Below are 113,435 nucleotides of genomic sequence, written 5' to 3'. Positions count from 1 at the left end.
AGTGAGTTATGGAATAAAATTTTGCCTGTCGCGACGTTAGGCGTTAAAATACGCAGAATGTAACGGCAAGCAAGTGCAGTCGTGTAGGGGAATCGCCAAGCTGGTTAAGGCACCGGATTTTGATTCCGGCATACCAAGGTTCGAATCCTTGTTCCCCTGCCAAAGTTTTCCCGGCTGTCGATGCCACAGCGTCCAGCGGGTAAAAACAGCGGTGCAATGCTCCGCGAGCATCGGCAACGCATCGTCGTCAATAATCAGCCGGTTCAGCCGGCTGATTGTTTTTCAAGTGTCAACTCTTCTATCTCTTGGGACTTTCCTCCATGGCTTACGAAAACCTGATGGTTTTTACCGGCAATGCCAATCCGGCACTAGCAGAGGGGGTCGCTAAGAACCTCGGCATTCCACTCGGCAAAGCAGTCGTTTCGAAATTCTCGGACGGCGAAGTCATGGTCGAAATCAACGAGAACGTCCGCGGTAAAGACGTCTTCGTCCTGCAATCGACCTGCGCACCGACCAACGACAACCTGATGGAAATCATCCTGATGGTTGACGCGCTCAAGCGTGCATCGGCAGGCCGCATCACCGCCGCCATCCCGTATTTCGGTTACGCCCGCCAGGACCGCCGCCCGCGTTCGGCGCGTGTCGCGATCTCGGCCAAAGTCGTCGCCAACATGCTGGAAGAAGCCGGGGTGGAGCGCGTCCTGATCATGGACCTGCACGCTGACCAGATCCAGGGCTTCTTCGATATCCCGGTCGACAATATCTACGCATCGCCGATCCTGCTGGGCGACCTGCAGAAGCGCAACTACGACGACCTGCTGGTCGTGTCGCCCGACGTCGGTGGCGTGGTGCGCGCGCGCGCCCTGGCCAAGCGCCTCGGCTGCGACCTGGCGATCATCGACAAGCGCCGCCCGAAGGCGAACGTGTCGGAAGTCATGAACATCATCGGTGAAGTCGAAGGCCGCAACTGCGTGATCATGGATGACATGGTCGACACCGCCGGCACGCTGACCAAGGCTGCCGAAGTGCTGAAAGAGCGCGGCGCCAAGAAAGTGGTCGCTTACTGCACGCACCCTGTTCTGTCGGGTCCGGCAATCGACCGCATCAACAATTCGCCGCTCGACGAGCTGGTCGTCACGGACACCATCCCGCTGAGCGCAGCCGGCGCCGCCTGCACCAAGATCCGCCAGCTCACCAGCGCACCACTGCTGGCCGAGACCTTCAAGCGCATCGTCAAGGGCGACTCGGTGATTTCGCTGTTCGCCGAATAAGCAACACCGCACCTGTTTTTACGGCGCGCCCTGGCTCAAAAGCCGGCGCGCCGTTGTACTATCTCGGGTTGTACAGAATCCTGGGCATATGTCAGTGCCCAACGACAGTAATTCTTGAGCGCGCAGTTGGCGCTCATTCATGACTGCCCCTGGTCGCGGGGGTGGTCACCACAACTGGGTTACCGGGCCGGCACACCTGTTCCGGCATTCGGACCCCTATATACTTGGAGTTTCACATGAAAGTTGTTGCAACCAACCGCACCCTGCAGGGCACCGGAGCGAGCCGCCGCCTGCGCAAGGCTGGCCAGACCCCAGGCATCATCTACGGCGGCACCGCTGCCCCAGTCCTGATCACCCTGGACGGCAACGCCCTGTGGCACGCGCTGAAGAAAGAAGCGTTCCACGGTTCCGTGCTGGACCTCGAAATCGAAGGCGCCACCCAGCAAGTCCTGCTGCGTGACTTCCAGATGCACGCATACAAGCAACTGGTCCTGCACGCTGACTTCCAGCGCGTCGATGCATCGCAAAAGATCCACACCAAGGTCGCCCTGCACTTCATCAACGCCGAGACCTCGCCAGCTGTCAAGCTGAGCGCAGCTGTCATCTCGCACGTGCTGAACGAGCTGGACGTGTCCTGCCTGCCAGGCAAGCTGCCTGAGTTCATCGAAGTCGACCTGAGCAAGCTGGAAGCCGGCCAGTCGATCCACACGAACGACCTGGTCCTGCCAGAAGGCGTGACCGCGCTGACCCACGGCCAGAACCTGACCATCGTCACCTCGTCGATTCCACGCGGCGCCGTGTCGGCTGAAGCAGCTGCTGAGTAATATCTTCTTGTAGCGCCGCGCAAGCGGTGCGAAGAAACAAAAACCCGCCGCGGCTTGCCCCGGCGGGTTTTTTGTTTTTCGTAGGGTGGGCGGCTCTTCCCGGGTAATCCGAGCAGCCTGAACCATCACCGCCGCCCGCGCGTTCAATCATTGGATGAGCAGACGCCCAGGCAGCCTTGCCCTGGTTTGAACGCGCGGGCGGCGGCCACGGTAACACCGGGCATCTTCCGGGTAGAGCCCCCCACCCTACGAACGGCGGACGCTTGTCCCGACGTTTTTCAGCGATAATCCTGTTTTTCCAAGAATCAAAACTACGCATGTCCATCCGACTGATCGTCGGCCTCGGCAACCCGGGCCCGGAATACGAACAAACCCGCCACAACGCCGGCTTCTGGCTGGTCGACAACCTGGCCAATTCGCTGCCGGGCTGCCGCCTGCAGCGCGAGACCCGCTTCAACGCCCTGGTCGCGAAGACCCGGATCGCGGGCAACGAAGTCTGGCTGCTGGAGCCGCTGACCTACATGAACCGCTCCGGCCAGTCGGTCGGCGCGCTGGCGCGCTTCTATAAAATCAATCCGGATGAAGTGCTGGTCGTGCACGACGAGCTCGACATGTTGCCGGGCGTGGCCAAGCTGAAGAAGGGCGGTTCCTCCGGGGGGCATAACGGCCTGAAGGACATCACCTCCGCGCTCGGCACCCAGGACTACTGGCGCCTGCGCCTCGGCATCGGCCATCCGCGCAGCCTGAACCTGCAGCAGGGCGTGGCCGACTTCGTGCTGCACCGCCCGCGCCGCGAAGAGCAGGTGCTGATCGAGGAATCGATCGACAAGAGCCTGCGCATCATCCCGCTGGTCTGCGAAGGCAAGATGGATACGGCGACCATGCAGTTGCATACTGCCTGAGTGTAGTCACACCGGCGCTAGCGCCCTTGCACCACCACCTGGCCGCGCAGGTCGCGCATCATGCGCTCCAGCGCCGGCCGCATGACGCGGTAGTCGTCCGGGGTGCAGGTTGCCGCTGTATGCCTGAATTGCAGGCGCCGCTTTACCACCACCGCATCGCCCTGCCGCGCATATTGCGAACGGTAATAGAACCTGCCATCGTCGACCACCAGCGGTTTCGGTAGCGCAAGCACGCGTGTTTTTGCCGGCAGCCGGTAACGCAGCTCGTCCTCGGCGTCGATGGCGGGACAGACGAAGTCCTGGCGCCGCTCCGGCTCGCGTCCCAGCTCGAACAGCACATCGCCCAGGCCGCCCCAGAAATTGTAGGTGGTGGACAGCGCGACCGGGCCGGGCAGGTGCACGAAGCCGTTGGTTTCCCCTGAAAACGCCAGCGTGTAATCGCTCGAGGGCGCATCGAGCTCGCCCGGCTCGAGCAGGCCGTCGCCTGTCTGCCCCAGGCCGGCCAGCATGCGCCGCACGAAGCGCTCGCGCTCGCCCTGCGGCGTGGCGCGCACCGCCTGCCGGTAGGGTTCCGCAATGGCGCCGCCGCTGGTGCGCGCCACGTGAAAGCGGCTGCTGCCGTCGCGCGCGATATCGAAGCGCGTGAGCGTGCGGCTGCGTGCCCGCTGGAAGACCGGCGTCACGGCGAACGCGCCGCTGTCGGCCAGCACGACCGGTTTGCCGAGCAGGCCGGGTGGCAGGAAACCGCCGGCCACCGTCGCCGCGGTCGGGTCGAAGTAGAGCTGCAGCTGGGGCACATAGACGATCACGTGGTTCAGCACCCCGAGCGTCGGCACGGCCGGCAGGCGGTAGGCGGCGTCGCTGTTGACCAGCGCGGCGCTGCCCTGGATGCCGGCGGCGGCCAGCAGCGCCTGCAGCAGCGCCGCGTGGTCCTTGCAGTCGCCATAGCGGTTGGCCAGCACGGCCGGTGCGGGATGCGGCACCACGCCGCCGGGGCCGAGATAGACCGCGACATAGCGGATGTTGCGCCTGACCCAGTCGGACAGCGCGATCGCACGCGCACGCGGATCAACGATGCCCTGCGTGATCTCGGCCGCGAGCTTGCTGATGGCAGCGTCAGGAATCGCAGCTGTCGCGGCGCGGGAGTGGTAGGCGCGGGCGAAGGCGGCGTAATCCGGGAAGGTGGTGACGGCCAGGCGCCGGCCGTAATCGAGATAGCTCACCGAGCCTTGCTCGATGCGGTCGTGGTCGCCGTCCACATAGCGCCAGGTCGTGCGACGCCGGCCAGGTGGGCTGGCGCTAGGTGCCCGCTCGAAGCCCACCGCGTCGGCTTGCAGCAGCATTGAGGAGGGCAAGTCGTAGGTCAGCCGGAAGTCCTTGGTGCGGAAGGGGCGGGCGATCGTGAAATCTTCGAATTGCCCGGGGAACAGCGGCGTATGGCGCCGGAGCCGGTAGCGCAAATTCAGCGTGTCGCCCACCGCGACGTCGGGAAAGATGACGACTTTCAGGCGCGTGTCCTGGAACATCGGCGCATCCTGGGAGGCGGCTTCCTTCTGCTCGCGGATCTGGCTAGGCGCGACCGGCACGCGGCGGCCATCGGCCTTGGCGGTCCAGGCCTCGACAGACACTATCTGGTCGAGCGAAGCATTGAAACTGATGAACTGCTCGGCATGCAGATCGATGGCGGAACTGGTCGCGATGCTCTTGGCCAGTTCGACGTCGAGCACATAGGATCCGTCGGCGTCGACCGTGAAGTGCTGGTGGTAGCGCTCGACGATGACCGTGCTATCGGTGCTGGTGGCGCTGGCCACTAGCGAACCGCAGCCGAACAGCAGGAAGAAAACCAGGGCAAGTCGAAACGGCATGGCGGGCTCCGCGAACAGCGACCGATCCATGTTACGCAGCACCCTCGCATCACCCTTGAGTCAGCGCAAGTGCGATCTTCCTGCGATAATTTTGTCCATGAAGGCACTCACATTCCATGCCGGGCCGCTGGCCCTGGCCCAGATCGGCGCGCAGGGCTTGCGCGCGCAGGACATCGCCATCGTCCCGGCCGCCGCCGGCGGACCGAAGGGCTTGATTTTCCAGGCGCTCGACCAGTGGATGTTCGGCGAATGGCTGCCCTCTGCCCCGCGCGAGCGCGACCTCATTGGCGCGTCGATCGGCGCCTGGCGCATGGCCGCCGCCTGCCAGCGCGACCCCGCCAAGGCCTTCGCGCGCCTGGGCGAGCTGTACGCGGGCCAGCGCTACACCAGCAAGAAGCCGACCCAGGGCGAGATCAACGAGGTGGTGCAGGGCCTTTTGAACGAATTCGTGCGCGGCCACGAAGACGACATCGTCAGCCACCCCCACTACCGGCTGCACCTGCTGGCCGTGCGCGGCAAAGGTGGCCTGGCGGCACCGGCGCATCCGCGTGCGGAACTACGCGGGTTTGCCGCGGCAGCGCTGCACAATGCCGGCTCGCGCGACTGGCTGGGGCGCCTGCTGGAACGCGTCGTGATTGGCGACCAGCGTTCGCAAGCGCCCTGGCTGCGCGAGCGCTTCGATGCTTTCACCACCCATTTTTCATCGCTCACGCGCGACAACCTGGCAGCCGGCCTGCTGGCCTCGGGCACCTTGCCGCTCCTGATGAAACCGGTGACCGGCATCGCGGAAGCGCCACCCGGCAGCTACTGGGATGGCGGCATCATCGATTACCACCTGGCCTTGCCTTATGCGCGCGCGGCAGGGGAGGCGAAGGGCGACCTGGTGCTGTACCCGCATTTTACGCAGCACATCGTGCCGGGCTGGCTCGACAAGGGCTTCCCATGGCGCCGGGCCGCGCGCGGCGCCAACCGCGGCTGGCTCGACAACGTCCTGATCGTCGCGCCGTCGGACGACTTCCTGCGCACCCTGCCGCGTGGGAAGCTGCCGGACCGGGCGGATTTCAAGTTCCATGGGCTTGACCACGACGCGCGCATCCGCGACTGGCAGCGCGCGATGGGGGAGGGGCAGCGCTTGCGCGATGAACTCGCGGAGTTCGTGGCCAAGCCTGATTTGGCGCGGGTACGGCCGCTCTAGCCTGGCTGCCATCAACAAAAAGCCGCTGCAAGGGCAAGGGTCTACTTACAGCGGCCCCGTGTACGCTAGTGCTGAGTGTAAAAGTTATCGACTGGAAATCGTCGCTTCAGGCGCGCCCTGTGCCCCCCAGTTGCGGATACGGTGCGCATCCGTCGATCTCGGCAAGGAAGCCTTGCGCCACATAGGCGGGAATCTTGCCGAACTCACCCAGCACGCGCGCGCGGAACTCGTCATGCTCGTGCCAGCGCTCGTCCGGCACGCCGAAATAATTGACGGGGCAGACTGACATGCGCAAGCCGGGCCAGTGCCGCTGCAGGGTCATCAGGTAGCGCCGGGTCGAGCACACCTTGCCGATGACGACAATGCTGCGAACCGCCGCAATGTCCATCGCTTCGGCTACCCGGGCCCGGCCGAAGCGGACGTTCTCGCCCGTATTCGTCGCGGCGGTTTCGAGGATCAGGATCGAGGCGGGAACGCCCAGCTCCACCAGGCGCCCGGCGATGACCTCCGCCTCCGCCCTGGGCTGGCCGCCGGTCTTCCCGCCGGACACCAGCAGGCGGCTGAACATCCCGTCGCGCCAGAGCCGCCAGGCCGCCTCGCAGAATTGCTCGACACCGTGCCGCGTACCGAACAGGAAGCCGATATCGGATGGCTGCGCCGGGAAGGGCGGCATCATGTAGTCGCCGATGCGTTGGAATTCGCTAGGGGGCATGGTGTTCAGGATAATCGACATGCAGCTGGTTTGAATGACATTGATGCAGCCGCCGGGCTAGAAACATGAGCGACAAACCCGGCTGCCCGGTAGCAACGCTGCCGTCCCCATACGCCGTTTTTTTCGGCAACCGGCACCGTCCGCGGTTACAATGTGGGGTTTTGGAGCCGGGCTTCCTTTCCGCTCCGCGTCCACCGAATTAGAAAGAATTCCCATGAGTCTCCAATGCGGCATCGTCGGCTTGCCGAACGTCGGCAAGTCCACCCTGTTCAACGCCCTGACCAAGGCCGGCATCCCGGCCGAGAACTACCCGTTCTGCACGATCGAGCCGAACGTCGGCGTGGTCGAGGTGCCGGATCCGCGCATGCAGGCACTGGCGGACATCGTCAAGCCGGAGCGCATGGTGCCGGCTATCGTCGAGTTCGTCGACATCGCCGGCCTGGTGGCGGGCGCCTCGAAGGGTGAGGGCCTGGGCAACCAGTTCCTGTCGCACATCCGCGAAACCGACGCCATCGTCAACGTGGTGCGCTGCTTCGAAGACGACAACGTGATCCACGTGTCCGGCAAGGTCAACCCGATCGACGACATCGAAGTCATCCAGACCGAGCTGGCGCTGGCCGACCTGACTGCCGTCGAGAAGGCGATCCACCGCGAGAACAAGAAGGCGCGCTCGGGCGACAAGGACGCGGCCAAGCTGGTGGCGATCTGCGAGCGCATCCTGCCGCACCTGAACGAAGGCCAGCCGGTCCGCACCATGGGCCTGGACGCCGACGAGCTGGCACTGATCCGTGACCTGCACCTGATCACGGCCAAGCCGGCGATGTACGTTGCGAACGTCTCCGACACCGGCTTCACCAACAACCCGCTGCTGGACCAGCTGACCGAATTCGCCAAGAAGCAGAACGCGCCAATCGTGGCTATCAGCGCCGCGATCGAAGCGGAAATCGCCGACCTGGACGACGCCGACAAGGCCGCCTTCCTGGGCGACATGGGCATGGACGAGCCGGGCCTGGACCGCCTGGTCCGCGCCGCCTACAAGCTGCTCGGCCTGCAGACCTATTTCACCGCCGGCGTGAAGGAAGTGCGCGCCTGGACCGTGAAGGTCGGCGCCACCGCGCCGCAAGCCGCGGGCGTGATCCACACCGACTTCGAGCGCGGCTTCATCCGTGCCCAGACCATTTCGTACGACGACTACATCGCCCTGAAGGGCGAAGCCGGTGCCAAGGAAGCGGGCAAGATGCGCGCTGAGGGCAAGGAATACGTGGTCAAGGATGGGGATGTGTTGAACTTCTTGTTCAACGTCTAACGCGTTGTGAACCAGGGCCCTGCGGGGCCCTTTTTTTCTGTCTGGAGTGTTGTCACATGATGAAGAACATGATGAAGCCGGCCGCCCTGGTACTGGCACTGGCGGGTATGAATGGCGCGCTGGCGCAGGATGCGGTCACCTGCAGCTCCTGCGACGAATGGAACAAGCCGGCCGCGCCATTCAACATCTACGCCAACGCGTATTACGTCGGTACGGCCGGCCTGTCCGCCGTGCTGGTCACCGGCCCGCAAGGCCACGTCCTGCTCGACGGCGCGCTGCCGCAGTCTGCGCCGCTCATCCAGAAGAACATCGAGGCGCTCGGCTTCAAGATGAAGGACGTGAAACTCATCCTGAACTCGCACGCCCACTTCGACCATGCCGGCGGCATCGCCGCGCTGCAAAAAGCCAGCGGCGCCATCGTCGCGCATAGCCCGCACGGCGCCCAGGTGCTGCGCGACGGCACGCCAGGCACGGACGACCCGCAATACGAACCGAACGACCGTTTCTATATCCCGAAGGTCGCGCAGGTAAAAGAAGTCAAGGATGGCGAAACCCTGTCCGTCGGCCCGCTGCGCTTCACGGTCCACCACACCCCCGGCCACACTCCCGGCGGCACCACCTGGACCTGGCAGTCGTGCGAGCAGGGCAGGTGCCTGGACATGGTCTACGCCGACAGCCTGACCCCGGTGTCCACCGATGGCTTCTACTACAGCGGCGGCGCCAATTACCCGGACCGCACCGCGAGCTTCCGCGCTACCCTTGCCAAGGTGGCTGCCCTGAAGTGCGACATCGTCATCGCCGCCCATCCTTCCGCCACCGACGCCTTCGGCAAGGCCGCAGCCAAGACTGCGCAATCCAACCCCTTCATCGACCCGGAAGGCTGCCGCAAGCTGGCCGCCGGCGCTACGCGGAACTTCGACGCTAGATTGCAGCGCGAACGCGACGAGAAGGCGAAAGCGGCCGGCCGCTGAGCGTGTCAACGAGGTCGATCCCTGCCATACTGTCAGCCTTCATTCGCAAGGGTTGACAGCATGGCCACCGTTACCGAACTCGTTCTCTACCCGATCAAGTCCTGCGCCGGACTCTCCGTGCAGGAAGCGGCATGCGGCATCGACGGCTTGTCCGCGCAGGGCGTGCACGACCGCGAATGGATGCTGGTCACCCACGACGGTCAGTTCCTGACCCAGCGCGAGTTCCCGCGCATGGCGCTGGTCAACCCCCGCGTCGACGGCGAGGCGCTGGAAGTCAGCACTCCCGGCATGCCGTTACTGCGCCTGCCGCTGGCGCACGACGCCGACGCACCGAGTATCGACGTACAGATCTGGGACGACCACCTCAAGGCGGCTGACTGCGGCGACGCGGCTGCGGCCTGGTTCGCCGAAGCACTGCGCGCCGAGTGCCGGCTGGTGCGCTTCCGCCCGGAGGTGCAGCGCCCCACCAGCACCAAATGGACCGGCGGCGCCCCCTCTGCAACCCGCTTCGCCGACGGCTATCCGATCCTGCTGATCGGCCAGGCCTCGCTCGACGACCTGAACGTGAAGCTGCAAAGCACCGGCCGCGCGCCGCTGCCGATGAACCGTTTTCGGCCAAACCTGGTGGTCGATGGCCTCGAAGCCTTCGAGGAAGACTTCGTCGAATCCCTCAGCGCCGGCGAATTGAATTTACGCCCGGTCAAACCCTGCGCGCGCTGCCCGATCCCGTCGATCGACCAGGCCACCGGCGCCTTCGGCCCCGACCCGCTCGACATCCTGCAGGCCTACCGCGCCAATCCGCGCATGGAAGGTGCGGTCTGCATGGGCATGAACTGCATCGTCAGCGCAGGCGCCGGACAGATCCTGCGCGTCGGGCAAGAACTGGAACTGACCCTGAATTTTTGACACTTGTAAAAACGTTGTGTCGCTAAATCGCCCAACTTCGGGCGGTTTTCGTTTTCAAGCAAGGTCAGATGGCGTAATGTTACGGTTATTGCTGAAAGGAATTTTCGATGCACGAGCCAGATGCGCAGACGCGAGAGCTGATGTTGGAGAACGAGACCCTGCGTTCCCGCATGGCCTACCTGCTCGAGCAGGCCGAGCGCAACCATTCGATCATGACGCGCCACCAGGCTTTCGACCTGCAGATCGTTGGCGCCGGGTCGTTCCAGGAACTGGTCTCGACCATTTTCCGCACGCTGCCGGTTATCTCGGAGCTCGATACGGTGACGCTGTCGCTGGCCGACCCTGACGCCGACATCTATACGGTCATGCACAAGCTGGGCGTGGACTACGAAGAGCTGCAGGACCTGAGTTTTTGCGAACACGCCAGCGAGCTCGGTTTCGAGCACGTCGAAGGCCGCCGTCCGCGACCGCTGCTCGGGCCCTATGCGCCGTCGCAGCACTGCGCGCAGTTCCCGCATCCGCCCGCCGGGCTGCAGACCGTGGCCCTGGTGCCGCTGCTGCGCAATACGCGCCTGATCGGCAGCCTGAATTTGGGCAGCAAGGACCCGAACCGGTTCACGCCGGCCCTCGGCACCGACTTCCTCGAGCACATGGGATCGATCATCGCGATCTGCCTCGAGAACGTCATCAGCAACGAGATGCTCAAGTTTATCGGCCTGACCGATGCGCTCACCGGCGTCTACAACCGCCGCTATATCGACCGCCGCCTGGTGGAGGAGATCGCGCGGGCGCGCCGCCAGGGCTACCGCATCTCGTGCATGTACATCGACATCGACCACTTCAAGAAGGTGAACGACAGCGTCGGGCATGGCGGCGGCGACGACGTGCTGCGCGAGGTGGCGTCGCGGATCAAGGCCGAGCTGCGCATTTCTGATGCACTCGGGCGTTTTGGGGGCGAGGAGTTCGTGGTGCTCTTGATCGACGCGGGGCTGGAAAGCGCCAGCATGGTGGCGCAGCGGATCCGCAACAGCGTGGCGGTGACGCCGGTGGACTTGTCGGGCGGCGGGCACGTGTCGGTGACGGTGTCGATCGGGGTGGCGACGCTGGATGATTTCGAGCGCGATCATGCGATCGAGGGCGTGGCGCAGGATCTGGTGGCGCAGGCGGATACGGCCTTGTATCGCGCGAAGGCGGACGGACGCAATCGCGTAGTCACCGGGTAGGGTGGGCGGCCGAGCAGCCACGGTCTCGTAGGGTGGGCAGATTCTGCCCACGCGTTCAACCAGCACATGAATAGCCGCACAGGCAGCAGTACCGTGCTTTGAACGCGTGGGCAAGGAACTTGCCCACCCTACGGGTTAACGCAGTTCCAGCATCGGTGGTGAAGTCGCCGCACCCACATTCACAGTAAGCGGCTCTCGGCCCTACTGACCGCCTCACCCGCCCCCCGCAGCACCAGCACATCCCCCACCAGCAGCACCGTCTCCGGATCCCAGCTCAGGCTCTGCCCATTGCGCCGCAGCGTGGTTACCTCGGCGCCGACTTCTTCCAGCGCCATCTCGCCGATGCGCCGCCCAACCGCCGCCGCTTCGCTGCGCAAGGTCACCGAATGCAGCCGCACATAGGTATGTTCCGGATCGTCCGACACATCCCCCGCACCGTGGAAGTAGCCGCGCAGCGAGGCATAGCGTTCGTCGCGGGCGTTCTGCACGCGGTGCACGACGCGGCGCAGCGGCACGCCCATCACGACCAGCGCGTGCGAGGCCAGCATCAGGCTCGATTCCAGCGCTTCGGGCACCACTTCGGTGGCGCCGGCGCGTTTGAGCTGATCGAGGTCGCTGTCGTCGTGCGCCCGCACGATCACGGACAGGTTCGGCGCCAGCTCGTGCACCAAGTGCAGCACCTTCAATGCGAGCGGGGTATTCGCAAACGTGATCACCAGCGCGCTGGCGCGGTTGATACCGGCGGCGATCAGGGCTTCGCGCCGGGCGGCGTCGCCGTAGGACACGTTGGCGCCGGCGGCCTGGGCTTCCTGCACCCGTTCCGGGTCCAAATCGAGCGCGTACCAGGGCAGTTTTTCTTCACTGAGCAGCGTGGCCAGGCTCTGGCCGCTGCGCCCGAAGCCGGCAATGATCACGTGCTTGTGCGTCTTCATGGTGCGGCTGGCGAGCTGGGTCAGCTGGAGCGACTGCATCATCCATTCGTTGGTGGCGACCTTCATCACGATCTTGTCCATGTTCTGGATCACGAAGGGGGCGACCAGCATCGACAGCACCATCGAGGCCAGCACCAGCTGGATCAGGAAGGGGTCGATCAGCTTCGAGCCCGAGGCGAGGTTCAGCAGCACGAAGCCGAATTCGCCGGCCTGGGCCAGCGCCAGGCCGGTGCGCATGGACACGCCGTCGCTCGACCCGAAGGCCTTGGCCAGGGCCGCGATGATCGCAAATTTCAGCAGCACCGGGAACACCAGCAGCGCCAGCACCAGCCACCAATGCTGCAGCACCAGCCCGAGGTTCAGCAGCATGCCCACCGTGATGAAGAACAGCCCGAGCAGCACGTCGCGAAAGGGCTTGATGTCTTCTTCCACCTGGTGCTTGTACTGGGTCTCGGAAATCAGCATGCCGGCGACAAAGGCGCCCAGCGCCAGCGAGAGGCCGGCCTGCTCGGTGACCCAGGCCAGGCCGAGCGTCACTAAGAGCAGGTTGAGCATGAACAGCTCCTGCGAGCGGCGCTTGGCGACGATGGTGAACCAGTTGCGCATCAGCTTCTGGCCGAAGATCAGCAGCAGGGCCAGCACGAAGGCAGCTTTGACGGCTGCCCAGCCCAGGGTCACCACCAGTTCTTCGGGGGGCCGCGCCAGCGAGGGAATCATGATCAGCAGCGGCACCACGGCCAGATCCTGGAACAGCAGGATGCCGATGATGCGGCGCCCATGCTCGCTCTCGAGTTCCAGTCGCTCGGTGAGCATCTTGACGACGATGGCGGTGGACGACATGGCCAGTGCGCCGCCGAGGGCAAACGCGGCCTGCCAGCTCACGTGCATCGCAGGCACCCACCAGGAGATGAACAGGCCGAAGCCCATCGCGGCCGCGATTGTCAATACGACTTGAGCCAGACCCAGGCCGAACACGATGCGCCGCATCGATTTCAGTTGGGCCAGCGAGAACTCCAGGCCGATCGAAAACATCAGGAAGACGACCCCGAATTCGGCCAGCGCATGGGTGGCGGGGCTGTCGTCGGCCAGCGCCAGCGCGTGGGGGCCGATGAGGACGCCGACGGCCAGGTAGCCGAGCATCGGCGGCAGGTGCAGCATCCGGAAAGCGACCACGCCGAGAACGGCGCAGCCCAGCAGGAGCAGGGTCAGTTCAAGTCCGGAATGCATTATCCCCAGATCGTTCGTTGTTGTAGTTTGTTACGTCTGGCAAGTTTTTTGCTTGGCCAATTCGTTTATACTGCCACGATGAGTGTAACCGATGAAAAAACAATGCTGAAAAGTTTTGATGCCGACCAGGCCCGCCGCGTGCTGGAGCTGGGCCGCGAGACCCTGGCCATCGAGGCCGACGCCATCCGCGCGCTGCATGCGCGCCTCGGCGACGACGACCAGTTCGTGCGCGCCGTGCAGCTCTTGTTGGGCTGCACAGGCCGCGTGGTGGTGTCGGGCATGGGCAAGTCCGGCCACATCGGCCGCAAGATTGCCGCCACCCTGGCCTCGACCGGCACCCCGGCCATGTTCGTGCACCCGGGCGAAGCCGCCCACGGCGACCTTGGCATGGTGACCGCGCAGGACGTCTTCATCGCCATCTCGAACTCGGGCGAATCGTCCGAGCTGCTGGAAATTTTGCCAGCTGTCAAAAGAATGGGCAGCCAGGTGATCTCGATGACCGGCAAGCCGCATTCGCGCCTGGCCAAGCTGTCCGAGATCCACCTGGACATCTCGGTGGCCAAGGAAGCCTGCACCCTGAACCTGGCCCCGACCACCAGCACCACGGTCACGCTGGCCATGGGCGACGCGCTGGCCGTCTCGCTGCTGGACCTGCGGGGTTTTCGTGAAGAAGACTTCGCGATGTCGCACCCGGGCGGGGCCCTGGGCCGCCGGCTCTTGACGCACGTACGCGACGTGATGCGCAGCGGCGATGCGATCCCCGCCGTGGCGCCGGACACCCCGCTGGCCAAGGCCCTGCTGGAGGTGTCGCAGAAGGGCATGGGCATGACCGCCGTGGTCGACGCAGAACGCCGCCCGATCGGCGTGTTCACCGACGGCGACTTGCGCCGCCTGATCGAACGCATGCACGACTTCTCGAACATCCTGATCCGCGACGTGATGCATGCGGGCCCGCGTACCGTGCACCCGGAACAGCTGGCGGTGGACGCCGTCGCCGTGATGGAAGAATTCCGCATCAACCAGATGCTGGTAGTGGACCATGAGGGCCGCCTGGTCGGCGCACTCCACATCCACGACCTGACCCGCGCCAAGGTAATCTAAATGACTCCACTGGAACACATGCAGCGCGCCGCGCGCGTCAAAGTCATGATCTTCGACGTCGACGGCGTGCTCACCGACGGCAGCCTGACCTACGGCCCGGACGGCGAGGTCACCAAGACCTTCAACGTGCTGGACGGCCTCGGCATCCAGCTGCTCGGCAAGACCGGCGTGCAGACCGCGATCATCAGCGCGCGCCTGTCGCCGATCGTGGTCAAGCGCGCAGCGGACCTGGGCATCCAGCATGTCTACCAGGGCATCCACGACAAGCGCATCGGCTTTGCCAAGCTGCTCGAAGCGACTGGCGTGACTGCCGAAGAATGCGGTTACATCGGCGACGACGTGATCGACCTGCCGCTGCTGACCAAAGTCGGCTTTGCCGTCGCCGTGCCTTCGGGCCACCCGGAAGTGCAGCACCGCGCGCATTACGTGACCAACAACCCGGGCGGCCGCGGCGCCGTGCGCGAAGTCTGCGACCTGGTCATGCGCGCGCAGGGCACCTACGAACAGGCGCTCGCGCCTTACTTTGCCTAAGCGTTCGCACAGCTAGCCATGGTCAATTACAAGCGCACCGCCCACCGCTGGAGGCTGCTGAGTGTCATGATCATCGGCGTGTTCTTCGCCTTCGGCAGCTTCTGGCTGCTGCAGGTGATGGACCGCGACGATACCGACGCGCGCCTCGGCGGGCCGATGAACGAGCCCGATTACATCGTCGAGAACTTCTCGTTCGTGCGCATGACCGAACAGGGCAAGCCGAGCTATGTGGTATCGGGCAAGCGCCTGGCGCACCAGCCGCAGGGCGACGTCTCGGAAGTCGAGCAGCCGGTGGTGCAGGGCCTGACGCCGGGCCGCCCGCGCACCACCGTGGTGGCCAGGCAGGGCCGCATCTACCATGAAGAACACCGCGTCGACTTGCTCGGCAACGTCGACATCCAGCGTCCCGCCACGCCGACCAGCGAAGCGCTGCGTGTGCGCACGCAGGCGCTCACCGTGCTGCCCGACGAAGAGATCATGAAGACCGACAAGCCGATCGAGATGCAGCTCGGCGCCTCCACCATACGTGGCACCGGCATGGTCGCGAACAACGCGACCCAGAAGCTGCACCTGGCCAGCCGCGGCCAGATCATCTATCCGCCGCGCGCGCGCTAACTAAAGCCGCCGCGTCAAAACAGGACAAGCATCCATGAAAAAATTAATAGCTGCCGCCTTCCTTTCCCTGGCATCGCTGAGCGCCTTCGCCGAGCGCGCCGATTCGCTCAAGCAGGCCGTGATCAATTTCGACACCCTGGACGTCGACGAAGTCACGCAAACCCGCATCCTGACCGGCAACGTCGTGCTCACGCGCGGCACCCTGGTGCTGAAATCGGACCGCGCACTGGTAAAAGAAACGCCGGAAGGCTATATGAGCGTGACGCTCACCGCTGCGCCGGGCAAGCTGGCCACCTTCCGCCAGAAGCGCGACGGCGGCCCCGACCTGTGGGTCGAAGGCCAGGCCCAGCGCATCGAATACGATGAGCGCGCGGAACTGGTAAAACTGTTCACCGCCGCCGAAGTGCGCGAGCTGGAAAGCGGCCGCATGACCAATGAAATCAAGGGTCCGTTCATTTCCTACGACAACCGCAAGGAAGTCGCCCAGGTGCGCAACGACGCCAGCGGCCAGAGCAAGGTCGGCGGCGGACGCGGCACCCTGATCATCGCACCGCGCCGCCCTGCAGCAGAAGGCGGCAAGCAATGACGGAAGCCGTGAAGAACGTGCGCGAAGGCTGCAGCACCCTGATCGTCAAGGGCCTGCAAAAGAGCTACGGCAAACGGCTGGTGGTGCGCGACGTCTCGCTGCAGGTGGAATGCGGCGAAGTCGTCGGCCTGCTGGGCCCGAACGGCGCCGGCAAGACCACCTCGTTCTATATGATCGTCGGCCTGGTGCCGTCGGATGCCGGCTCGATCGACATCAACGGCACCGATATCTCGAGCCTGCCGATCCACCGCCGCGCGGTGCTCGGCCTTTCCTACCTGCCGCAGGAAGCCTCGGTGTTCCGCAAGCTCACGGTGGAAGAGAACATCCGCGCCGTGCTGGAACTGCAGCGCACCAATGAAGGCAAGGCCTTGTCGAAGGACGAGATCAACGAACGTTTGGACACCCTGCTGGCCGACCTGCAGATCGAGAAGCTGCGCGAGAACCCGGCGCTGTCGCTGTCGGGCGGCGAGCGCCGCCGCGTGGAGATCGCGCGCGCGCTGGCCACCAACCCGCGTTTCGTGCTGCTCGACGAACCCTTCGCGGGCGTGGACCCGATCGCGGTGATCGAGATCCAGCGCATCGTGCGCTTCCTGAAGGAGCGCAACATCGGCGTGCTGATCACGGACCACAACGTGCGCGAGACGCTCGGCATCTGCGACCGCGCCTACATCATCAACCAGGGTGCGGTGTTGGCCTCGGGCCGTCCGGACGACATCATCGCCGACGAGTCGGTGCGACGCGTCTACCTCGGCGAACACTTCCGCATGTGACCATGAAACAGTCCCTGCAACTCCGCACTTCGCAGCACCTGGCGCTCACGCCGCAGCTGCAGCAGTCGATCCGGCTGCTGCAGTTGTCCACGCTCGAACTGCACCAGGAGCTCGAGCAGATACTGACCGATAACCCGCTGCTCGAACGGCTCGACGACCCGCTCGACCACTCGGTGCGGCTGCTGGCCGACGGCGCCATCAACAGCGCGCAGGCCAGCGGCGAAGCCCCGGCCGCGCAGCCGGGCCAGGAAGGGGGCGAGCCGGCCGACGCCGCCAAGCCCGAGGCCGACGGTTTCGAGGACGGCGACCGCGACCGCGGCGAGCCTGACGGCGACTGGGGCGGCGAGGGCGGCGGCGCCCGCAGCGGCGACGACGAAGACGGCCGCCCGCAGCTGGAGGCGTGCAGCGTCTCGCTGCGCGAGCACCTGAGCGAACAGGTCCGCACCACCGGCTGCAATGCGCGCGACCGCGCACTGGCCGAACTGGTCATCGATGCGCTCGACGACAATGGCTACCTGGAAGAGCCGCTGGACGACATCCATACGCGCCTGCCGGGCGAGCTCGAAATCGAAATGGACGAGCTGCGCTGCGCGCTGGCGCTGGTGCAGAGCCTGGACCCGGTCGGCTGCGGCGCCCGCAGCGCGGCCGAATGCCTGGCGCTGCAGATCCGCCGTATGCCGGGCGTGCCGATGGTGACGCGGCGCCTGGCGCTGAAAATCGTCGAAGGCTACCTGACCTGGTTCGCCCAGCGCGAATACACCAAGCTCAAGAAGGCGCTGGACTGCGACGACGAAGACCTGCGCGAAGTGCAGGCCGTGGTCCGGCTATGCAATCCGCATCCGGGCGCGGCCTTTACCGCGAACGCGTCGGATTACGTGGTGCCGGACGTGATCGTGCGCCGCGCCAAGAGCGGCTGGTCGGTGATGCTGAACCCGGATGTGATGCCGCGCCTGCGCGTGAACAGCCTGTATGCGAACCTGCTCAAGCAGGGAAAAAGCGAAAGCCAGATGGGCGCGCAGCTGCAGGAAGCCAAGTGGCTGATCAAGAATATGCGCCAGCGTTTCGATACCATCTTGCGTGTGGCGGAGGCGATTGTAGAGCGTCAGCGCAACTTTTTCAGCCATGGCGCGGTTGCCATGCGCCCGCTTGTGCTGCGCGAGATTGCTGATACACTAGGCCTACACGAGAGCACTATTTCTCGTGTAACCACGCAGAAATACATGTTGACCCCCCACGGCATGTTTGAACTGAAATACTTCTTCGGAAGCCACGTCGCCACCGAAGCGGGGGGAGAAGCATCTTCCACGGCGATCCGCGCGCTTATTGCGCAATTGACAGGAGCAGAAGACCCTAAGAACCCTCTATCCGACAGCAAGATCGCGGAAATGCTCGGGGAACAAGGTATGGTCATTGCGCGCCGGACGGTAGCCAAATACCGTGAAGCGCTCAAGATCCCTCCCGTCAGCCTCCGCAAGTCTCTGTAAAGCACTGTCCCACCTACCTTGTGGTGCCGGCAGGGCAACATTTCAAAGGAGTGTGTATGAACCTCACAATCAGTGGTCATCATCTTGAAGTGACTCCCGCAATTCGTGAATACGTTCAGAATAAGCTCGAGCGCATTACCCGCCATTTCGATCACGTAATCGACTCCCACGTTTTCCTCGCCATCGACAACCTCACCGAAAAAGAAAAACGGCAAAAAGCCGAGATCAACCTTCAGGTGTCGGGCAAGACTTTGCATGTGGCCAGTGCCGCGCAAGACCTGTATGCGGCGATCGACATGCTGATGGACAGGCTGGACCGCCAAGTTCTGAAGCACAAATCCATGCTGCAAAATCATAACCACGTGGCGCACAAGCGCCTGCCGGATATCGGCGAAGCCGCCGCCGCGTAATTACGGGCGACAGCAATGACAGCAAGGGCGTCTGAGGGGACGCCCTTTTTGCGTCTTTTGTGCTTCGCGTGCACCCGACTGTTCTGTAAAATGCATGTTTTTTCGATCACAGAACATCTCCATGACCGACACCGTCCTGACCCGCGTCGCCAACCGCACCGGCGTCATCACGCTCGACCGCCCGAAAGCCCTGAATTCGCTGTCGCTCGACATGGTGCGTGCACTCACCGCGATCCTGCGCGACTGGCAACACGATGCCGGTGTCGAGGCGGTCGTGATCACCAGCTCCAGCGAGAAGGCCTTGTGCGCGGGCGGCGATATCCGGTTCTTCCATGAGAAGGGCCATCTCGGGCCGATGGGTGGCAGCGCACTGCTGGAAGATTTCTTCACCGAAGAGTATGCGCTGAACCATTTGATCCACTTCTACCCGAAGCCGTATATCGCGCTGATGGATGGCGTGGTGATGGGCGGCGGCATGGGCATCGCCCAGGGCGGTCCCGATTGCGGCCTGCGCATCGTCACCGAGCGCAGCAAGGTCGCCATGCCCGAAGTGAACATCGGCCTGTTCCCGGACGTTGGCGGCAGCCATTTCCTGTCGCATGCGCCGGGCCAGCTGGGCCAATACCTGGGCTTGACCGGCCTCACGATCGGCGCGGCCGACGCGATTTACGTGGGCCTGGCCGACCTGTTCGTGCCGGGCGAGAAGATGGGCGAGTTGATGGCGCTGGTGGAGTCCACGCCGGGTGCTGGCTTGCCTGCAGCGATCCGTGCGTTTGCCGCGTCGTTTGCCAGTGCTGCCGGCGCCAGCGAGCTGCAGGCGCAGCGCGCGGTGATCGATGCCCACTTCAGTGCTGCCTCGGTGGCGGCCATCATGGAATCGCTGGCACGCGACGAGAACCCGTTCGCGCAAAAGGCGCTGAAGGCCATGCGCCAGCGCTCGCCGCTGATGATGTGCGTTACGCGCGAACTCCTGCAGCGCGGCGCCTCGCTCGACGTCGCCGATTGCCTGCGCATGGAACGCTCGCTGGTGCGCCACAATTTCGAGCACGGCGAAGTGCTGGAAGGCGTGCGCGCGCTGGTGATCGACAAGGACAATGCACCGAAGTGGAATCCGGCCACGCTGGAGGAGGTAACGCCGGAGATGGTGGCCAGGTTCTTCGAGCCGGTATGGCCTGACTATGCCCATCCCCTCCGGCATTTGTCGTAGGGTGGGCGGGGTAATTTCGGGCAATGCCCGGAATTACCCCGCCCACCCTAAAATTAGACGGCCACGTGCTTCGGCTGCTCGCGATGCCGGACAATCACGCGTTCGGTTCCGTTGAAATAGGCCCCGAGCCGCTCCGCCATGTAGACCGACCGGTGCTGCCCGCCGGTGCAGCCCACCGCCACCGTCAAGTAGCTGCGGTTATCCGTCTTGAACGAAGGCAGCCACTTGGCGACGAAATTCTTGATATCTTCCAGCATCTCGGTGGCGCTCGGCTGTGCGTCGAGGAAGGCGATGACCGGGGCGTCGCGGCCGGTGAGCGGGCGCAGCGCCAGGTCGTAATAGGGGTTCGGGATCGCGCGCACGTCGAACACGAAGTCGGCGTCCAGCGGCACGCCCACCTTGAACGCGAAGGACTCGAAGAACAGGGTCAGCGGCGCATGCTCGATGTCGGCCAGCTCCTTGATCCACTGGCGCAGCTTGTTGGCGGACAGTTCCGAGGTGTCGATCACGTGGCCGAGGTTTTCGATCGCCGACAGGCGCTCGCGTTCTTCGGCGATGCATTCGATCAGGGTGCGGCGCGAGGCCGGGTTTTCGCCGGGGCGGACCTGGTGCGACAGCGGGTGGCTGCGGCGGGTTTCGGAAAAGCGGGCCACCAGCGAATGCGTGCTCGAGGTGAGGAACATCACCTTGAGGTTGTGGCCTTCTTCTTTCAGGTGGCGTACGCTCACCGGCAATTCCACCAGCGATTCGGCGCTGCGGGCATCGACCGCGACGGCGATCTTGTCCGCGCCTTTTTCGCCGACGGCGTAGACCAGGGCCGGCAGCAGCGCAGGCGGGAGGTTGTCGACGCAGTAGTAGCCTGCGTCTTCGAGGACATTCAGGGCAACCGATTTGCCTGAGCCCGAAATACCGGTAATGAGGACGATGTGCATAGGGTCGATGATACCGCAAGCGCCCTATGCTTGTCGTCCTGGCTATGCTGACTGGGTCAGTCGCCGGTCATCGCCTGTCTTTGACGTTCCATGAATTCCTGCAGCGTATCGATCCCGCGCAATTGCAAAATCGTGTTGCGAACGGCGGCCTCGAGCAGCACCGCGATGTTGCGGCCGGCTGCGACGGGAATCACGACCTTGCGCACCGGCAGGCCCAGCACGTCCTCGGTCGGGTGCTGGAAGGGCAGGCGTTCGACTTCTTCGTCGAGGGCGCCGCGCTTGACCAGGTGGACGATCAGTTTCAGGCGCATCTTGCGGCGCACGGCGGTCTCCCCGAAGATCGCCTTGATGTCCAGCAGGCCCAGGCCGCGCACTTCCAGCAGGTTCTGCAGCAGCGGCGGGCAGCGGCCCTCGATCATGTTCGGGGCGATGCGCGAGAACTCCACGGCATCGTCGGCCACCAGGCCGTGCGAGCGCGAAATCAGTTCCAGGCCCAGCTCGCTCTTGCCGAGGCCGGAGTCGCCGGTAATCAACACGCCCACGCCGAGCACGTCCATGAAGACGCCATGCATGATGACGCGCTGGGCCAGTTTCTTGGAGAGATACACGCGCAGGAAGTCGATCACCTGCGCCGCCGGCAGTGGGGTCGAGAACAGCGGGATGTTCTGCTCGTCGCAGATGGCGAGGATGTCGGGCGGGGTTTCCAGGCCTTGCGCGATGATCAGCGCCGGCGGGCCGCCGCCGATCAGCTCGCCGATCACGTGGGTGCGCGAGCTGGATTTGAGGCGGTGGTAATAATTGAGTTCCTGGTGCCCGAACACCTGGATGCGGCCCGGGTGGATCAGGTTCAGGTGGCCGACCTGGTCGGCGGCCGAGGCGGCGTCGCCCGCAATCTGCCGCTCGCCGCCGGGAAAGCCCGCAAACCAGCCGAGCTGGAGGCTGTCGCGGTTGTCGTCGTACAGCCGTTGGATGGTCAGCGGGGTCTGCAGCATGGGCATGGGCATGGAGCGCGGCGAAATTGCCGCGAAGCTAGTGTAGCGTAACTAGGATAGCTTGACGGAGAAGCTTTACCCTGGCTCTTAGCCCATTGCCTGCAAGCTCGGTTGCCAATTGATGATGCGCTCGTAAACCGATTTCGGGTCCGGGTCGGTGGCCAGCGCGGTGCGCACGGCTTCGTCCGAGAACAGCTCGGCGATTTCCGACAGGATCTCGAGGTGCTGCTGGGTGACGTGATCCGGGATCAGGAGGAAGAACAGCAGGCTGACCGGTTGGCCATCCGGGGATTCGAAGGGGATCGGTTCCACCAGGCGCACGAAGGCGGCGAGGGGAGACTTCAGGCTCTTGGAGCCCTTGATGCGGCCATGCGGCACGGCCACGCCATGGCCGAGGCCAGTGGAGCCGAGGCGCTCGCGGGCGAACAGGTTCTCCGACACGGTCGAACGCGCGATGCCGCAGTTGTTCTCGAAAATCAGGCCGGCCTGCTCGAAGGCGCGCTTCTTGCTGGACACTTCCAGGTCCAGCTGCACATTGTCGAGCGAGAGGATTTTGCTAAGGTTCGTCATAACTAGTGTGCGGATGCACAGGTAGGTGCTTGCGAGGCGGAATTATAGGCCTGTTTCCCGGCCATGACATTCGATTTCGCGTCTGTACAGGCATACAGTGAGCCATATCGGGACAAGCGTGTACAAGCGTATGGTTTTGTTACGAAATACCCGAATCGGTTAAACGCAATTTCTTTAGAAAAATCGCCACGAAAAGCCTGTAATCGTATGCGGCGACGGTCGTGCGCCGACTTTTGATCGTGCAGCGCCCGATTTTTAAGCAGAATGTTCGCTATGCTGTTTTGACATCAAAACGGCATTTTGGTTGTGGCCGAAAACGCACAGCCGACAGGCCGGCCGTGCAGTTTTCGCTTACTGGCGCGCCGTGCGCAGGTTGCCCGGCATGCCGGTGCTGAAATTGGCGCGCCATGGATTGATATCGAGGCCGCCACGGCGGGTATAGCGGGCGTACACCGCCAGCTTGGTCGGCTTGCATTGGCGCAGCACATCCATGAAGATGCGCTCCACACATTGCTCGTGGAATTCGTTGTGCTCGCGGAAGCCGATCAGGTAGCGCAACAGGCCTTCCTGGTCGATCTGCGGGCCGACATAGCGGATCTGCACCGTGCCCCAATCCGGCTGTCCGGTGACCAGGCAATTCGATTTCAGCAGGTGCGACACCAGGGTTTCCTCGACCAGACCGTCGGAGTGGTTCGCACTCAGCAGTTCCGGCGCCGGCACGTACTGGTCGATTTCCAGGTCGAGGCGGTCGAGCAGGGTGCCTTCCAGCTCGCCCATCTTGAGCGTGCCGAAGGCGTCCGGCGTCGTGATGGTCACGTGCACCGGCGAGCCGAAGGCGGCGGACAAGTCCTGGCGCAGCAGCTCGGCCAGCGCGTCGGTACCGGCCAGGCGGGTCTGGTTGAACGAATTCAAATACAGCTTGAAGGATTTCGATTCGACGATATTCGGCGAGTCGCTCGGCGCCGTGATGGTGGCGATCGCCACCTGCGGCTTGCCGCGCATGTTCAGCCACGACAGTTCGTAGGCATTCCAGATATCGACGCCGAAGAAGGGCAGGGTGCCGGCGCCCAGTCCCAGCTCTTCGCGCTTCTGCGCACGCGGGATCGGGAACAGGAGGTCGGGTGCGTACTGGCTCTGGTAGGCGGAGGATTTGCCGAGGGGGGACTGGTCAGGAGTATTCATAGGAAAACTGGATGCTTGTGGCACCTCGTAGGGTGGGCAGATTCTGCCCACGCGTTCAACGAAAGATTGCACGCCACAGTGTGGATAACACTGCGGTGCGAAATTAGGTTCCCGCCTTCGCGGGAAGTCGTAGGCGCCAGTGGCGCGTATGACGGTCTCTAGGCCGCGGGTTACTGTCGACGGTAAGCTTGGCGCGTCGTCCAATCTGGCACGAATTGACCCTACACGCCCAAAAACAGCTTATACACCGGATTGGCACTCTCGTCCCAATACCGGTACCCCAGCGTCGCCAGGAACTGCCGGAACTCATCCATCTCCGCCGCCGGCACCTGCAGCCCGACCAGGATGCGACCCACGTCGCCCCCTTGGTTCCGGTAGTGGAACAGCGAGATATTCCAGTTCGGCGCCATGCTGTCGAGGAAGCGCATGAGCGCGCCTGGCCGTTCGGGGAATTCGAAACGATACAGCAATTCGTCCTGTGCCAGCGCGCTTTTTCCGCCCACCAGGTGGCGGATATGCAGCTTGGCCAGTTCGTCGCCGGTCAGGTCGAGCGTGCGGAAGTCGTGTTCCTCGAAGGTACGTGCCAGCAGCCCGGATTCGCTGCGGCTACCCACCTGCACGCCGACGAAAATATGCGCTTCGCGCGCATCGCTGATGCGGTAATTGAATTCGGTAACGTTGCGCGGCCCGACCAGCGCGCAGAAGCGCCGGAAGCTCCCGCGCTGCTCTGGAATCGTCACCGCGAACACCGCCTCGCGCGATTCGCCCAGTTCCGCGCGTTCGGCCACGAAACGCAGGCGGTCGAAGTTCATGTTGGCGCCGCAGGCAATCGCCACCAGCGTTTCTGCCTTCACCGGATTGCGCGCCATCTGCGAGCGTTCCACGTAGGCCTTGGCGCCGGCCACGGCCAGCGCGCCGGCCGGCTCGAGAATGCTGCGCGTGTCCTGAAACACGTCCTGGATCGCGGCGCAGATCGCGTCGGTGTCGACGATGATGATCTCGTCCACCACCTGTTGCGCCACGCGGAAGGTCTCTTCGCCCACCAGGCGCACCGCGGTGCCGTCCGAGAACAGGCCCACGTCCGTCAGCGTGACGCGCCGGCCGGCCTTCAGGCTGCGGGCCATTGCGTCCGAATCGCTGGTCTGCACGCCGATGATCCGGATGTCCGGGCGCACCGCTTTCACATAGGCGCCGACGCCGGAAATCAGCCCGCCGCCGCCGATGGCGACAAAAATCGCGTGGATCGGGCCGGAGTGCTGGCGTAGGATCTCCATGCCGATGGTGCCCTGGCCGGCGATCACGTCGGGGTCGTCGAACGGATGCACGAAGGTCAGGCGCTGCTCTTTTTCCAGCAGCAGCGCGTGGTTATAGGCGTCGGTGTACGAGTCGCCATGCAGCACCACTTCGACATTCGCCGCGCCGCGCGCCTTCACCGCGTCGATCTTCACCTGCGGGGTGGTGGTCGGCATCACGATCAGGGCGCGGCAGCCCAGGCGCGCGGCCGACAGCGCCACGCCTTGCGCATGGTTGCCAGCCGAGGCGCAGATCACGCCGCGTTTCAACTGTTCTAGCGTCAGGTTGGCCATCTTGTTGTAGGCCCCGCGCAGCTTGAAGCTGAACACGCTCTGCATGTCTTCGCGCTTGAAGTAGATGCGGTTGTTCATGCGCTGCGACAGCACGGGCGCGTATTCGAGCGGGGTCTCTTGGGCAACGTCGTAGACGCGCGCGGTCAGGATTTTCTTGAGGTAGTCGGTAGTCATGGTCGGCAATCGGTTATTGCTGCCAGGGGGGATGGCTGGCGGTCCGGACGACGCACACTGTTCTGCCAGCAGGGGTGACCGAGGCGCGCAGCTACGATATACCGGCCTGGATGGCAGGCCCGGCCTATCGTGTCGTTACGATAAGTGATCCTCATTATAATGGACACATGACTTACTCGTTCAGGCGTCCTCGCCCAACCCCCTCCATTCGATGATCGAATCCGCCGTCCTCTGGCTGCTGAAAGTCCTGGCCGCGCCGGCCGTCGGGCTGAGCTCCGTCTTCATTATTGCGTTTGTCTCCGCCACCCTGCTGCCGCTCGGGTCCGAGCCGGCGGTGTTCGCGGTGGTCAAGGCGAACCCTGCGATGTTCTGGCCGGCGATCTTCGTCGCCACCGTCGGCAACACGCTGGGCGGGGCGGTCGACTATTTCGTCGGCTACCGCGCCAAGGTCGCCTTCGCCAAGGACCGCCAGAGCCGCTGGTTCGGCTGGCTCAAGAAATACGGCGCCAAAACCATGCTGCTGTCCTGGGTGCCCGGCGTCGGCGACCCGCTGTGCACCCTGGCCGGCTGGCTGCACCTGCCGTTCTGGCCGAGCGTGATGTACATGGCGATCGGGAAGTTCGGGCGCTATGTGACGATGACGGCGGCCCTGCTGTATATCCCGGACGGGTTCTGGAAAAGCCTGGGAGAGACGCTGGGGCGCTGGATCGGGTAAGCATGGCCAAGCCACCAAGCCTCCTGTCGCTGCTGCTCATCCTCGTCGTGCTGGCGGTCTTCGGCGTCGTCGGCGCCAAGTACATGCTGGGCTCGCATTCGGACTCCACGCTGCGGCAGCTCGGCACCGTCTGGCCCGGCATCGCCACGATGCCGCAACCGGACCGCGATTTCCTCGTCGAACTGGCACTGACCTGCAACGTGGCGGCGCGCCAACCGGTGCGCGCAGAGGTCGTCGATTGCCTGCGCTCGGCGGCGACCGGCATGCGGCCGGCGCCGACCGAACGGCTGGAGCGCCTGGTCCGCGAAGCGCCGCCGTCACGCTGATCCCAGCGCCGCCACCCCTAAGCTGCCCAGCACGCTGAACACGACCGTCCACACGAGAATGCCGGCCCCCAGCAGCGCCAGCGAGAACGCCCGTGGCAGGCCGATCGCACCGGCCAGGCCTGCGGAGAATACGGGACCGATCAGCAAGGGACCAAGCAGGCCGATGGCCCATGGCCCCTTTGCGGCCAGCCACGTCGACATGCGGCCACCCGCCGTCGTCTCGCCTTTGCGCCAGAACATCAGGCGCCGCACGCCATTCCCGAGGAACATGGCGGCCACCGCGCCGGTGAAGGCGCCGCTGGAGGCGGCCACGATCAGCAGGGCAGGGTGCAGCTTCAGGTGGAAACCCAGCGGGATCGCTGCCCACAATTCAATGATGGCCAACGCGAACACACCAGCAAAATTCTCGATCATCGCTCTTCCTTCTCCGTTCACGGCTTGTTATTCATACGAGGTGTTGTGAATGGAATGGTAGGCAGCGGGTGCGCAGGGCGGGTAGCGTATGCGACGATGCACGAAAGTCGTGGCACCAGGCACGGCAACGAGCCGGTAGCAGCCGGTTGCGGTACGCTGCCGGCATTCCTGAACATCGCCCTGTGTTAAGTCTTCGATAAGATTGAGCGGATACAGTCCGTCGTATTGCAGACCAGAATCATCCTGGTGGCTGCGTTTTCTCATGCGACCATGACCTCGACGACCAAACGCGTTCTCACCCTAATCAAAACCGGCGCCGCCGGCCTGCTGGGCCTGCTGATCATGTACATGGTCCTTGCCGCCCTCCCCAAGCCGATGTTCGCCTACCGCGCGGTCTACCAGAATTACCACGTATGGTCGGACCGCCCGATCCCGCCCGAGGTCACCACGGTGCTGGACGATGTGACCAGGCGCCTGCGCACCTCGGTCCTGCACGACCGCAATACGCCGGTCGAGATCTTCTTCTGCAACGAACCCTGGCGCCTGTGGCTCTACGGCCGCGCTTTCAGCACCCGGCTGGGCGGCGCGGCCGACGTCTGGCTTACCCGCCAGGTCTTCATCCGCGCTTCCGATATTCCTGCGAACCGGATCCACTCGCCGGGCCGCGGCCCGATCGCCGACGCCGCGCAGCGTCCGCTGTCCTACTTCATCGCCCACGAAATCACCCACAGCGACGTGTCGCGCAGCTTCGGGCGCACGGTCATGTTGCGCTATCCGGAGTGGCTGCTCGAAGGCTATGCCGACTATGTGGGCAAGGGCGGGGATTTCGATTTCGATGCCAACCGCGCGCTGTTACGCGCGGGTGCAAGGGAGCTCGATCGCGACAGGAGTGGCCTTTACCGCGGCTTCCACCTGAAGGTCGCCTATCTGCTCGACAAGAAGGGCTGGACGCTGCAACAGGTGTTCGAGCGGGCGCCGGCGGAGGCCGAGCTGGACGCATGGCTGAACGCGCCGCAGTGACCGTGCCGGGCCGCCTTATGCAATATGCCATTCCACGCCGCCATGCAAACGAATGATGCACTGCGGCCACTTCTTGCATAGGAAATTTGCCTTTATCGTTGAGTATTGGCATTTCCTTGCGTCGCCTGTGGTCATTTTCTTACCGCTCCCCAGCGTGGTGCAGCGCAATAAGCTAGAATGAACCTCCTTCGGGCCCGTCCGAACTGTCGAGTCGATTCCATGAACGCCCCCGCACAACTCCATACCCTGCTTGCCGATAATGCCCCCGCGCGACTGCGCGAGATCCCGTACAACTACACCTCGTTTTCCGATCGCGAAATCGTGATCCGCCTGCTGGGTGAGTCGTCGTGGCGGCTGCTCGATGCGCTGCGCGGGGCGCGCCAGACCGGACGCTCGGCGCGCATGCTGTACGAGGTGCTGGGCGACATCTGGGTGGTGCGCCGCAATCCGTATTTGCAGGACGACCTGCTGGACAACCCGAAGCGCCGCCAGAAGCTGATCGACGCGCTGCACCACCGCCTGGGCGAAGTCGACAAACGCCGCCTCACCGTCGATGCTGCCGCCGAAGGTGAACACGAAGCCGCCGCCAGCCGCAACGCCGCCGTCGAACAGCTGCTCGATGCCGCACGCGGCGCGGTCGACGCCTTCGGCCTCGAATTCCGCAACATGTACGACCTGCGCAAGCGCGCCCTGCGCGTGCTGGGCGCCTACACCGACAAGCGCAACATCCGCTTCGACGGCATGCACCGTATCTCGCACGTTACCGATGCCACCGACTGGCGCGTCGAATATCCCTTCCTGGTGCTGGTGCCGGACTCGGAGGAAGAAATGGCGGGCCTGGTCAAGGGCTGCATCGAGCTGGGCCTGACCATCATCCCGCGCGGCGGCGGCACCGGCTACACCGGCGGCGCAATCCCGCTCACGCCGATGTCCGCCGTGATCAACACCGAAAAACTGATTGGCCTGGGCGAAGTGGAAATCACCCGGCTGCCGGGCGTGGACCGCGAGTACGCAACCATCCACAGCTTTGCCGGCGTGGTCACCCAGCGCGTCTCGCAGGCCGCCGAAAAGGCCGGCTTCGTGTTCGCGGTCGACCCGACCTCGGCGCACGCCTCCTGCATCGGCGGGAACATCGCCATGAACGCAGGCGGCAAGAAGGCCGTGTTGTGGGGCACGGCGCTGGACAACCTGGCTTCGTGGCGCATGGTGGACCCGAACGGCGACTGGCTGGAGGTCACGCGCATGGACCACAACCTGTCCAAGATCCACGACGCGCCGGTGGCTACGTTTAAACTCGAATGGACCCATCCGGCGGTGCGCGGCGCGGCAAAAGCCCAGCCGTTCCGCACCGAGACGCTGGTCATCGAGGGCAAGCGCTTCCGCAAGGAAGGCCTGGGCAAGGACGTCACCGACAAATTCCTGTCCGGCCTGCCGGGCATCCAGAAAGAGGGCACCGATGGCTTGATCACTTCGGCGCGCTGGATCCTGCACAAGATGCCCAAGTTCACGCGCACCGTGGCGCTGGAATTCTTCGGCCAGGCGCGCGATGCGATCCCGTCGATCGTCGAAATCACCAACTATCTCGACAGCCTGCCGAAGAACGGCGACCCGGCCTTTGCTACCTTGCGCCTGGCCGGCCTGGAACACCTGGACGAGCGCTACCTGCGCGCGGTCGGCTATGCCACCAAATCCAAGCGCGGCGTGCTGCCTAAAATGGCGCTGTTCGGCGACATCGTCGGCGACGACGAGAACGCGGTGGCGATCGCCGCCTCGGAAGTGGTGCGCATTGCGAACACCCGCGTGGGCGAAGGCTTCGTGGCCGTGAGCCCGGAAGCGCGCAAGAAATTCTGGCTCGACCGCGCCCGCACCGCGGCCATCGCGCGCCACACCAACGCCTTCAAGATCAACGAAGACGTGGTGATCCCGCTGCCGCGCATGGGCGAATACACCGACGGCATCGAGCGCATCAACATCGAGCTGTCGATCAAGAACAAGCTGCAGCTGGCCAGCGAGCTGCTGGCCTATCTCTCGAACGAGCACCTGCCGATCGAGAAGAGCGACGATGCCGGCGGCGACTCGGTCGACCGCGACGAAATCCTGGGCGACCGCCCGCAACAGGCGGTGGCGCTGGTCGAAGCAGCGCGCGCGCGCTGGAGCTTCATCCTCGCCAACCTCGATGCGCCACTTCGCGACGTGCACGGCAAGCTCGACGAGCTGGGCCTGGACGCGATGTCGGCGGTGCTGGACCAGCGCACCGGCAGCCAGCCGGATGCAACCCTGTTCGACGTGGTGCAGGACCACACCATCCGCGTGTCGTGGAAGGGCGAGCTGCGCGCGCCGCTGCGCCAGGTCTTCAATGGTTCGGCCTACAAGTGCATCCTCGACGAAGCCACCGCGATCCACAAGCGCGTGCTGCGTTCGCGCGTGTTCGTGGCCCTTCACATGCACGCCGGCGACGGCAACGTGCACACCAATTTGCCGGTGAATTCGGACGACTACGCCATGCTGCAGGACGCCCACAAGGCGGTCGAGCGCATCATGAAGCTGGCGCGCTCGCTGGACGGCGTGATCTCGGGCGAACACGGCATCGGCATCACCAAGCTCGAATTCCTGCACGACGAAGAAATCCAGGAATTCCGTGACTACAAACTGCGGGTCGACCCGGAAGGCCGCTTCAACAAGGGCAAGCTGCTCAACCTGGAAGGCGCGCACGCCGACCTGCGCAACGCCTATACGCCTTCGTTCGGCCTGATGGGCCACGAATCGCTGATCATGCAGCAGAGCGATATCGGCGAGATCGCCAACAGCATCAAGGACTGCCTGCGCTGTGGGAAGTGCAAGCCGGTCTGCACCACCCACGTGCCGGAGGCGAACCTGCTGTATTCGCCGCGCGACAAGATCCTCGCCACCTCGGCCCTGATCGAAGCCTTTTTGTACGAAGAGCAGACCCGCCGCGGCGTGTCGATCAAGCACTGGGAAGAATTCGAGGACGTGGCCGACCACTGCACCGTGTGCCACAAATGCGTGACACCGTGCCCGGTCGACATCGACTTCGGCGATGTCTCGATGAACATGCGTAACCTGCTGCGCAAGATGGACAAGCGCAGCTTCAAGCCGGCCAACCGCGCCGCCATGTTCTTCCTGAACGCGACCGACCCGACCACCATCAACGCCACCCGCAAGGTGATGGTCGACTGGGGCTACAAGGCCCAGCGCATGGGCAACCAGCTGCTGCGCGGCTTCGCCAAGCCGCAAGTGGAAGCGCCGCCTCCGACCACCGGCAAGGCGCCGGTGCGCGAGCAGGTGATCCACTTCATCAACAAGAAAATGCCGGGCAACCTGCCGAAGAAGACCGCGCGCGCGCTGCTCGACATCGAAGACGACAAGGTGATCCCGATCATCCGCAACCCGAAGGCGACGACGGCCGATACCGAAGCCGTGTTCTACTTCCCGGGCTGCGGGTCCGAGCGCCTGTTCTCGCAGGTGGGACTGGCGACCCAGGCGATGCTGTGGGAAACCGGGGTGCAGACCGTACTGCCGCCGGGCTACCTGTGCTGCGGCTATCCCCAGCGCGGCGCCGGCCAGTACGACAAGGCCGACAAGATGATGACGGATAACCGCGTGCTGTTCCACCGCATGGCCAACACGCTGAACTACCTGGATATCAAGACAGTGCTGGTCTCCTGCGGCACCTGCTACGACCAGCTGGCGACCTACGAGTTCGACAAGATCTTCCCGGGCTGCCGCATCATGGACATCCACGAATACCTGCTCGAGAAGGGCGTGAAACTCGAAGGCGTCAGCGGCACCCGCTACATGTACCACGACCCCTGCCACACGCCGATGAAGATGCAGGATTCGCTCAAGACCGTGAACGCGCTGGTGTCGACGTTCGACGACGTGAAAATCGAGAAGAACGACCGCTGCTGCGGCGAATCGGGCACCTTCGCCGTGAGCCGCCCGGACATCGCGACCCAGGTCCGCTCGCGCAAGCAGGGCGAAATGGAGAAAGGCGCCGACAAACTGCGCGCCGACGGCTTCGAAGGCGAAGTGAAAATCCTGACCAGCTGCCCGTCCTGCCTGCAAGGCCTGTCGCGCTACAACGCCGATTCCGGCACCACCGCCGACTACATCGTGGTGGAGATGGCGCGCCACCTGCTGGGCGAGAACTGGCTGCCGGACTACGTGGCGCGCGCGAATAACGGCGGCATCGAAAGGGTGCTGGTATGACCGCGCAAGCTGGTTGCGAATTGTGCGAGCTGGCCCTGCCCGTGGCCTGGGCCGGGCCGAAGTTCAGCGTCATCATCGTCGATGACGCAAATTATCCCGGTTTCTGCCGCGTCATCTGGCGCGAGCACGTGCGCGAAATGAGCGACCTGGCTAGGGATGACCGCCTCTTGGTGAACGAGGCCGTCTACGAGGTCGAGCTGGCGGTGCGCGAAGTCATGCAGCCCCTGAAGGTGAATGTCGCCAGCCTCGGTAACGTGGTGCCGCACCTGCATTGGCATGTCATACCGCGCTATGCGGACGACGCCCATTTCCCGGCGCCGGTGTGGGCTCAGGCCGCCCGCCAGCCTGATGAATCCATCCTGGCCGCACGCCGCGCGCTGCTGCCGGAACTGGCCAGCGCCATCGCCCGCCGTTTCAATCCATAAGAGGAGCATCCATGCCCAATCCAACCGACCTCACCGTACGCCAGAAATCGCGCGTCCTCGAAATCGCCTTCGACGACGGCAGCGCCTTCTCGATCCCGTTCGAGCTGATGCGCGTGTACTCGCCCTCGGCCGAAGTGAAGGGCCACGGCCCGGGCCAGGAAGTGCTCCAGCTGGGCAAGCGCGACGTCGGCATCCTGGGCCTCGAGCCGGTCGGGAACTACGCCGTCAAGCCCGAATTCGACGACGGCCACGCCAGCGGCATCTTCACCTGGGACTACCTGTACAAGCTGGGCAGCGAGCAGGGCGTGATGTGGCAGGCCTACCTTGACCGCCTGCACGCCGCGGGTTTTCAGGGCGACAGCGGCCGCGAACCCGGCACTGTATTACCCGGCGCAAGTACGGCACCGAAGTCGGGTTGCGGGCATAGCCACTAAATCGTACGGTGGGCAATTCGTAATTCAGGCCATTGCCCTGAATTACCTTGCCCACGCGGTGATAGTTAGTGGTCAATCAGCCCCGCTGGCAGATCAACCGTGATTTGAACGCGCGGGGTAACCCGGGCCAGTGGCCCGGGTTACAAGCCGCCCACCCTACAAAACCACCCTTCAAAAACAAAAAGCACATCCGGGGATGTGCTTTTCGCCGCGCTTGCCCGGTAAAGGGCAAAGCAGTATTACGCTTGCGGCTGGATGTTCGAGGCTTGCTTGCCTTTTGGACCAGTGGTGACATCGAAGGTCACGCGCTGGTTCTCTGCCAGCGACTTGAAGCCGTTCGCGTTGATAGCCGAGAAGTGCGCAAACAGGTCTTCACCGCCGCCGTCTGGGGTGATGAAACCGAAACCTTTTGCATCATTGAACCACTTTACGATACCAGTCGCCATGTTATTTCTCTCCTGAAAGTTTGTATGTTTTGTTCGCCCTGCCAGCGAACCTTCGGACTTTCAGACCAGTGGCGCGCTCAACATTGCAAACTTGATTATAGAGAGAATCTGTTAAAACGGAAGCAAGATTTTCGAATCGTGCGAACCGTTAACTAAATACCACGGCCGCCAGTCGCCAGGCGGCCGGGTTTCGTCAGAACGAGAACGGCACCCGTACCGTCAGCGAGACGTCCGGCGTGTCGCGCGTCACGCCGGCGCCCACGGCGACATTCAGCGAACGTTTGTCGCTGAGACGATATGAATAGCCGAGCAGCAGGGTGCCGAGCTGGGTACGCACCGAACCGGGCACCGTGATGCCGTTCTGTTTCATGCGCGCCACGGTGCTGTGGTCATAGCCCAGGCTCAGCGAGGCTTTTTCATTGAGGGCCAGGCCCATGCCGAAGTTGAAACCGATGATGCCGCCCGGCGCCAGTTCGCCCAGGGGCTCGCGCTCGCCATTGCGCACCAGGCGCGTGATGCCGCTTTGCTTGAAGTTGTGCAGGTAGCTGATGTTCCCGAAGAAGACAGCCGGGTCGGACGGGAACAGCCAGGTCAGGCTGCCCTGCAGCGAGTGGAAACCCGAGCCGGTCGGCAGCGACAGCGGCAGGCCGGTGCCGGTCACGTTGTCGCCGATACAGCGGGTCTGGCAGTCGGTGACCACCTCGAAGGGGCTGCGTCCGGTGGTCGACTTGTAGCGCAAGCCGCCGATGTAATAGGGCTTGTCCGGGCCGCCGTTGTTGAGCTGGTAGCGGCCGGCGACCTCGACGTCGCCGATCGCCTTGCCCCTGGTTTCAAACACGCGTTCGACGGCAGTGCCGGTGAAGATCTCGCGGCTGACGGTGGCGTCGGAACGGTAGACGTAAGGGAGCTTGACCTCGACTTCCATCCGGTTGTTCAGGCCGGTCCTGGCAGTGAGGGCGCCGGTAAAGGTATTGCGCTTTACCTCGCGCACGTCAACCAGGCCGATCAGGAGCGCCGGGATGACTGTGTAGCCAACCAGCGCGACGCGGTTGCTCGACGAATAGCCGAACTGCATCGACGGTTCCAGGATGTACTTGCCGCGCGGCGTCAGTACGCCCGGCGCTTCGAACAGCGGCGCCACTTCGGGTGGGCGCTGGTCGCGTTCATTACGGGTGGCGTTGGTCTGCTGGGCCTGGGCAGGGCCGCGCGCGCCCGGCTGGGCCGGGGCAGGGCCGCCGATCGGCCCTGGTGTGGACGGCGGGCGTGCCTGCTGGTTGGCCGGCGCATTGTTGACCGCGACTGCGGGCGCACCGTTGTTCTGGCCCCCGGTGCCGCGTTGTTCAGATAGCAGCAGGTCGTTGGCGCGTGGTGGGAGTGCCACCGCATCAGCGAGCGCTGGCTGCGGGGTATCGCGTCGGTCTTCGATACGTTCGATCTTGGCCTGCTGTGCCTGTAGTTCGAGCATCAGCTTGTTCACAAGTTCGCGCTGAGCGGCCAGCTCGGCTTTTAGTGTGGCGAGTTCCTTGTCCTGAACCTGTTCTACGGTCGTGACCTGCGCGTGTGATAGTGGAGCGAGCAGCATGGCGGCCAGCCCGGCGGCGCCTAGGCGCCCGACATGTGAGTGCATCCGTTTCTCCATCAGGAAATTAGTAATATTGAAATATTACAGGCTTCCTGCCGAGCGCACGATACCGTCCCGAATGGTTGAGTGAAAATTAAGATCTTTTAGCAACGCCATGCTGTTGACGGTGGAGGTAATTGTCGTGTGAGTCTGGATGGTCTGGTTGTTCAGGCTGTTCTGGATGAGGGTCGCGCCGTTGGGCAACCCGAGGTCGTCCGGAGAAAAATTGTTGACGCCCAACTGGATCAGCTGCGCGCTGCCGAGCGCTTCGCGCGCCATCAGCATCTGCGAGGCGTTCATGTTCGCCACATCCGCGATCGCGACATTGGTGCGCGACAGTACTTCGCCATTGATCGACACGACGCGCTCGATTCCGAGTTGCAGGTTGAGTCCGCCTGGAATGTCGAATCCCCCGCGCATTTCGTCGAGGGTTTCAGCATCGACCGCCGTCCATTCATCCAGGTCGAGCCCCGGCGCACCTTGCTGGGCAAGGGCAGTGCTACAGGCTCCTGCCAGCAGCGTCGCTGCCAGGGCCCGGCACGCATGTGTAAGCCAGCGCATGGTCAATCCTCTCAAAAATCACCAGGGCCGAATTTCGGCAGGCTCTGGCTGTATTGTTCGTTGTTGATACCGTTGCCGAGCGGTGCGCGGGGTGCTGCGCTCCAGTCGTCGGCGGCATTGAAGGCAACCTTGCCTGGGAATTTGTGCACTACGAACAGTAGCTTGTTGGCCCACAGCTCCATGAAGCGGTCGCGCGTGACCGAGCGGGTGCCGCTGGAGGGGTCGCCGAGCAAGATGCGGCCGTCTTCCGATCCCTTGATCACGACGAAGTGGTTGTAGCCGCGGTCGGTGATGAGGACGATGGCGGGAAGTTTCGCGTCCAGCAGCTTGTCGAGCGGCTGCTGGAAGCCGTCGCCGACGAAGCCGCGCGGAGCGAGGAAGTTCTTCATGTCGAGCATGGAGAAGCCCTGGCGGCGGATCTTGGCCTGGTCGCCATTGGCGTACATGGTTTCGAACACGACTTTTTCAGTGACCGGGGTGCCGTAGTGGTGGGTCAGCAGGGTGGCGAGGGCCGCCGAGCCGCAACTGAAGTCGAATTGCTGGCGGGTGGTCTTGCGAAACTTGATTTCCTTGAGGCTGGTAACCGGCACGGAAGCACGCTGCCCGACAGCCAGCTCGATCGCTGATGCCGGGCATTCGGTTGCCAGCAACAGGCCGCTGAGGGCGGCGCTGAGTGCCAAAAACTTTTTCATGGTGTTTTCATGTCTATTGCAAACGCAGGTTGATCACGGTGGCGCTCTGGATCAGCACGTTCGAGCCGCTGTTCTGGATCACGACCGGCAAACCCTGGGAATTGGCGAACGAGCCGCTGTCGATGATGTTGTTGCCACTGACCGTGTTGACTGCCGTGTTATTGCCTACCGTGCCGCCGAGTACGGCTTCGGTATGGATCGTATCGTCCTTGCCGGTGGTGCGGGACAGGCGATCCTCCGCTGCGACTTCGCCCCAGGCATCCGTGCTGCTGCGTGCCGCAGGAGCGACATTCACCTCGGATAGAAAACTGACCTTGACCGGGAGTTTCTCCGGGTCGGCGGCCTGGACCGCCAGCGGAAGCGCGAGCAGCGCAGCCATCATGTATCGGTTCACAGGTTTCATATGTTCTCCCCTTTGAAAACCGCCGCGCGGCACATGCCGCGCGGCGGAGTTTGCTGCTTACTGCCCGACGGTCATGTTCGACTGAACGTTGACGCTTTGCTGGATCAGCGACGAGAAGCCGTTGTTCTGGCTGATCACCGAGACACCGGCTGCACCTGCCGCAATGCCAGTCATCGTGTTCGACATGTCGAACAGGCCGGTGCTCACGGTCTGGGTGCCGCCATCGCCGCCGGTCCCAGCACCGCCTGCGCCGCCGGTGGCTGCGCCGCCGGTGTTGGTGCCGCCCGCGCCGCCGGCGCCCGAGGTGTTGGTGCCACCCGCGCCACCCTCACCACCGGCTCCACCGGTACCCGCGCCCGAGGTGGCCGCACCGCTGGTCGATGCACCGCCGGTGGCTGCGCCGCCTGCCGCGCCCGCGCCGCCGGCGTTCGAAGCCGCACCGCTCGCCGCACCCGAGCCGCCTGCGCCGCCGGCCGCACCTGCACCGCCTTCGCCGCCGGCTGCACCTGCGCCGCCTGCGCCGCCCGCAGCGCCGGCCCCGCCGGAACCGCCAGCGCCACCTGCACCGCCTACACCGCCGGCTGCGCCTGCGCCGCCGGTCGCGGTACCAGCCGCGCCTGCGCCGCCAGTCGAGGTGCCTGCCGCGCCTGCGCCGCCGGTCGAGCTGCCTTCGGCGCCTGCGCCGCCCGCGCCACCTGCACCGCCGGTGCCGGCCGCGCCTGCACCGCCAGTACCGACTCCGCCTGAGCCACCGGTGCCGCTCAGGGCTGCGCCGTTACCGGCGGTGCCGCCGGTGCCAGTGCCGCCTGCTGCACCGGCGCCGCCGGTCGAGGTTCCGGCTGCGCCCGAGCCGCCTGCGCCGCCTCCGGCGCCGGCCCCGCCAGCGCCGGAGGTGGAATCACCTGCGGTATTCGACACGGTGCCGGTGCTGGCAGCGCCCGAGGTGGCTTCGCCGCTGTTGGCGGTGGCTGCGCCGCCTGCATCCGACATGCCGCTGCCGCCGGTGGCGATGTTGCCGCCGGTGCCGACGCCGCCGCTGGTAGCGGTACCGCCCGCGCCCTGGCCCGAGCCGTTTGCATCGCCGCTGGCGCCGCCAGCGCCGCCCAGGCCGCCTTCAGAACCATTGCCGCCGCTGGCCCACGAAGTGCCGCCCGTGCCGCCGCTGCCGCCGGTCACTGCGCCATTGCTGCCGCCATTACCGCCCGAGAGGCGACCGCTGCGGCCGCCGTCGCCGCCCGAGGCCATGCCTCCGAGGCCGCCGGTGCCGGCGCCGCCTTCAGCGCCACGCCCGCCGTCGCCACCGGTGCCGGTCGAACGGCCGCCGTCGCCGCCGGTGGACACTGCACGGCCGCCAGCGCCGCCGGTCGCGTCGGCATAGCCGCCGTCGCCGCCGGTGCCGCCTGCCGCGCCTGCGCCGCCGGTATTACCGCCGCCGCCCGCGCCGCCAATGCCGCCCGCGGCGCCGCGGCCGCCGTCACCGCCCATCGCGCCGTTACCGCCGGCACCGCCCATTGCACCTGCGCCGCCGGCACCAGTGCGGGCGTTGCCAGTCATGCCGCCTGCGCCGCCAGCGCCGCCAGTGGCCGCACCGCTATCCGTTGCGCCGCTGGTGGCGTTGCCGCTGTCGCCGCTGGCGCCCGCGCCGCCCATCGCACCGTTGGCCCCGCGGGCGTTCCCGCTGTCGCCACCTGCAGCGCCGCGCGCATTGCCGCCGTTGGCTGCGCCGCCAGCCGCACCGGTTCCGGCAGCACCGTTGGCACTGCCGTTGTTGACGGCAGTGTTGCCGATGTCGCGGATGGTATTGCCGGTGACAGTACCGGTCAGGGTGCTGGTGGCGGTAGCGCTCGAATTATTGAACGAGCTTGCCACGCTGGAGGTGGAGGTGCTGTTGTTGTTGGCAGCTGCTGCGCCGGCTTCGCTGGCCAGCGCGTCACCGCGGCTGCGGTTCTGGCCGGAGGAGTTGCGGTTATCCGAGTTATTGCTCTGGTCGGTAGTTTGGGTTTGGTTATTATTGCCGGTGACGTCACCGGCAGTATTACCATCTTGGGCTTGGGCCATGCCAAATGCCAGTGCGATTGCGGTCGCCAGAATTGTGCGCTTCATCTGTTACTCCCCTGTGTGTGACGCTGAAGTTGAAATGCCCGGTGTCCATGCCGCCGGTCCATTCATCTCATAGCAGTTTGCGTGCCAAGCCTGCCGACGTGATGCAAGTCTTTGATTAATCTATCCATTTTTATGCCTGGCAAGCTTGTAGGACTAGATTGATGGGGAAGTTCAACAACTAACGGAGTCAGTGTCTCAAACTTGTGACACTTGTAACCCGATGGTCACAAGACTGTATCAAGCTGTAACAGGCGCAAGGGCGTGAAGAGGAAAATAGACAGAGAATAATTGTATTTAAGGTGTAGGAAAGAACGAGGGGAAAAACCGCACGAGGGGACATTTGTACGCACGATACGGGCTCCAGGTGCCAAGAGTATCTTGGACGTAGGTGCCGTGTCAGCGCCTGGCAAGAACGATACAGGGGCGATCAGCCGGCCCCACAGTGGAGGCGGGCCCGGTCACGATCGGCAGCGTCTGGTGGGGGAGCTTAAATTGGAAGCAGGGGCATGGCCCCTGCTGCTTGGTACGGGTTATTGTTGGCGCCAGGGTGTCCCCTTCGGCCGTGAAAATGCCGCGTGGCTGGCGCCACGCGGCAGGTGCTGCTGACTTGCTTATTGCGTGGTGGCTGGCGTGGCTGCGGCGCCGACGTTCATGTTCGATTGAACGTTGACGCTCTGCTGGACCAGCGACGAGAAGCCGCCGTTCTGGCTAACCACGGAGACGCCGGCTGCCGCTGCCGCAACGTCCGTCATGCCGTTCGACATGTTGAAGATATCGGTCGTCACGCTCTGGGTGCCGCCGCTGCCGCCGGTACCGGCACCGCCTGCACCGCCGGTGGCTACGCCCCCGGTATTGGTGCTGCCTGCGCCACCGGCGCCGGAGGTGTTGGTGCCGCCTGCGCCACCTGCTGCACCGCTACCGCCGGTAGCCGAACCCGACGTGGCTGCGCCGCTGGTCGAGGTGCCGCCGGTGGCTTCGCCGCCGGCAGCGCCTGCGCCGCCGGTGTTGGTTGCATCGCCGCTCGCCCCGCCTGCGCCGCCCGTGCCGCCCGCTGCGCCTGCGCCGCCGGCACCGCCTGCTGCGCCTGCGCCGCCTGCGCCGCCTTCTGCGCCGACACCGCCAGTTCCGCCTGCACCGCCCGCGCCGCCAGTGCCAGCCGCTGCACCGGCGCCGCCGGTCGCGCTGCCTTCAGCGCCTGCACCGCCGGTCGAGGTGCCGGTGGCGCCTGCGCCTGCGGTCGAGGTGCCGGCAGCACCGGCAGCACCCGCGCCGCCTGCACCGCCGGTGCCGGTGGCGCCACCGCCGCCCGTGCCGGCAGCGCCTTCACCGCCGGTGCCCGTCAGGGCTGCGCCGGCGCCTGCGGTGCCGCTGCTGGCCGCGCCGCCGGTCGAGCCTGCGCCGCCGGTCGAGCTGCCTTCGGCGCCCGAGCCGCCTGCACCGCCGGCAGCGCCTGCGCCGCCCGTACCCGAGGTGCTGGAACCTGCGGTGTTCGTCGTATCGCCAGTGGTGGCGGTACCCGAAGTGCCGGCGCCGCTATTGGCATCGGCGGTGCCTCCTGCGCCGCCAGTGGTGCCGTCGCCCATGCCGCCGTCGCCGCCGGTTGCCGTATTGGTGCCGGTGCCGACGCCGCCGCTGGTGGCAGTGGAGCCTGCACCCTGGCCTGAACCATTCGCCATGCCGCTGGTGCCGCCCATGCCGCCTGCGCCGCCGGCAGCGCCGCTGCCGCCCATGGCATCCGAGGCGCCGCCCCTGCCGCCGGCGCCGCCCTCGACCCGGCCATTGTCGCCGCCGTTGCCGCCGACAATGCGGCCGGTGCTGCCGCCTGCACCGCCACGGCCGTCGCCGCCTGCACCGCCGGTCGCTTCACCGCCTGCGCCGCCGGCAGCACCGCTGCCGCCGGTCGCGTCGGAGCGGCCACCTGCGCCGCCGGTTGCCACCGAGCGGCCGCCCGCGCCGCCAGTCGCCATGGAGTTGCCGCCGCTGCCGCCGTCGCCGCCTCGCGCGCCGTCGCCACCGGTGTTGGCGCCACCGCCGTCACCGCCGGCGCCGCCCAGGGCCCCACGGCCACCTGCGCCGCCTGCTGCGCCGCGGCCGCCGTCACCACCGGCGGCGCCATCGCCGCCGGCGCCAGTGCGTGCATTGCCGGTTTCGCCGCCTGCGCCGCCGTCGCCGCCGCGCGCTGCGCTCACCGTGGCATCGCCGCTGCGTGCAGCACCGCTGCTTGCGGTGCCGCCATCGCCACCACGCGCGCCGTCCGCGCCACGTGCCGCGCCGCTGCTGCCGCCGTTGGCGCCGCGGGCGTTGCCGCCAGTGGCTTCGCCGCCTTCGGCACCACTGCCAGCTGCGCCGTTGGCATTGCCGTCGTTGCGTGCGGCGTTACCGATGTTGTTAATGGTGTTGTTGGCTGCCTGGCCTTCGAGACGGCTGTGGGCGTCCGCACTCGAGGTGTTGAAGGAACCTGTTGTCGTGGCAGATGAAGTGCTATTGTTATTGGCTGCCGCTGCACCGGCGGCAGAGGCACTGGCATTACCGCGGCTGCGGTTTTGGCCCGAAGAGTTGCGGTTGTCCGAATTATTGCTCTGGTCAGTAATTTGGTTTTGGGTGTTGTCGGTGCCGACGGCGCCGACGGTGTTGCCGTTTTGGGCTTGGGCCAGGCCAAATGCCAGTGCGATCGCGGTCGCCAGAATAGTGCGCTTCATCTGTTACTCCCCTGTGTGTGTCACTGAAGTTGAAATGCCCGGCTTCACATGACGCCGGTCCAACTTTGACGTAGCAGATTACGTGCCAAGCATGTCTATGCCCTGCAAGTCTTTGATTAAGATGATGATTTTGATGTTCGGCAAGTTTGTAGGACTGGATTGATGGGAAAGTTCAATAAGTCCGCGATTTGCTGTCGCAAAGCTGTGACAGTTCCCGCTGATTGTCACCAGGCTGTATCAAGCTGTAACGGCTGCTGGGGCGTGCAGGATCCAGCGGCGCCCGGGGCTTGCATTCAGTACGTAGGAGAAAAAGCAGGGGGAAGGAGCCCTGTGTGGACTCAAGGGGCGATGGAATGCTTCGCCATGAGGCGATACAGCGTCATGCGCGAGACGCCAAGTTCCCGTGCTGCCTGGCTGATGTTGTTGCCGCACTTGGCCAGGCTGTTCCAGATAGCGGTGCGTTCGGCGCTACCGCGCGAATTATCGAGGCCGTCTCGCAGGATAATCGCGTCTTCCTGCGGCGCAAGCTCCAGGTCTTCCGGCATGATCAGGCGGTTCTCGGCCAGCACCATCGCCCGCCGCATGCGGTTGATCAGCTCGCGGATATTGCCGGGCCAGTCGTGCTGCGCCATGGCGCGGATCGCCTGCTTGCTGATGCCTTTCAGTTGCGGGCTCTTCTCATCGGAATATTTGTCGAAGATGAGATCAGTCAGCAGTGGCAGGTCGTCCTTGCGTTCGCGCAGCGGCGGCACCCGTATCGGGAACACGCTCAGGCGGTAATACAGGTCTTCGCGGAAGCGTCCGGCGGCCACCGCCTTGGGCAGGTCGACGTGGGTGGCGGTGATCACGCGCGCATCGACCGCGATGGTGCGGGTGCCGCCCACCCTGTAAATAGTGCGTTCTTGCAGGAAGCGCAGCAGGCTGGCCTGCAGGTCGAGCGGCAGGTCGCCGATCTCGTCGAGGAAAATACTGCCGCCGGAGGCCGCTTCGATCAGGCCCTGCTTTTCTTTGACCGCGCCGGTAAAGGCGCCGCGCTCGTAGCCAAACAGTTCGGAGTGGATCAGCGAGGGCGGAATGGCCGCACAATTGATCGCAATAAAAGGTCCGCCGGCGCGGGGCGATTGCGCATGGATCTCTTGTGCCGCCAGTTCCTTGCCACTGCCGCTTTCGCCAGAGATCAGGACCGGCGCATCGACCGCGGCAATCTTGTCGATGTGCGCCCGCAGGCGGCGGATCGCCACCGACTGGCCGTCGATATGGCGCGCGCCGGCCTGGCGCTTGTGCGGGGGCGTGCCCTTGGTGAGCATGGCCATGCCGTGGGCGTGGCCGAGCGAATGGTGCAGGCGCACCATGTCTACGGGCCTTGTATGGAAATCGCACAGGTGTGTCGCGATCGCCTGGCGCAATTGCGGGCGGTGCAGCAGTTCCGAGCCGAACACGCCGATCCAGCGGATATGGTGATGCTGCTGCAGGAAGCGCTCGGTATCGTCGTGTTCGAGGGTGCCGTTACCGTCGAGCAGCAGGCCAACCGCATAATGCTGTTGCGCCAGCACCTTGCGCGCGGCCTGGAAACTGTCGACCGTGCACACGTCCCAGCCTCGCAATTCGCCACACGCAGCATGCACCCCCGCGTTGCCTTCATTCGATACGCATAACAGACGTTTTACCGACACCGTTTACCCCGTTTGTTATCTATTTTGTTGGCAATGCGGATGGCGCTGATGGCCAGAGGGCGGGCCTGGAATTCCCGCAATGTAAGCCGGATCTGGTCCGGTCACGTATGACTTCTATTTAAACAGAAAAAGCAACTTTTCGGCGCACGAAAATTGTCGAGTTGGTAATCCGCATCGAAAAAATTCCCGTAGGAATCAATGCCTTAGGGAATCTACGTATTCGCGGTGGAGTTCGCCAGCAGCGCCACCAGCTTCTCGATGGGATAGGGTTTGGCGAGCACCTGCACGCCCGGGATGGCGGCCTGGCGCGCGGTGTAGCCGGTGGCCAGCACCACCGGCAGCGTGGGGTAGCGCCGGCGCACGATATGCGCCAGGTCGATGCCGCTGACCGATCCCGGCATCACGATGTCCGAGAACACCACGGCAGGGCGGGCGCCGCCGTCGAGCAGGGCCACGGCCTGGTCGCCATGCTCGGCAACCAGCACCTCGAACCCGGACTCCTCGAGCGCGCGGGTAACCGCTTCACGCACCAGCGGGTCGTCCTCGACGAACAGCACCTGGCCGCGCGCGCGCGGCAGCGCGCCTGCCTGGACCGCCGGCTGGACGGGCTGGGTCGCCTGCGCCGCCGCCCGCGCACGCGGCAGGTAGAGCGCCACCCGCGTGCCCCGGCCGGGCTCGCTGTCGAGCACCAGCAGTCCCTGCGACTGGGTGGCAAAGGCATAGGCTTGCGGCAGGCCCAGGCCGGTGCCCTGGCCCTGGCCCTTGGTGGTATAGAAGGGGTCGAGCGCGCGCGCCAGCACCTCGGGCGCCATGCCGCTGCCGCTGTCCTGCACGCTCACGCACACATAATCGCCGCGCGGCAGCGTGCCTGGCGGCTGCGCCAGGGTGACATTCCGGGCCTCGATGCGCAGCACGCCGCCACGCGGCATGGCGTCGCGCGCGTTCATCGCCAGGTTCAGCAGCGCCAGGTCGAACTGCAGCGGCTCGACCGTCACCGGCCACGGGGCGTCGTCACAGGCGACTTCGAGCGTGATGTCCTCGCGCAGCGCACCGGCCATCAGCTGCAGCGCACTGCGCAGCTGGTGGCCGGCATCCACGGTTTCCTGGCGCGCTTCCTGGATGCGCCCAAAGGCCCCGAGCTGGCCGGTGAGGGCGGCGGCGCGCTGCACGGTTTTCTTGCAGGTCTGGACCAGCTGCAGCACTTTCGGCTGGGTGGCCGTGAGTTCGGCCAGCTGCAGCGCGGTGCTCAGCGTCTGCAGCAGGTTGTTGAATTCGTGGGCAATGCCGCCGGTCAGGCGTCCCAGTGCCTCGAGTTTCTGGGCCTTGAGCAGGGCGCCCTGCACGCGCTCGGTGGTGGCGACCGCCTCGGCCACGCGCCGCTCCAGTTCCTGCTGCGACTGATGGATCTGCCGCCCGGCCTCGGCCATGCGCCGGGCCACGCCGTCGATCTCGGTCAGCCCTTGCGGCTGGTAGCTCAATTCCTTGCCCTGGCCGAGTTCGTCCGCGCTGCGGCCGAGGTATTCGATCGGGACGATAGCGCGCCGCGCGAGCCGGTGCGCCGCCAGCACCCCGGCCGCCAGCAGCGCCGCCATCAGGCCGCCCAGCAGCGCGGCTGCCTTGAGCGGCACGCGGTGGATTTCACTGGTCGGGATGCTGATCAGCACCTTCCATTCAGACAGCGGCACGGTGCTGAAGAAGGCACGCACGTCGACGCCGTCGAGCGTTCGGCTCTCCCAGACGCCTTCCTTGCCGGCATTCAGGCGCTGCCGGATCACCGGGCTGGCCCCCTGGCCGACGAAACGCTCCGGGCGGCGCGAGCGGGCCAGCACCACGCCCTGGCGGTCGACAATGGTGGCGATCCACCCACTGCGGAACCCCTGGCGCTCGACCAGCTTCTGCAGTGTCGCCACGTTGATTCCCATGACCAGGTGATAGCGCAGGGTACCGCCGATCGTCACCGGTACCTGTACCGTGTAGTCGAGCCGCTTGCCGATCGGCGCCATGAACACGTCGGACACCAGCGTGCCTTCCCGACCATGACGCTGCATCAGGTCGCCGAGGTTGGAAGAGCGTCGCACCGGCAGCGCTGCCCCGAATGGCTTGCGCGAGTTGATCAGTTGCCGCCCGTCGAGGTCAGCCAGCACGATGACGGTTTCCATACCGGGCGCAATGTGGCGGGCATGGTCGTAGAATTCGCGCAGCCGGCCGTCACGCAGCGAGGGCGCGCCGGCCAGTGTATGCAGGATCCCTTCGTGGGTCCGCAGTTCGTTGTCCACCATGAGCCCGAAGGCGCGGCTGGCCTCGCTGACGCCTCTCTCCTGCGCTGTCTGTTCTTCGCGGTAGACGTAGGCCACTGCCAGCGCCGCCGCAATGAACGAAGGCACCAGGATGGACAGCACAAGAATCAGCAGGCGTGTGCGGATGCGCATGGAGGGGAAGACGGGCCAGGGGCCGTCAAATCCGTCATTATACTTGAGGCAACTTTTTCGGTGCGGCAATCTCGCAGTTGGACACTGGCGCAGGGGCCGGGCAGGGTGGCGTGGGTGTATGGCGCCTGCTTGTATAATGTGGCAACACTAATCCGCCACTATATATGACGAATACCACCCACTTCGGCTACAAGACGGTCGCCGAGGACCAGAAGGTCCAGGAAGTCGCCAAGGTTTTCCATTCGGTCGCAGCCAAGTACGACGTCATGAACGACCTGATGTCGGCCGGCCTGCACCGTGCCTGGAAGATGTTTACGATCGCCCAGGCCGGTGTGCGCCCGGGCTTCAAGGTGCTCGACATTGCCGGCGGCACCGGCGACCTGGCCAAGGCCTTCGCGAAGCAGGCCGGCCGCACCGGCGAGGTCTGGCTCACCGACATCAACGAGTCGATGCTGCGTGTCGGCCGCGACCGCCTGTTGAATAAGGGCCTGGTGACCCCCACTTTGTTATGCGATGCCGAGAAGCTACCGTTCCCGGACAATTATTTCGACCGGGTCAGCGTGGCCTTTGGCCTGCGCAACATGACGCACAAGGACCAGGCGCTGGCCGAGATGCGGCGCGTGCTGAAACCCGGCGGCAAGCTGCTGGTGCTGGAGTTCTCGAAAGTCATCGCGCCGCTGCAGAAACCGTATGACGTGTATTCGTTCTCGGTGCTGCCATGGCTGGGACAGCAGATTGCCGGCGACGCCGAGAGCTACCGCTACCTCGCCGAATCGATCCGCATGCACCCGGACCAGGACACCCTGAAGACGATGATGATCGACGCAGGACTGGAGCGGGTCCAGTATCACAACCTGACGGCGGGTGTGGCTGCCCTGCACACCGGCATCAAACTGTAAGCTTATTGTAGAGGCATGATCATGAAAAAATTCCTGGCTACGATGTTGTTGGCGGTCACCGCCGTCTCGATGATTGCGGAAGCCACCGCGCGCCCGATGGGCGGCAAGCGCTCGATCGGGCGCCAGTCGCAATCGGTGCAGCGGATGCCGGCGCCGGCACCGGCGCCAACGCCCGGTTTCCAGCAGCGTCAGCCTTCGGCCGTGCCGGCTACCGCCGGTGCTGCCGGCGCAGCCGCTGCCGCCCGCACGGCGCGCCCGAGCATGTGGAAGGGCTTGCTGGGCGGCGCGCTGCTCGGCCTCGGCCTGGGCGCACTGCTGTCGCACTTCGGCATCGGCGGCGCCTTTGCCAGCGTGATCTCGGCGGTGCTGATGATCGGCCTGCTGGCACTGGCCGTAATGTTCATCATCCGCATGTTCCGCCGCAAGGACACCCCGGCCAACCCGGCCTTCGGTGGCTATGCCAATCCGCAGGCGGTGGGCGCCGCTGCCGGTTCGGTAGGCACGCCGGAAATCGGTTCCGGCCTGCGCCAGCCGGTCGGCTTCCAGGGCCAGCAACACGGCGGCGGCGTCTCCCTGGGCAAACCGGGCGCCGCCACCATGGGCTCGCATAACCAGTGGGGGGTGCCGGGCGACTTCGACCAGGCCGCCTTCCTGCGCCATGCCAAGTCCTCGTTCATCCGCATGCAGGCAGCCTGGGACCGCGGCGACAGCAGCGACCTGCGCGAATTCACCACGCCGGAAGTCTTCGCCGAGCTCAAGATGCAGATCCAGGAACGCGGCGCCGCCGCCGACTTCACCGACGTGGTGACGATCGAGGGCCAGCTGCTGGGCATTGAGACCACCGCCACCGACTACCTGGCCAGCGTCCAGTTCGACGGCATGATCCGCACCGCCCCGAACGCGCCGGCCGAGCCTTTCGTCGAGGTCTGGAACATGTCCAAGCCCCTGTCGGGCAATGGCGGCTGGGTGCTGGCGGGCATTCAGCAAGTGCAATAAGAATTATTTTTTAGTAAAGTTCCCGTGCTGCCGGGATTGAGCCCGGCAAACTGGTAAGATCAAAACCGCCCGAACCATCGGGCGGTTTTTTTTCAACAACGTGTGCTGCCATGTCCCCGAGCTCCTCCATGCTGTCGGCCCCAGCGGTCGCCACGATCAACCACCTGCTGGCCCAGGAAGCCTGGGCGCGCGATGCGCTGCGTCTGCACGCCGGCAAGGAAGCCTGTATCGATACCGGGCAGCTGCAGTTGCGCCTGCGCGTGGCGCGCGACGGCATGCTGGAAACCAGCCAGGGCGAGGGCGCGGCCAACGTGACCATCCGCGTCAAGCTGGCCGACCTGCCGCTGATCGCGCAGAACCGCGACCGCGCCTTTTCGTACGTGAAAATCGAGGGCGATGCCGAATTCGCCAACACCATCTCGGCGCTATCCAGAGGCTTGCGCTGGGATGCCGAATACGACCTGGAACGCCTGCTCGGCCCGCTCGCTGCGCGCCATCTGGTGCAAGGCTCGCGCGGCGCGGCTGAAGGTGTGCTGGGCGCCGGCCGGCGGCTGGCCGAGAACCTGGCCGAATTCCTGCTCGACGAACGCCAGGTGCTGGTGCGTCCGGCCCAGGTCGGCGAGTTCGCGGCCGACGTGGTGCGCCTGCGCGACGACGTCGAGCGCACCGCCAAGCGCATCGCGAAACTGGAGGCGCGCCTGGCGCAGGCCGCTCCCGCTACACCCGCAAGCGCAACACTGACTTCTTCGGATCACTGATGATATTGAAATTCCTGCGCCTGGTAAAAATCCTCACCATTGCCACCAAATACGGTCTCGACGAAATCGCGGTGACGAGCCTGCAGGCCCCGCGCACCGCGCGCTTCATGAATACCATGTTTTTCTGGCGCCGCATCACCTCGCCGCGCGCGATCCGCCTGCGCATGGCGCTCGAAGAGCTGGGCCCGATCTTCATCAAATTCGGCCAGGTGCTGTCGACCCGGCGCGACCTGATGCCCCAGGATATCGCCGACGAGCTGTCGCTGCTGCAAGACCAGGTGCCGCCTTTCGATTCCGATCTTGCCATTGCCCAGATCACGACCTCGCTCGGCGCCCACCCGGACGAGCTGTTCGCCAGCTTCGAGCGCACGCCGGTGGCCTCCGCCTCGATCGCCCAGGTGCACTTCGCAACACTGAAAAACGGCACCGAAGTCGCGGTCAAAGTCCTGCGTCCCGGCATGAAGAAGACCATCGACGAGGACCTGGCGCTGATGGACCTGGCGGCGCGCCTGATCGAACGCGTGTGGGCCGACAGCCGGCGCCTGAAGCCGCGCGAAGTGGTGGCCGAGTTCGACAAATACCTGCACGACGAGCTCGACCTGATGCGCGAGGCCGCCAACGCCAGCCAGCTGCGCCGCAATTTCGCCAATTCGAATTTGCTGATGGTGCCGGAGATGCACTGGGACTATTGCTCCAGCAGCGTGATCGTCATGGAACGCATGCGCGGCATCCCGGTCTCGCAGATCGACCGCCTGGCGGCCGAAGGCGTGGACCTGAAAAAGCTCTCGAGCGACGGCGTCGAGATCTTCTTCACCCAGGTATTCCGCGACGGCTTCTTCCACGCCGACATGCACCCGGGGAATATCCTGGTCTCGGTCGAGAAAGAGACCTTCGGTCGCTACATCGCGCTCGACTTCGGCATCGTCGGCACGCTCACCGATTTCGACAAGGATTACCTGTCGCAGAACTTCCTGGCCTTCTTCCGGCGCGACTACAAGCGTGTGGCCGAGGCCCACATCGAATCGGGCTGGGCGCCGCGCAATACCCGCGTGGACGAGCTGGAATCGGCGGTGCGCGCCTGCTGCGAGCCGATCTTCGACCGCCCGCTGAAAGACATTTCCTTCGGCCAGATCCTGCTGCGCCTGTTCCAGACGTCGCGCCGTTTCAATGTGGAAGTGCAGCCGCAACTGGTGCTGCTGCAAAAGACCCTGCTCAACATCGAAGGCCTGGGCCGCCAGCTCGACCCGGAGCTCGATTTGTGGAAGACCGCCAAGCCGTACCTGGAGCGCTGGATGGGCGAGCAGGTCGGCTGGGGCGGCATGGTCGAGCGCCTGCGCGCCGAAGCGCCGCGCTATGCCCACATCTTCCCGCAACTGCCGCGCCTGCTGCACCAGGCGCTCGAGCACCATGCCCATGCCAGCATTGGCCACACCGGCGGCCATCCGATGTCGAATGCCGACCTCATGGCCCTGGTCATGGCCGAGCAGCGCCGCACCAACCGCCTGCTGGGCCTGATGACCTTGCTCGGCCTGGTGGCGGGCAGCCTCGGCATGGCAGCGATCGGCTGGTTCTTCGTCTATGGCGGCGGCTGAGCCCCCCTTCGATAAGCGCGACCCGCTCAGCCCGCATTTCTGGGACGAGCGCTTCGCCAGGGAGTTCACGCCCTGGGACCGCGGCGGCGTGCCGCAAGCCCTGCGTGGCTTCGTGGCGCGCAACAGCGGTCCACTCACCACCCTGATTCCCGGCTGCGGCAGTGCCTGGGAGCTGGCCTTCCTGTGCGATGCCGGCTGGGACGCAGTCGCCATCGACTTCGCCCCCGTTGCGGTCGCGCGCGGCAAGGCGCTGGCGGGGCAGTGGAGCGAACGCGTGCTGGAAGCCGATTTCTTTGCCTGGCAGCCGGCGCGCGCGCTCGATGTCATCTACGAATGCGCCTTCCTGTGCGCGCTGCCGCCGGCCATGCGCCCGCAAATCGTGGCGCGCTGGGCCGAACTCTTGGGGCCAGGCGGCAGGGTAGGTGGCTTCTTCTTTTTTGACCAGGTAGCAAAAGGTCCGCCGTTCGGTATCGGGCGGGAGGAGCTGGATGCCTTGATGGCGCCGTGTTTCGCGTGCGTCGAGGATGTGGCGGTAACGGATTCGATTCCCGTGTTTGCCGGCAAAGAGCGGTGGATGGTGTGGGTCAAGCGTGCCACGCCCCTGTGATCAGACGTTCATCGTAGCGTGGGCAAGTTCCTTGTCCACGCGTTCAATCAGTGCAGGAACAGCCCGTGCGTCAGTGCATATGCGATTTGGACGCGCGGGCGGGAGGACCCGCCCACCCTACAACCCCAAAAGAAAAGCCCGCATGCGCGGGCTCTTTGAAGTACAGCGTTCTTTTACGGACCAGCGGCGGTGCAGCACCGCGCAATCTTCTGTTTCTTCTTCAACTTCGGGCGGCAGAGCCAGCTCTACCACCGCATGTCGTTGGGAAAGATGCTATTTAATCACCCCAGCTGCTATTGAGCAAACGAAACAATTATTGACGATGAAGAAAAACAACACCCGATCCGCATGGCGGGGCCGGCGCAAAGCCGTCGCTGGCGGCAACTGCAGTCCAAACGGGCAAAACTTCACGTAAAAGCTTTATAATTCAGGGTTTTGTAGATTTTTGCGGAGTAACGAGATGCCGATTTACGCCTACCGCTGCGATGAATGCGGATTTACCAAAGATGCCCTGCAAAAAATTTCCGACCCAGTGCTGACGGTCTGCCCGTCGTGCGGCAAGGATGCTTTTAAAAAGCAGGTAACTGCTGCCGGCTTCCAGCTCAAGGGCTCGGGCTGGTACGTCACTGATTTCCGGGGCGGCAATGCGCCGGCCACGGGCGCTGCGACAGGCGCAGCCGCAGGAGCAGCTTCGACCACTGCGCCAGCCGCGTCAAGCGAGGGCAGCAGCGCAGGCAGCAGCACGGCCAGCACGCCGGCCCCGGCCGCAGCCACCGGCGGCGACAAGAGCGGCGCCTGAGCCACACGCAATCAAGCAAATGCTGGCGCCCGCAAGGGCTGCAGCCATAAAAACAAGTGAATTCGATGCGCAAATATTTCCTGACCGGCCTGCTGGTGCTGGTGCCCCTGGCAATTACCGCCTGGGTGCTGAGCCTGATCATCAGCACGCTGGACCAGTCGCTGCTGTTCGTGCCGGAAGCCTGGCAGCCGCACACCATGTTCGGCCGCGACGTGCCGGGCGTGGGCGCCGTGCTGACCCTGGCCATCGTGTTCGTCACCGGCCTGCTGACCAACAACCTGGTCGGCCGCTGGGTGGTGAAGGTGGGCGACCGCGTGATGAAACGCATCCCGGTGGTCAGCTCGCTCTACGGCAGCGTCAAGCAGGTGTCGGACACGCTGTTCTCGTCCTCGGGCAATGCGTTCCGCACGCCGGTGCTGATCCCGTACCCGCACGCGGATTCCTATACGATTGCCTTTCTCACCGGCGTGCCGGGCGGGGACGTCAAGAACCACCTGGTGGGCGACTACGTGAGCGTGTACGTGCCGACCACCCCGAACCCGACCTCGGGCTTCTTCCTGATGATGGAACGCAGCAAGGTCGTGGAACTGAACATGTCGGTCGACGCGGCGCTGAAGCACATCGTCTCGATGGGCGTCGTCGCTCCCGAATAAGCAATACCGAACAAAAGAATACGGGCCTTGGCCCTGCCGAATCAACCAACCTGGAACGAAAACTATGTCCACCATGCGTACTCACTATTGCGGCCTCGTTACCGAGGAACTGCTGGGCCAAACCGTCAGCCTGTGCGGCTGGGTGCATCGTCGCCGCGACCACGGTGGCGTGATCTTCATCGACCTGCGCGACCGTGAAGGCCTGGTGCAGGTGGTCTGCCATCCGGACAACGCCGAGGTCTTCAAGGCCGCCGAGCACGTGCGCAACGAGTTCTGCCTGCGCATCACCGGCACCGTGACCAACCGCCTGGAAGGCACGGCCAACGCCAACCTCAAGTCCGGCAAGATCGAGATCAACGCCAGCAGCGTGGAAGTGCTGAACCCGTCGGTGCCGGTGCCGTTCCAGCTGGACGACGACAACCTGTCGGAAACCACCCGCCTGACCCACCGCGTGCTCGACCTGCGCCGCCAGCAGATGCAGCACAACCTGCGCCTGCGCTACAAGGTGTCGATGGAAGTGCGCAAGTACCTCGACAACCTGGGCTTCATCGACATCGAAACCCCGATGCTGACCAAGTCGACCCCGGAAGGCGCCCGCGACTACCTGGTGCCGTCGCGCGTCAACGCCGGCAACTTCTTCGCGCTGCCGCAATCGCCGCAGCTGTTCAAGCAGCTGCTGATGGTCGCCAACTTCGACCGCTATTACCAGATCACCAAGTGCTTCCGCGACGAAGACCTGCGCGCCGACCGCCAGCCTGAATTCACCCAGATCGACTGCGAGACCTCGTTCCTGACCGAGCAGGAAATCCGTGACCTGTTCGAAGACATGATGCGCGTCGTCTTCAAGAACGCCGCCGGCATCGACCTGCCGAACCCGTTCCCTGTCATGGACTTCGCCACCGCGATGGGCATGTACGGCTCGGACAAGCCGGACATGCGCGTCAAGCTCGAATTCACCGAACTGACCGAGCTGATGAAGTCGGTCGAGTTCAAGGTCTTCAACAGCGCCGCCAACATGACGGGCGGCCGCGTGGTCGGCATGCGCGTCCCTCAGGGTGGTTCGATGCCGCGTTCGGAAATCGACGCCTACACCCAGTTCGTCGCGATCTACGGCGCCAAGGGCCTGGCCTACATCAAGGTCAACGAGAAGGCAAAAGGCCGTGACGGCCTGCAGTCGCCGATCGTCAAGAACATCTCGGACGACGTGCTGGCCCAGATCCTGGAACTGACCAAGGCCGAAGACGGCGACCTGATCTTCTTCGGCGCCGACAAGGCCAAGGTAGTCAACGATGCCATCGGCGCGCTGCGCGTGAAGATCGGCCACTCGGAATTCGGCAAGAAGGCCGGCCTGTTCGACGACGTCTGGTCGCCGCTGTGGGTCATCGACTTCCCGATGTTCGAGCACGACGAAGAAAACAACCGCTGGACCGCGACCCACCACCCGTTCACCGCACCAAAAGACGGCCACGAAGACATGCTCGAGACGAATCCGGGCGCCTGTATCGCCAAGGCCTACGACATGGTCCTGAACGGCTGGGAAATGGGCGGCGGTTCGATCCGTATCCACCGCGAAGAAGTCCAGAGCAAGGTGTTCCGCGCCCTGAAGATCGATGCCGAAGAAGCGCAGTTGAAATTCGGCTTCCTGCTCGACGCCCTGCAATACGGCGCGCCGCCGCACGGTGGCCTGGCCTTCGGCCTGGACCGCCTGGTCACCCTGATGACCGGCTCGGAATCGATCCGCGACGTGATCGCCTTCCCGAAGACCCAGCGCGCCCAGTGCCTGCTGACCAACGCGCCATCGGAAGTCGACGAGAAGCAGCTGAAAGAGCTGCACATCCGCCTGCGTGCTACCGAGCCTAAGGTAGCCTGAGGGTGAACCTCGATAAACCTACTGCGCGTCGGATTGTCGGCCTGCGATGCTCGCTGTACGCAAGTACAGCTGCGCTTCTCGGCCAACACTCCTTCCGCTCGCTACGGTTTCTCGAGGTTCCTTGAATTCCGTAGGGTGGGCGGGTCTCCCGCCCACGCGGTCAACTAAACTGGGAGCAGCCGCGCTGTTTCGTCTGCTTGCAAGGCAATGCCCCATAAAATCCCTGAATCGGTTTTGGTCGTGATCCACACCCCCGCCATGGAGGTGCTGCTGATCGAGCGCGCCGACCGCCCGGGCTTCTGGCAATCGGTCACCGGCTCGCTCGACACCCCAGACGAACCCCTGGAGCAAACCGCAGCCCGCGAACTGTTCGAGGAAACCGGCATCCATGCCGACGGCGCCACCATCCGCCTGCACGACTGGCGCGTCTCCAACGTCTACGAAATCTACCCGGTCTGGCGCCACCGCTACGCCCCCGGCGTCACCCACAATACGGAACACGTGTTCTCGGTCTGCGTCCCGCGCGATATTCCCATCCTGCTGAGCCCGCGCGAGCACCTGCATTACGCCTGGCTGCCGCACCTGGAAGCGGCCGACCGCTGCTTCTCGTCCTCGAACGCCGAAGCCATCCTGCAATTGCCCTGGCACGTCTCCTCTTAAGAGTTCCCTACAAGCGCACGATTGGGGCCGGTTCAAGATGGCAGGACGCGCGATGTTGTTAGAATGTCCCCATGAAAATTCGTGTGGCTACCTACAACATTCACAAGGGCGTTTCCTCGCTGCGCAGCACGCCGCGGGTGATCGCATTGAAGAAGGCAATCGCCGAATTCCATGCCGATGTCGTCTTCCTGCAGGAAGTGCAGGGCAGGCATGACCGTTTCCATGCGCGCTATGGCAAGGAGGAGCTCGCTCACCACCACTGGCCCGAGGAAGCACAGCACGAGTATTTCACCGGTGAGGCGCATCACAGCGCCTACGGCATGAACGCCGTGTACGACCACGGGCACCACGGTAATGCCTTGCTGAGCGCCTTCCCGATCGAAAATTCGCACAACCACGACATCTCCGACCACGCCTACGAGCAGCGCGGCATCCTGCACTGCGTGCTGGAGACCACCGCCGGCCCGGTGCACTGCTACGTGGTGCACCTGGGCCTGTTCGAAAGCGGCCGCGGACGCCAGACGGCTGCCCTGATCGACCACGTCAACACCTCGTCGCACGGCGAGCCAGTGATCATCGCGGGCGACTTCAACGACTGGCGCAATACCCTGAGCGACCGCCTGCGCAACGCGCTCGGCGTGGTCGAGGTATTCGACGAAATCACGCCGAGGTCGCCGATGGGCGACATGGTGCGCAGCTGGGCCGGCCGCCAGCCCCGGCTGGCGCCGGCACGTACTTTCCCGGCCATGCTGCCGTGGTTCCGCCTCGACCGCATCTATGTGCGCGGCTTCAAGGTCGATAACGCCCAGGTGATGCACGGCCCGCTGTGGGCCAAGCTGTCCGACCACGCGCCGATCGTGGCGGAACTCCAGCTGTCTTAGCGCCTATGCGCTCGGTCGCTTTCGTAGACAACAACGACGTCACCCTGCTGGAAAGCGGCACCGCCTACTTTCCGGCGCTGATCGCCGCCCTCGACGCGGCCCGGTACGAGGTCCTGTTCGAAACCTATATCTTTGCCGAGGACGAGACCGGGCACGAAGTGCGCGACGCATTGAATCGCGCCGTGCGCCGCGGCGTCAAGGTGCGCGTGCTGGTCGACTGGATCGGCACCGAGCACCGCCCCGCGACGCGCCTCGGTATCGCCTTTGCCGACGCCGGCGTGCAATACCGCGTGTTCAACCCCTGGTGCAAGCGCGGCATCGCGCGCTCGCACCGCAAGATCGCCGTCATCGACCGCGAAATCGCTTTCGTCGGCGGCATCAACATCAATGACGACATGCGCTGCGACCATGCCGATCACCAGCGCCTGGCCGCGCCGCGCTGGGATTTCGCAGTGCGGGTAACGGGGCCGCTGGTCGCCCAGATCCACGACGAAGCCCGCGGCCAGTGGCTGCGCGCGGGCCGCCTCGGGCTGAAGCAGCGCCTCGAACTGTTCAAGGAGTCGCGCAAGCTGCCGCCGACCTCCTGCGCCTATCCGGCGCGCGCCGCCTTCGTGGTGCGCGACAACCTGCGCAACCGCTCCACCATCCAGCGCGCCTACCTGCAGGCGCTTGGCCGTGCGAAGCACAGCGTGCTGCTAGCCACCCCGTACTTTGCCCCTGGCCGCAAGTTCCGCAAGGCGCTGGCCCATGCGGCGCAGCGCGGCGTCGAGGTGACGCTGCTGATCGGGGTAGGGGAGTTCGGCATCCAGGACGCGGTCGCGCATTCCTTCTACCCGAAGCTGCTGGCGGACGGCATCAAGGTGGTCGAGTACCGCAAGACCCAGCTGCATGCAAAGGTCGCGGTGGTCGACGACGACTGGGCCACGGTCGGGTCGAGCAATTGCGACGGCCTGTCGCTGTTCCTGAACCAGGAAGCCAATGTGGTGGTGCTCGACCAGAAATTCGCCGCCACCATGCGCGAGCACATCGAGCGCGGCATCGCCGATGGCGTGCCGGTGTGCGCAGACGAGTTCGGGCACATCGGCTGGTGCAGGCGTGCGAGCTATGGCGCGGCCTACCTGTTGTATAAACTGGTGATGCGGATCTTCGCGATCGGCTATGCATAACGGGACGAATGACAGGATTACTTATGGAAGACAACAACGTACGACTCGACAAATGGCTGTGGGCGGCGCGCTTTTTCAAGACGCGCTCGATGGCGACCGATGCGATCGACCGCGGCCGCGTGCGCATCGACGGCGAACCGGTCAAGCCGGCGCGCAACGTGAAGCTCAACGACAAGCTGACCATCGACAACGGCTCCGACCGCTGGGAAGTGATCGTCGCCGCCATCTCGGACAAGCGCGGCCCGGCGCCGGTGGCGCGCGAGCTGTATTTCGAGACCGACGAGAGCACGACTAAGCGCGAGAACGATAAAACCGCGCGCAGGCTGTTCCCGGAGCCGAGCCTGGAGATCAAGGGGCGGCCGACCAAGCGCGACCGCCGGGCGATCGAAAAAGCCGGTTCATAAGAATATCGCTACACCGTAGGGTGGGCAGATTCTGCCCACGCGTTCAAACCGTGGTAGTGCCGCCCGCGCGGCTATTCTTATCCTACCGATCACCGCGTGGGCGGGAGAACCCGCCCACCCTACGAAAATCACCGCACGACCGTCCAAAAATGCGGTACCTTTACATCTGCGACAACGTTGTCCCGGCTGCATCCGGCCGGGAACGTCCTGCAGGCGGTTTCTCCACCTGCCGTTGTCTTGCATCAATAGAACTTCGCCTCTAAGTTCCCGTTTGACATTTCAAGCCTGGTAGATAATAGTACGAGCGTTCGGATTTTTTCGATTCAGGGGCCGTTATCACTACTTCAGCAAAATTCATGCGCAAGGGCGAACTCACGCGAGCGGCAATTCTCGACGTGGCGCTCGAGCTGTCCAGCCGCGACGGACTGGAAGGCCTGACTATCGGCCTGCTGGCCGACCGGATGAACATGAGCAAATCCGGCGTGTTCGCGCATTTCGGTTCGCGCGAAGACTTGCAGCTCGAAGTCGTCAAGCTCTACCACCACCGCTTCGAGCAGGAAGTGTTCTACCCGAGCGTGCGCGAGCCGCGCGGCCTGCCGCGCCTGGAGTCGATGTTCGACCGCTGGCTCAAGCGCGTGTCGGTCGAGATCGCGTCCGGCTGCATTTATATCAGCGGCGCCGTCGAGTACGACGACCGCCCGGGTCCGATCCGCGAAGAGCTGGTGTCGATGGTGCAGGCATGGCAGGGCGCATTGCAGCGCAGCGCACGCCAGGCCATCGAGGCGGGCGACCTGCGTCCCGATACCGATGCCGAACAGCTGGTGTATGAAATTTATGGGCTGATCCTGGCCCTGCACCACGACGCCCGCTTCCTGCGCATGCCCGGCTCGGTCGAGCGCGCACGCCGCGGTTTCGAGCGGCTGATCGAGAATTACCGTAATCCGAATTTGCCATCCCTTTCGCCGCAAGGCAGCCCGGTGCAGTAACGCTTTCGTTACGCCGGAAGTCACAACACACATCACCTTCGTTCAGGAGAAAACCATGGGTCAGTACGTCGCGCCAATCCGGGATATGCAGTTCGTTCTGCACGAATTCCTCAACGTCAGCGAAGAGTTCAAGAACCTGCCTGCCTACCAGGAAATCGACGCCGACATCATCAACCAGGTACTGGAAGAAGGTGCGAAGTTCACGCAGGAAGTCCTGTTCCCGCTGAACCACTCGGGCGACCGCGAAGGCTGCCATTTCGACACCGCCACCAAGGCCGTCACCACGCCGAAGGGTTTCAAGGAAGCGTATAAACAGTATGTCGAAGGCGGCTGGGCTGCGCTGGCATGCGATCCGGAATACGGCGGCCAGGGCCTGCCGGTGTCCCTCAACAACTCGTTCTACGAGATGTTGAACTCGTCGAACCAGGCATGGACCATGTACCCGGGCCTCTCGCACGGCGCCTACGAATGCCTGAAAGAACACGGCACCGACGAGCAGAAGAAGCTGTTCCTGCCGAAGCTGGTCTCGGGCGAGTGGACCGGCACCATGTGCCTGACCGAAGCGCATTGCGGCACCGACCTGGGCTTGCTGCGCTCGAAGGCCGAGCCCCAAAGCGACGGCAGCTACAAGATTTCTGGCTCGAAGATCTTCATCTCGGCCGGCGAGCACGACATGTCCGAGAACATCGTCCACCTGGTGCTGGCACGCCTGCCGGACGCACCGGAAGGCTCGAAGGGCATCTCGCTGTTCCTGGTACCGAAGTTCAACGTGAACGCCGACGGCTCGCTGGGCGAGCGTAACGGCATCGCCTGCGGCGCCATCGAAGAAAAGATGGGCATCCACGGCAACTCGACCTGCCAGATGAACCTGGACAGCGCAGTCGGCACCCTGATCGGCCAGCCGCACAAGGGCCTGCAGGCGATGTTCGTGTTCATGAACGCCGCCCGCCTGGGCGTCGGCATGCAGTCGCTGGGCCTGACCGAAGTGGCTTACCAGAACGCGCTGGTGTACGCCAAAGACCGCATCCAGATGCGCAGCCTGTCGGGCCCGAAGGCGCTGGACAAGCCGGCCGACCCGATCATCGTGCACCCGGACGTGCGCCGCATGCTGCTGACCGCGAAAGCCTTCGCCGAAGGCGCGCGTGCGCTGACCTCGTACATCGCGCTGCAGATCGACCGTGAGCTGAACCACCCGGACGAAGCGGTGCGCAAGGAAGCCGCCGGCGAAGTAGCGCTGCTGACCCCGATCGTCAAGGCCTTCATCACCGACAACGGCTGGATCGCGACCTCGGAAGCGATGCAGGTCTATGGCGGCCACGGCTACATCAGCGAGTGGGGCATGGAGCAGTACGTGCGCGACGCCCGCATCAACATGATCTACGAAGGCACCAACACCATCCAGTCGCTCGACCTGCTGGGCCGGAAGATCCTGATGGACAACGGCACCAAGCTGCGCGCTTTTGGCGAGAAGATCAAGGCGTTCGTGGAAGAGAATGGCCTGGACGAGTCGATGTCGGAATTCGTGACCCCGCTGGGCGAGCTCGGCGAAAAAGTCACCAAGCTGACCATGGAAATCGGCATGAAGGCCTTCCAGAACCCGGACGAAGTCGGCGCGGCCGCCGTGCCTTACCTGCGCGTGGTCGGCCACCTGGTGTTCAGCTACTTCTTCGCGCAGATGGCGAAGATCGCGCTGGCCAAGCAGGATTCGGACGACAAATTCTACGTCGCCAAGCTGCACACCGCGCGCTTCTACTTCGCCCGCCTGTACCCGGAAACCGCGATGCTGATCCGCCAGGCCCGTTCGGGTTCGGCCAATCTGCTGGCGCTGGACGCAGACCTGTTCTAACCCATCACGCTAACTCTTAGGAATAATTACATGTCCAATTTCATCGTCAAGAAAGTCGCCGTGCTGGGCGCCGGCGTGATGGGCGCGCAGATCGCTGCGCACTGCGTGAACGCCAAAGTGCCGGTCGTGCTGTTCGACCTGCCTGCCAAGGAAGGCCCGAAGAACGGCATCGTCCTGCGCGCCATCGAGAACCTGAAAAAGCTGTCGCCGGCCCCGCTGGGCAACAAGGACGACGCGGCCCTGATCGAAGTGGCCAACTACGAGGACAACCTCGACGTGCTGCTTGGGTGCGACCTGATCATCGAAGCCATCGCCGAGCGCATGGACTGGAAGCACGACCTGTACCAGAAGGTCGCCCCGCATATCGCGCCGAACGCGATCTTCGCGTCGAACACCTCGGGCCTGTCGATCAACAAACTGGCCGAAGGCTTCGGTGAAGAACTGAAGGCGCGCTTCTGCGGCGTGCACTTCTTCAACCCACCACGCTACATGCACCTGGTGGAACTGATCCCGACCACCTCGACCCGTCCGGAAATCCTCGACCAGCTGGAAACCTTCCTGACCTCGACCCTGGGCAAGGGTGTCGTGCGCGCCAAGGACACCCCGAACTTCATCGCCAACCGCGTCGGCATCTTCGGCATGCTGGCCACCATCCACGAAGCCGAGAAATTCGGCCTGTCGGTGGACGTGGTCGACGACCTGACCGGCGCCAAGCTGGGCCGCGCCAAGTCGGGCACCTTCCGCACCGCCGACGTCGTGGGCCTGGATACCATGGGCCATGTGATCAAGACCATGCAGGACACCCTGCAGGACGACCCGTTCTTCAGCCTGTACAAGACGCCTGAGGTGCTGGCGAAGCTGATCGAGAAGGGCGCCCTGGGCCAGAAATCCGGCGGCGGCTTCTACAAGAAGGTCGGCAAGGAAATCCAGCGCCTCGACTTCGCCACCGGCGAATACGTCGCAGGCGGCGCCAAGGCAGCCGACATCGTTGCCCGCATCCTGAAAGAGAAAGACCCGGTCAAGAAGTTCAAGGCCATGCGCGAATCGACCAACCCGCAGGCGCAGTTCCTGTGGGCGATCTTCCGCGACGCCTTCCACTACATCGCCGTCCACCTCGACACCATCGCCGACAACGCGCGCGACGTCGACTTCGCGATGCGCTGGGGCTTCGGCTGGAGCGTCGGCCCGTTCGAAACCTGGCAAGCTGCAGGCTGGACCCAGATCGCCCAGTGGGTGAAAGAAGACATCGACGCTGGCCATGCGCTGACCAATGCACCGCTGCCGGCCTGGGTGTTCGAAGGCCAGGTCGCTGAAAAAGGCGTGCACACCGCCGACGGTTCGTACTCGGCATCGAAGAACGCCTACGTGCCTGCGTCCGACCTGCCGGTGTACCAGCGCCAGCAGTTCCGCGCGCCGGTGCTGGGTTCGACGACTGTCGATCCTAAAACCTCGGGCACTACCGTCTTCGAAGACGAATCCGTGCGCCTCTGGCATGCGGACGACGAAGTGCTGGTCATCTCGCTCAAGACCAAGATGCACGTCATCGGCGAAGGTGTCGTGAAAGGCCTGCAGCGCGGCATGGCGGAAGCCGAAAAAGGCTACAAGGGCCTGGTGATCTGGAATACCGATGCGGCCGAAGGCGGCGCGTTCTCGGCCGGCGCCGACCTGCAGTCGGCCATGCCCGCCTTCATGATGGGCGGCGCCAAGGCAATGGACCCGATGGTTCGCGACCTGCAGAACGTCTTCATGCAGATGAAGTACTCGAACATCCCGGTCGTCGCCGCCGTGGCTGGCCTGGCACTGGGCGGCGGCTGCGAGATGATGCTGCACGCTTCCAAGCGCGTGGCCTCGATCGAGTCGTACATTGGTCTCGTTGAAGTCGGCGTCGGCCTGGTGCCGGCCGGCGGCGGCTTGAAAGAAGCCGCAGTGCGCGCCTTCACGGAAGCCAAGGGCAACGACATCCTGCAATTCCTGAAGACCGGCTTTACCAACGCGGCCACCGCGCAAGTGTCGAAATCGGCCCTGGAAGCGAAGGCCATGGGCTACCTGAAGGACGACGACGTCATCGTCTTCAACCCGTACGAGTTGCTGCACGTGGCGAAGACTACCGCGCGCGCCATGTTCGACGCCGGCTACCGCGCCCCGGCGCGCCGGCCAGTGACCGTCACCGGCCGCTATGGCTGGGCGACGATCCGCGGCCAGCTGGTCAACATGCGCGACGGCGGCTTCATCTCGGCCCACGATTACAAGCTGGGCGACATGATCGCCGAGATCGTGACCGGCGGTGACGTCGACCAGGGCAGCGTGGTGTCGGAGCAGTGGCTGCTCGACATGGAGCGCAAGGCCTTCATCGAGCTGCTGGCCAACCCGAAAACCCAGGAACGGATCATGGGCATGATGCAAACCGGGAAACCGGTACGCAACTGAGCAGTCCGTAACTAATCAGGCCACTGAGCGCGAACAGAACAGGATTACTGACATGAGCAAACAACTTCAAGACGCATACATCGTCGCAGCCACCCGCACCCCGATCGGCAAGGCGCCGCGCGGCTTCTTCAACAAAACCCGTCCGGACGACCTGCTGGTGCACGCGATCCGCGGCGCCATGGCCGCCGTGCCGAACCTCGACCCGGCCCTGATCATCGACGCCATCGTCGGCTGCTCGTTCCCGGAAGCGGAGCAGGGCTTCAACGTGGCGCGTAACGCCGTGGTGCTGGCAGGCCTGCCGAACACCGTGGGCGGCGTCACCGTCAACCGCTACTGCGCTTCGGGTATCACCGCCCTGGCCATGGCGGCCGACCGCATCCGTGTCGGCGAAGCCGACGTGATGATCGCCGGCGGCGTCGAATCGATGTCGATGGTGCCGATGATGGGCCACCACCCGTCGATCAACATGGACACCTTCAAGGACGAGAACGTGGGCCTGGCCTACGGCATGGGCCTGACCGCGGAAAACGTGGCCAACCAGTGGAAGATCTCGCGCGAAGACCAGGACGCCTTCGGCCTGGAATCGCACCGCCGCGCCATCGCCGCCCAGCAGGCCGGCTATTTCAAGGACGAGATCACCCCGGTCGAGATCATCACCCGCACGCCGAACCTGGCGACCGGCGAGATCACCGTGAAGCGCCGCACCGTGGACCTGGACGAAGGCCCGCGCGCCGAAGCGACGATGGAAGGCATGGCCAAGCTCAAGCCGGTGTTCGCGGCCAAGGGTTCGGTCACCGCCGCCACCTCGTCGCAGATGTCGGACGGCGCCGGTGCGCTGATCGTCGTCAGCGAGAAGATCCTGCGCGAGCACAACCTGACTCCGCTGGCCAAGTTCTCGTCCTTCGCCGTGCGCGGCGTGCCGCCGGAAATCATGGGCATCGGCCCGAAGGTCGCGATCCCTGCGGCGCTGGCCGCTGCCGGCATCACCCAGGACCAGCTGGACTGGATCGAGCTGAACGAAGCCTTCGCCGCGCAAGCGCTGGCCGTGATCCGCGACCTGGGCCTGGATACGTCGAAGGTCAACCCGATGGGCGGCGCGATTGCGCTGGGCCACCCGCTGGGCGCCACCGGTGCCATCCGCGCCGCGACCGTCGTGCACGCACTGCGCCGCAACAACCTGAAGTACGGCATGGTGACGATGTGCGTCGGCGCAGGTATGGGCGCGGCCGGGATTATCGAGCGCGTTTAAATCCAGAGGGTGGCCGCATCGGCGTGTACGTTGATGCCGCCGTCACGTATCACCGCGTGGGCGGGGAACCCGCCCACCCTACAACGTCGACATATTGCGACACGTAGGGTGGGCGGGTCTCCCGCCCACGCGGTCATCCAACGTCAAAAAATAATGGGAGACTCCTGAATATGGACATGCTGATCACCAAGGCCGCCGGCCTGCTCACCATCGAATTCAACCGCCTCGAACGCAAGAACGCCATCACCGGCGTGATGTACCAGGCCATGGCCGATGCGCTCGTCGACGCCGAACAAGACAGCGCCGTGCGCGCCATCCTCATCGCCGGCAAGCCGGAGATCTTCACCGCCGGTAACGACCTCGACGACTTCATGAAGAACTCGGCCCCGGTGCCGGGCGTCCCGGCCGAAGCCCGCCCGGTCTTCCAGTTCATGCGCGCGCTGCACGGCTCGACCAAGCCGGTCGTCGCAGCAGTCGCCGGCGCCGCCATCGGCATCGGCACCACGATGCTGATGCACTGCGACCTGGTCTATGCGGCCGACAACGCCAAGTTCTCGATGCCCTTCACCCAGCTCGGCCTGTGCCCGGAATTCGGCTCATCGCTGCTGGTGACGCAATCGGCGGGCTATGCACGCGCCGCCGAGAAGCTGCTGCTGGGCGAAGCCTTCGGCGCCCAGGAAGCGCTCGAAATAGGCATGGTCACCCGCGTGCTGCCGGCTAGCGAGCTGCGCGCGTTCGCCGAACAACAGGCTGCCAAGCTGGTGGCGCTGCCGGCCGCATCGATCCGCACCACCAAGGCGCTGATGAAGCGTCCGCGCATCGACGCCATCGAAGCTGCGATCGCAGCCGAGAACGAACGCTTCGCAGCCATGCTGCTGGCGCCGGAAGCGAAGGAAGCGTTTACCGCCTTCTTCCAGAAACGCAAGCCGGATTTCAGCCAGTTCGACTGATCCATTGAAGGGAGGCGCGGTGCCGGCGTTGGATCTCACACAAGTTGAGATTAGGAAATGACGGAATCAAAGAATTAGCATGAAAAATCTCACATAAGATGAGATTATTCAGCAAAATCTCATATAAGTTGAGAATATTCAGATTGCGCGTTTTTTGAGCAACTGCGCCATCGGGCCTCGTTTCGTATCGCCGAAACAAGCCGCTTGAAACGCTAAATTGCTCAGTTCAGCGGGGTCCGCCGGTTCGACAGCAGGTTGAGCTCCGTGCTCTCCTCCAACGATCGGTAGCTGACCAGGGCGTGCTTCATTTCGAGGTTAATCATGCATTGGTTGGGGCCGCACTCGATTATCCGACCACAGCGGCACTTCCGGTGGCGCGTCGTCCGGTCGTAGACGCTCCGCTATCCGAGCAAGGTCTTTTGGGCTAACCGTGATACGTCCAATCCAAACGTTGACATCATCCGAAAGTGGCACGATTACGGAAACGACGGCGCATAGACCACGGATCAGCAACACCTCAATCGACGGACTGCTGCGCCCAGCGCGTGGCTTAAACCAAAGGATGAGTGTCCGCTGCAGCGCCGGTACATGCAGCATATAGCAGTGCGCTCCTAGGGCGACAATCAATCCGCACGGCTCTCCGCCGTAATTAACTGATCGAAGATTCAGCCCCTTGAGAATCACACCTGATACACTACGCTTGGCAAACCAGCCCATTAGTCGTGAAAACGGCGAGCAAACCCCTTTTTTGACGCATATGTTTCATAATAAATCGTGGCCGTACGCACGTTGATCCGCAATCAGAACTAGTGTCCGAATGGGTCGCCAGCATCCGGATTCCTTATTATCCGCTCATCGCCAACCCGTGAAGTTCCGTAAAGGTTCTTCACGGGGCTTTGAAGCGAACCGGCTTAGACGATCACGAAGAGTCTTAACGGCAGGGGTCGAGGTGAAGGGCAAGTCGCGCAAGTTGCTAATTTATTAGCGCTGCCTACAACCAAACGCCTTTGATGAAATCTCCCAGATGAGGTCACATTTACTTGACATGGTTATCACCACATCGCTTCTGCGATTATGACTTTCTCCGCATTACGCTGCGGCAAAGACCGAGTCCCCCTAATCCCATGAGCAAGAGCGAGGCTGGCTCCGGAACTTCGCTGGCATCCCCGCCGCTATCGAACCCGATACTTCCATAGTCAGTACGTCCACTCCCCAATTGGCCTCCGCCTGCGCAATCGTTGGAGATTGTATTCGTATCCATAGTGATAGCACCGTTCAGAGCAATGGCCCGGCCGCACAAAATTTTCGCCGTCGTATTAAGCGTGATACTTTGGTCCGCCAAAATGTTTCCTGCAAATACAGTGCTCGTACCCAGCGTTGCGGAACTGCCAACGTCCCAGTAAAGACCAGTTCCTCCGGTTCCATTTATGACGTTAACGCTTGATGCGCTAGCGGTGGTTAGAGTGCTACCAATCTGGAATACGAAACGGGCATTTGGGTTATTCTGCGCGTCGAGTGTAAGGAGACCCGTCAGTTGGGCCGAAGACGCGAAACGGTAAACTCCAGGGGTAAGCACCATCCCGCCGAGGTCTTGCCCAGTAAGGTCGAGAGTCGGAGCCAGAGAGCCTAGGAAATTAGATGCAGACAATGCATCCGCTTGCGCTTGCTGTGCAACGGCGTCGGTTTGATGTACCGATCCGGTTAGGGTAATGGTTGCCAAACCAGTGATGGAACTTCCCGGAAAGACTCCTAAATCCCCGTATATTGTAGTCGCACCCGTGTTAGTCACTGCGGATGCTCCTAGGACCGCAAACGATCCCGATGATCCAAGAATCGGCGCAGACCAGGCTGTGCCATACGTTAGTGCTGACCCGAGCGTACACATCCAGAGTGCCACTATTTTTACTATTTTCACTTTTTTCTCCCAGTAGATTGGCATAACTTTCGTAGTGGAATTAATAGCGGGGTGTGCAAAGGTTTCGTATAAATTCAACGTAACCTAAGCATAAGATGTAAAGCATAAATCAAGCCAGTTGCGCCAAGCGATTGGTTATTAACAGTTTTGCGTACGCTTGAAAGGGAGCAATATGACAAGTGTAAAATAGTTCGACAACACTGTGTTCCTGAATTGAAATAGAAATTGAAATTAAGATTTATTTATTTTAAGAAAATCTGTTTAGCAGCAACCTTGGATACTTGCGGGGTAGCGGGAAGAAAGTGAAGCCGTCCCTGCAATCTAGTCGTAGTGTCTCGACACTCATTTTTACTAAGCCGCAGGGGTGTTCACTTGCTTATAGTCGAAACAGCTCATGGGAATCTGTGTCGGATAGATTTATGTTATGGGGTAATCGCGCACTGACTCAGCCAGTAGGTTCACGAAATCGGCTCTCAATCTGTGCAGGAACCGGGCGGGCGTCAGCCTGCCGATTCAGTATCTTGAGATACGCTTGTGTGTATAACTGCCGAACCAGACCGCGCGCGCGGTCGACGTGACAGAAAAAGGTACGCCGAGCCTGCCAGATTTTCGGTGGGGAACGAGGTCATGATTTAGTACCGAAAGGATTCCATGACCGACGAAATGACCACCAAGAAGCCGAAGAAGTCTAAAGAGCCGTGCCCGTTCCAAGTCGAGCTGATCGACCAGCTGCTCGCTCAAGTTGAGAACAAGGCCGCAGAATCGATCCTTGGGAGATCTGGCCTGGCCGGGCACTTGAAAAAGACGCTGGCCGAACGCATGCTGTCAGCAGAGTTGACGCATCACCTTGCCAGTGAAGGCGATAGCAGCAGAAATCATCGAGATGGCACGAGCCCGAAGAAGGTGCTGACGCCGGGTGGGGATCTGCATCTGGATATCTTGCGCGACCGTTTGTCGATCCTCGAGCCGAGGCTGGTCGCCATGCATTAGCGGCGCATGACTGGATTCAAGTTTGAATCGTTCTGCAAGTAGCGGGTCGAATTGCCTGAAAAACACGCAATCCGAATGATCTCAACTTATGTGAGAATTTGCTGAACAATCTCATCTTATGTGAGTATTGATCTCAACTTATCCGAGAGCTTCCCTACTAAGTAATTGATTTATAATGATTCTGATCTCATCTTATGTGAGAGCCAACGGCCGGCAGGATGTCACCAGCGCCTCATTTTCCTTCGGAAGGCGACTACCCGCCAATCGATTGTCCAAATACAGCAACACACTGTTTTCCCTCCTTGGCGGCCTTCGACGAAACGAAACGCCATGCCTGGCCTGATCGCGCTATTCTTCGATAATTGTCCTGGAGTATTGATGTCGATGCATGCCCGCTTGGATACCCTGAGGCCCACCTCCTCGCCCTTGGAAGAAGGCGTGGATGCGGGCGCCTATTGCACGGCCGAGGTCGCACAAGGACGCCTGCCGGTGCTCCAGGTCACGCACGACGCCGATGGCGGCTGGCAGTTCCTGGATGCGACGACCGACATGCCCGGGAAGTGTGTCCTGCGCAGCGTCAGGGCGATGGTCAGCGCGGATCCTACCCTGGCCCAGGTCGGCGACCTGCCGCGCGGCTGGAGCGCGCTGCGCAGTGCGGTGGGCGCGACATGGCAACGCTGGCAGACAGGCTGCGACGAGCATGCCGCCGAGCGCAAGGCGCTGCACGACATCGACACCTATGGCCTGCACATCCTCAGCGTGGCTGAAGACGGCGCGCTGCCGCCATTCTCCTATTCGATCGGCATCGGTCAGTCGCTCGGGTTGCCCGAAATGATCGTGGTGGGCCTGCGCCACGAGGTCGCCCAGGCCGCGATCAATGCCTGCTATGCCTTGATGAAAGCAGGACAGAGGATCGTTCCCGGTGCGCGCGTCGCGGGCTTGCTCGGCGGCGGCTTCGAATGCGAGATCGTCGAGGTGTCGCCCGCGCATTATCGGGAGTACATGGGCTGGGCATGGTGGCTGTACGACGGCCCGGGATTCCGCGCGCACCAGATCGTGTTCCCGAATACGGCAGGGGTGTTTCCGTGGGAGCCGGCGGCAGATGCGTGGTTCAGGAACTGGCAGCCGCTGTTGAACGCTACTGCGTAGCCCTGAGCTGCGTGGACGTGCAAAGAATATTTGCACGGGGAGCCCGGCAGGCAAAGGATGTGTGCCTGGAGGGCCTGCGATGCATATGATCTTTGCATAGTACACTCGCAAGATCGCCTCCAGCTTCCTTCCATGTCCACTCCATCTCCTGCGCCGCATGCCGGCGCCGCATCCGCGCCGCCGGCGGCCGTCATGCAAATCCTGTTCTCGGTCGCCTTCGTCCACCTGCTCAACGACTGCGTGCAGGCCGTACTGCCCGCCATCTATCCGCTGCTGAAACAGGAATTCGCGCTCAGCTTCACCCAGATCGGCCTGATCACATTAACCTTCCAGTGCACGGCCTCGCTGCTGCAGCCCTGGATCGGCCTGTACACCGACAAGCGCCCCTTGCCCTTCCTGCTGCCGTTCGGGATGTGCGTCACCCTGGGTGGCGTAGCGCTGCTGGCCACGGCCCCCAGCTATCCAATGCTGCTGCTGGCGGCAGGCCTGATCGGCATCGGCTCCTCGACCTTCCACCCGGAAGCCTCGCGCGTCGCGCGCCTTGCCTCGGGTGGGCGCTTCGGCTTTGCCCAGTCCCTATTCCAGGTCGGCGGCAACCTCGGTTCGGCTTTCGGTCCACTGCTGGCAGCGGCCATCATCATCGGCAGCGGGCAGGGCAGGATCGCCTGGCTGATGCTACTGGTGCTGCTGGCGGTGGCGGTGCTGGTGTTCGTGAGCCGCTGGTATGCCGGCCACCTGCGCAATGCGACCAGGAAGATCGCGGTGCATGCGGGGCCGGGCATGTCGCGCGGCCGCGTGCTATGGGCGCTCACGGTGCTGGCCCTGCTGGTGTTCTCGAAATACATCTACATGTCCAGCCTGTCGAGCTATTACACCTTCTTCCTGATCGAGAAATTCGGGGTGACGGTGGAGTCGGCGCAGATGTACCTGTTCCTGTTCCTCGCCGCGGTAGCCGCGGGCACCTTCGCGGGCGGCCCGATCGGCGACCGCATCGGCCGCAAGCGCGTGATCTGGTTTTCGATTCTGGGCGCGGCGCCGTTCGCACTCATGCTGCCGTATGCGGACCTGTTCTGGACCGCGGTGCTGTCGGTGGTGATCGGGCTGGTGATGTCGTCCGCATTCTCGGCCATCGTCGTGTTCGCACAGGAGCTGGTGCCGGACAAGGTAGGCATGATCGCCGGCCTGTTCTTCGGGCTCATGTTCGGCATCAGCGGCATCGGCGCGGCCGCGATGGGAGCGATGGCGGACACCACCGGCATCGAGTATGTGTACCGGATCGCGTCCTTCCTGCCGCTGCTGGGGATCCTGGCGATCCTGCTGCCGCGGATGGATGCGCCGAAGCGCTAGCCTACTCTCAGGCGGCCTTGCGCTCGTCCGGCGCATCCTGGCGTGCAGGCGCGGGCGCTGCGCGGATCGCGGACAGGTAGAGCAGCAGCGACGCCAGCGCACACACGAACAGCCCCAGCGGCAGCATCATCGGCCCCGATGCGGCCGACAGGATCGCCGCACCGACCAGCGGACCGGCCGCTTTTGCCAGCAGCGACGGCGCCGCCAGCGCCCCCATGATGGCGCCGTAATGGCGCGGACCGAACATGGCCCGTGGCAGGGTGCCCTTGATGATCGTCAGCACCCCGTTGCTCATCCCGTACAGCAGGCAGAACACGACCACCGCCCAGGCCTGCGTCCCAAGCAGCGCCAGCACCAGCAGCCCGAAGGGCAGGGTCGCGAACACGAAGCGGCCGACCAGCTGCGGCGCGGCGTCCTTGGCCAGCGTGCGCTCGCCGATGCGGCCCGCGACCTGCATCGGGCCGACCAGCGCCGCCAGCAGCACCGCAGTGCCCGCCGTGTGGCCGAGCGTCTGCAGCAGCGGGATCAGGTGCACCGCCAGCGCCGAGAAAATGAAGACATTCGCCGAGAAGGCCAGCGCCAGCTTCCAGAAGGCCGGATGGCGCACCGCTTCGCCGAGCGTGTGGCTGTCGCGTGGTGCGTCCGGCGCCGCCGGCAGGTGGGGGGCGTCGCGTCCCAGCCAGAGGTGCAGCGGCAGGCAGAGCGCGAGCTGCAGCAGGGCATAGGCAAGATAGGTGTCGCGCCATCCGAGCCGGGACGCGATGGCGAGCGTCAGCGGCCAGAAGATGGTGCTGGCAAAACCGGCGAACAGGGTCAGGGTCGAGATGGCGCGCGGTGCGCCGATGGGAACCTTGCGGTTGATGGTCGCAAACGCCGCTTCGTAGAGCGTCAGCGCCATCGCCAGGCCGATGACGGTCCAGGCGCCGAAATACGATAGCGTGGTGGTGCAGCGCGACAGCCAGGCCAGGCCGGCGGCGCAGACCACCGAGCCTGCCGCCATGACATAGCGGCCGCCGTGGCGGTCGACCAGGGCGCCGATGGGCGTGGCCGTGATGCCGGCCACCAGCAGGCTCCAGGAGAAGGCCGCGAACGCGGTTTCGGCATTGATGCCCAGGTCGCGCTGGATGTTTGGCGCCAGCACCGCGAAGGCGTAGTAGAGCGCGCCCCACGACACGATCTGCGTGACGGCGAGGATGCCGATGGTCCTGCGTGCTGCTGACAAGCTGTTCTCCTGATGCGGTGATGTGGCCGCGGTTCGCACCGGCGGCCTCCCTGAGAGCTCCCTGAGCCGTCACTCTACCGCAGCTGGCGTATGCGTGCCGGCTTGTCATCATCCTGTCAAATTATTTCGATAATCTTCGAAGGGTAGCCAGGCTTTTGGCTATAATTCGATAAACATGGAAATGATTGGACACGCCCTGATGGACACCAAAACCGCAATCGCGGCACTGGCCGCACTGGCCCAGGAATCGAGGCTGGCCGTGTTCCGGCTGCTGGTGGAAACCGGGCCGGCGGGCCTTGCCGCCAGCAAGATCGCCGCGGCGCTCGGCATCCCTTCGTCCTCGCTGTCTTTCCACCTGAAGGAACTCAGCCACGCAGGCCTGATCGCGCCGCGCCAGGAAGGGCGCTTCATCATCTATGCGGCGCAGTTCGACACCATGAACGGCCTGATCGCCTTCCTCACCGATAACTGCTGCGGCGGTAACCCCTGCGCGCCGGTGGGCGCACCCTCCTGCGCAACCACGACCTGATTTCTACGACCACTCTTTTATGACCACCATGAACGTACTTTTCCTCTGCACCGGCAATTCCTGCCGCTCGCTCATCAGCGAAGCGGTCTTCAACCAGCTGGCGCCCGAAGGCTGGCGCGCACTGAGCGCCGGCAGCCAGCCGATGGGCCGCCTGAACGCGCGTGCCCTGCAGCTGCTGGCGGAGAAGGGCATCCCGACCGAAGGCTATTTCAGCAAATCCTGGGACGACCTGCCAGTCACGCCGGACATCGTCGTCACCGTCTGCGCCAGCGCGGCAGGCGAGACCTGCCCGGCCTACCTCGGTCCTGTGCTGCGCACGCACTGGGGCGTGGAAGACCCGAGCCATGTCGAAGGCACGCCGGAAGAAATCACCGTCGCATTCGAAAAGGCCTACGGCATCCTGCGTGCCCGCATCGAAGCCTTCCTGGCATTGCCTCTTGCTTCACTCAGCCAGGACCGCGCCCGCTTCAAGGCGGAGCTGGACCGCATCGGCATGCTGGAGGCCTGACCCCCGTGCTGCCCGCTTTCCTGATTTTTGCCGCCACCCTCGTCCTCGTCATCTGGCAGCCGCGCGGCCTCGGCATCGGCTGGAGCGCCTCGCTCGGCGCCCTGGTGGCGCTGCTGGCCGGGGTCATCACCGTCGGCGACATCCCAGTGGTCTGGAACATCGTCTGGAACGCCACCGGCGCCTTCGTGGCCGTCATCATCATCAGCCTGTTGCTGGACAAGGCCGGCTTCTTCGAATGGGCGGCGCTGCACGTCGCGCGCTGGGGCGGCGGCAACGGACGGCGCCTGTTCATCCTGCTGGTGCTGTTAGGGGCGGCAGTGGCGGCGCTGTTCGCCAACGATGGCGCGGCCCTGATCCTCACGCCGATCGTGATCGCCATGCTGGCCGCGCTGCGCTTTACGCCGAAGGCGACGCTGGCCTTCGTGATGGCGGCCGGCTTCATCGCCGATACCGCCAGCCTGCCGCTGGTGGTGTCGAACCTGGTGAACATCGTGACCGCCGATTACTTCGGCATCGGCTTCGCGCGCTATGCGTCCGTGATGCTGCCGGTGAACCTGGTGTCGGTCGCGGCAACGCTGGCGGCGCTTCTGTGGTTCTTCGGCCGCGACATCCCGCCAAACTACGACCTGGCGCAGCTGCGCCATCCGAACGAAGCGATCCACGACCGCGCCACCTTCGTCGCCGGCTGGTGGGTGCTGGCGATGCTGCTGGCGGGCTTTTTCTGGCTCGACGAAATCGGTGTGCCCATCAGCGCCGTGGCCGCGTTTGGCGCGCTGGTGCTGTTCGCCGTGGCCGCGCGCGGCCACAAGATCGCGACGCGTGAAGTGCTGCGCGGCGCGCCCTGGCAGGTGGTGGTGTTCTCGCTCGGTATGTACCTGGTCGTCTACGGCCTGCGCAACGCCGGCCTGACCGGCTACCTGACGGCGCTGCTCGAGCGCTGCGCCGAGCATGGCGTCTGGGGCGCGGCGCTCGGCACCGGTGTTATTACTGCGGTGCTGTCCTCGATCATGAACAACATGCCGACGGTGCTGGTGGGCGCGTTGTCGATCGATGCGACCACGACTACCGGCGCGGTGCGCGAAGCGATGATCTATGCGAACGTGATCGGCAGCGACCTGGGGCCGAAGATCACGCCGATCGGCAGCCTGGCCACGCTCCTGTGGCTGCACGTCCTCGCGAGCAAGGGCATCCGCATTTCGTGGGGCTATTATTTCCGCGTCGGCCTGGTGCTGACCTTGCCGGTGCTGCTGGTGACGCTGGCTGCGCTGGCGCTGCGCTTAAGTTAACAAAGGACCTTCCATGACCAGGATCCCGAATCTCCCCAACATCAACCCCGGCCAGCTCGACATGCCGGACATGGACAAGCTGGCGCAGCAAGGCGACATGAATCATCCGCCGCGCATCCTGCTGCTGTATGGCTCGCTGCGCGAACGTTCGTTCAGCCGCTTCCTCACCTATGAGGCGGCGCGCATCCTCGAACACTTCGGCGCCGAAGTAAAAATCTTCGACTCGATGGAATTGCCGATGGCCGGTAGCGTTCCTGAGACCCACCCCAAAGTGGTCGAGCTGCGCGAGCTGTCGCTGTGGTCGGAAGGCCAGGTCTGGTGCAGCCCCGAGCGCCATGGCGCGATCACCGCAGTGATGAAGAACCAGATCGACTGGATCCCGCTGGAGCAGGGAGCGCTGCGCCCGAGCCAGGGGCGCACGCTGGCAGTAATGCAGGTGTGCGGCGGCTCCCAGTCCTTCAATGTGGTGAACACGATGCGGCTGCTGGGGCGCTGGATGCGCATGTTCACGATCCCGAACCAGTCCTCGGTGCCGATGGCCTACAAGGAGTTCGACGAGGAGGGCAGGATGCGTCCGTCCGCCTATTACGACCGCGTGGTGGACGTGATGGAAGAACTCTTCAAGTTCACGCTGTTGATGCGCGGCCGCAGCGAATACCTGACCGACCGCTACAGCGAGCGCAGCGAACGTGCGCTACGCAGGATCAACGCGCAGATCGAGAAAATCTAGGAGCCGCCATGCAGCCGGAGCGCGTACAACGGAGCAGGAAGAAGGGCTGGAAGCTGCCGCCGAATACCACCTCGGTGGCGCGTCCGGGCCGCTGGGGCAACCCATTCTCGGTGGTGCCGGACGCGCCACCGGGCGCGCCGGTCGGCACCCGCTACACCGCGATGCCGAGCGTGGCGGACGCAGTCGCCGCCTTCCGCCGCTGGCTAACTGAAGACCCGGCCGGCCGGCCGCTAGCGCAAGAGGCGCAAGTGGCGCTGCGCGGCAGGAACCTGGCCTGCTGGTGCCCGCTCGATGGGCCCTGCCATGCCGAGGTCCTGCTCGACATCGCCAACCGCTGAGCGGGCGGGGTGTGACGCTTACTTGACCGCGACCACGCTGCCGATGCCCGACACCGACTTGTTCACGATGCGCGGGTTGCCGTAATAGGTCAGGTTGCCCATGCCCTGCACCTTGGCATTGAGCTTGTCCTTGGCATGCACGCTGACGGAACCGATGCCTTCGAAGCTGACGTCGGCTTCCTGGGTGACCAGGTCCTTCGTATCGACTTCGCCCACGCCCTGGGCGCGCAGGCGCAGCTCGCGCACTTCGCCGTCGATGGCCAGGCGGCCGGCGCCGCGGTAGTTGACGTCGAGGCGCTCGCCGCGCAGTTTATTCAAGCGCATGACGCCCGCGCCTTCGCCGCGGAAGGTCTGCAGCTCCGGCAGGGTTACCACGATGCGGTCGCTGGACTCGATGCTGTTGCGGCTGCTGTCCTTCATGTGCAGGCGCAATTCGCCGTTGACCACTTCGCTGGTCACGCGGTCGATGAAGCGCGGGTCGCCGATCACCTTGAGCGAATACGCCTTGCCGGCTTCCACCGTGAGGCTGACCGGGCCATGGACGTTGATGCCCTTGAACGGCGTGACGCTGCGCACCTGTTCATCGGCGTGGGCATTGAGCGATGCGCAGGACAGGATGGCGGCGAGGATCAGGCGTTGCATGGTGGTCTCCGGTAAGTTTGGTATGAAGCCATTCTAGGGAGACGCGCTGCGGGCGGGTGGTGTTTGCGACGAACTGCACAATTGCGGGAGTGGAATGCCGGGAGGGCGGATGATGGGATTCCGGCAAGGGCGGAGGCAGGTGAAGCTGATGTCGGACGGTTTTGAGGGAATTTCCCAACAAATACAATGTTGATAGCGACAAATGATTGCGCACGATTGCGCGGATGGCAATATTGTCTAAGGGTTAAGGCTATAATTTCCTCGTCCCCTTAGAGTGAATATCATGCACATCTCAACCGTTACCCTACCTGAAATGAAGCTCGCCGGGCTGCCGCTTGCAGGTCCGTCTTCGGTTCTGGAAGCGGACTTGCCGGATACCTGGGATAGCTTCCTGGAACGCGAAAGCGAGCTGGGCGAATCCAAGGGAATGCGCTACAGCCTGCGCCTGCAAGAAAAAGACGGGGTGTACCTCGAATGCGTCGCCACCGAGGTCGCCGACCTGAATTCACTGCCGCCAGGCATGATTGCGATCCGTATCCCGGAGCGCCGCTACGCCATGCTGACGCACCGCGGTCCCATGGCACGCGTGCAGGCCACCTACACGACCGGCAACGCCGCGATGGAGCAACTGGGCATGGCCCCGGATGAAGGCGCCTGGCGCATCGAGCGTTACGATGGTCGCTACACGCCAACCCTGGATGATGGCAATCGGCCAGATAACGCCTACGACATCCTGATTCCGTTGCTTTAATTAAATTGGTGCCGGTATATTTCCCGACCGCCGGCGCCGGTAGGGCAGCTCACGCCGCCAGCATCCCTTCCCAAGGACAGGCCTAGTCTGCCTGCCGATTGTGACAGGCGTTTGACGAAACCCGCTTTTGTCAGGGCGCGTCGTCGACCGGCCGCTCGTCCGGTTCCTCGTGGGTGGCTGCGAAGACTTCGTTTTCAGCGTATTGCGTGAGCTCCTCGCCGCCGTCGAGCATGACCTCGGGCGGATGGAGCATATCGTGCAGCATGTCGCGCAGCGCGGGCGTGTCCCAGGCGACGCCGGCGCGCTCGCAACGCTGGATGTAGTTGAGCACTTCGCGGTTCTGCGCAGGGCTCAGCGGTAGCCCATGCCAGGCGCCAGTGGGCGACAAATCGGATTTCATCGTGACCTCCTCCGCGGCCGTCGGCCGCTTGCGTCCACTATACGCCGCGCGGCCCGGCAGGGCGCACGGGACGGCAGCGTATCCCGGCTGTCCGCCGAGCCCGTTTTCACACCATCTGGAACACGAAATGTTGCAATACGGCTAACGTGCGCTGTTCCGTTACTTGCGGGTCTACACTCGATTCGCTCGACATCAGCCGATGTCAAAAACAGGAACGCCGCCCGGTTAATCCAGGAGCGGCAACCCGGGCCAGTCAAAAAAACAGGAGAACACCATGCAGAAAAACCAAGTCGTCAAGAAATTGCTCGCAGTGACAGCAGTCGCCGCCATGTTCAGTGCATTCGGCGTGCAGGCGCAAACCAGCGGCCAGACCGCGCAGTCGATGACCAACCAGACGGCAACCGGCAAACAGAACATGACCGGCAAGACTGCCGCTGACGGCACCGTCAACAATACCAGCAGCCAGGGCATGGAAGACCGCAGCGCCACTGCCGGGGCCAAGGGCATGACCCACGCCGACGGCGCCAAGCCGCATACCGGCGCCACCGACACCGCACAGACCAGCTCGGGCGCATCGGGCGCCGCGGGCGCCACCGGTTCGGGCGCGGCCAAGCTGACCGCGGCGGACAAGAAGGGCATCATGGACATGGCAATGGCCGACATGGCCGAAGTCGAAACCGGCAAGCTGGCGCTGAGCAAGTCGCAGAATGCCGAGGTCAAGACCTTCGCCCAGCAGATGGTCGACGACCACGGCAAGGCGCTGGCCGAAATCCAGGCGCTGGCGCAGTCGAAAGGCGTGACCCTGCCGACCGAGCTCGATGCCAAGCACAAGGCCATGTCGGCCAAGCTGGAAAAGCTCAGCGGCGACGCCTTCGACAAGGCCTACATGAAGCAGGCTGGGCTGGCTGACCACAAGGCGACCCATGCCAAGCTGAAGTCGATCTCCAAGAACGCCAAGGATCCGGATGTGAAGGCAGCCGCCGAGAAGACCATGCCGACCGTCGAGCAGCACCTGAAGGCGGCCCAGCAGATGTCGATGGCCAAATCCGGTACGACGTCGGGCAAATAAGCAGTTCAACAAGCAGTTCAATAGGCAGGTGAGCGCGCGATCGAGCGGGTTTGCCGGCTAGTCATCAGCACCGCGCCGGCGGGACGTTCGCGTCCTGTCGGCGCATCCGTGCGTCAAGGAGAATCACATGCAGAAAACACAGCGCATCCACACCGTGCTCGCAGCCTCGCTCGCCGCGGCGATGTTCGGCCTTGCGCCGGCCCAGGCCCAGACTGCCCCGGCAGCCCAGGGCGCAGCGGCGCCTGCTACTGCACCCGCGCCGGCCGCCAAGCTGTCCGACGCAGATCGCGACGCGCTCGCCGACCTGGCCATGGCCAACATGGCCGAGATCGCGACCGCAAAAATTGCGCTCAGCAAGAGCGCCAATCCCGACGTCAAGGGCTACGCCCAGCGCATGGTCGACGACCACACCAAGGCCCAGGCCGAAGTGCAGGCGCTGGCCAAGGCCAAGGGCGTGGAACTGCCCACCGAACTGAACGTGAAGTACAAGGCCAAGTCGGCGATGCTGCAGGCCCTGAAAGGCGAGATCTTCAACCGCACCTATATCAAGCAGTCGGGTCGTACCGACCACCTCGACACCCACAGCAAGCTCAAAGACCACCTCGATGACCTGAAGGATCCCGAGGTCAAGGCGCTGGTGACCAAGATCCGCCCGATCGTCGAGCAGCACCTGATCATGGCCGAAGAAATGATCGCCAAATCCGGACGCTCCACCATGGGAACGGCGGGCGCACCGACGAAGTAAAAACCGTCGGCTACCCGTAGGGTGGGCGGGTCTCCCGCCCACGCGGTGATAGTTTGCAGAGAGATCATCCGGCACGTGAGCGGAGCGGGTACCAATCACAGCGTGGGCGGAGCGGGTACCAATCACAGCGTGGGCGGAGAATCCGCCCACCCTACGATTCTCGCTAAGCCTGCGGGCTGCCCTTCCATTTCCCCTCGATGCGCTCGATAACAATCTCGATCCCGACGATCGCCTTGAGCATGCCGTCGATATAGGCCGGCGGCGCATCCGCGACCGACCATGGCTGCGCCTGCGTGGCTTCGTGGTGGCCGGTCTGGCTGTGAAGGAGGCCTAGCAGCCAGGCTGGATCTCCCACCGCCCGCAGGCGTCCGTGCACGTGCACCACGTGGTAATCCCAGGTCGGCACCACGCGCCCACCCGTGGCCGCCTTTTCGTTCTGATCCGGCGGTATGTAACTGGCCGGGCCGCGGAACACCACCAGCACCGGCTGCCCGGCGCGGCGCCACACCGGATTGGCGCGGGCGACGTGCGCGCGCAGCACCCCTTGCGGTTCGGATTCGACAAATTCGAAAGGCAGGTGGTCGGCATCCGGCAATTCGCCGTCGTGGGTGACGAGCATGCCGAGCGCGTGCCCGGCGATGAGTGCCTGCATCGCTTGCGGGTCCGGCTGGCGGTGGCGGGGCGGAAGGTACATCAGCTGCCTCCCACGACGACGACTTCGGTCTTGAGCGAATTGGCGACGTAGCAGCGCTCGTGGGCGAGATGGTGGACTTCGTCCAGTTCGGTGCTGGTCGGCTGAACTTCGCCGTCGAATACGATGGCGGGGCGCAGCTCGATGCGCGTCATGGCCATGCGGCCTTCGCTGTCCTTGTCGAGGAAGCCGACGGCGCGGTCGACATAGCTGTCCACCGTGAAGCCGCGCTGCCCCGCGATCGACAGGAAGAACAGCATGTGACAGCTCGACGCGGCGGCCACCAGGGCTTCTTCCGGGTCGACCGCCGCCGGGTCGGACATCGGCACCGGCACCGACAGCGGTGAGGACGAAGCGGGCACGCGCAGGCCGCCGTCGAACTGCCAGTCGTGGGCGCGGCTGTAGCGCCCGTCGAGGAAAGCCTGGCCGGCACGCTGCCAGCTCACCTGTGCTTCAAACTGTTTCATTGGTCCCCCATTGTGGTCGAACCATCATCATAGGCAGCGGCTTGGCTTGCTCAAAGTACCAATCCGCGCGAAGATGGGCGTACCAATTTTATGCACATCCACGACCTCTTTGCCACGCTTCCTCTGGACCGCGCCGGCGCGACCCCACTGTTCCGCCAGCTCTACGCCTGGCTGAAGGACGCCATCCTGCAGGGCAGGGTGGCTCCCGGCGCGCGCCTGCCTGCCACGCGTGACCTGGCGGCAATGCTGGAGGTATCGCGCCAGACCGTGCTGGCCGCCTACGAGCAGCTCACGGCCGAAGGCTACCTGTGCGGCGGGGTCGGGCGGGGCACTTTCGTGGACGCGGCGCTGCCGGTGGCCCGACATGCACCGTCTTCTCCCGCCGGCCTGTTGCGCCCCTTGCCGGAACGCGGCGCCGCAATGGCCGCGGCCATGTCGCGGGTGCGCTACCACGACGGCCCGGTGCGCGCCTTCCGCCCCAGCATGCCGGGCCTGGACCTGTTCCCCTTCGACGTCTGGCGCAAGCTCGAACTGCGGGCGCTGCGCCGCCCCGGTCCCCACCTCGGCTACAGCGAGCCCGCCGGCTACCAGCCTTTGCGTGAGCTCCTGTGCGCCTACCTGCGCGCCTCGCGCGGCGTGGTGTGCACGCCCGAGCAGATTGTGATCACCTCCGGCTCGCAGCAGGCGCTGTACCTGCTGGCCCACCTGTTGCTGGCGCCCGGCGACGGCGTCTGGGTCGAGTCGCCCGGCTACCAGGGCGCCTGCGCCCCGATGACGGTGGCCGGCGCGCGCATCTGCACGGTGCCGGTGGATGCCGAGGGCATGGACGTGGCCTATGGCGCGGCCCACTACCCGGATGCGCGCATGGTGTTCGCCACGCCCTCGCACCAGCTGCCGCTAGGCGTCACCATGAGCCTGGGCCGGCGCCTCGCGCTGCTGCGTTGGGCGGTCGCAAACCGCGCCTGGGTCATCGAGGACGATTACGACAGCGAATACCGCTACACCGGCCCGCCGCTGGCTTCGCTGCAAAGCCTGGACAGCGCCGGCTGCGTGATCTACGTCGGCACGCTCTCGAAAGTGCTGTTCCCCGGCCTGCGCCTGGGCTATGTGGTGGCGCCGCCTGCATTGGCCGAACCGCTGGCGCGCGCCAAGGCCGTGGTCGACCGCCACAGCGCCATCGTGCCGCAGATGGTGCTGGCGGATTTCATCGGCGAAGGCCATTTTGCACGCCACATCCGGCGCACCCGCGAGGCCTACGCCGAGCGGCGAGAGGCACTGCTCGGCGCGATCGATACGCGCCTGGGCGACCGATTGCGCTGCGGGCCGTCGGATGCGGGCCTGGATCTGTGCGTGCATTTCCGCCCCGATGCCAATGGCAGCTTCCCTGATGAAGCGCGCGTGGCGCAGGCGGCGCTGGATGCCGGCATCGAACTGCGCCCGCTGGCCTATTACGCGAATCCGCAGGCAGTGCCGGCATGCGCGGTCGATCCGGGTTTGCTGCTGGGGTTTTCGGCGGTCGGTCCGGAGGACATCCGGCGCGGCGTCGATGGGCTGGCCGCGGTGATGGCAAACCGCGGCTGATTTATACTCCTGCAATGACCGCTTCGCTTACCCCTACCCGCTGCTCCTGGGCCAACATGGCCAACCCGCGCTATCTGGCCTACCACGATCACGAGTGGGGCGTGCCCTGCCACGACGAGACCACCCTGTTCGAGATGCTCAACCTCGAAGGCGCGCAGGCCGGCCTGTCGTGGGAGACCATCCTGAACAAGCGCGATACCTACCGCGCCGCCTTTGATGGCTGGGACGCTTCAATCATCGCACGCTACGGCGACGCCAAGACCGCCGAATTGCTGGCCAACGCCGGCATCGTGCGCAACCGCCTGAAAGTGGCGGCGGCGATCACCAATGCCAAGGCCTACCTCGTCATGCGCGAGCAGGGACTGACACTGGATGCCTACCTGTGGGGCTGGGTCGACGGCAAGCCGATCGTCAACGACTGGCCCGATGGCGCGCGCCCGGCGAAGACCGAGCTGTCGGACCGCATCTCGAAGGACCTGGCCAAGCGCGGCTTCAAGTTCGTCGGCTCGACCATCATCTACGCCTACATGCAGGGCATCGGGATGGTGGACGACCATGACCGAACCTGCTTCCGGCGCGCCGGGCGTCGCCACGCGGCACGCTGACATGGACCTGCGCGCGCACTGGCGTGGCCGCGAACGCTATACGGTGTTCGCCACAAGCTACGGCGACGGCGCAGAGGCGCGCGCGCTGCAGGCCGACTGGTATGCCGATCCGGATCGGCCGGCGCGGCTGCACATCGTGGCGCTTACGACGGAGCTGCAGCCTGGCTTTCACCGTATCCCGCAGGACGACCCGCGCCTGACACTGACCTTATTGGCCATGCCGCTCGATGCAGCGCTGGTGCAGCTAAGCGCGCAGCCCGATGCCGTCTTCCTCGATGCCGTCCCTGGCGCCGGCTTCGTGCGCCCGCTCGCGCGTATCGTCGCGGCTGAAGCGCGCCTGTCCGCCACCGCGCTGGACGAGGAACAGCGCGCGGCGCTGGCGGGGCAGGGCTTCGTGTTCGGCAGCGATAACGAAGCCGTCTTCGCCAGCCGCAAGCCGCGCCTGCCGGTGCCACCCGTCCCCGAACGGCGCGCGCTAGTCATCGGCGCAGGCCTGGCCGGTGCGGCCGCCTGCGCCGCACTGTGTTTGCGCGGCTGGGAAGTCACCCTGGTCGAGCGCCACCCGGCGCCCGCCATGGAAGCCTCCGGCAACCTGGCCGGCATCTTCATGCCGCTGCTCTCGCGCGACGACAACATCCCGACCCGCCTGACCCGCGCCGCCTACCTGTACGCGCTCAGGGCCTGGCGCCAGTTGGGCGGTATCGACGGCGCCATCGAAGGCCAGGCCTGCGGCGTGCTGCAACTGGCGCGCGACGCCGATCATGCGGAAGTCTCGCGTGTCATCGCACGCGAAGGAAACTACCCGCCGGAGTTCGCGCGCTGGCTCGAACAGATAGAAGCTGAAGCACTGCTCGGCCTTCCCGCACCGGATGGCGCCTGGCTGTTCGGGCAGGGCGGCTGGGCGCGTCCCGGCAGCGTGTGTGAAGCAATGCTGGCCGCCTGCGGCGATCGCCTCACGCGGCGCTTCGGCGTGGGCAGCGTCGCGCTCGAAAATGAAGACGGCCAATGGCTGGCGCGCGCCGAAGATGGAACGGTCGTCGCAGGTGCGCCGACCGTGGTGCTGGCTGGCGGCGCCGGCGCGCGCCGGCTGGCGCAATCGGCCGACCTGCCGCTGGCCGCGCTGCGCGGGCAGGTCACCCATTTGCCAGGCGGCGCCGCACCCAGCCTGCCGCTGGTGCTGTGCCGCGAAGCCTACCTGACCCCGGCGGCGGGCGGCATCCTTTGCGCCGGCGCCACCTATGACCTCGACGAGGACCCGGGCCTGCGCGCATCGAGCCAGCAGGAGAACATCGACCGCCTGCGCGGCCTGGTGTCCGATCCGCTCGCAGCCGAAGGCGTACCGCTGGCAGGGCGCGTGGGTTTTCGCTGCGTGGCCCCGGACCGCCTGCCACTGGTCGGCCGCCTGCCGGATTTCGCCGCCGCCGGCGCCACCGAACGCCTGCGCGACGTCCCGCGCCATCCCGGCCTGCACTGCCTGCTCGGCTATGCCTCGCGCGGCCTGATCTGGGCGCCGCTTGCAGCCGAACTGCTGGCGGCGCAGCTCGAGGGCGAGCCGCTGCCGCTGGAATCCGCGCTGGTCGACGCGCTCGATCCGGCGCGCTTCGTGTTGCGTGCGCGGCGGACAGGGGGCGGGCGTCCAGCCTGATTCCGGTCCTGCCGTCCTGCGAATCTATGCAGCTTGGCGGGCATGATCGAGACCCTGCGAACGTCGGGATTATTGTTGAGTTTTTCCTCAGTCGGCGCATAATCGGCGCCATACTCAACAGTTATCCAAGAGGACGATCTTGGCCACTCAAGGTTCTGCGCAAAGGCCGCATTGCGGCGGCCCGGTATCCAACTTGGCCAGCATCCTGCTGGTAGCCACCCTGGCGGCATGCGGCATGCGGCGGCGGTGGCGGCGGTTCTCCGGTACCCGCGCCGCCGGTGGTAGTGACGCCACCCCCGCCGCCGCCAGTCGCGGCGCTGCCGGGTAGCTACGCCGATCCGGTCATCTATTCGGGCGCGGCCTCGGGCGCACTGGCCAGCGCGACGGAGAACGCCGCCACGGTCCAGACGCGCATCACCCTGGAGGGCCGTCCGCTTGATTATTCCGCCACTACCGGCCACCTGACGGCCACCGACCTGCAGACCGGGCAGCCCGCGGCATCCTTCTTCTACGTCGCCTACACCGCCGGCGCACTGCCGGCGGCGCAGCGACCGATTACCTTCTTCTACAACGGCGGGCCGGGTTCGGCGTCGATCTGGCTGCACCTGGGTTCCTTCGGGCCGCGCCGGCTGGCCACCACCTTTCCGTCCACCGAGCCGCCCGTGACTGCGCCGGCGCTGGTCGACAACCAGGAAACGCTGCTGGACCATTCCGACCTGGTCTTCGTCGACGCCATCGGCACCGGTTACTCGCAGGCGATCGCACCGCGCACCAATGCCCAGTTCTGGGGCGTCGACCAGGACGCAGCGGGCTTCCGCGACTTCGTGCGCCGCTATCTCGCCGCCAACAACCGGCAGGCCTCGCCGGTCTACCTGTTCGGCGAATCCTACGGGGGGCCGCGCACGGCCGTGCTGGCCAACCTGCTGGAAACCGCCGGGGTGCGCGTGGCCGGCGTCATGCTGCAATCGCCCGCCATGAATTACAACGCCAACTGCGGCGTGTTCGATCCCGGACAGGTCAGCTGCGAAGGCTATCTCCCGAGCTATGCGGCTGTGTCCGCCTACCAGCAAAATGGCGGCAGCCTGCCGACCGACTTCTCGTCGGTACTGCAGCGGGTGCGCGAGTTCGCCGCCGGCCCTTACCGCAGCGAGGTCGGTCCTTTCCTGGCCAGCGGCGCGCCGCCGAGCGATGCTACCCTGACGCAGCTGGCCGGCTATACCGGTCTGCCGGTGCTGACCTGGCGCCAGGATTTTTCGATGGTGCCGGGCGCCTACCGCGCGCGCCTGCAGCCGGGGCAGGTGATCGGGCGCTACGATGCCCGGGTCCGGGCGCCTATCGGCAGTGCGCTGGCGGCCGGCGGCGACCCTTCGCTGACGCTGATCGGCAATGTCTTCAATAGCACCATCCGAACGTATCTCGAGACCGAACTGCGCTATACCGCGATCACGCCCTACCTGGGCTCCAACAACGTGCTGAACCTATGGAACTTCAGCCATGACGGCAAGGCGCTGCCGGACACGATCCCGGACCTGGCCGCGGCCCTGACCCTCAATCCCGCCATGAAGGTCCTCGCCATGGGCGGCTACCATGACCTGGCGACGCCGTTCTACCAGACCGAGCTCGACCTGGCGCGGTTGGGCGTGGGCGCCGGCATCCAGATCCGTAACTACGACAGCGGGCACATGAGCTATCTCGACGACCGCGTGCGCCGCCTCCAGAAAGCCGATCTGCGCGCCTTCTACAACAGCGTATCGGTGGCACAATGAAAACCATGTATCTGTTTTTAATACTTGTGGGTACAGCGGCCGCCGCCGCCGCCCAGGCGCCGATCGGTGTCGACGGCACGGTGCCGCCGGCGCTGCGTACCCGTCCGGCCGAAGCGCCGGCGGCAACTGGCGCGGCGCTGAGCGCGCAGGCACTGGCCAAGCTGGAGAAGCAGTTCCGGGCGGCTGACGTCGACGGCAACGGCAGCCTGTCGGTCGACGAGGCGAAGAACTTCGGCTTCGTTGCCAGGCATTTCGATGAGATCGACACCGGGCGCCGTGGCGCCGTGAGCTTCGATGACCTGCGCAACTACCTGGTGCGTGCGAAGGGCGACCGGCGCTAGACCTTCGGCCGCCAGACCTTGCGGTGACGGGTATTCCCTGCCAGATGGTCTGCTGCTTGTGGTTAAGCCTGAAGCGAAAAGCGTGATGCAAAGCGTTGAGAAGGCTGGGCTGAAAGGCCGCCTTCGGCCAAAATCGGTAGTTTGTGAACCTTAACAGCAAGTTTGGATGCAGCTCAACTATCACCGGATTTGGCTCTCGTAAGTGATTTTTCGCCCGATAGGCTCCCTACCCGCGGTCAGGTCTAAGTGTCGATCGTGCTGTCATTCATCCGCTTCGGTCCAGCTTGGTCGGTCAACTAGTAGGGCGTCTATATCAAGATTTAACGAAAATGCGTATTTGTTGTTCAGAAGCTATTGCATCTTCAATTTAGTCAACAGCTTGCGATGGCGCGCTTTCTGGACTGCAAGCCGAATTTGGTAAGATCGCCAATTGCTGCCTATTTCGCGCGACAGCCCAAAGTCGACTCGGCGCGCCTGAGTACACATGAACGTGACACCTATGCCGATACATCAGAACGGTACATCCTTCGTTCCCGGGACACACCGCGTCAATGCACTTTTAAGCTTTGTGAACTGGACGTGCACGCCGGTCGGTTTGCCGGAAAATTGGCCAAGCGAGCTAAAAAACGCTCTGTCGCTGATTTTGAACACGCATCAGCCGATGGCCCTCTGGTGGGGTGGGGAACTCATTCACTTCTATAACGATGCCTATCGTGATCTGCTGCCGGAGGCGCAGCGCGACACAGCATTCGGATTGCCGGTCCGCACCGTTTATCCTGAAGCATGGAACCTGGTTCAGCCGCAAATTGATTTCGTGATGTCGGGACAGGGGTCGACATGGCACGAGAACCAGAAGTTCACGACCTTGGAAGGTGACTCAACAACAGTCGAACGTTGGTGGACCTATGGTTACAGTCCTATCTACGTGGGCGCGTCCGTGGGCGGAATCTTGGTGGTCTGCACGGAAACGACGAAGGAGCAATTAGCTCGCATGGAATCGGACAAGCTCACGCATTCACTGGCGCAAGAGGTCGCGCGGCGTACACTTGTCGAAACCCAGCTGCGCGCTGAACGGGTGCGGCTCGACGCCGTACTCGATACGCTACCGACGGGCCTGGCCATAGTTGGCTATCCTGAAGGCACGATCCTATACCAGAATCCGAAGGCCTCAGAGCTGCTGGGCATGGATCAGCTGCCAAAGGACGCGGTCCAGGATATCGAAAAAAACTACACGGCCATTCACCCGGATGGCCGGCCTTACGAGGCGGATGAGTACCCGTCGGTCATGGCGTTTCAAATCGGGCGGCAAATAGGTCCGGTCGACATGCTGTATCAACGCGGGGATGAACGCATCATCCTGACCGTGCGCTCGTCGCCAGTGTACGATCCACAAGGGAGACTGGACCAGGTCGTCACCATCTTTGACGAGGTTACCCAGACCAGGGAAGTGGAAAAGGACAAGCTACTCTATCGGGCTATTGCGAGCCATATCCCGCATGGCGCGGTGTTTCTGGTCGACAGCGATCTGCGCTATGTTCTGGCCGATGGGCCTGCCTTACGCAACACAGGATTGGACTCGACTCAATTCGAAGGCAAGCATCTGTCTCAGGTCGTCCCGCCGTCAGATCTACCGACTGTGATTGCCGACTACGAGACTATGTTGCGTGGAGAACCGGTGTTTCGCGAACACGAGGCCGGTGGCCGGCACTTTGCCACATACGGCACCTACATCCCCTGCTCGAACGGTCCACACCTTGCTCTAGCCGTCTCCTACGATGTCACAGACCGGCTGCAGCGCGAGGCTCGGCTACAGCTTGTGGACAAGATCGCCCGCGCGACGAATACGGCCACGACTGAGAATGAAGTTTTGTTGCATGCCGTTCAAGCGCTAGGAACCTATCTGGATGCAGCGTTTTGCGGCTTTGCTGAGGTGCGCGGCACAACGTCTACCTATCGTGGCTGGGCGCGCGACGGGCAAAAGGCACTAACGGGATCATTGCGCCCTGCATGGGTCAACTCGGTGAGGGATGAATTGGATCAGTCCGCGGAGCCTGTCTTTCGCAACGAGGAGGTCCCTTTCGAGTTCCCACTTAAGCCGGGGCTGCCAGGGCGTTTTTCCCAACTCATTCTCCCGATACTCACCGAAGGACGCGTTGTGGCGTGCCTGGTAATTGGACGGCAGGACGGTAATTCGTGGAGTGCCGATGACGTGAGTCTGGCCCGTCAGGTGGTTGATGGGGCCTGGGCTAAAGCGGACCGGCTTCGGCTCATCGAGCAACTGCGCCGAATGGATCTGAAAAAGGACCGCTTCCTGGCGACGCTCGCACACGAAATACGAAATCCGCTTGGGGCGATCGTAACCGGAACGAATCTCCTGTCGCTATTGCCATCGACACGCGACGAAGTTGTGCAGATGACGGTTGAACGGATCAAGCGGCAACTCGACCTGTTGCGGCGTTTAGTAGATGACCTAACGGACATCTCGCGCATCAAACACGGAAAAATTCATCTGCAAACCAAGCGTTTTGACCTGCGCGAGGCGATTGAGCTGGCCGTCGATATGCACCGTCCCCTGTTGAGCAAACGCGACCACTCCCTGGAAATGGGTCTTGGTACGGAACCTTGCTACGTCCATGTCGACAAAGATCGGATGGTGCAGGTAGTTGGAAACCTGCTGAACAATGCGGCCAAATACACGCCTCAGTTCGGGGCGATTACGGTGGAACTCGAACGCAGCAGGTCGGCCATCATGGTTCACGTCAAGGACAACGGTATTGGCATTGAACCTGAGGCGATTCGTTCGATTTTCGAGATTTTTGTTCAGGACGATCATCGTGCCCCGACGATGCATCGCGATGGCTTGGGGATCGGCTTGGCGCTAGTCAAGCACCTCGTCCAGCTGCAAGGGGGAGAGGTCGCCGTGACAAGCGCAGGACGCGGGAAAGGCAGTTGTTTCACCGTAAGCCTACCCGTGGCGGAAGTCCAGTAGAGCTTGACATCGCTTCCTCTGGCGGCAGATTCGCAAGGACAATGCAACTACGGCGCCGCATAGGCTTCGGCTTGATGAACCACATACAAAGCCGCTCGGACTTCCTGTGCCGAGTTGCCCGCCCTAGAACCTTGTAAGGATTAGTGCAAACGCTGACTATAGACCTCACGAAGGTCTGCATGGGTCGTGGAAAACATAGGCTACAAATCAATCGCAATCGGCCAGAAGCAGACCCAGGACATGCAAGACTTTGGGTTCGCCCGAGTTGCATCCATCATTGGAAGCAGCCAGTGGCGGACGAGCCGCGCAGGCCAAGCGATTTGCTTAGGGCGCCGCGGACTGTTGTTCCCAAGCCCTCAGTTACTTCCCGAGAGCAAATTGTCAAATCCATCGCGGTATAATTGACTTACAGTAACTTTTTCGGTCCGCCGGCCCCTGCGATGGAAGACTCACCACAATCGAACGAGCTGTTCCTGTTCCTGGCGTCCACCGCGCACGACATGAAGAACTCGATCAGCGTCCTGTCCGGCACGCTCGAGCGCCTGCTGGACGACGCCTCGCCCGAGACCGAAAAAGCCTATCCGCAGATGGCGCAGATGCTGTACCAGACGCGCCGCCTGAACGACAGCCTGATGCAGTTGCTGGCCTTGTACAAGCACGTCGGCACGCCGGAATACCCGTTCGACGTGCAGCCGATCGAGGCCGGCCAGCTGATCGAGCAGGTGGTGGCGCTCGAGCGTGTGCTGCTGGAATCGCGCGGCATCGCGCTCGAACTCGATGTCGAGCCCGAGCTGGTCTGGCATGTCGACGAAGACCTGATCGTCGGCGTGGTCTCGCATGCGATCAACAACGCCGTGCATTACACGCGCGACCGCATCCGCTTGTCGGCGCGCGAGCGCGATGGCTGGCTGGAGATCCGCGTCGAGGACAACGGCGCCGGCTACCCGGCTTCGCTGCTGGAGGCGGGCAGCGCGGCGCTGAGCGGCACCGCCAGCGGCGTGAACTTCCTGACCAATAGCGCGGGCCTGGGCCTGCACTTCTCGCGCGAGGTCGCGAAGATGCACCGCCACCGCGAGCGTGCCGGCACGGTGCGGCTCGAGAATGGCGGCGCGCTTGGCGGCGGCTGCTTCATCCTGGCGCTGCCATGAACGCCTCCATTAACGCTTTCAACCCGCCCGCCGTCGCCGACCAGGTCGACTGGGCCGGCAAGAACTACCTCGTCGTGGACGACTTCATCGGCGTGCGCCAGCTGCTGCGCGAAGCGCTGCGCAGCCTGGGGGCGCGCAACATCGACCAGGCTTCCAGCGGCGGCGAGGCCATGGGCTTGCTCAACAAGACCCGCTACGACGTGGTGCTGTGCGACTTCAACCTGGGCGAGGGCAAGAACGGCCAGCAGGTGCTGGAAGAAGCGCGCATGCGCAATTTGCTGCTGCCATCGAGCGTATTCCTGATGGTCTCGGCCGAGAAAAGCGTCGAGTCGGTGATGGGCGCGGCCGAGCACCAGCCGGACGCCTACCTGGTCAAGCCGATCACCGAGGGCGTGCTGCTGTCGCGCCTGAACCGCGTGTGGCGCAAGAAGCAGGTGTTCAACCTGATCGACCAGGCCTATCTCGAGAAGGATTACCTGCGCGCCGCGCGCCTGTGCGAGGAGCAGGTCGCCGGTAACAAGGTGCACGAGATCGACCTGCTGCGCATGAAGGCGCGGCTGATGGAACGCAGCGGCGAGCCGGGCAAGGCGCGCGAGACCTACGAGCGCGTGCTGGCCCAGCGCGAGTACCAGTGGGCGCGCTCGGGCCTGGCCAAGATCCGCCTCGCCGACGGCGACTACGAGCAGGCGCGCCAGATGTTCCAGACTGTGATTGCCGAGAACCGCTACTACATCGACGCCTACGACCAGCTGGCCCTCAGCTACCAGAACATGGGCCAGCACGAGGAAGCGCTCAGTATCCTGGAACGCGCGGCCAAGCTTTCGCCGAATTCCGTGCCGCGCCAGCGCAACCTGGGCCAGGCCTGCCTGAAGCTGGGCAACGTGGGCATGGCGGAGAAGGCCTTCCGCAAATGCATCGCGATCGGCGAATACTCGATTCGCAAGACGCCGGACGCCTACCTCGGCCTGGCGCGCGTGTGCGGCCTGAAGAACGACCCGAAGGAAGCGCTGCAGCTCTTGATCGCGGTGCAGCGCGATTTCGGCGCCGAGCATCCGGACATCGAGCTGCGCGCGAAGATCACCGAAGGCCTGGTCTACCACGAGAGCGGCGACTACCGCCGTGCGCGCAAGGCCGGCGACGAGCTGGAGGCGCTGCTGCAGGCCAAGCCTGAACGCCCGGACGTGCCGACCTGCCTGGAGATGGCAACGCTGCTGTTCGCGGTCGGCGTCAAGGAAGCGCCGGTGGAGCTGCTGTGCTACGTCATCCGCAACAACCACGACAACCAGCTGCTGCAGGACGAGGTGCAGAAGATTTTCGAGAAAGCGCGCATGGGCGAGGAGGGCGAAGCCCTGATCCGGGGTGCGCGCAAGGAAGCGATCGATTTGATGAACCAGGGCGTGCTGCTCTGGAAGACTAACAAGCTGGCCGAAGCCGTGGAATGGATGCGCAATGCCCGCGCCGCGCTGCCGCACAACGTGCGCATCCTGTTCAATTCTGCGCAGATCTTGGTATCGCACATGCAGCAGCGCGGCTACAGCGTGGAACTGTCGGAAGAGGCGCATGGCGTGCTGGCGCACGTCGACCGGCTGCAGCCGGGGCAGCAGCGGTTTGCGCAGTTGATGGAGCAGTTGATGCTGCTGGTGCCGAAGGTGGAGGAGCCGGTGGAGGAAGCGGTTGGGGATGCGGCGGGTGGGGAGGCTGTCGCTGCTTGAGTTGGTGGCTGTTCGACGAGCTTGGGTTCCGGCCTTCGCCGGAACGACGGTTTTAAGGTGGCGAACTACGGCGTCTCTTCCAACCATCAAATGATGAACCGTCATTCCCGCCACTGGCGGCAATGACTCCCGGCGAAGGCCGGGGATCCAAGGTTGTTCGTATCCCGCTAACGCATCAGCGGCACCGCTCCCGAACATCCGCACACGGAGCCCGCTCCGGCGCATCCCCATGCCGCCGCACCAGCTCCGCACACAGTACCCCCACATCGATCGTGCCATCTTCCTTGCGGGCCGCCTTGGCCGCACCGGCCAGCGCGCATTCGCCGATGTACTGTCCCAGCGCCCGGTAACTCTCGAACTGCGTCTCGTCGAACCACTGGTCCGCCGTGCTCTCGTGCGGGTAGGACGGGTGTACCTTCCGGTAGTTGAGCAAATCGGCGTTCTCGCGCCCGACGATGGCCGGTTTTAGATAGAGCAGGGTGCCGTCGACGCCGTTCTGGTCGACCTGGCTGTAGCGCACCGTGCCGACGGCGCAGCTGGCGCCGCACAGGCCTTCGCCGCCGCGCTGGGCGAGTTTGGAGACGTCGAGGTCGATGCGCACGTGCAGGTCGGTCGCGCATTTGCGGATGGCGTTGCCGAGGTCTTCGAAGGACAGGCCGCCGTCGCTGGCGACGTCCACTGCGATGATCAGGCGGCAGCGCCGCCGCACCAGTTCGTAGATCCCGAGGTTGTCGAAATGCCCGCCGTCGGACAGGTAGACATAGCTGGCGTCGGCATTGGTCAGGCCGAACAGCTCGGCCAGGAGGCTGAACAGGCCGACCGGCGGCGACGACTGCTGCCAGGCTGCCTTGCGCGGATTGGGGCACCAGCGGCCGAGGCGCACGTTAAACATCGTCATCAGGAAGTTCAGCGGCGGCGAGGAGTGCGCGCCCATGTTCGGGCTGGCCGCGGCGCCGGACACCGCCACCGCCATCCCGAGCCGCACGCCGGCGTCGTCGTCGGCGCCGGGCCCCGAGCGCGAGCCATACAGGTCGGTCGGGCGGTAGGAGCCGCGGGTTGCATCATTCCTTGCGTCGCCGCTCGCGGCCTGCTCCGGCAACTCGAAGCCGCAGTAGCGCGGCGTGAAGGTGAACGAGGCGGCCTTGCGGGTGCGCCATGCGAGTTCTTCGCCGCCGACCAGGTTGAGCGAGGTATTGATGATGTGGCAGGGCCGCTGGTGCTTCAGGTCTTGCAGCAGCGGGTCGTCGCCAGGGTCGAAGCCGGTGAACGGGTGGGGATTGCGTGCGCGGCTGCTGGCGCCGAAATAAGCGCGCACCAGCCGGTTCCGGTACAGCATGTAGAGCGAAAACTTGTTGATGTCGACGCGCCAGCCGAGCACCAGTGCAGCGCTGAGGAAGCCGCCGAAGGCCCATGCCAGTTGCGTGCCGCCCGTTGCCAGGGTGGCGCTGGCATGGGCGCCATATACGCAGACGAGGCTGATTGCACCCTTGCAGGCGATGGTCGGGGGCGCGACCACCAGCTGCACCAGGGTGCCGAGCAGGGCGAACACGCCGGCCGTGAACACATAGGGCGCCAGGCGCGCGGCCAGGTCGAGCCGCCAGTCGGCCGTGCGCATGCCGGTCGCGCTGCCGCTGCCGGCCTTCAGGCCGAACCAGGTCACGATCAGCCAGCCGAACAGGGTGGTGATGTGGCCCCACGGGTTGTAGGTCAGCCACGCCCAGTGCAGCAGCGGCGCCATGAAGAAGGCGATGCCGAACATCGTGACCCAGGCCAGCGCGAAGATCCAGGCCCAGGCGCCCTGGCGGCTCCACCATTCGCGGCTGGCGTCGCTGTACATGCGGCCGACCAGGCCGATCATCAGGGTCATGGTGCTGGCGAACAGCGCCATCATCAGCGGCATGCCGAAGGTAGTGAGGGCGATGGCATTGTTCAGCACCGGGTGCGTGGCCGGCTGCGGCAGCACTGCCAGTCCGAGCAGCAGCAGCACGGTGCCGATGGTGAGTGCACCGATGGCGCAGGCCAGGTGCGCCCCGCCTTCGATCAGCTCGTTGCGCGTCACGTCGGCCGATGGGCGGTTGGGCTGGAACCAGGCAGCGATGCCGAGGGCGACGGCCAGCAGGAAGAGCACTGCGGCGAGCACCAGCAATCCGTTCACCAGGTAGCCGCTGGTGGCGGGGCTCATGAAGTGCAGCAGGAATTTCGGGGCGAAGGTCTGTGCCGCCGCGGCCAGGATCGCCATCACGGTGACCGCACTGGCGGCGCAGGCCGTGTAGCCGGCGCGCCGGTAGGCGCTGGTGCGGTCGTGCGCGAGATACCAGCCGCAGGCCCATACGAAGAAGTACACGACGCCAGGCGCCAGCAGCCAGTAAGGCCGGCCCTCGAACTGGGCCGGCAGCACGCCCATTTCCCAGACCGGCGCGCCGCCATACCGCCACAATCCGACGCTCCCGAGGAAGCCTGCCAGCAGCAGCGGCAGGTTGATCCACCAGAGCACCGCGCCCTGCGACAGCGGGAAGCGGCGCAGGCCGCGCGAGCCCGATGGCTTGCTGGAGATGCTCAGCGCGATGCCGAAGACGGCGCCAAGGAAGAGCAGCGCGCCCAGGATCCAGGCCACGTCGGCATAGGCGGCCCACGGACCGCCGGGGCTGACGATGCGGTGCACCGCCCAGACGGCAGCGCGCGGCAGCAGCAGCAGGGCGCACAGCCAGGCCACCAACATGGTCAGGTTCAGGCCCGTATTGCGCACATAGGTGCCGATCAGGGTCCAGGTGTCGGCGCTGAACATGCCGCCGCGCGGCGACAGGTAATTGCTGTACTGGCGCAGGAAGCGCAGCGCCGGCGCCTCGGGCGTGCCGGCGGAGGGCGCCAGCATGGCTTCGACCGCGCCCACGTTGCCGGCCTGTTCGTGAATGCACTTGGACAGCCAGCCGCCGATGAAACCGCCGCCGGACACGGTCGACAGGTAGTCGAGCTGGCGCAGCAGGCCCTGGGCCGCCAGCGCCTGGAGTATGCCGAGGCCGAAGGTGGCGCTGCGCACGCCGCCGCCGGACAGCGCCAGCCCGGTCAGGCCGGCCGCGTGGGCGCGCACCGGCAATTCGCCATCGGGGACGACCTTGGCGCCCATATCGGCGCCCGGGCCGACCTGCGGGCGCAGCAGGTCGAGTTCATCCTGGAACACGTCGTTGAAGGTGGCGCCGCTGACGGCGTTCAGTCGCTGCAGGGTGGCATCGTCGAGCAGGCCGAGGCCGGCGATGCCCTGGCGCCGGCGGAATTCGACGATGGTCGCGGCGAGGTCGGCGAGCGTCCAGGCGTGCGCCGGCGGCTCGCAGCCGGCAGCTACCAGCTTGCGGCGCAGGTCGGCAAGCTGGGACGGCGACAGACTGGCAGGATCGATGGCAAGCACACGCACTCCGACAGCTACTGGACGGCAACCTGGAAGGCAAGACCGTGAAAACGTGGTCCCGTTTGGTCCAGTTCAGCACGCCGGCACGGCGTGCGCTACCGTTTGCGTCAAGTGTGCGTGGGTTTGCTGCTGATCAAGCTTTATCGGCTTTGCCGCGCGGATTGCGTCCGGCCCGGCCACCGGCCGGATTGCTGGTAGCCGGGTCGGGTGCGCCACCGGAGACATCCAGCGGCGAGCCGCCTTTGCCGCTTGGCCCTGAAGGCGACCTGGCTGCCTCGCCATCGTGCGTGGTGGAAGTCTCGTCGGCTGCCGCGCCCGGCGTAGGGATGGCACTCGATACCGCCTGGCGGAACTGGTCTTGCAACAAGTTCCACCAAGCGACCGCTGCCGGCATCGGATTGTCGGCAGCGGCTCCGTCGGCGGCGGCCTCAGGCGGGGCGCTGGGCGCCGCGGCAGGCGCGGCAGGTGCTGCCGCCGGGGCAGGGGCCGACTGTGCGAAGAACTGGGCGAAAGGCGCCGCCATAGCGGACTTGTCGCCGGCGCCGCCCATGGCCTGGGCCATGCTGTCGCTCATTGCCTTGAGCGTGGCGAGCGTGCCACGCTGGACTTCGAGGGCCTGGATCGTCCCGCGCAACATGCCGATGTTCAGGTTCAGCCAGGATTCGACTGCTTTCAGGTCGGTGATTTTCTTGTCCAGGTCTTCGGTGGACAGGCTGGACGTCGCGCCCGGCATCGTGACGCCGGGGATATTCATGCTGCCCCAGAGATTCTTGACGAATTCGAGCGTATCGGTCATTCCGGCAGCGTTCGGCATGGGGGGCTTGAGCATCGGTGTTCTCCGTTGGGGGTGACACCCTAGCGTAGCAGATAACTAACATTGTCACAAAGTCGAACTGCAAGCCCGCGCCCGCACCGGCGCCGCCGTCAGGCTACACTAGCGGCATGAGTCTTGCATTCCTCCGACAGCGGCGCCGTCCACTGGTGCTGGGCACGCTGGTAGTGCTGCTGCACTGGCTGGTGCTGGGCTGGATTACCGCCGGCACCCAGGGCCTGTCGCTGCCCGGGCGCGACGGCGGCGATGTGCTCAGCGTGACCCGTCTCCTGCCGCCGCGCGCCGCGCCGCCACCCGAACCGGTGCCGCCGCCCGCGCCCAAGATGGCCCAGCCGGCCCTGCCCGACTTCGATCCGCTGCCATCGAACATGGTGGTCGAAGATGCGGTCGGCGAGCGCCTGCCGCCAGGCCCTCCGGTGGAAGCGCCATCGGAGCAGGTTGCCGATACGGTCGCCGTAGCAGCGCCGGCGGCAGCGCCGGCTCCCGGGCCCGCATCCGAGCCTGAAGCGCCGCCAGCCCAGGACCTGGTGCGCCGCTACAAGGTCGACGTGCCGCCGCCGGCCGACCTCACGCTCGACGTGGCGCGCCAGGACGCCGACGGCACCCGGTGGAGCGGCCAGGCTGTCCTGTCGTGGAAGCGCGACCAGCAAGGCGCCTACCAGGTGCGCATCGAGGCCGGCATCCGCGTCGTGTTCGCGCGCGTGAACCTGGTGGTGCTGACCAGTGAAGGGCAGGTCGGCAGCACCGGCCTGGCGCCTTTGAGAATGACCGAGAAGCGGCGCGGCCGCGCGCTGACGGCCACCCATTTCGACTGGCCGGCCAGTAAAGTAACGTTCTCGGGCTCGCAGGCCAGCTATGCGCTGCCGCCGGGAGCGCAGGATAAGGCCACGGTGCCGCTGCAGCTGGCGGCGATCGCGCGCGGCGACCCGGCCCAGCTCAGCGGCGATATCGACATGTTTGTCGGCGAAGACCGCGACGGCAGCGTTTATACCTTCAAGGTGGCCGGCCAGGAAGACATCGACACCCCGATCGGGCGCCTGCACACGGTGCGCCTGACCCGCCCACCGAAACCGGGCTCGTACAAATCGCGGCTGGATATCTGGCTGGCGCCGGCCCATGGCTGGATGCCGGTGCAGATCCGCAGCAGCGAAGCCAATGGCGCAGTGACCACGCAAACGGTGAACAAGATCGCCATGACCCGACCAGGATTTTGATATGCAAAGTGTGAATCTTCGACCCACCTGCTGCGGCCTGCTGCTGGCCCTGACCCTGGGCAGTGCTGCCGCGCAGGAGGCGCCGGCCGCCATCAAGCGTCCGTTCGCGCTGCCGCCGTCGGCCGACCTGAATTACGAGCTGCAGGCGCGCCACCGCGGTTTCAGCCTGAAGGGCGATGCCGTGGTCACCTGGCGCGCTGGCGACGGCAAATACGCCGTCAGCGCCGAATCGCGCGTGCCGGTGCTGGGCACCATCACCGAAGACCGCAGTAGCGGATCGGTAGACGCCTTCGGCCTGGCTCCGGCCGAGTTCCATGAAAAGCGCTTGCGCAAGGACCCGACCACCACCACCTTCGACCGCGATGCCAGTCAGCTTCGCTTCAGCGCGAGCAAGCAGGTCTACGAGCTCAAGGGCGGGGAGCAGGACCGCGTCTCGATTACCTGGCAGCTGGCCGCCGTGGCGCGCGCTGCCGGCGAGCGCTTCAAGCCGGGCTCCGAATGGCCCTTTTTTGTCGCCGGCCGGCGCGATGCCGAGACCTGGGTATTCAAGGTGATGCGCCGCGCAAAGGTCCGCACCGGCCTGGGTGAGGTCGAGGCGGTGCTGGTGGCGCGCCAGCCGCTGGCCGACAAGAAGGAGCAGGTGCTGGAAGTGTGGCTGGCGCCGAAGCACGAGTGGTATCCGGTCAAGCTGCGCTACCAGGATGGGGAGAAGGAGCAGATCGAGCAGACGCTGGCGACGTTGACGAAGCGTTGAGTTGCGCCAAAGGCGGGAACGGCTGCTAGTACCGATCACATAAGAGCCGCCAGTGACTCGTAGGGTGGGCAAGTTCCTTGCCCACGCGTTCAAATTACGGTGCTGCAGCCCGTGCGGCTGTTTACATCGTAACTATCACCGCGTGGGCGTTCGTAATTCCGGGCATTGCCCGAAATTACCCCGCCCACCCTACGCAACCGGAACAATTGCGGCGCTATTAAAGCATCAAGCCGCCGCCGCATACCTCAGGTCAAACCGGTCCAGCTCCATCACCTTCGTCCACGCCTTCACGAAATCCTGCACGAAGTGCGCCTCGCCGTCCTGGGCGGCATACACCTCGGTCAATGCCCGCAGCTGCGCATTGCTGCCGAAGATCAGGTCGGCCAGCGTGGCGGTCCAGCGGCGTTCGCCGGTATTGCGGTCGAGCCCTTCGAACAGGTGCTGGCTGCCGTCCACGCGCTTCCAGGAAGTGCGCATGTCGAGCAGGTTGATGAAGAAATCGGGCGTGAGCGTCCCGGCGCGGGTGGTGAACACGCCGTGCTGTGCGTTGCCGCTGGTGGCGCCGAGCGCGCGCATGCCGCCGACCAGAGCCGTCATCTGGGGCGCTGTCAGCATCAGCAGGTTGGCCTTGTCGAGCATGGCGTTGGCCACGTTACCCACGGATCCGGCGTGGATGTAGTTGCGGAAGCCATCGACCGCCGGCTCCAGCACCTCGAAGGCATTGACGTCGGTCTGCTCGAGCGATGCATCCGTGCGGCCCGGGTGGAACGGTACCTTGACGTCATGCCCGGCCTTCTTCGCGGCCGCTTCCACCGCGGCGCTGCCGCCCAGCACGATCAGGTCGGCCAGCGAGACGCGCTTGCCGCCAGGCGCCGCAGCGTTGAATTCCTGCTGGACCGCTTCCAGCCGGTTTAATACCTCTGCCAGCTCGGCCGGGTCGTTCGCTTCCCAGTCTTTCTGGGGCGCCAGGCGGATGCGGGCGCCGTTGGCGCCGCCGCGCATATCGCTGCCGCGGAAAGTCGATGCCGAGGCCCATGCCGCCTTCACCAGCTGCGGGATGGACAGGCCGGAATCCAGCACCTTGGCTTTCAGCGCCGCGATGTCGGCGTCGTCTACCAGCGGGTGGTTCGCTGCCGGAATCGGATCCTGCCAGAGCAGGTCTTCCTGCGGCACCAGCGGGCCGAGGTAGCGCAGCTTCGGTCCCATGTCGCGGTGGGTCAGCTTGAACCAGGCGCGGGCGAAGGCGTCCGCGAATTCCGCAGGGTTGGCCAGGAAGTGACGCGCGATCTTTTCGTAGGCAGGGTCGAAGCGCAGGGCCAGGTCGGCCGTGGTCATCATTGGCTGGTGCAGCTTGCCGGGGATATGGGCGTCCTGCACATTGCGGCCCGCATCCCCTACCGGCTTCCACTGGTGCGCGCCGGCCGGGCTCTTGGTGAGTTCCCACTCGAAGCCGAACAGCGTTTCCAGGTAGCTCATGTCCCATGTCGTAGGCGTCGCGGTCCAGGCGCCTTCCAGGCCGCTGGTGATGGCGTGCGCGCCGATGCCGCTCTCGTAGGCACTCTTCCAGCCCAGGCCCAGTTCTTCGATATTCGCGCCCTCGGGATCGGAACTGAGGTGGTGCGCGGGGCCGGCCCCGTGGCATTTGCCGAAGGTGTGGCCACCGGCCACCAGCGCCACGGTCTCGACGTCGTCCATGGCCATGCGCCCAAAAGTGTCGCGAATGTCGCGCGCCGAACCCACGGGGTCGGGCGTGCCGTTGGGTCCTTCGGGGTTCACGTAGATCAGGCCCATCTGCACCGCGGCGAGCGGCTTGGCCAGCTCGCGCTCACCGCTGTAGCGTTCGTCGCCCAGCCAGGTGGATTCCGGGCCCCAGTCGATCGGCAGTGGTTCCCAGATATCTTCGCGTCCGCCGCCGAAGCCAAAGGTCTTGAAGCCCATGGATTCGAGCGACACGTTACCGGCCAAAATCATCAGGTCGGCCCAGGACAGCTGCTTGCCATACTTCTGCTTGATGGGCCAGAGCAGCCTGCGCGCCTTGTCGAGGTTCCCGTTGTCGGGCCAGCTGTTGAGCGGCGCGAAGCGTTGCTCGCCCGAGCGGGCGCCGCCGCGGCCGTCGAAGATGCGGTAGGTGCCGGCCGAGTGCCAGGCCATGCGGATGAAGAAGGGGCCGTAGTGGCCGTAGTCGGCCGGCCACCAGTCTTGCGAATCCGTCATCAAGCTATGCAGGTCGGCGATGACGGCGTTCAGGTCGAGCTTCTGGAATTCTTTCCGGTAGTCGAAGTCCTCGAGCATCGGGTCGCCCAGCCTGGCGTGCTGGTGCAGCACGCCCAGGTTGAGCTGGTCGGGCCACCAGTGCGCGTTGGTGCGTGTCTGCTTCGACTTCTTGCCCTGCCCCATTGGGCATTTCATTTCCTGTTCGGCGGTCTCCAAATTCATTTCCGTGCTCATGTTGTGGTCTCCTCGTCTGCTTGTTTGTGGGTGGTGTGGTCAGGCTGCCGGGGCCGTCAGGGCGCCGGGCCTGTCCTGCAAACGAAAGCATAAGGGGTGCGCGCCGCCGCGGCTAATTGGGGTTCTTGATGAGTGTCATAGCCAGAATAGCAAGCCGTCCCGCCCAGGCCCCGCGGCAGTGGGCATATTCATTGCCCAGGCCGGTTGCGGCAGCCTCAAGGAATGCCGGGCTTGCCCTGCGCGAGCAGCTCGCGGGTGCGTTCCAGCGTCGACAGCAAGGCGGCCCGGTAACCGCGTTCGCTGTCTATCAAGGCCTGTTCCGCCTGTTCCTCGGGGCCGCCGGGCCGCGTCCCACGCAGCCCCAGGTAGCAGTAGAAGCGCAGTTGCAAGGCGCCGCTGGCGTCCTCGAACAGCTCGTTGACGATCACGCCTTCGCGTGGTCCGCCGGCCTGGAAGAACGAGACTTTTTCTTCCGGCTCGAAACTGACAATCTCGCGCAGATCCTGGCCGCCGATGGTGGCTTCGCGCACCAGGTGGGTGGCGCTGTCGTGCACGATGTCGCAGCGGGTACACAGGCCGGGCGGTAGGAACAGGCGGGCGTCGCGGGCCTTGAGCACCAGGCCCGCCCATGCCTGCGCGCGGGTGAGGGCGGTCTTGCCTTCCGGGTTGACCGGGACGGTGGCAGTCGAATAGATCATGATGGATTCCTTGTGCCTGGGTGGATAGGTCAGCCGGCGGCGGTCTCGGCGGCGAAGTCGCGGTAGGAGCGCAAGGGCCGGCCCAGCAGGCGGACCAGGCGGGCGGCGTCACCCGTGTCGGGCACCATGCCGTCGCTGAGGAAGCGCTCGGCCATCAGGCGCATGTCGTAGGCCATCCAGCCCGGCATGAACTGGCGCAGGTTCTGCTCGAACGCGGCCGTGTCGTCGCCGCCGTAGACAATTGGGCGGTCCAATACCTCGGTCCAGATGGCGGCCAGCTGTGCACCGGTGAGCGTGTCCGGCCCGACCAGGTTGATCCGTTCGAGCGGCAGCGCTTCGCTGGCCTGGTCGCGGCGGATCAGCTCGAGCGCGGCGATCTCGCCGATATCGCGGGAATCGATCATGGCCAGGCCCCTGGCGCCGACCGGCATCGGGTAGACGCCGTAGCCGGTGACGACGTCCTTGATCGTCAGGTCGTTGTCCATGAAATAGGCAGGGCGCAGGATGGTGGCCGAAAAATCCAACTGCTCGAGCATGCGCTCGACCCCGAACTTGCCGGCGAAGTGGGGCACGTCGACGTAGACGTCGCTGTGGATGACGGACAGGTAAACAACCCGTTCGACACCGGCCTGGCGGGCGACGTTTAAGGTCACCAGGGCCTGGGTGAATTCGTCGGCGGCGACGGCATTGAGCAGGAACAGCGTCGAGACGCCGGACATCGCGGCGCGGAGGGCGTCGACGTCGAGCAGGTCGCCCTGGACGACGTCGACCCCTGGTAGCAGGCCGGCATCGGCCGGTTTGCGCGCAAGGGCGCGCACCGCAGCGCCGCGCTGGACGAGTTGGTCGACGACCTGGCGGCCGACTTTGCCGGTTGCACCGGTAACGAGGATGGTCATGATGGTCACTCCTGTGTGATTGAAAAGTGTCGGTTGACGCATTGCATGGTAGGCGTCCCACAGGAGGACCGATAGACGGTATATTTAGACATGCTGTCTCACTGGTGAAACACATGGACTTGCTTGCCCTGACCGATTTCAACCTGGTCGCCCGCCATGGCGGCTTCGGACGCGCCGCGCGCGCCACCGGGCGTCCCAAGGCCACGCTCTCACGCCGCGTCGCCGAGCTCGAGGCCAGCCTGGGACTGCGCCTGCTCGAGCGCGGTGCGCGCCTGCTCAAGCTCACCCAGGAAGGACAAGCCTTGTACGAGCGCACCGGCGCGCTGCTGGCCGAGATCGACGAGGTGGCCGATGCGCTGTCGTCGAGCGGAGCCAGTGCGCGAGGCCGCCTGCGCATCAGTGCGCCGCTGCTGTTCTCGCAAGGCGCGATGGGGCCGCTCGCGGCCGGCTTCGCGCTGGCCTATCCGGAGGTGCGGCTGGAAGTGTCGACAGAGGACCGGCCGGTGGACATGGTGGAGGAGGGAATCGACCTGGTGATCCGGGTCAACCCGGCCCCGGATGCGAGCCTAGTGGGCCGCATCTTCCTGCGCGACCGGCTGGTGGTCGTGGCCCCTCCGGGCATTGCGCGGCCACAGGACGGCAGCACGGTTCCGGCGGTGGTGCGCGGCGCCGGCGGCCAGGATGCGTCCTGGACCGTGCGCACACCTGGCGGTGTAGAGGCTATTCTGGCCGAGCCGGTACTGCACCTGTCCTCGTTGATGATGGTGCGCGACGCCGTACGGGCAGGCGTGGGCGCGGCGCGGCTGCCGATTTCGCTGGTCAGCCACGATATCGCCGCCGGCCGGCTGCTGCACTGGGGCGAGCTGGATGCACCCGAGATTGCCATCTGGGCGCTGTACCCGTCACGGCGGCTGCTCAGCACGCGCGTCTCCGCCTTCCTCGACTACCTCCGGATAGCCTTCCCCACGGGCACGCCGGACGAGCTGGCGGCGTATATCGACCGGCTCTAGCTTACTGTCCTGGTCCAAGGTTTCCACCCTGCCCGTGTTGCATGAATGACCATGCCGAAGTGTGTCTTTCCTGCATTGGATCGCCCGGGGCCTGGCCGCCGGACTGCTAATTGCCCACCCTAAACTGTTATACTGGCGCCCCCGCGGACCGGCAGCGCCTGCCAAGACAGGCGCTGCTGCCCCGCATGAAGAACGGTATTTCACGATGATCGACACACTGGCCGCAGCAGCACTCGCCGCAGATTCCCTCACGCCGCAAGAAGACGACCCGCTGCAGGCGCACTTCCAGCAAGGCGTGGCGCCCGACGAGATCGAGCAGGTCTACCACCTGAAACGCGCCCAGCCCATGCTGTCTGCGTTTACGGCGCTGTTCCACGGCACCCAGGACGGGGTTCTGGTGCGCCTGCTGGTGCTGCGCGAGCTGGCCAGCGACACGGCCAGCTCGGCGTTTTCGCGCGGCGACATCAACAACAAGCTGGCCTACCTGACGGCGGAAAGCCTGGAAACAGTGCTGAACCGCCTGCGCGGCCATGGCCTGCTGGCCTGGGACGCCCCGGCCGCGGTCTACCGCATCACGCCGCTGGCGCGCAACGTGCTGTCCGCGCTGGACACCCTGATCGCCCTGGCCAAGCCGGAAGAAGACGATGCCGAGATGGGCTTCCTGCTGTCGCAGGTGGCGGGCGCCCAGGCGGTGGGCGGCATCACGGTGGAACAGTTGCGGCACCTGCTGGGCCGCCTGGTCGAGCTGACCGAGGAGTTCCGCGATGCGATCGCCTCCGGCTCCGAATTCAAGCTGCGCACCTCGCAGGCGAAATGGCACATGGCCTGCGACTGGGTCGAGAAGGGCTCGGTCATCCTGCGCGCCATCACGATGGACCCGAATGCCGATTCGGCGACCCACAAGGCGGCGCAGGCGATCGGCAGGGCACAAAGCGCACTCTTGAACATGCAGGGCATGTTTTCGCGTGCTTTAAACCAGATCGAGCGCCAGCGCGTGCACCTGGGCCAGTCCGGCCTGTCGACCACTGACGTGAAACGCTGGCTGCTGGCCCACGACGACCTGGCCAGCCTGGCCGCGGGCGCGATCGACCGCCCGGTGGTGCCGCTGTTCGGCACCCCGGCCGAGATGATCGACGTGGCCGAGACCGAGCTGCTGCTCGAGCGCGTGACCTCGACCGGCCCGAAGGGCCTGCCGGCCGGCACCGATGCGCCATTGACGGTCAACGACAACCCTGCGATGCAGGGAGAACTGAATGACTGGATCAACAAGCTGGCCGACTTCGCCAACCTCGGTAACTTCCCCGAATTCTCGGAGAGCGGCCCGAAGAAGGTGGCGCTGCACGAGTCGCTGCTGCCGGCGAGTTTTGCGGTTGCGTCCTACCGCGCCTCGCTGCTGCCGTTGCTGGGCGATGCGGCCGAGGCCAGCCTGCAGGGCGCGACCGCCGAACTGGCGCGCCTGCCGGTGCGCTTCGAGACGCTGGACGACATGATCCAGCTCGACGACCCGGAAGTGGCGGCCATGTCGATCGCTTCCCTCGCATTACATACTGATAGTCCTGAAAGCGGTACGAGCAATGAATGACGATGCACAAATCCTGATCGCGCGCCTGTTGACGCACCAGACCCTGCGCCGCGACGACAAGATGGTCAAGCGCGCGCTGTCGGACGAGCAGTTCCGCATCGAAGTCGACAAGCGCCTGCTCGAGAGCGGCCTCAAATTGCTCGACAACGTGTATGCCGACCACGTGACGATCGCGCTGCACCGTAACGTGGAGCCGAAGATTTTTGGGGCCAAGGACATTTGGCAGAACAATAATTTCGGCCTGACCCGCGACGGCGTGGCCCTCTTGGTCGTGCTGTGGGCGCAGATCATCCTGCCCAAGCGCGAGCGCCAGGAGACCCACGTCACGGTGGCCGACGACCAGACCGACATGTTCGAGAAGGACGCCCCGATCCCGCGCGCGGAAGACACCTCCATCGGCATCTCGTACACGGCGCTGCTGTCGGACTTCGGCGACAAACTTGGAAAGAAGACCCGTATGGACATGAACCTGGGCGTGCTCTCGAAGCTCGGCTTCATCGAACGCCGCGGCGATGTGATCCTGGAAGGCCCGCTGCTCGACCTGATGATGGACACCGACGTACTCAAGGAACGCATCATCAACGGCGCGCTGGCCGACGTGTTCCAGCGCGCCCCGCTGGCTGCCGCCCCGCGCCGCGCGCCGCTTGACAGCGAAGCCGCCAACGATGCCGTGGTTGAAGTCGCACCTGAGGCCGCACCTGAAGCCGCACCTGATGCCGTCGTCACCGACGCCGCCGATGCACCAATGAATCCTGCGAACTGAGACTAGCCCATGTTCCACATCAAATCACTCGAACTGGTCCACTGGGATTACTGGCAGCGGATCAAGAACATCCCGCTCGACGCCAAGATCATCACGATCGCCGGCCAGAACGGCTCCGGCAAGACCACGCTGCTCGACGCACTGCGCACCCTGTTCGGCCTCGATTGCTCGATGGGCCGCACCTATAAACACTATGCGCGCCACTCGGGCCAGCAGAGCGCCTGGATCCGCGCGGTGGTCGACAACAAGGCGGTCGGCAAGCAGTTGTCGAACCGCCCGTTTCGCCATTCCGGCTTCTTTGCCGACGACGAAGTGACGCTGTTCTGCCAGATCCAGAAGAACGGCGGCGACTGGAAGCGCCAGTACCTGATGCGCCCGGGGAATGTCGACATCGAAGAAGTCACCGAAGCATCCGACTGGCTCGGCGTCGAGAATTATCGCAAGCGCCTCGCGTCGGCCGGCCTGTCGCCTGCGATGTCGAAAGTGCTGGCCTTGGAGCAAGGCGAGACCGACAAGCTGTGCGAATACGCGCCGCGCCAGTTGCTCGACCTGGTGTTCCAGGTCTTCGGCGACAAGGAAGTGCTGGACGCCTACGACGAAGCCAAGCGCCACCAGCGCGACACCGAGACGGAACTGAAGCGCTTCGAGTCCGAACTCGAGACCTCGCGCATCAACCTGGAAGGCCTGCGCCTGCGCGTGGCGAACTACCACCAGTGGTCCGACCTGCACAAGGAAAAGCGCGACCTGCAGGAAGAAGTGCTGCCGGCGCTGGAATACCACGAAGCGCGCGAAAAGGCCGGGACCATTACCCGCAACCTGCGCGAGGCGCGCAAGCCGCTGCTGCAGGCCGATTCGATCCTGGCCGAGAAGCGCCAGCAGCTCGCGGCGCAGCAGCGCGCCCTGACCGAGGCGCAGAAGCTGGAGACCCAGCTCGAGCAGGAAGGCAATGAGCTGGCGGTGCGCCTGACGGAAGTGAACCGCCGCCTGAAGCCACTGGAAAGCCTGGTCGAGCAGAAGGAGCGCCTGCACAAGCTGTCCGCGGACGCCGGCGCCGACATCGCCGAAGTGGCCAAGCAGCTGGACGAAAAAGAAGCCGAGCTGGCCAAGCAGAAGGGCAAGCGCGAGGCCATCGGGGCAAAAATCGCCGCCGAGATGGCAACCGTCTCCGCCCTGCAGGGCAAGAGCGCGATGCCGGAGCCGGAAGCCCAGCGCCTGATGCGCCGCGCGCTGCGCGACGAGGGCATCGCCCACGTGATGCTATCGGATATCGTCGAAGTGCTTGAGCCGAAATGGCAGGGCGCCGTCGAAGGTGTGCTGGGCGGTTACGCCTCGGTCGTACTGCTGGAAAAAGCCAAGGATGCCCCGGCGGCCTACCGCCTGGCCGAGAAGGAGCGCTATCGCCACTTCATCGTGCCCGATTGCGTCGAAGCGCCGGTGGTCAAGGATGACAGCCTGCTGTCGGTGGTGCGCTTCTCCGGCAAGGCGCCGGGCTGGCTGATCGACCAGCTGGAACGCATCGAGCGCGTGGACTCGGTCGACGAGGGCTTCAAGACCCGCGCCGACGAATGGATCACGCCGGACGCCTACCACCGCGAACGCCGGGGCGGGCGCTCGCTGTTCGTGGAACCGTCGCGCTACCGCTTCGGCTCCGCCGGCAAGACCCAGCGCCTGGAAGCGATCCAGAAGCTGCTGCCTAACCTGGAAGCCCAGGAAGACGCGCTCACGCTCACCATCAGCAAGCTGGCCGCGGAAATCGGCGCCCTCAAGGGCCGCATCGCCGGCGTCGACGCCGCCAAGGAACTGGCCGCGCGCCAAGCCGAGTTCGAGGAAGCGCTGCGCGCGATTGCCCCGCTCAAGGCCGAGCGCCTGGAAGTGGGCGCGCGCCTGGGCGAGCTGCAGATGCTGACCAAGAACGCGACGGTGGGACGCACTCGCGCCGACACCGTATGGCAGAACGCCCGCATGGCGCTGTCCGAAGCCGAAGCCGGCACCCGCCTGAACAACCGCCGGACGATCGAGCAGCGCAGCGAACACGCCAAGGCGCTGATGGCGCTGCGCCGCAGCTGGCGCCACGTACCAGCTACCTGGAAGAACGGCGCCTGGCGCGGTGCCCTGGTCACCAAGCACCAGAACGCGCACCAGGTCAACCTGCGCCTGTCCTCGCTCGAACACGCCCTTGCGCGTGAAGACTGGGAACAGGACGGCACCGTGATCGACCAGTACGGCCGCCTGAACGACCAGCTCAGTGGCCGCCAGTCCGAGACCGAAGAGCGCCGCTACCAGAACAACCGCGCGATCGAAGCCACCGCCAACGCGCGCGGCGCCTATATCGAGCGCCTGCGCTACACGATCAAGACCTATTCCAAGAACATCAAGGACCTGGGCGAACTGGCGGGCATCGACGTCCAGGCCGACCCGGTGCGCCTCGAAAACGACGACGTGCAACTGGCGCAGGCCGGCCTGCATGTGCGCTTCAAGTTCGACGGCAAGGACCAGATCGGCATGAACGACGGCGAAGCTTCGGGCGGACAGCAGGTGATGAAGTCGCTGGTGCTCTTGATTGGTTTGCTGAAGTCGGAAGAAGGCTCGGGCGGCTTCGTGTTCATCGACGAACCGTTTGCGCACCTGGATATCCGTAACATCCAGCTGGTGGGCGAGTTCCTGAAGAACACCGACGCGCAGTACCTGATGACGACGCCGCTGACGCACAATACGGACGTGTACGATCCGTCGGAGCTGACGCTGATCACCAGCAAGAAGAAGAAGGACGTGCAGTGGGCGCAGCCGATTTTCGTGCTGCAAAGAAGGAAGGAAGGGGCGAAAGCCGCTTGAAGCAGGGGAGCCGGGTGGCTCCCTCTTTTATATGGCTGACCTCTAACAGAACCTGCAGCGGGTGATGGGACCATCGACTCGTACACCGGGCGTTACCGTGCGTCCGCAATCGGCTGCGCATTCGATTGATCGATGCGACACAGTCTTTGAGTCTTTCCGCTTCATGTGAACACTCCTCCATACGTCTTAGAGTGTTGCGTTCACCAGTTGAATCCAAGGCCAAAAGCAGACATTCAATCAAGTAGGAAACCACCGATGCGTTAAGCTTAGTTGCTTAGTCGAGCGCACGAACGGAACCCTTCGTTATTCTTTTGAATAGCGGTATCGTCAACGAACTCTGTTAACCGACGGTGGAGTCGCCACCGGTTTCACGCTGCCCGGCTGGAAGAACGGGCTGTGCTTCCACGTTCCATTGGCGCGCGCGTGGAGCACCGAGGCGATGATGCGCGTTGTGGAAAACAACGTGCTTATTGCGCTGGATCCGACCTTACCTTTGGCATGCTTCATGTTCATAGGCACGTGCGTTGTGCCGAATTCCGTGTTCAGTTTGTCGACAGACTCGCCAAGGCAGGTGTGCACAAGCGCGACGTAGGACAAATGGGGTCGCTCGCGGTGTTGCCTATAGGTGTGTTGCAGCAGCTTGCGTACCAGCGCAGGGGGCCTTGTTCAGACAAGGAAATGCATGCCAGAGCAGCTTACCCTTTGTGAAGCTCAGGTGCTGCTGCAATGTGGTCACGACGTCCGTGCCGCCCAGCTCGTGGAGAACGCGCTCGGGATGGCCCAGGGCATGCGCATAGGCTTGGCAGTCCCGGCAGTGGCAGCTGAGAGGAGTCACTCCCGCTGCGCCGGATAGGCTGCCTTGAAGGTAGCCGCATCTGCATTGAATCTTGCGGATGGTTTGTTGCATGTTTATCCCTAATGGAAAAGAATCGCCATTGAAGTCTGGGCCGCCGGGCTTGCTGCCTTGTGAGCGGTACCTCAGTGGCCGCCGCTGTAGTCGTGGTCGAGATCGCCGTACGGACGCTGCGCGCGATACTGGACAAGTTCGGGGTGCACTTCCTCACGCGTCTTCGAGCTGTTTTCGGCCTTCAGCACGGGATAGTTGTGGTCGGAGTCGTTTAGCGAACCGTCGGCACGCGCCTGGTGCAGCTGGGCAAGGACTTCTGCACGACTCCTGGTCGGCGTGAACTTGACCACAGGGTAGCTGTAGTCCGAATAGTTCATTGAACCATCGGTGCGTGCCTGGTGCAGTTCGGCGATAACTTCAGCGCGGGTTTTGGTCGAGGCGAAACCGGCGTCCGGGGTGACGTATTCCTGAGCCAGGACCGAACCGGCTGAGGCAAGCACGGCGACAGCCGCGATCAGGTGTGTGGCATTCATTTGCATTCTTCAGAAAGTAAAAATAATTTGTCGGTACGAGTGTTAGGCAAACTGCCCCGAGTCCTTACAGGGCAGCAGTGCAAGAGGATGCTCAGTCGCGCAGGAAGTCCAGCAGGTCCTGGTTGAGGCGATCCTTGTGGGTATCGGTCACGCCGTGCGGGGCTCCGGGGTAGACGATCAGCTTCGCATTCTTGACCAGTTTGGCGGTGACGCGGCCGCTGACATCAATCGGCACGATCTGGTCGTCGTCACCATGGATCACCAGCGTGGGCACATCGAACTTCTTCAGATCCTCGCGCAAATCCGTTGCCGAGAAGGCCGCAATGGAGTCATAGGTGTTCTTGTGCCCGGCTTGCATGCCCTGTACCCAGAAGGACTGAATGAGCCCCTGCGAGGGCTTGGCGCCCGGACGGTTGAAGCCAAAGAACGGCCCTGAGGCGATGTCCAGGTAAAGCTGCGAACGGTTATCCAGCGAGCCCTTGCGCAGGCCGTCAAATACCTCGATGGGCAGGCCGCCGGGGTTCGTCGGGGTCTTGAGCATGAACGGCGTCACCGCGCTCACCAGCGCCGCCTTCTTGACCCGCGCGGTACCGTGGCGACCGATATAACGCGCCACCTCGCCACCACCGGTCGAGAATCCCACCAGTGTCACCTTCCTGAGGTTGAGTGCCTCGATCACCGCGGCCAGATCATCGGCGTAATGGTCCATATCGTTGCCATTCCACGGTTGGCTGGATCGTCCGTGGCCACGGCGGTCGTGTGCCACCACGCGATATCCTTCGGAAGCCAGAAAAATCATCTGCGACTCCCAACTGTCCGAATTCAACGGCCAGCCATGACTGAAGACGACCACCGGGCCGTCCTTGGGACCCCAGTCCTTGTAGTAAATCTGCACGCCGTCGCGTGTCGTGATGGTGCTTGCCGTCTTCTGCGCGGCCGCGACCGGTTTGGTGGCGGAGTGGGTCGAAGCCGCCATTGAGGGGGCGGCCCCGGCAGCGACGAAGAGTGCGGCGGCAAGAATGCTCAGATTGCGTTGCATGGATTTCATGTTGCTTTCCTTAATAGAGTCGGGAATCGGGGAATGTGTAGACTGACGTGCGGCGCTCAATCGACGATGACCAAGGCGACATCAATGTTGCCGCGCGTGGCGTTCGAGTACGGGCAAACGATGTGCGCCTTGTCGACCAGCGCGCGCGCCTGGTCCGCCGGCACCCCGGGCAGACTGATCTTCAGCTCCACCTGAATGCCGAAACCGGTCGGGATCGGGCCGATGCCCACCTTGCCGTTGATCTGAGTGGCAGCGGGCAAGCTCACCTTGCTTTGTGCCGCTACGAATTTCAGCGCACCCAGGAAGCAGGCCGAGTAACCCGCCGCGAACAACTGCTCCGGATTGGTGCCGGGGCCGCCCGCGCCACCCAGTTCGCGCGGCGTCGACAGCTGCACATCGAGCGCCTTGTCGGACGATACGGCACGGCCTTCACGGCCGCCGGTGGCAACTGCTTCGGCGGTGTAGAGGATCTTCTCGAGGGACATGTTGAACTCCATTAAGTAAAGCGTTGAAGGGATAGCCGGTTGGCAGGAAGAACTTTACGCCTTCAGTCAAGACTATTGGATATAATTAGTCTCAATAATTTGATTTGGAGTATCAAGATGGCCGATCGCCTGGCAGCCCTGCTAGATCACTTCTCGCTCACTGCGCGCGTTTTCAACACCGGCGCACTCTGTGGAATCAATGACTTGCCCGGCGATGGCGATGTTGGCCAGCTGCATCTGATTCGCCAAGGCGTGGTCGAGGTCATTCACAGCGACGCTCCGGCCGTGCGGATCACCGAGCCCAGCCTGCTGCTCTACCCGCTGCCGATGGCGCATCGTTTTCTTACCGATCCCGTGCGCGGTGCCGATTTCATCTGCGCCAATCTCAGCTTCGACGGTGGCGCGGCCAACCCCATTGCCACAGCACTACCTGCCTTCATTTGCCTGCCGCTGGCTGCGCTGCGGGGGGCCGAGCCTGTGCTGGATCTGCTTTTTGCCGAGGCTTTCGCGCAGAACTGTGGGCGCGGGGCCATGCTGGACCGTTTGCTCGAAGTGGTGTTGATCCAAGTGCTGAGGCACCTGATGGAAGAAGGCAGCATCCAGGTCGGCATGCTGGCCGGCATGGCTCACCCGCGCTTGCGTCTGGTGCTGGTCGCCATGCACGAGAAGCCGGCGCATGAATGGTCCCTGGAGGACTTGGCCGAGCAAACCGGGATGTCGCGCAGTGTGTTCGCCAACACCTTCCGCGAACGGGTTGGCTGCACGCCAGGCGTCTACCTGCAACGCTGGCGCGTTTCTCTCGCCCAGCGCGCGCTATTGCAGGGGCGTCCCCTGAAGTGGATCGCCACCGCGGTCGGCTATGGCAGCGAAGCTGCCTTCTCGCGCGCGTTCAAGGCATGTTGTGGGATATCCCCGCGCCAGTGGTGCTCGGTACGCCAAGGAAAAATACTTTCGCCCACCGCAACGTGAGTGGCACCGCAGTGGGGCAGCGCTTCAAGAACAGTCTGAGCCGCCGGATGTCCTGAGTGCAACCAGACTTGTGGGCGACATCACGTTGGAGATTGCCAAGCGGAAGGCGGATGGCAAGCCACAGCTTGTGCGAAAGATTCTCGCCACGGGTACCGTCGGGGCCTCGCGACGAACTTGAAGTCCAAGGCGGCTGCGGTGAGCTATCGGGCGGAGAAGTACAAACGCACCTGGCACAGTCTAATCCCGTGGCAGGACTTCGAGCACACCACAGCAGAGGATGAGGCCGAATCCATAATCCAGAGGGTCGAGGACAACGGGCACATGACAGAAACTGATTCGTGGCCTCCGCTCCCGTCGGATCGCAACAAACTTCGGGCACGCAAATGACCAGCACGGCGCTGCCTAAGGTTAATTCTCCGCGAATGTCCGCTCTTCGGTTTTTCGACTGTCTCTTGTGGGTCGAAAGCAGCACAGTCGAACACCTGCAACCAGCTAAAAGCAGACTAGTTGGCGCCCATATGGAAACCAGTGACCATGACGACATTGAGCAGATGCCAAGCAGCGCTTCGTATCGTTGGTGATGATCTCGCTCCCGAAGAACTGAGCCGCTTGTTCAACTATCCCTACACCAAAGGGTGGGTCAAGGGCTATGAATTCGACCTCGTCCGGCGCAGTCGTCGTGAAGAACATCAGAGCGTGGATACTCGAGGCGGAAGCGAGCGAAAGCGCGGATTTCGACGGGCAAGTTTCGCGGCTGCTAGGCTGCATCGATCTAAGCCTGGATACCTGGGCTTCGCTTGCAGCACGATTCCAAATAGACTTATTTTGCGGCTGGTTCATGCACGAATCAAATGAAGGCGTCACAATTTCGCCGAATACGACGCGAATGCTTGGAGAGCGACACATAGCGCTTTCCGTTGACATCTATGCGCCGCTAAAGGACGAGCATTAGTGTGATCGATGTCCGCTTCGGGTCGGTTGCAGCTGCTGGAACCCTACTTTTTCAGACGGTTGCGTCCTTGGCCATGAGGGCATAGCACGCTGATGTTCTGCCGCCTATAGCTACAGAATACCGGCGGTCGCACGTCCTTGGTGGGCTGCCATTGGTCCTTCGTTCATGGTAGGGTGCGACTTCACCCATAGGAGACACCACGCAAAAATGCATGACCTATCCAAATATTCCCTAGCTCAGCTTCGCGCTCTTGAAGTACAAGTGATCGATGAGTTGAAAACTCAACATTTCCTAAGTATCAGCAAGGCGCGTGAGCAAATTCTTCATATCGCTCGGAACGCTGGACTGTCTGAAATGCAGCTCCGCGCCATCAAAGTTCCTAAAATGCCGAAACAAGGCACCGCGCAGGTCAAGTACCGTAATCCAGAAGATCCAAACCAGCAATGGAGTGGTCGAGGACGCCAGCCGGCATGGGTCAAGGCGTGGGTCGCTTCCGGAAAGCCGCTTGAGGACGCGAAGACGTGATTAGAAGTTGTTTGCGAGCGATTCAGATAGTTGAGTTGTCTGTAACCGGCCAGAAGCAGGCGCTATTGTAAGTCTCGGCCAAGGAACGCATTTGTCGACACACACGAAGCTGGTAATCGCCAACGTGCTGATGACCATCGGGGCAATTCCCTTGGTGTTCTTTGTTGTATGGCTCATCGGCATCCTGACCTGGACACCCAAGCACGGAGCAATCATCCCGATAATGGATCCGATTGGCATGATTGGCCCGTTCATTATGGGCTTCATCATTACGGCCGCGGTGGCAGGCACAAGTGCAGCTTGGTCATGGGATTTGGTACGGGCAAACCCTCAAAACCGGTCGCGAGTAGCTCTCGTACTGCGGCTGACGACAGTAGCAACATTGATCAGCCCATTCGCAGTGTTATTCCTATCGAGGTTTTTCTAATCGCATCAACGTCTGCTCTGGGCAGGCTCCTGCCTTTCGTGACATTCAGCGATTTTTCCGCCCTGACGGGCTGCTATGCTGAGTTTGATGGCCGGGTTCGCTGTATTCGAACGGCTGCTCTGGGTCTATTGTGTTGAAAAACTCCCTTGATCATAACGTTTTCACCGCCTACCGTGATGTGAGTACTTGCGGATACGGAGGTTGCGATGATGGGGCGCCAAGCAACGAAGCGGGAGCTGTTTG

General features: G+C 64.2%; 101 protein-coding genes, 1 tRNA gene and 1 pseudogene (1 of these 103 running past the window's edge). 70 read left to right on the top strand and 33 right to left on the bottom strand.

Going from position 1 to position 113,435, the window contains the following annotated elements; all coding sequences use genetic code 11:
- The 5 genes from ispE to pth all read left to right on the top strand — a co-directional run.
- On the top strand, nt 1-5 hold the final stretch of the coding sequence (gene ispE / locus HGB41_RS13140; protein ID WP_171085085.1) for a 4-(cytidine 5'-diphospho)-2-C-methyl-D-erythritol kinase. Its footprint begins 883 nt before the window's first position; 5 of the gene's 888 nt are visible here — the last part of the coding sequence; its start codon lies off the left edge, out of view; the stop codon is at nt 3-5.
- Between the two features lie 80 nt (nt 6-85).
- Nucleotides 86-162: transfer RNA gene (locus tag HGB41_RS13135), tRNA-Gln, on the top strand.
- A gap of 158 nt (nt 163-320) precedes the next feature.
- Nucleotides 321-1,271 carry a ribose-phosphate pyrophosphokinase gene (locus HGB41_RS13130; RefSeq protein WP_171085083.1) on the top strand — a complete coding sequence of 317 codons (951 nt, stop codon included), beginning with the start codon at nt 321-323 and terminating at the stop codon, nt 1,269-1,271.
- 236 nt (nt 1,272-1,507) lie between these two features.
- Nucleotides 1,508-2,095 carry a 50S ribosomal protein L25/general stress protein Ctc gene (locus HGB41_RS13125; RefSeq protein WP_171085080.1) on the top strand — a complete coding sequence of 196 codons (588 nt, stop codon included), beginning with the start codon at nt 1,508-1,510 and terminating at the stop codon, nt 2,093-2,095.
- 317 nt (nt 2,096-2,412) lie between these two features.
- On the top strand, nt 2,413-2,997 hold the full coding sequence (pth, locus tag HGB41_RS13120) for an aminoacyl-tRNA hydrolase (RefSeq protein ID WP_171085078.1): 585 nt from the start codon (nt 2,413-2,415) through the stop codon (nt 2,995-2,997).
- Between the two features lie 17 nt (nt 2,998-3,014).
- Here pth and HGB41_RS13115 read toward each other — a convergent pair whose 3' ends face one another.
- Entirely contained in the window at nt 3,015-4,862 is a 1,848-nt protein-coding gene (locus HGB41_RS13115) for a DUF3857 domain-containing transglutaminase family protein (protein WP_171085076.1), read from the bottom strand.
- 97 nt (nt 4,863-4,959) lie between these two features.
- Here HGB41_RS13115 and HGB41_RS13110 point away from each other — a divergent pair, with 97 nt between their 5' ends.
- A complete protein-coding gene (locus tag HGB41_RS13110; protein ID WP_171085074.1) occupies nt 4,960-6,057 on the top strand; it encodes a patatin-like phospholipase family protein in 1,098 nt (365 codons plus the stop codon).
- A gap of 106 nt (nt 6,058-6,163) precedes the next feature.
- Here HGB41_RS13110 and HGB41_RS13105 read toward each other — a convergent pair whose 3' ends face one another.
- A complete protein-coding gene (locus HGB41_RS13105; RefSeq protein ID WP_229423016.1) occupies nt 6,164-6,790 on the bottom strand; it encodes a YdcF family protein in 627 nt (208 codons plus the stop codon).
- A gap of 193 nt (nt 6,791-6,983) precedes the next feature.
- Here HGB41_RS13105 and ychF point away from each other — a divergent pair, with 193 nt between their 5' ends.
- The 4 genes from ychF (at nt 6,984) to HGB41_RS13085 (ending at nt 11,175) form a co-directional block, all read left to right on the top strand.
- Entirely contained in the window at nt 6,984-8,075 is a 1,092-nt protein-coding gene (gene ychF, locus HGB41_RS13100; RefSeq protein ID WP_171085072.1) for a redox-regulated ATPase YchF, read from the top strand.
- Nucleotides 8,076-8,131: 56 nt separating this feature from the next.
- Nucleotides 8,132-9,046 (top strand): subclass B3 metallo-beta-lactamase, encoded by a 915-nt coding sequence (bla, locus tag HGB41_RS13095; RefSeq protein ID WP_229423015.1) that lies wholly within the window; start codon nt 8,132-8,134, stop codon nt 9,044-9,046.
- 60 nt (nt 9,047-9,106) lie between these two features.
- Nucleotides 9,107-9,952, top strand: coding sequence for an MOSC domain-containing protein (locus tag HGB41_RS13090; protein WP_171085070.1), 846 nt, complete (start codon nt 9,107-9,109; stop codon nt 9,950-9,952).
- Nucleotides 9,953-10,059: 107 nt separating this feature from the next.
- A complete protein-coding gene (locus HGB41_RS13085) occupies nt 10,060-11,175 on the top strand; it encodes a GGDEF domain-containing protein (protein ID WP_171085068.1) in 1,116 nt (371 codons plus the stop codon).
- Between the two features lie 179 nt (nt 11,176-11,354).
- Here the strand turns inward: HGB41_RS13085 and HGB41_RS13080 are convergent, their stop codons facing one another.
- Nucleotides 11,355-13,334: a cation:proton antiporter gene (locus HGB41_RS13080; protein ID WP_171085066.1), complete on the bottom strand. Its 1,980-nt coding sequence runs from the start codon at nt 13,332-13,334 to the stop codon at nt 11,355-11,357.
- 78 nt (nt 13,335-13,412) lie between these two features.
- On the opposite strand from HGB41_RS13080, the gene HGB41_RS13075 reads away from it, so the two are divergent.
- The 8 genes from HGB41_RS13075 (at nt 13,413) to HGB41_RS13040 (ending at nt 20,038) form a co-directional block, all read left to right on the top strand.
- Nucleotides 13,413-14,435 carry a KpsF/GutQ family sugar-phosphate isomerase gene (locus HGB41_RS13075; protein ID WP_171085063.1) on the top strand — a complete coding sequence of 341 codons (1,023 nt, stop codon included), beginning with the start codon at nt 13,413-13,415 and terminating at the stop codon, nt 14,433-14,435.
- Nucleotides 14,436-14,966 carry a KdsC family phosphatase gene (locus HGB41_RS13070; RefSeq protein WP_171085062.1) on the top strand — a complete coding sequence of 177 codons (531 nt, stop codon included), beginning with the start codon at nt 14,436-14,438 and terminating at the stop codon, nt 14,964-14,966. It abuts the gene before it with no gap.
- 18 nt (nt 14,967-14,984) lie between these two features.
- A complete protein-coding gene (gene lptC / locus HGB41_RS13065) occupies nt 14,985-15,581 on the top strand; it encodes an LPS export ABC transporter periplasmic protein LptC (protein ID WP_171085060.1) in 597 nt (198 codons plus the stop codon).
- 34 nt (nt 15,582-15,615) lie between these two features.
- The gene (gene lptA / locus HGB41_RS13060) at nt 15,616-16,167 is read left to right on the top strand and encodes a lipopolysaccharide transport periplasmic protein LptA (protein ID WP_171085058.1); all 552 of its coding nucleotides are present in this window, start codon (nt 15,616-15,618) and stop codon (nt 16,165-16,167) included.
- The gene (lptB, locus tag HGB41_RS13055; RefSeq protein WP_171085056.1) at nt 16,164-16,937 is read left to right on the top strand and encodes an LPS export ABC transporter ATP-binding protein; all 774 of its coding nucleotides are present in this window, start codon (nt 16,164-16,166) and stop codon (nt 16,935-16,937) included. Before lptA ends, lptB begins: the two co-directional genes overlap by 4 nt.
- Nucleotides 16,938-16,939: 2 nt before the next feature.
- Nucleotides 16,940-18,421 (top strand): RNA polymerase factor sigma-54, encoded by a 1,482-nt coding sequence (locus HGB41_RS13050; RefSeq protein ID WP_171085055.1) that lies wholly within the window; start codon nt 16,940-16,942, stop codon nt 18,419-18,421.
- Nucleotides 18,422-18,477: 56 nt separating this feature from the next.
- Complete coding sequence (hpf, locus tag HGB41_RS13045; protein WP_171085053.1) at nt 18,478-18,831, top strand: ribosome hibernation-promoting factor, HPF/YfiA family; 354 nt, start codon at nt 18,478-18,480, stop codon at nt 18,829-18,831.
- 121 nt (nt 18,832-18,952) lie between these two features.
- Nucleotides 18,953-20,038 (top strand): enoyl-CoA hydratase/isomerase family protein, encoded by a 1,086-nt coding sequence (locus tag HGB41_RS13040; RefSeq protein WP_171085050.1) that lies wholly within the window; start codon nt 18,953-18,955, stop codon nt 20,036-20,038.
- A 53-nt stretch (nt 20,039-20,091) separates the two neighbouring features.
- On the opposite strand, the gene rapZ is transcribed toward HGB41_RS13040, so the two are convergent.
- The 5 genes from rapZ to ilvA form a co-directional block, all read right to left on the bottom strand.
- The gene (gene rapZ, locus HGB41_RS13035; RefSeq protein ID WP_171085048.1) at nt 20,092-20,970 is read right to left on the bottom strand and encodes an RNase adapter RapZ; all 879 of its coding nucleotides are present in this window, start codon (nt 20,968-20,970) and stop codon (nt 20,092-20,094) included.
- Between the two features lie 56 nt (nt 20,971-21,026).
- Nucleotides 21,027-21,962 carry an HPr(Ser) kinase/phosphatase gene (hprK, locus tag HGB41_RS13030; RefSeq protein WP_171085666.1) on the bottom strand — a complete coding sequence of 312 codons (936 nt, stop codon included), beginning with the start codon at nt 21,960-21,962 and terminating at the stop codon, nt 21,027-21,029.
- An 87-nt stretch (nt 21,963-22,049) separates the two neighbouring features.
- Nucleotides 22,050-22,532: a PTS sugar transporter subunit IIA gene (locus HGB41_RS13025; RefSeq protein WP_171085046.1), complete on the bottom strand. Its 483-nt coding sequence runs from the start codon at nt 22,530-22,532 to the stop codon at nt 22,050-22,052.
- A 351-nt stretch (nt 22,533-22,883) separates the two neighbouring features.
- Entirely contained in the window at nt 22,884-23,714 is an 831-nt protein-coding gene (gene queF / locus HGB41_RS13020; RefSeq protein WP_171085044.1) for an NADPH-dependent 7-cyano-7-deazaguanine reductase QueF, read from the bottom strand.
- A gap of 221 nt (nt 23,715-23,935) precedes the next feature.
- On the bottom strand, nt 23,936-25,474 hold the full coding sequence (gene ilvA / locus HGB41_RS13015; protein WP_171085043.1) for a threonine ammonia-lyase, biosynthetic: 1,539 nt from the start codon (nt 25,472-25,474) through the stop codon (nt 23,936-23,938).
- A 211-nt stretch (nt 25,475-25,685) separates the two neighbouring features.
- Between ilvA and HGB41_RS13010 the strand changes: the two genes are divergently transcribed.
- Together HGB41_RS13010 and HGB41_RS13005 are read left to right on the top strand one after the other, a co-directional pair.
- Nucleotides 25,686-26,189 (top strand): YqaA family protein, encoded by a 504-nt coding sequence (locus HGB41_RS13010; protein WP_171085042.1) that lies wholly within the window; start codon nt 25,686-25,688, stop codon nt 26,187-26,189.
- A 2-nt stretch (nt 26,190-26,191) separates the two neighbouring features.
- Entirely contained in the window at nt 26,192-26,515 is a 324-nt protein-coding gene (locus HGB41_RS13005) for a hypothetical protein (protein ID WP_171085040.1), read from the top strand.
- Here HGB41_RS13005 and HGB41_RS13000 read toward each other — a convergent pair.
- A complete protein-coding gene (locus HGB41_RS13000; RefSeq protein ID WP_171085038.1) occupies nt 26,507-26,929 on the bottom strand; it encodes a hypothetical protein in 423 nt (140 codons plus the stop codon). The two genes, HGB41_RS13005 and HGB41_RS13000, sit on opposite strands and share 9 nt — an antisense overlap.
- 270 nt (nt 26,930-27,199) lie before the next feature.
- On the opposite strand from HGB41_RS13000, the gene HGB41_RS12995 reads away from it, so the two are divergent.
- The 4 genes from HGB41_RS12995 to HGB41_RS12980 all read left to right on the top strand — a co-directional run bounded on the left by HGB41_RS12995 (nt 27,200) and on the right by HGB41_RS12980 (nt 33,038).
- Nucleotides 27,200-27,949 (top strand): hypothetical protein, encoded by a 750-nt coding sequence (locus tag HGB41_RS12995; RefSeq protein ID WP_171085036.1) that lies wholly within the window; start codon nt 27,200-27,202, stop codon nt 27,947-27,949.
- Nucleotides 27,950-28,168: 219 nt separating this feature from the next.
- Nucleotides 28,169-32,179, top strand: coding sequence for a DUF3683 domain-containing protein (locus tag HGB41_RS12990; protein ID WP_171085033.1), 4,011 nt, complete (start codon nt 28,169-28,171; stop codon nt 32,177-32,179).
- Entirely contained in the window at nt 32,176-32,604 is a 429-nt protein-coding gene (locus HGB41_RS12985) for an HIT family protein (protein WP_171085032.1), read from the top strand. The genes HGB41_RS12990 and HGB41_RS12985 overlap by 4 nt, the downstream gene beginning before the upstream one ends.
- An 11-nt stretch (nt 32,605-32,615) precedes the next feature.
- Complete coding sequence (locus HGB41_RS12980; RefSeq protein WP_171085030.1) at nt 32,616-33,038, top strand: gamma-butyrobetaine hydroxylase family protein; 423 nt, start codon at nt 32,616-32,618, stop codon at nt 33,036-33,038.
- A gap of 239 nt (nt 33,039-33,277) precedes the next feature.
- On the opposite strand, the gene HGB41_RS12975 is transcribed toward HGB41_RS12980, so the two are convergent.
- The 9 genes from HGB41_RS12975 to HGB41_RS12935 form a co-directional block, all read right to left on the bottom strand.
- Nucleotides 33,278-33,484, bottom strand: coding sequence for a cold-shock protein (locus HGB41_RS12975; protein ID WP_091875023.1), 207 nt, complete (start codon nt 33,482-33,484; stop codon nt 33,278-33,280).
- A 193-nt stretch (nt 33,485-33,677) separates the two neighbouring features.
- On the bottom strand, nt 33,678-35,111 hold the full coding sequence (locus HGB41_RS12970; RefSeq protein WP_171085028.1) for a hypothetical protein: 1,434 nt from the start codon (nt 35,109-35,111) through the stop codon (nt 33,678-33,680).
- Nucleotides 35,112-35,147: 36 nt separating this feature from the next.
- Nucleotides 35,148-35,666, bottom strand: a complete 519-nt coding sequence (locus HGB41_RS12965) for a hypothetical protein (protein WP_171085026.1) — start codon at nt 35,664-35,666, stop codon at nt 35,148-35,150.
- A gap of 11 nt (nt 35,667-35,677) precedes the next feature.
- Nucleotides 35,678-36,358 carry a C39 family peptidase gene (locus HGB41_RS12960; RefSeq protein WP_171085025.1) on the bottom strand — a complete coding sequence of 227 codons (681 nt, stop codon included), beginning with the start codon at nt 36,356-36,358 and terminating at the stop codon, nt 35,678-35,680.
- A 13-nt stretch (nt 36,359-36,371) separates the two neighbouring features.
- Nucleotides 36,372-36,761: a hypothetical protein gene (locus tag HGB41_RS12955; protein WP_171085022.1), complete on the bottom strand. Its 390-nt coding sequence runs from the start codon at nt 36,759-36,761 to the stop codon at nt 36,372-36,374.
- Nucleotides 36,762-36,818: 57 nt separating this feature from the next.
- Nucleotides 36,819-38,864 (bottom strand): hypothetical protein, encoded by a 2,046-nt coding sequence (locus tag HGB41_RS23850; RefSeq protein ID WP_171085020.1) that lies wholly within the window; start codon nt 38,862-38,864, stop codon nt 36,819-36,821.
- A 611-nt stretch (nt 38,865-39,475) separates the two neighbouring features.
- Nucleotides 39,476-41,563: a hypothetical protein gene (locus tag HGB41_RS12945; RefSeq protein ID WP_171085018.1), complete on the bottom strand. Its 2,088-nt coding sequence runs from the start codon at nt 41,561-41,563 to the stop codon at nt 39,476-39,478.
- Nucleotides 41,564-41,901: 338 nt separating this feature from the next.
- Nucleotides 41,902-43,236, bottom strand: coding sequence for a sigma-54 dependent transcriptional regulator (locus HGB41_RS12940; RefSeq protein WP_171085016.1), 1,335 nt, complete (start codon nt 43,234-43,236; stop codon nt 41,902-41,904).
- Nucleotides 43,237-43,448: 212 nt separating this feature from the next.
- Nucleotides 43,449-45,665, bottom strand: a complete 2,217-nt coding sequence (locus HGB41_RS12935; protein WP_171085015.1) for a hybrid sensor histidine kinase/response regulator — start codon at nt 45,663-45,665, stop codon at nt 43,449-43,451.
- 164 nt (nt 45,666-45,829) lie between these two features.
- On the opposite strand from HGB41_RS12935, the gene ubiE reads away from it, so the two are divergent.
- The 17 genes from ubiE (at nt 45,830) to HGB41_RS12850 (ending at nt 64,408) form a co-directional block, all read left to right on the top strand.
- Nucleotides 45,830-46,564: a bifunctional demethylmenaquinone methyltransferase/2-methoxy-6-polyprenyl-1,4-benzoquinol methylase UbiE gene (gene ubiE / locus HGB41_RS12930; protein ID WP_171085013.1), complete on the top strand. Its 735-nt coding sequence runs from the start codon at nt 45,830-45,832 to the stop codon at nt 46,562-46,564.
- Between the two features lie 21 nt (nt 46,565-46,585).
- On the top strand, nt 46,586-47,560 hold the full coding sequence (locus tag HGB41_RS12925) for a Tim44 domain-containing protein (protein ID WP_212760934.1): 975 nt from the start codon (nt 46,586-46,588) through the stop codon (nt 47,558-47,560).
- Nucleotides 47,561-47,670: 110 nt separating this feature from the next.
- Nucleotides 47,671-48,318: a ubiquinone biosynthesis accessory factor UbiJ gene (locus HGB41_RS12920; protein WP_171085009.1), complete on the top strand. Its 648-nt coding sequence runs from the start codon at nt 47,671-47,673 to the stop codon at nt 48,316-48,318.
- A complete protein-coding gene (ubiB, locus tag HGB41_RS12915; protein WP_171085007.1) occupies nt 48,318-49,910 on the top strand; it encodes a ubiquinone biosynthesis regulatory protein kinase UbiB in 1,593 nt (530 codons plus the stop codon). Before HGB41_RS12920 ends, ubiB begins: the two co-directional genes overlap by 1 nt.
- The gene (locus tag HGB41_RS12910; RefSeq protein WP_171085005.1) at nt 49,897-50,517 is read left to right on the top strand and encodes a methyltransferase; all 621 of its coding nucleotides are present in this window, start codon (nt 49,897-49,899) and stop codon (nt 50,515-50,517) included. Before ubiB ends, HGB41_RS12910 begins: the two co-directional genes overlap by 14 nt.
- 460 nt (nt 50,518-50,977) lie before the next feature.
- On the top strand, nt 50,978-51,316 hold the full coding sequence (locus HGB41_RS12905; protein WP_171085003.1) for an FmdB family zinc ribbon protein: 339 nt from the start codon (nt 50,978-50,980) through the stop codon (nt 51,314-51,316).
- Nucleotides 51,317-51,381: 65 nt separating this feature from the next.
- Nucleotides 51,382-51,969 (top strand): DUF502 domain-containing protein, encoded by a 588-nt coding sequence (locus HGB41_RS12900; RefSeq protein ID WP_171085001.1) that lies wholly within the window; start codon nt 51,382-51,384, stop codon nt 51,967-51,969.
- 73 nt (nt 51,970-52,042) lie between these two features.
- Nucleotides 52,043-53,839 (top strand): aspartate--tRNA ligase, encoded by a 1,797-nt coding sequence (aspS, locus tag HGB41_RS12895; RefSeq protein ID WP_171085664.1) that lies wholly within the window; start codon nt 52,043-52,045, stop codon nt 53,837-53,839.
- Between the two features lie 207 nt (nt 53,840-54,046).
- Nucleotides 54,047-54,499 (top strand): dihydroneopterin triphosphate diphosphatase, encoded by a 453-nt coding sequence (gene nudB, locus HGB41_RS12890; protein WP_171085000.1) that lies wholly within the window; start codon nt 54,047-54,049, stop codon nt 54,497-54,499.
- 71 nt (nt 54,500-54,570) lie between these two features.
- Nucleotides 54,571-55,380, top strand: coding sequence for an endonuclease/exonuclease/phosphatase family protein (locus HGB41_RS12885; RefSeq protein WP_171084998.1), 810 nt, complete (start codon nt 54,571-54,573; stop codon nt 55,378-55,380).
- Between the two features lie 5 nt (nt 55,381-55,385).
- Nucleotides 55,386-56,546 carry a cardiolipin synthase ClsB gene (gene clsB, locus HGB41_RS12880; protein ID WP_171084996.1) on the top strand — a complete coding sequence of 387 codons (1,161 nt, stop codon included), beginning with the start codon at nt 55,386-55,388 and terminating at the stop codon, nt 56,544-56,546.
- A gap of 23 nt (nt 56,547-56,569) precedes the next feature.
- On the top strand, nt 56,570-56,950 hold the full coding sequence (locus tag HGB41_RS12875; RefSeq protein WP_171084994.1) for an RNA-binding S4 domain-containing protein: 381 nt from the start codon (nt 56,570-56,572) through the stop codon (nt 56,948-56,950).
- A gap of 356 nt (nt 56,951-57,306) precedes the next feature.
- Nucleotides 57,307-57,936 carry a TetR/AcrR family transcriptional regulator gene (locus HGB41_RS12870; protein WP_171084992.1) on the top strand — a complete coding sequence of 210 codons (630 nt, stop codon included), beginning with the start codon at nt 57,307-57,309 and terminating at the stop codon, nt 57,934-57,936.
- Nucleotides 57,937-57,991: 55 nt separating this feature from the next.
- The gene (locus HGB41_RS12865; RefSeq protein WP_171084990.1) at nt 57,992-59,782 is read left to right on the top strand and encodes an acyl-CoA dehydrogenase C-terminal domain-containing protein; all 1,791 of its coding nucleotides are present in this window, start codon (nt 57,992-57,994) and stop codon (nt 59,780-59,782) included.
- A 30-nt stretch (nt 59,783-59,812) separates the two neighbouring features.
- Nucleotides 59,813-62,209 (top strand): 3-hydroxyacyl-CoA dehydrogenase/enoyl-CoA hydratase family protein, encoded by a 2,397-nt coding sequence (locus tag HGB41_RS12860; protein WP_171084989.1) that lies wholly within the window; start codon nt 59,813-59,815, stop codon nt 62,207-62,209.
- A 52-nt stretch (nt 62,210-62,261) separates the two neighbouring features.
- Nucleotides 62,262-63,458 (top strand): acetyl-CoA C-acyltransferase, encoded by a 1,197-nt coding sequence (locus HGB41_RS12855; RefSeq protein ID WP_171084987.1) that lies wholly within the window; start codon nt 62,262-62,264, stop codon nt 63,456-63,458.
- Between the two features lie 170 nt (nt 63,459-63,628).
- The gene (locus HGB41_RS12850) at nt 63,629-64,408 is read left to right on the top strand and encodes an enoyl-CoA hydratase (protein ID WP_171084985.1); all 780 of its coding nucleotides are present in this window, start codon (nt 63,629-63,631) and stop codon (nt 64,406-64,408) included.
- Nucleotides 64,409-65,480: 1,072 nt separating this feature from the next.
- Here the strand turns inward: HGB41_RS12850 and HGB41_RS23980 are convergent.
- Nucleotides 65,481-66,293: an ice-binding family protein gene (locus tag HGB41_RS23980; protein WP_371868524.1), complete on the bottom strand. Its 813-nt coding sequence runs from the start codon at nt 66,291-66,293 to the stop codon at nt 65,481-65,483.
- 681 nt (nt 66,294-66,974) lie between these two features.
- Here HGB41_RS23980 and HGB41_RS12840 point away from each other — a divergent pair.
- The 3 genes and pseudogenes from HGB41_RS12840 to HGB41_RS12830 all read left to right on the top strand — a co-directional run.
- A pseudogene (locus HGB41_RS12840) lies at nt 66,975-67,310 on the top strand (transposase); the annotation flags it as partial.
- Between the two features lie 333 nt (nt 67,311-67,643).
- Entirely contained in the window at nt 67,644-68,462 is an 819-nt protein-coding gene (locus HGB41_RS12835; protein WP_212760932.1) for a DUF4262 domain-containing protein, read from the top strand.
- A 132-nt stretch (nt 68,463-68,594) separates the two neighbouring features.
- Complete coding sequence (locus HGB41_RS12830; RefSeq protein ID WP_171084981.1) at nt 68,595-69,809, top strand: MFS transporter; 1,215 nt, start codon at nt 68,595-68,597, stop codon at nt 69,807-69,809.
- Between the two features lie 7 nt (nt 69,810-69,816).
- On the opposite strand, the gene HGB41_RS12825 is transcribed toward HGB41_RS12830, so the two are convergent.
- On the bottom strand, nt 69,817-71,031 hold the full coding sequence (locus HGB41_RS12825; protein ID WP_171084979.1) for an MFS transporter: 1,215 nt from the start codon (nt 71,029-71,031) through the stop codon (nt 69,817-69,819).
- A 199-nt stretch (nt 71,032-71,230) separates the two neighbouring features.
- Here HGB41_RS12825 and HGB41_RS12820 point away from each other — a divergent pair, with 199 nt between their 5' ends.
- Genes HGB41_RS12820 through HGB41_RS12800 form a run of 5 tightly spaced genes read left to right on the top strand, consistent with a single transcriptional unit; the run spans nt 71,231 to nt 74,422 of the window.
- Nucleotides 71,231-71,560: an ArsR/SmtB family transcription factor gene (locus tag HGB41_RS12820; RefSeq protein ID WP_171084977.1), complete on the top strand. Its 330-nt coding sequence runs from the start codon at nt 71,231-71,233 to the stop codon at nt 71,558-71,560.
- Nucleotides 71,561-71,588: 28 nt separating this feature from the next.
- A complete protein-coding gene (locus HGB41_RS12815) occupies nt 71,589-72,068 on the top strand; it encodes an arsenate reductase ArsC (RefSeq protein ID WP_171084975.1) in 480 nt (159 codons plus the stop codon).
- Nucleotides 72,069-72,073: 5 nt separating this feature from the next.
- Nucleotides 72,074-73,354: an arsenic transporter gene (locus HGB41_RS12810; RefSeq protein WP_171084974.1), complete on the top strand. Its 1,281-nt coding sequence runs from the start codon at nt 72,074-72,076 to the stop codon at nt 73,352-73,354.
- Nucleotides 73,355-73,367: 13 nt separating this feature from the next.
- On the top strand, nt 73,368-74,084 hold the full coding sequence (gene arsH, locus HGB41_RS12805; protein ID WP_171084972.1) for an arsenical resistance protein ArsH: 717 nt from the start codon (nt 73,368-73,370) through the stop codon (nt 74,082-74,084).
- 8 nt (nt 74,085-74,092) lie between these two features.
- Nucleotides 74,093-74,422, top strand: coding sequence for a DUF4326 domain-containing protein (locus HGB41_RS12800; protein WP_171084966.1), 330 nt, complete (start codon nt 74,093-74,095; stop codon nt 74,420-74,422).
- An 18-nt stretch (nt 74,423-74,440) separates the two neighbouring features.
- Here the strand turns inward: HGB41_RS12800 and HGB41_RS12795 are convergent, their stop codons facing one another.
- Nucleotides 74,441-75,064, bottom strand: coding sequence for a GIN domain-containing protein (locus tag HGB41_RS12795; protein WP_171084964.1), 624 nt, complete (start codon nt 75,062-75,064; stop codon nt 74,441-74,443).
- 283 nt (nt 75,065-75,347) lie between these two features.
- Between HGB41_RS12795 and HGB41_RS12790 the strand changes: the two genes are divergently transcribed.
- The gene (locus HGB41_RS12790; protein WP_171084962.1) at nt 75,348-75,815 is read left to right on the top strand and encodes a GyrI-like domain-containing protein; all 468 of its coding nucleotides are present in this window, start codon (nt 75,348-75,350) and stop codon (nt 75,813-75,815) included.
- A gap of 130 nt (nt 75,816-75,945) precedes the next feature.
- Here HGB41_RS12790 and HGB41_RS12785 read toward each other — a convergent pair whose 3' ends face one another.
- The gene (locus HGB41_RS12785) at nt 75,946-76,215 is read right to left on the bottom strand and encodes a hypothetical protein (RefSeq protein ID WP_171084960.1); all 270 of its coding nucleotides are present in this window, start codon (nt 76,213-76,215) and stop codon (nt 75,946-75,948) included.
- A gap of 274 nt (nt 76,216-76,489) precedes the next feature.
- Between HGB41_RS12785 and HGB41_RS12780 the strand changes: the two genes are divergently transcribed.
- Nucleotides 76,490-77,284: a DUF4142 domain-containing protein gene (locus HGB41_RS12780; RefSeq protein ID WP_171084958.1), complete on the top strand. Its 795-nt coding sequence runs from the start codon at nt 76,490-76,492 to the stop codon at nt 77,282-77,284.
- Nucleotides 77,285-77,411: 127 nt separating this feature from the next.
- Entirely contained in the window at nt 77,412-78,029 is a 618-nt protein-coding gene (locus tag HGB41_RS12775; RefSeq protein ID WP_171084956.1) for a DUF4142 domain-containing protein, read from the top strand.
- Between the two features lie 163 nt (nt 78,030-78,192).
- Here the strand turns inward: HGB41_RS12775 and HGB41_RS12770 are convergent, their stop codons facing one another.
- Both HGB41_RS12770 and HGB41_RS12765 read right to left on the bottom strand, forming a co-directional pair.
- Complete coding sequence (locus HGB41_RS12770) at nt 78,193-78,723, bottom strand: FMN-binding negative transcriptional regulator (protein ID WP_171084954.1); 531 nt, start codon at nt 78,721-78,723, stop codon at nt 78,193-78,195.
- A complete protein-coding gene (locus HGB41_RS12765) occupies nt 78,723-79,187 on the bottom strand; it encodes an OsmC family protein (RefSeq protein ID WP_171084952.1) in 465 nt (154 codons plus the stop codon). Before HGB41_RS12765 ends, HGB41_RS12770 begins: the two co-directional genes overlap by 1 nt.
- A gap of 90 nt (nt 79,188-79,277) precedes the next feature.
- On the opposite strand from HGB41_RS12765, the gene pdxR reads away from it, so the two are divergent.
- From pdxR to HGB41_RS12725, 8 genes are all read left to right on the top strand, one after another.
- On the top strand, nt 79,278-80,768 hold the full coding sequence (gene pdxR, locus HGB41_RS12760; RefSeq protein ID WP_171084950.1) for a MocR-like pyridoxine biosynthesis transcription factor PdxR: 1,491 nt from the start codon (nt 79,278-79,280) through the stop codon (nt 80,766-80,768).
- Between the two features lie 14 nt (nt 80,769-80,782).
- Nucleotides 80,783-81,373, top strand: coding sequence for a DNA-3-methyladenine glycosylase I (locus HGB41_RS12755; RefSeq protein WP_171084948.1), 591 nt, complete (start codon nt 80,783-80,785; stop codon nt 81,371-81,373).
- The gene (mnmC1, locus tag HGB41_RS12750; protein ID WP_229423013.1) at nt 81,324-83,018 is read left to right on the top strand and encodes an FAD-dependent 5-carboxymethylaminomethyl-2-thiouridine(34) oxidoreductase MnmC1; all 1,695 of its coding nucleotides are present in this window, start codon (nt 81,324-81,326) and stop codon (nt 83,016-83,018) included. Before HGB41_RS12755 ends, mnmC1 begins: the two co-directional genes overlap by 50 nt.
- 284 nt (nt 83,019-83,302) lie before the next feature.
- Entirely contained in the window at nt 83,303-84,784 is a 1,482-nt protein-coding gene (locus HGB41_RS12745) for a S10 family peptidase (protein WP_371868517.1), read from the top strand.
- Nucleotides 84,781-85,125 carry a PLC family EF-hand domain-containing protein gene (locus HGB41_RS12740; protein ID WP_171084944.1) on the top strand — a complete coding sequence of 115 codons (345 nt, stop codon included), beginning with the start codon at nt 84,781-84,783 and terminating at the stop codon, nt 85,123-85,125. The genes HGB41_RS12745 and HGB41_RS12740 overlap by 4 nt, the downstream gene beginning before the upstream one ends.
- Nucleotides 85,126-85,609: 484 nt before the next feature.
- On the top strand, nt 85,610-88,114 hold the full coding sequence (locus HGB41_RS12735) for a sensor histidine kinase (RefSeq protein WP_171084942.1): 2,505 nt from the start codon (nt 85,610-85,612) through the stop codon (nt 88,112-88,114).
- Nucleotides 88,115-88,554: 440 nt separating this feature from the next.
- Nucleotides 88,555-89,262, top strand: coding sequence for a sensor histidine kinase (locus HGB41_RS12730; protein WP_171084940.1), 708 nt, complete (start codon nt 88,555-88,557; stop codon nt 89,260-89,262).
- Nucleotides 89,259-90,974, top strand: a complete 1,716-nt coding sequence (locus HGB41_RS12725) for a response regulator (RefSeq protein WP_171084938.1) — start codon at nt 89,259-89,261, stop codon at nt 90,972-90,974. The genes HGB41_RS12730 and HGB41_RS12725 overlap by 4 nt, the downstream gene beginning before the upstream one ends.
- Before the next feature lie 175 nt (nt 90,975-91,149).
- Here HGB41_RS12725 and HGB41_RS12720 read toward each other — a convergent pair whose 3' ends face one another.
- Both HGB41_RS12720 and HGB41_RS12715 read right to left on the bottom strand, forming a co-directional pair.
- Nucleotides 91,150-94,377: a patatin-like phospholipase domain-containing protein gene (locus HGB41_RS12720; protein ID WP_171084935.1), complete on the bottom strand. Its 3,228-nt coding sequence runs from the start codon at nt 94,375-94,377 to the stop codon at nt 91,150-91,152.
- Between the two features lie 133 nt (nt 94,378-94,510).
- Nucleotides 94,511-95,206: a PhaM family polyhydroxyalkanoate granule multifunctional regulatory protein gene (locus tag HGB41_RS12715; protein WP_212760931.1), complete on the bottom strand. Its 696-nt coding sequence runs from the start codon at nt 95,204-95,206 to the stop codon at nt 94,511-94,513.
- Nucleotides 95,207-95,319: 113 nt separating this feature from the next.
- Between HGB41_RS12715 and HGB41_RS12710 the strand changes: the two genes are divergently transcribed.
- Nucleotides 95,320-96,423 (top strand): DUF3108 domain-containing protein, encoded by a 1,104-nt coding sequence (locus HGB41_RS12710; RefSeq protein ID WP_171084933.1) that lies wholly within the window; start codon nt 95,320-95,322, stop codon nt 96,421-96,423.
- 1 nt (nt 96,424) lies between these two features.
- Complete coding sequence (locus tag HGB41_RS12705) at nt 96,425-97,177, top strand: DUF3108 domain-containing protein (RefSeq protein WP_171084931.1); 753 nt, start codon at nt 96,425-96,427, stop codon at nt 97,175-97,177.
- A 225-nt stretch (nt 97,178-97,402) separates the two neighbouring features.
- Here HGB41_RS12705 and katG read toward each other — a convergent pair whose 3' ends face one another.
- The 3 genes from katG to HGB41_RS12690 all read right to left on the bottom strand — a co-directional run bounded on the left by katG (nt 97,403) and on the right by HGB41_RS12690 (nt 101,219).
- On the bottom strand, nt 97,403-99,625 hold the full coding sequence (katG, locus tag HGB41_RS12700; protein ID WP_371868516.1) for a catalase/peroxidase HPI: 2,223 nt from the start codon (nt 99,623-99,625) through the stop codon (nt 97,403-97,405).
- 215 nt (nt 99,626-99,840) lie between these two features.
- Complete coding sequence (locus tag HGB41_RS12695; protein ID WP_171084929.1) at nt 99,841-100,323, bottom strand: AtaL-like protein; 483 nt, start codon at nt 100,321-100,323, stop codon at nt 99,841-99,843.
- Nucleotides 100,324-100,352: 29 nt separating this feature from the next.
- Nucleotides 100,353-101,219, bottom strand: a complete 867-nt coding sequence (locus HGB41_RS12690; protein WP_171084927.1) for an NmrA/HSCARG family protein — start codon at nt 101,217-101,219, stop codon at nt 100,353-100,355.
- A gap of 113 nt (nt 101,220-101,332) precedes the next feature.
- Here HGB41_RS12690 and HGB41_RS12685 point away from each other — a divergent pair, with 113 nt between their 5' ends.
- From HGB41_RS12685 to HGB41_RS12670, 4 genes are all read left to right on the top strand, one after another.
- Nucleotides 101,333-102,229 carry a LysR family transcriptional regulator gene (locus HGB41_RS12685; protein WP_171084925.1) on the top strand — a complete coding sequence of 299 codons (897 nt, stop codon included), beginning with the start codon at nt 101,333-101,335 and terminating at the stop codon, nt 102,227-102,229.
- Between the two features lie 205 nt (nt 102,230-102,434).
- Nucleotides 102,435-103,811, top strand: coding sequence for a hypothetical protein (locus tag HGB41_RS12680; RefSeq protein WP_171084923.1), 1,377 nt, complete (start codon nt 102,435-102,437; stop codon nt 103,809-103,811).
- Nucleotides 103,804-104,574, top strand: a complete 771-nt coding sequence (locus HGB41_RS12675; RefSeq protein WP_171084920.1) for a hypothetical protein — start codon at nt 103,804-103,806, stop codon at nt 104,572-104,574. The genes HGB41_RS12680 and HGB41_RS12675 overlap by 8 nt, the downstream gene beginning before the upstream one ends.
- Before the next feature lie 9 nt (nt 104,575-104,583).
- Entirely contained in the window at nt 104,584-107,406 is a 2,823-nt protein-coding gene (locus HGB41_RS12670) for an ATP-binding protein (RefSeq protein ID WP_171084918.1), read from the top strand.
- Between the two features lie 619 nt (nt 107,407-108,025).
- Here HGB41_RS12670 and HGB41_RS23975 read toward each other — a convergent pair.
- The 4 genes from HGB41_RS23975 to HGB41_RS12655 form a co-directional block, all read right to left on the bottom strand.
- The gene (locus tag HGB41_RS23975) at nt 108,026-108,313 is read right to left on the bottom strand and encodes a DUF6151 family protein (protein ID WP_371868515.1); all 288 of its coding nucleotides are present in this window, start codon (nt 108,311-108,313) and stop codon (nt 108,026-108,028) included.
- Nucleotides 108,314-108,384: 71 nt separating this feature from the next.
- Complete coding sequence (locus HGB41_RS12665; RefSeq protein ID WP_171084916.1) at nt 108,385-108,786, bottom strand: DUF4148 domain-containing protein; 402 nt, start codon at nt 108,784-108,786, stop codon at nt 108,385-108,387.
- Between the two features lie 91 nt (nt 108,787-108,877).
- On the bottom strand, nt 108,878-109,834 hold the full coding sequence (locus tag HGB41_RS12660; RefSeq protein ID WP_171084914.1) for an alpha/beta fold hydrolase: 957 nt from the start codon (nt 109,832-109,834) through the stop codon (nt 108,878-108,880).
- A 56-nt stretch (nt 109,835-109,890) separates the two neighbouring features.
- Nucleotides 109,891-110,319: an organic hydroperoxide resistance protein gene (locus HGB41_RS12655; RefSeq protein ID WP_171084912.1), complete on the bottom strand. Its 429-nt coding sequence runs from the start codon at nt 110,317-110,319 to the stop codon at nt 109,891-109,893.
- 117 nt (nt 110,320-110,436) lie between these two features.
- On the opposite strand from HGB41_RS12655, the gene HGB41_RS12650 reads away from it, so the two are divergent.
- From HGB41_RS12650 to HGB41_RS12635, 4 genes are all read left to right on the top strand, one after another.
- The gene (locus HGB41_RS12650) at nt 110,437-111,288 is read left to right on the top strand and encodes an AraC family transcriptional regulator (RefSeq protein ID WP_171084910.1); all 852 of its coding nucleotides are present in this window, start codon (nt 110,437-110,439) and stop codon (nt 111,286-111,288) included.
- 649 nt (nt 111,289-111,937) lie between these two features.
- The gene (locus HGB41_RS23970) at nt 111,938-112,240 is read left to right on the top strand and encodes a DUF4279 domain-containing protein (RefSeq protein ID WP_212760930.1); all 303 of its coding nucleotides are present in this window, start codon (nt 111,938-111,940) and stop codon (nt 112,238-112,240) included.
- 207 nt (nt 112,241-112,447) lie between these two features.
- Nucleotides 112,448-112,765, top strand: coding sequence for an H-NS histone family protein (locus HGB41_RS12640; RefSeq protein WP_171084906.1), 318 nt, complete (start codon nt 112,448-112,450; stop codon nt 112,763-112,765).
- A gap of 91 nt (nt 112,766-112,856) precedes the next feature.
- Entirely contained in the window at nt 112,857-113,192 is a 336-nt protein-coding gene (locus tag HGB41_RS12635; RefSeq protein ID WP_171084904.1) for a hypothetical protein, read from the top strand.
- Nucleotides 113,193-113,435 lie beyond the last annotated feature (243 nt).

Origin of the sequence: Telluria aromaticivorans, assembly GCF_013003915.1 — a bacterium.
Classification (GTDB): Bacteria; Pseudomonadota; Gammaproteobacteria; order Burkholderiales; family Burkholderiaceae_D; genus Telluria; species Telluria aromaticivorans.
Note: the sequence above shows the minus strand (reverse complement) of the source record. Positions and strands in the feature narration are given on the sequence as shown.

Excerpts from the sequence above, each read along its gene's own strand:
- HGB41_RS12965 (WP_171085026.1), bottom strand. The coding sequence starts at position 35,666 with ATGCGCTGGCTTACACATGCGTGCCGGGCCCTGGCAGCGACGCTGCTG.
- HGB41_RS12985 (WP_171085032.1), top strand. The coding sequence starts at position 32,176 with ATGACCGCGCAAGCTGGTTGCGAATTGTGCGAGCTGGCCCTGCCCGTG.
- HGB41_RS12785 (WP_171084960.1), bottom strand. The coding sequence starts at position 76,215 with ATGAAATCCGATTTGTCGCCCACTGGCGCCTGGCATGGGCTACCGCTG.
- HGB41_RS12870 (WP_171084992.1), top strand. The coding sequence starts at position 57,307 with ATGCGCAAGGGCGAACTCACGCGAGCGGCAATTCTCGACGTGGCGCTC.
- HGB41_RS12740 (WP_171084944.1), top strand. The coding sequence starts at position 84,781 with ATGAAAACCATGTATCTGTTTTTAATACTTGTGGGTACAGCGGCCGCC.
- HGB41_RS12830 (WP_171084981.1), top strand. The coding sequence starts at position 68,595 with ATGTCCACTCCATCTCCTGCGCCGCATGCCGGCGCCGCATCCGCGCCG.
- HGB41_RS12955 (WP_171085022.1), bottom strand. The coding sequence starts at position 36,761 with ATGAAACCTGTGAACCGATACATGATGGCTGCGCTGCTCGCGCTTCCG.
- HGB41_RS12650 (WP_171084910.1), top strand. The coding sequence starts at position 110,437 with ATGGCCGATCGCCTGGCAGCCCTGCTAGATCACTTCTCGCTCACTGCG.
- ubiB (WP_171085007.1), top strand. The coding sequence starts at position 48,318 with ATGATATTGAAATTCCTGCGCCTGGTAAAAATCCTCACCATTGCCACC.
- rapZ (WP_171085048.1), bottom strand. The coding sequence starts at position 20,970 with ATGCACATCGTCCTCATTACCGGTATTTCGGGCTCAGGCAAATCGGTT.
- ychF (WP_171085072.1), top strand. The coding sequence starts at position 6,984 with ATGAGTCTCCAATGCGGCATCGTCGGCTTGCCGAACGTCGGCAAGTCC.
- HGB41_RS13080 (WP_171085066.1), bottom strand. The coding sequence starts at position 13,334 with ATGCATTCCGGACTTGAACTGACCCTGCTCCTGCTGGGCTGCGCCGTT.
- HGB41_RS12995 (WP_171085036.1), top strand. The coding sequence starts at position 27,200 with ATGACCTCGACGACCAAACGCGTTCTCACCCTAATCAAAACCGGCGCC.
- HGB41_RS12705 (WP_171084931.1), top strand. The coding sequence starts at position 96,425 with ATGCAAAGTGTGAATCTTCGACCCACCTGCTGCGGCCTGCTGCTGGCC.
- HGB41_RS12980 (WP_171085030.1), top strand. The coding sequence starts at position 32,616 with ATGCCCAATCCAACCGACCTCACCGTACGCCAGAAATCGCGCGTCCTC.
- HGB41_RS12735 (WP_171084942.1), top strand. The coding sequence starts at position 85,610 with ATGAACGTGACACCTATGCCGATACATCAGAACGGTACATCCTTCGTT.
- HGB41_RS12905 (WP_171085003.1), top strand. The coding sequence starts at position 50,978 with ATGCCGATTTACGCCTACCGCTGCGATGAATGCGGATTTACCAAAGAT.
- HGB41_RS13110 (WP_171085074.1), top strand. The coding sequence starts at position 4,960 with ATGAAGGCACTCACATTCCATGCCGGGCCGCTGGCCCTGGCCCAGATC.
- HGB41_RS12960 (WP_171085025.1), bottom strand. The coding sequence starts at position 36,358 with ATGAAAAAGTTTTTGGCACTCAGCGCCGCCCTCAGCGGCCTGTTGCTG.
- HGB41_RS23850 (WP_171085020.1), bottom strand. The coding sequence starts at position 38,864 with ATGAAGCGCACAATTCTGGCGACCGCAATCGCACTGGCATTTGGCATG.
- HGB41_RS12780 (WP_171084958.1), top strand. The coding sequence starts at position 76,490 with ATGCAGAAAAACCAAGTCGTCAAGAAATTGCTCGCAGTGACAGCAGTC.
- pdxR (WP_171084950.1), top strand. The coding sequence starts at position 79,278 with ATGCACATCCACGACCTCTTTGCCACGCTTCCTCTGGACCGCGCCGGC.
- mnmC1 (WP_229423013.1), top strand. The coding sequence starts at position 81,324 with ATGACCGAACCTGCTTCCGGCGCGCCGGGCGTCGCCACGCGGCACGCT.
- HGB41_RS12990 (WP_171085033.1), top strand. The coding sequence starts at position 28,169 with ATGAACGCCCCCGCACAACTCCATACCCTGCTTGCCGATAATGCCCCC.
- HGB41_RS12860 (WP_171084989.1), top strand. The coding sequence starts at position 59,813 with ATGTCCAATTTCATCGTCAAGAAAGTCGCCGTGCTGGGCGCCGGCGTG.
- HGB41_RS12730 (WP_171084940.1), top strand. The coding sequence starts at position 88,555 with ATGGAAGACTCACCACAATCGAACGAGCTGTTCCTGTTCCTGGCGTCC.
- hprK (WP_171085666.1), bottom strand. The coding sequence starts at position 21,962 with ATGCTGCAGACCCCGCTGACCATCCAACGGCTGTACGACGACAACCGC.
- HGB41_RS12660 (WP_171084914.1), bottom strand. The coding sequence starts at position 109,834 with ATGAAATCCATGCAACGCAATCTGAGCATTCTTGCCGCCGCACTCTTC.
- HGB41_RS12670 (WP_171084918.1), top strand. The coding sequence starts at position 104,584 with ATGTTCCACATCAAATCACTCGAACTGGTCCACTGGGATTACTGGCAG.
- queF (WP_171085044.1), bottom strand. The coding sequence starts at position 23,714 with ATGAATACTCCTGACCAGTCCCCCCTCGGCAAATCCTCCGCCTACCAG.
- HGB41_RS12875 (WP_171084994.1), top strand. The coding sequence starts at position 56,570 with ATGGAAGACAACAACGTACGACTCGACAAATGGCTGTGGGCGGCGCGC.
- HGB41_RS23980 (WP_371868524.1), bottom strand. The coding sequence starts at position 66,293 with ATGTGTACGCTCGGGTCAGCACTAACGTATGGCACAGCCTGGTCTGCG.
- HGB41_RS12850 (WP_171084985.1), top strand. The coding sequence starts at position 63,629 with ATGGACATGCTGATCACCAAGGCCGCCGGCCTGCTCACCATCGAATTC.
- HGB41_RS12770 (WP_171084954.1), bottom strand. The coding sequence starts at position 78,723 with ATGTACCTTCCGCCCCGCCACCGCCAGCCGGACCCGCAAGCGATGCAG.
- lptC (WP_171085060.1), top strand. The coding sequence starts at position 14,985 with ATGGTCAATTACAAGCGCACCGCCCACCGCTGGAGGCTGCTGAGTGTC.
- katG (WP_371868516.1), bottom strand. The coding sequence starts at position 99,625 with ATGAGCACGGAAATGAATTTGGAGACCGCCGAACAGGAAATGAAATGC.
- arsH (WP_171084972.1), top strand. The coding sequence starts at position 73,368 with ATGACCAGGATCCCGAATCTCCCCAACATCAACCCCGGCCAGCTCGAC.
- HGB41_RS12855 (WP_171084987.1), top strand. The coding sequence starts at position 62,262 with ATGAGCAAACAACTTCAAGACGCATACATCGTCGCAGCCACCCGCACC.
- HGB41_RS12755 (WP_171084948.1), top strand. The coding sequence starts at position 80,783 with ATGACCGCTTCGCTTACCCCTACCCGCTGCTCCTGGGCCAACATGGCC.
- HGB41_RS12970 (WP_171085028.1), bottom strand. The coding sequence starts at position 35,111 with ATGCACTCACATGTCGGGCGCCTAGGCGCCGCCGGGCTGGCCGCCATG.
- HGB41_RS12690 (WP_171084927.1), bottom strand. The coding sequence starts at position 101,219 with ATGACCATCCTCGTTACCGGTGCAACCGGCAAAGTCGGCCGCCAGGTC.
- HGB41_RS12815 (WP_171084975.1), top strand. The coding sequence starts at position 71,589 with ATGAACGTACTTTTCCTCTGCACCGGCAATTCCTGCCGCTCGCTCATC.
- HGB41_RS12640 (WP_171084906.1), top strand. The coding sequence starts at position 112,448 with ATGCATGACCTATCCAAATATTCCCTAGCTCAGCTTCGCGCTCTTGAA.
- HGB41_RS12790 (WP_171084962.1), top strand. The coding sequence starts at position 75,348 with ATGCACATCTCAACCGTTACCCTACCTGAAATGAAGCTCGCCGGGCTG.
- HGB41_RS13010 (WP_171085042.1), top strand. The coding sequence starts at position 25,686 with ATGATCGAATCCGCCGTCCTCTGGCTGCTGAAAGTCCTGGCCGCGCCG.
- HGB41_RS13115 (WP_171085076.1), bottom strand. The coding sequence starts at position 4,862 with ATGCCGTTTCGACTTGCCCTGGTTTTCTTCCTGCTGTTCGGCTGCGGT.
- HGB41_RS12920 (WP_171085009.1), top strand. The coding sequence starts at position 47,671 with ATGTCCCCGAGCTCCTCCATGCTGTCGGCCCCAGCGGTCGCCACGATC.
- HGB41_RS12975 (WP_091875023.1), bottom strand. The coding sequence starts at position 33,484 with ATGGCGACTGGTATCGTAAAGTGGTTCAATGATGCAAAAGGTTTCGGT.
- HGB41_RS12910 (WP_171085005.1), top strand. The coding sequence starts at position 49,897 with ATGGCGGCGGCTGAGCCCCCCTTCGATAAGCGCGACCCGCTCAGCCCG.
- HGB41_RS13105 (WP_229423016.1), bottom strand. The coding sequence starts at position 6,790 with ATGTCGATTATCCTGAACACCATGCCCCCTAGCGAATTCCAACGCATC.
- HGB41_RS12765 (WP_171084952.1), bottom strand. The coding sequence starts at position 79,187 with ATGAAACAGTTTGAAGCACAGGTGAGCTGGCAGCGTGCCGGCCAGGCT.
- HGB41_RS12945 (WP_171085018.1), bottom strand. The coding sequence starts at position 41,563 with ATGAAGCGCACTATTCTGGCGACCGCGATCGCACTGGCATTTGGCCTG.
- lptA (WP_171085058.1), top strand. The coding sequence starts at position 15,616 with ATGAAAAAATTAATAGCTGCCGCCTTCCTTTCCCTGGCATCGCTGAGC.
- HGB41_RS12900 (WP_171085001.1), top strand. The coding sequence starts at position 51,382 with ATGCGCAAATATTTCCTGACCGGCCTGCTGGTGCTGGTGCCCCTGGCA.
- clsB (WP_171084996.1), top strand. The coding sequence starts at position 55,386 with ATGCGCTCGGTCGCTTTCGTAGACAACAACGACGTCACCCTGCTGGAA.
- HGB41_RS12835 (WP_212760932.1), top strand. The coding sequence starts at position 67,644 with ATGCCTGGCCTGATCGCGCTATTCTTCGATAATTGTCCTGGAGTATTG.
- HGB41_RS12710 (WP_171084933.1), top strand. The coding sequence starts at position 95,320 with ATGAGTCTTGCATTCCTCCGACAGCGGCGCCGTCCACTGGTGCTGGGC.
- ilvA (WP_171085043.1), bottom strand. The coding sequence starts at position 25,474 with ATGACTACCGACTACCTCAAGAAAATCCTGACCGCGCGCGTCTACGAC.
- nudB (WP_171085000.1), top strand. The coding sequence starts at position 54,047 with ATGCCCCATAAAATCCCTGAATCGGTTTTGGTCGTGATCCACACCCCC.
- HGB41_RS12820 (WP_171084977.1), top strand. The coding sequence starts at position 71,231 with ATGGACACCAAAACCGCAATCGCGGCACTGGCCGCACTGGCCCAGGAA.
- HGB41_RS12665 (WP_171084916.1), bottom strand. The coding sequence starts at position 108,786 with ATGAATGCCACACACCTGATCGCGGCTGTCGCCGTGCTTGCCTCAGCC.
- HGB41_RS12885 (WP_171084998.1), top strand. The coding sequence starts at position 54,571 with ATGAAAATTCGTGTGGCTACCTACAACATTCACAAGGGCGTTTCCTCG.
- HGB41_RS12715 (WP_212760931.1), bottom strand. The coding sequence starts at position 95,206 with ATGCTCAAGCCCCCCATGCCGAACGCTGCCGGAATGACCGATACGCTC.
- HGB41_RS13040 (WP_171085050.1), top strand. The coding sequence starts at position 18,953 with ATGACCGACACCGTCCTGACCCGCGTCGCCAACCGCACCGGCGTCATC.
- ubiE (WP_171085013.1), top strand. The coding sequence starts at position 45,830 with ATGACGAATACCACCCACTTCGGCTACAAGACGGTCGCCGAGGACCAG.
- HGB41_RS12655 (WP_171084912.1), bottom strand. The coding sequence starts at position 110,319 with ATGTCCCTCGAGAAGATCCTCTACACCGCCGAAGCAGTTGCCACCGGC.
- HGB41_RS13070 (WP_171085062.1), top strand. The coding sequence starts at position 14,436 with ATGACTCCACTGGAACACATGCAGCGCGCCGCGCGCGTCAAAGTCATG.
- HGB41_RS13000 (WP_171085038.1), bottom strand. The coding sequence starts at position 26,929 with ATGATCGAGAATTTTGCTGGTGTGTTCGCGTTGGCCATCATTGAATTG.
- bla (WP_229423015.1), top strand. The coding sequence starts at position 8,132 with ATGATGAAGAACATGATGAAGCCGGCCGCCCTGGTACTGGCACTGGCG.
- HGB41_RS12800 (WP_171084966.1), top strand. The coding sequence starts at position 74,093 with ATGCAGCCGGAGCGCGTACAACGGAGCAGGAAGAAGGGCTGGAAGCTG.
- pth (WP_171085078.1), top strand. The coding sequence starts at position 2,413 with ATGTCCATCCGACTGATCGTCGGCCTCGGCAACCCGGGCCCGGAATAC.
- HGB41_RS23970 (WP_212760930.1), top strand. The coding sequence starts at position 111,938 with ATGAATTCGACCTCGTCCGGCGCAGTCGTCGTGAAGAACATCAGAGCG.
- lptB (WP_171085056.1), top strand. The coding sequence starts at position 16,164 with ATGACGGAAGCCGTGAAGAACGTGCGCGAAGGCTGCAGCACCCTGATC.
- HGB41_RS23975 (WP_371868515.1), bottom strand. The coding sequence starts at position 108,313 with ATGCAACAAACCATCCGCAAGATTCAATGCAGATGCGGCTACCTTCAA.
- HGB41_RS12775 (WP_171084956.1), top strand. The coding sequence starts at position 77,412 with ATGCAGAAAACACAGCGCATCCACACCGTGCTCGCAGCCTCGCTCGCC.
- HGB41_RS13005 (WP_171085040.1), top strand. The coding sequence starts at position 26,192 with ATGGCCAAGCCACCAAGCCTCCTGTCGCTGCTGCTCATCCTCGTCGTG.
- aspS (WP_171085664.1), top strand. The coding sequence starts at position 52,043 with ATGCGTACTCACTATTGCGGCCTCGTTACCGAGGAACTGCTGGGCCAA.
- HGB41_RS12685 (WP_171084925.1), top strand. The coding sequence starts at position 101,333 with ATGGACTTGCTTGCCCTGACCGATTTCAACCTGGTCGCCCGCCATGGC.
- hpf (WP_171085053.1), top strand. The coding sequence starts at position 18,478 with ATGAACCTCACAATCAGTGGTCATCATCTTGAAGTGACTCCCGCAATT.
- HGB41_RS12925 (WP_212760934.1), top strand. The coding sequence starts at position 46,586 with ATGAAAAAATTCCTGGCTACGATGTTGTTGGCGGTCACCGCCGTCTCG.
- HGB41_RS12865 (WP_171084990.1), top strand. The coding sequence starts at position 57,992 with ATGGGTCAGTACGTCGCGCCAATCCGGGATATGCAGTTCGTTCTGCAC.
- HGB41_RS12675 (WP_171084920.1), top strand. The coding sequence starts at position 103,804 with ATGAATGACGATGCACAAATCCTGATCGCGCGCCTGTTGACGCACCAG.
- HGB41_RS13050 (WP_171085055.1), top strand. The coding sequence starts at position 16,940 with ATGAAACAGTCCCTGCAACTCCGCACTTCGCAGCACCTGGCGCTCACG.
- HGB41_RS13075 (WP_171085063.1), top strand. The coding sequence starts at position 13,413 with ATGAGTGTAACCGATGAAAAAACAATGCTGAAAAGTTTTGATGCCGAC.
- HGB41_RS12795 (WP_171084964.1), bottom strand. The coding sequence starts at position 75,064 with ATGCAACGCCTGATCCTCGCCGCCATCCTGTCCTGCGCATCGCTCAAT.
- HGB41_RS13090 (WP_171085070.1), top strand. The coding sequence starts at position 9,107 with ATGGCCACCGTTACCGAACTCGTTCTCTACCCGATCAAGTCCTGCGCC.
- HGB41_RS13125 (WP_171085080.1), top strand. The coding sequence starts at position 1,508 with ATGAAAGTTGTTGCAACCAACCGCACCCTGCAGGGCACCGGAGCGAGC.
- HGB41_RS13025 (WP_171085046.1), bottom strand. The coding sequence starts at position 22,532 with ATGACGAACCTTAGCAAAATCCTCTCGCTCGACAATGTGCAGCTGGAC.
- HGB41_RS12725 (WP_171084938.1), top strand. The coding sequence starts at position 89,259 with ATGAACGCCTCCATTAACGCTTTCAACCCGCCCGCCGTCGCCGACCAG.
- HGB41_RS12935 (WP_171085015.1), bottom strand. The coding sequence starts at position 45,665 with ATGCGCATCCGCACACGCCTGCTGATTCTTGTGCTGTCCATCCTGGTG.
- HGB41_RS12695 (WP_171084929.1), bottom strand. The coding sequence starts at position 100,323 with ATGATCTATTCGACTGCCACCGTCCCGGTCAACCCGGAAGGCAAGACC.
- HGB41_RS13130 (WP_171085083.1), top strand. The coding sequence starts at position 321 with ATGGCTTACGAAAACCTGATGGTTTTTACCGGCAATGCCAATCCGGCA.
- HGB41_RS12680 (WP_171084923.1), top strand. The coding sequence starts at position 102,435 with ATGATCGACACACTGGCCGCAGCAGCACTCGCCGCAGATTCCCTCACG.
- HGB41_RS13085 (WP_171085068.1), top strand. The coding sequence starts at position 10,060 with ATGCACGAGCCAGATGCGCAGACGCGAGAGCTGATGTTGGAGAACGAG.